The 115,343-nt window shown below is 47.5% G+C and carries 99 protein-coding genes and 4 pseudogenes (1 of these 103 running past the window's edge); 59 read left to right on the top strand and 44 right to left on the bottom strand.

The window, feature by feature from the left end; all coding sequences use genetic code 11:
* A protein-coding gene (locus tag OEZ43_11595) for a response regulator (protein MDH5546228.1) crosses the window boundary here: on the bottom strand, positions 1–184 show its 5' portion. The gene continues 2,450 nt to the left of window position 1, outside the view; only the first 184 of its 2,634 coding nucleotides appear in the window; its start codon is at positions 182–184; the stop codon falls past the left edge of the window.
* 514 nt (positions 185–698) lie between these two features.
* Between OEZ43_11595 and OEZ43_11590 the strand changes: the two genes are divergently transcribed.
* The 3 genes from OEZ43_11590 to OEZ43_11580 are packed head-to-tail and all read left to right on the top strand — an operon-like array spanning position 699 to position 4,658.
* On the top strand, positions 699–1,388 hold the full coding sequence (locus tag OEZ43_11590; GenBank protein MDH5546227.1) for a hypothetical protein: 690 nt from the start codon (positions 699–701) through the stop codon (positions 1,386–1,388).
* Complete coding sequence (locus OEZ43_11585) at positions 1,360–2,388, top strand: hypothetical protein (protein ID MDH5546226.1); 1,029 nt, start codon at positions 1,360–1,362, stop codon at positions 2,386–2,388. The genes OEZ43_11590 and OEZ43_11585 overlap by 29 nt, the downstream gene beginning before the upstream one ends.
* The gene (locus OEZ43_11580; protein ID MDH5546225.1) at positions 2,385–4,658 is read left to right on the top strand and encodes a hypothetical protein; all 2,274 of its coding nucleotides are present in this window, start codon (positions 2,385–2,387) and stop codon (positions 4,656–4,658) included. Before OEZ43_11585 ends, OEZ43_11580 begins: the two co-directional genes overlap by 4 nt.
* Positions 4,659–4,686: 28 nt before the next feature.
* Here the strand turns inward: OEZ43_11580 and OEZ43_11575 are convergent, their stop codons facing one another.
* Both OEZ43_11575 and OEZ43_11570 read right to left on the bottom strand, forming a co-directional pair.
* Positions 4,687–4,908, bottom strand: a complete 222-nt coding sequence (locus OEZ43_11575; protein MDH5546224.1) for a DUF1456 family protein — start codon at positions 4,906–4,908, stop codon at positions 4,687–4,689.
* 6 nt (positions 4,909–4,914) lie between these two features.
* Positions 4,915–5,313 carry an RNA-binding protein gene (locus OEZ43_11570; GenBank protein ID MDH5546223.1) on the bottom strand — a complete coding sequence of 133 codons (399 nt, stop codon included), beginning with the start codon at positions 5,311–5,313 and terminating at the stop codon, positions 4,915–4,917.
* 32 nt (positions 5,314–5,345) lie between these two features.
* On the opposite strand from OEZ43_11570, the gene OEZ43_11565 reads away from it, so the two are divergent.
* Positions 5,346–5,597: a type II toxin-antitoxin system CcdA family antitoxin gene (locus tag OEZ43_11565; GenBank protein ID MDH5546222.1), complete on the top strand. Its 252-nt coding sequence runs from the start codon at positions 5,346–5,348 to the stop codon at positions 5,595–5,597.
* Positions 5,597–5,911, top strand: coding sequence for a CcdB family protein (locus OEZ43_11560; protein ID MDH5546221.1), 315 nt, complete (start codon positions 5,597–5,599; stop codon positions 5,909–5,911). Before OEZ43_11565 ends, OEZ43_11560 begins: the two co-directional genes overlap by 1 nt.
* A 127-nt stretch (positions 5,912–6,038) precedes the next feature.
* On the opposite strand, the gene OEZ43_11555 is transcribed toward OEZ43_11560, so the two are convergent.
* The 3 genes and pseudogenes from OEZ43_11555 to OEZ43_11545 all read right to left on the bottom strand — a co-directional run bounded on the left by OEZ43_11555 (position 6,039) and on the right by OEZ43_11545 (position 7,985).
* Positions 6,039–7,088: a hypothetical protein gene (locus OEZ43_11555; GenBank protein ID MDH5546220.1), complete on the bottom strand. Its 1,050-nt coding sequence runs from the start codon at positions 7,086–7,088 to the stop codon at positions 6,039–6,041.
* 233 nt (positions 7,089–7,321) lie between these two features.
* Positions 7,322–7,585, bottom strand: a pseudogene (locus OEZ43_11550) (DbpA RNA binding domain-containing protein).
* A gap of 172 nt (positions 7,586–7,757) precedes the next feature.
* Positions 7,758–7,985: a hypothetical protein gene (locus OEZ43_11545; protein MDH5546219.1), complete on the bottom strand. Its 228-nt coding sequence runs from the start codon at positions 7,983–7,985 to the stop codon at positions 7,758–7,760.
* 266 nt (positions 7,986–8,251) lie between these two features.
* Between OEZ43_11545 and OEZ43_11540 the strand changes: the two genes are divergently transcribed.
* Positions 8,252–9,433, top strand: a complete 1,182-nt coding sequence (locus OEZ43_11540; GenBank protein MDH5546218.1) for a Fic family protein — start codon at positions 8,252–8,254, stop codon at positions 9,431–9,433.
* A gap of 63 nt (positions 9,434–9,496) precedes the next feature.
* On the opposite strand, the gene dbpA is transcribed toward OEZ43_11540, so the two are convergent.
* Together dbpA and OEZ43_11530 are read right to left on the bottom strand one after the other, a co-directional pair.
* Complete coding sequence (dbpA, locus tag OEZ43_11535) at positions 9,497–10,879, bottom strand: ATP-dependent RNA helicase DbpA (protein ID MDH5546217.1); 1,383 nt, start codon at positions 10,877–10,879, stop codon at positions 9,497–9,499.
* 274 nt (positions 10,880–11,153) lie between these two features.
* Positions 11,154–12,200: a GSU2403 family nucleotidyltransferase fold protein gene (locus OEZ43_11530; GenBank protein MDH5546216.1), complete on the bottom strand. Its 1,047-nt coding sequence runs from the start codon at positions 12,198–12,200 to the stop codon at positions 11,154–11,156.
* A gap of 181 nt (positions 12,201–12,381) precedes the next feature.
* On the opposite strand from OEZ43_11530, the pseudogene OEZ43_11525 reads away from it, so the two are divergent.
* Both OEZ43_11525 and OEZ43_11520 read left to right on the top strand, forming a co-directional pair.
* Positions 12,382–12,612 (top strand): annotated as a pseudogene (locus OEZ43_11525) (5'-nucleotidase).
* Positions 12,613–12,869: 257 nt separating this feature from the next.
* A pseudogene (locus OEZ43_11520) lies at positions 12,870–13,767 on the top strand (Abi family protein).
* Between the two features lie 86 nt (positions 13,768–13,853).
* On the opposite strand, the gene OEZ43_11515 reads toward OEZ43_11520, so the two are convergent.
* Both OEZ43_11515 and OEZ43_11510 read right to left on the bottom strand, forming a co-directional pair.
* The gene (locus OEZ43_11515; GenBank protein ID MDH5546215.1) at positions 13,854–13,997 is read right to left on the bottom strand and encodes a hypothetical protein; all 144 of its coding nucleotides are present in this window, start codon (positions 13,995–13,997) and stop codon (positions 13,854–13,856) included.
* A 12-nt stretch (positions 13,998–14,009) separates the two neighbouring features.
* A complete protein-coding gene (locus OEZ43_11510) occupies positions 14,010–14,501 on the bottom strand; it encodes a hypothetical protein (GenBank protein MDH5546214.1) in 492 nt (163 codons plus the stop codon).
* A 213-nt stretch (positions 14,502–14,714) separates the two neighbouring features.
* Between OEZ43_11510 and OEZ43_11505 the strand changes: the two genes are divergently transcribed.
* Complete coding sequence (locus tag OEZ43_11505; GenBank protein ID MDH5546213.1) at positions 14,715–15,221, top strand: hypothetical protein; 507 nt, start codon at positions 14,715–14,717, stop codon at positions 15,219–15,221.
* Complete coding sequence (locus OEZ43_11500; protein MDH5546212.1) at positions 15,218–15,535, top strand: hypothetical protein; 318 nt, start codon at positions 15,218–15,220, stop codon at positions 15,533–15,535. The genes OEZ43_11505 and OEZ43_11500 overlap by 4 nt, the downstream gene beginning before the upstream one ends.
* Here the strand turns inward: OEZ43_11500 and OEZ43_11495 are convergent.
* The 7 genes from OEZ43_11495 to OEZ43_11465 form a co-directional block, all read right to left on the bottom strand.
* Positions 15,513–15,857 (bottom strand): hypothetical protein, encoded by a 345-nt coding sequence (locus OEZ43_11495; protein ID MDH5546211.1) that lies wholly within the window; start codon positions 15,855–15,857, stop codon positions 15,513–15,515. The genes OEZ43_11500 and OEZ43_11495 overlap by 23 nt on opposite strands.
* 10 nt (positions 15,858–15,867) lie before the next feature.
* Entirely contained in the window at positions 15,868–16,533 is a 666-nt protein-coding gene (locus OEZ43_11490) for a hypothetical protein (protein MDH5546210.1), read from the bottom strand.
* Between the two features lie 712 nt (positions 16,534–17,245).
* On the bottom strand, positions 17,246–17,926 hold the full coding sequence (locus tag OEZ43_11485; GenBank protein MDH5546209.1) for a hypothetical protein: 681 nt from the start codon (positions 17,924–17,926) through the stop codon (positions 17,246–17,248).
* A 178-nt stretch (positions 17,927–18,104) separates the two neighbouring features.
* Positions 18,105–18,698, bottom strand: a complete 594-nt coding sequence (locus OEZ43_11480) for a hypothetical protein (protein ID MDH5546208.1) — start codon at positions 18,696–18,698, stop codon at positions 18,105–18,107.
* A complete protein-coding gene (locus OEZ43_11475) occupies positions 18,689–19,042 on the bottom strand; it encodes a hypothetical protein (protein MDH5546207.1) in 354 nt (117 codons plus the stop codon). Before OEZ43_11475 ends, OEZ43_11480 begins: the two co-directional genes overlap by 10 nt.
* Before the next feature lie 74 nt (positions 19,043–19,116).
* Positions 19,117–19,449, bottom strand: a complete 333-nt coding sequence (locus tag OEZ43_11470; GenBank protein MDH5546206.1) for a hypothetical protein — start codon at positions 19,447–19,449, stop codon at positions 19,117–19,119.
* A gap of 14 nt (positions 19,450–19,463) precedes the next feature.
* The gene (locus OEZ43_11465) at positions 19,464–20,114 is read right to left on the bottom strand and encodes a hypothetical protein (GenBank protein ID MDH5546205.1); all 651 of its coding nucleotides are present in this window, start codon (positions 20,112–20,114) and stop codon (positions 19,464–19,466) included.
* Positions 20,115–20,385: 271 nt separating this feature from the next.
* Here OEZ43_11465 and OEZ43_11460 point away from each other — a divergent pair, with 271 nt between their 5' ends.
* The 15 genes and pseudogenes from OEZ43_11460 (at position 20,386) to OEZ43_11390 (ending at position 40,443) form a co-directional block, all read left to right on the top strand.
* Positions 20,386–21,294 (top strand): 5'-nucleotidase, encoded by a 909-nt coding sequence (locus OEZ43_11460; protein MDH5546204.1) that lies wholly within the window; start codon positions 20,386–20,388, stop codon positions 21,292–21,294.
* A gap of 95 nt (positions 21,295–21,389) precedes the next feature.
* Positions 21,390–22,457, top strand: a complete 1,068-nt coding sequence (locus OEZ43_11455; GenBank protein MDH5546203.1) for an XRE family transcriptional regulator — start codon at positions 21,390–21,392, stop codon at positions 22,455–22,457.
* Between the two features lie 478 nt (positions 22,458–22,935).
* Positions 22,936–25,734, top strand: coding sequence for a DEAD/DEAH box helicase family protein (locus OEZ43_11450; protein MDH5546202.1), 2,799 nt, complete (start codon positions 22,936–22,938; stop codon positions 25,732–25,734).
* Positions 25,731–27,146, top strand: coding sequence for a restriction endonuclease subunit S (locus tag OEZ43_11445; GenBank protein ID MDH5546201.1), 1,416 nt, complete (start codon positions 25,731–25,733; stop codon positions 27,144–27,146). The genes OEZ43_11450 and OEZ43_11445 overlap by 4 nt, the downstream gene beginning before the upstream one ends.
* 44 nt (positions 27,147–27,190) lie before the next feature.
* A complete protein-coding gene (locus OEZ43_11440; protein MDH5546200.1) occupies positions 27,191–28,663 on the top strand; it encodes a metallophosphoesterase in 1,473 nt (490 codons plus the stop codon).
* Positions 28,660–31,011, top strand: a complete 2,352-nt coding sequence (locus OEZ43_11435) for an ATP-binding protein (protein MDH5546199.1) — start codon at positions 28,660–28,662, stop codon at positions 31,009–31,011. The genes OEZ43_11440 and OEZ43_11435 overlap by 4 nt, the downstream gene beginning before the upstream one ends.
* Positions 31,012–31,033: 22 nt before the next feature.
* A complete protein-coding gene (locus OEZ43_11430) occupies positions 31,034–31,231 on the top strand; it encodes a type I restriction-modification system subunit M N-terminal domain-containing protein (protein ID MDH5546198.1) in 198 nt (65 codons plus the stop codon).
* Positions 31,228–34,302: a DEAD/DEAH box helicase family protein gene (locus OEZ43_11425; protein ID MDH5546197.1), complete on the top strand. Its 3,075-nt coding sequence runs from the start codon at positions 31,228–31,230 to the stop codon at positions 34,300–34,302. Before OEZ43_11430 ends, OEZ43_11425 begins: the two co-directional genes overlap by 4 nt.
* A gap of 23 nt (positions 34,303–34,325) precedes the next feature.
* Positions 34,326–35,831 (top strand): type I restriction-modification system subunit M, encoded by a 1,506-nt coding sequence (locus OEZ43_11420; protein MDH5546196.1) that lies wholly within the window; start codon positions 34,326–34,328, stop codon positions 35,829–35,831.
* 9 nt (positions 35,832–35,840) lie between these two features.
* Complete coding sequence (locus tag OEZ43_11415; protein MDH5546195.1) at positions 35,841–37,034, top strand: hypothetical protein; 1,194 nt, start codon at positions 35,841–35,843, stop codon at positions 37,032–37,034.
* A gap of 503 nt (positions 37,035–37,537) precedes the next feature.
* Positions 37,538–38,546, top strand: a pseudogene (locus tag OEZ43_11410) (virulence RhuM family protein).
* Between the two features lie 257 nt (positions 38,547–38,803).
* Entirely contained in the window at positions 38,804–39,271 is a 468-nt protein-coding gene (locus OEZ43_11405; GenBank protein MDH5546194.1) for an ArsR family transcriptional regulator, read from the top strand.
* Positions 39,268–39,594, top strand: coding sequence for a hypothetical protein (locus OEZ43_11400; protein MDH5546193.1), 327 nt, complete (start codon positions 39,268–39,270; stop codon positions 39,592–39,594). Before OEZ43_11405 ends, OEZ43_11400 begins: the two co-directional genes overlap by 4 nt.
* Positions 39,595–39,775: 181 nt before the next feature.
* A complete protein-coding gene (locus OEZ43_11395; GenBank protein ID MDH5546192.1) occupies positions 39,776–40,012 on the top strand; it encodes an AbrB/MazE/SpoVT family DNA-binding domain-containing protein in 237 nt (78 codons plus the stop codon).
* Positions 40,009–40,443, top strand: coding sequence for a type II toxin-antitoxin system VapC family toxin (locus OEZ43_11390; GenBank protein MDH5546191.1), 435 nt, complete (start codon positions 40,009–40,011; stop codon positions 40,441–40,443). The genes OEZ43_11395 and OEZ43_11390 overlap by 4 nt, the downstream gene beginning before the upstream one ends.
* Before the next feature lie 58 nt (positions 40,444–40,501).
* Here the strand turns inward: OEZ43_11390 and OEZ43_11385 are convergent, their stop codons facing one another.
* From OEZ43_11385 to OEZ43_11365, 5 genes are all read right to left on the bottom strand, one after another.
* Positions 40,502–43,972, bottom strand: a complete 3,471-nt coding sequence (locus tag OEZ43_11385; GenBank protein ID MDH5546190.1) for a transporter substrate-binding domain-containing protein — start codon at positions 43,970–43,972, stop codon at positions 40,502–40,504.
* A gap of 131 nt (positions 43,973–44,103) precedes the next feature.
* On the bottom strand, positions 44,104–44,754 hold the full coding sequence (locus OEZ43_11380) for a DsbA family protein (GenBank protein ID MDH5546189.1): 651 nt from the start codon (positions 44,752–44,754) through the stop codon (positions 44,104–44,106).
* Positions 44,751–45,143: a disulfide bond formation protein B gene (locus OEZ43_11375; GenBank protein MDH5546188.1), complete on the bottom strand. Its 393-nt coding sequence runs from the start codon at positions 45,141–45,143 to the stop codon at positions 44,751–44,753. The genes OEZ43_11380 and OEZ43_11375 overlap by 4 nt, the downstream gene beginning before the upstream one ends.
* 367 nt (positions 45,144–45,510) lie before the next feature.
* On the bottom strand, positions 45,511–45,990 hold the full coding sequence (locus OEZ43_11370) for a peroxiredoxin (protein MDH5546187.1): 480 nt from the start codon (positions 45,988–45,990) through the stop codon (positions 45,511–45,513).
* A 171-nt stretch (positions 45,991–46,161) separates the two neighbouring features.
* Positions 46,162–47,130 carry an NAD(P)-dependent alcohol dehydrogenase gene (locus tag OEZ43_11365; protein ID MDH5546186.1) on the bottom strand — a complete coding sequence of 323 codons (969 nt, stop codon included), beginning with the start codon at positions 47,128–47,130 and terminating at the stop codon, positions 46,162–46,164.
* Between the two features lie 185 nt (positions 47,131–47,315).
* On the opposite strand from OEZ43_11365, the gene OEZ43_11360 reads away from it, so the two are divergent.
* The 6 genes from OEZ43_11360 to OEZ43_11335 all read left to right on the top strand — a co-directional run bounded on the left by OEZ43_11360 (position 47,316) and on the right by OEZ43_11335 (position 53,132).
* Positions 47,316–47,552, top strand: a complete 237-nt coding sequence (locus tag OEZ43_11360; protein MDH5546185.1) for an RNA-binding protein — start codon at positions 47,316–47,318, stop codon at positions 47,550–47,552.
* A gap of 207 nt (positions 47,553–47,759) precedes the next feature.
* Positions 47,760–50,120: a penicillin acylase family protein gene (locus tag OEZ43_11355; protein ID MDH5546184.1), complete on the top strand. Its 2,361-nt coding sequence runs from the start codon at positions 47,760–47,762 to the stop codon at positions 50,118–50,120.
* A 44-nt stretch (positions 50,121–50,164) separates the two neighbouring features.
* On the top strand, positions 50,165–50,380 hold the full coding sequence (locus tag OEZ43_11350; GenBank protein MDH5546183.1) for a hypothetical protein: 216 nt from the start codon (positions 50,165–50,167) through the stop codon (positions 50,378–50,380).
* Positions 50,381–50,401: 21 nt separating this feature from the next.
* Positions 50,402–51,658, top strand: a complete 1,257-nt coding sequence (locus OEZ43_11345; protein ID MDH5546182.1) for a multidrug effflux MFS transporter — start codon at positions 50,402–50,404, stop codon at positions 51,656–51,658.
* A 31-nt stretch (positions 51,659–51,689) separates the two neighbouring features.
* Positions 51,690–52,388, top strand: coding sequence for a UPF0149 family protein (locus OEZ43_11340; GenBank protein MDH5546181.1), 699 nt, complete (start codon positions 51,690–51,692; stop codon positions 52,386–52,388).
* A gap of 180 nt (positions 52,389–52,568) precedes the next feature.
* The gene (locus OEZ43_11335; GenBank protein ID MDH5546180.1) at positions 52,569–53,132 is read left to right on the top strand and encodes a hypothetical protein; all 564 of its coding nucleotides are present in this window, start codon (positions 52,569–52,571) and stop codon (positions 53,130–53,132) included.
* Between the two features lie 9 nt (positions 53,133–53,141).
* Here the strand turns inward: OEZ43_11335 and OEZ43_11330 are convergent, their stop codons facing one another.
* Positions 53,142–53,570 carry a hypothetical protein gene (locus tag OEZ43_11330; GenBank protein MDH5546179.1) on the bottom strand — a complete coding sequence of 143 codons (429 nt, stop codon included), beginning with the start codon at positions 53,568–53,570 and terminating at the stop codon, positions 53,142–53,144.
* A gap of 222 nt (positions 53,571–53,792) precedes the next feature.
* Between OEZ43_11330 and OEZ43_11325 the strand changes: the two genes are divergently transcribed.
* From OEZ43_11325 to OEZ43_11300, 6 genes are all read left to right on the top strand, one after another.
* On the top strand, positions 53,793–55,634 hold the full coding sequence (locus tag OEZ43_11325; protein ID MDH5546178.1) for a PLP-dependent transferase: 1,842 nt from the start codon (positions 53,793–53,795) through the stop codon (positions 55,632–55,634).
* An 87-nt stretch (positions 55,635–55,721) separates the two neighbouring features.
* Positions 55,722–56,414: an acireductone synthase gene (mtnC, locus tag OEZ43_11320; GenBank protein MDH5546177.1), complete on the top strand. Its 693-nt coding sequence runs from the start codon at positions 55,722–55,724 to the stop codon at positions 56,412–56,414.
* Between the two features lie 88 nt (positions 56,415–56,502).
* Positions 56,503–56,853, top strand: coding sequence for a hypothetical protein (locus OEZ43_11315; protein MDH5546176.1), 351 nt, complete (start codon positions 56,503–56,505; stop codon positions 56,851–56,853).
* Between the two features lie 3 nt (positions 56,854–56,856).
* Positions 56,857–57,270: a hypothetical protein gene (locus tag OEZ43_11310; GenBank protein ID MDH5546175.1), complete on the top strand. Its 414-nt coding sequence runs from the start codon at positions 56,857–56,859 to the stop codon at positions 57,268–57,270.
* Positions 57,271–57,313: 43 nt separating this feature from the next.
* Positions 57,314–58,372, top strand: coding sequence for a formylglycine-generating enzyme family protein (locus OEZ43_11305; protein MDH5546174.1), 1,059 nt, complete (start codon positions 57,314–57,316; stop codon positions 58,370–58,372).
* Positions 58,369–59,208 carry a formylglycine-generating enzyme family protein gene (locus OEZ43_11300; protein MDH5546173.1) on the top strand — a complete coding sequence of 280 codons (840 nt, stop codon included), beginning with the start codon at positions 58,369–58,371 and terminating at the stop codon, positions 59,206–59,208. Before OEZ43_11305 ends, OEZ43_11300 begins: the two co-directional genes overlap by 4 nt.
* On the opposite strand, the gene OEZ43_11295 is transcribed toward OEZ43_11300, so the two are convergent.
* The gene (locus OEZ43_11295; GenBank protein ID MDH5546172.1) at positions 59,201–62,041 is read right to left on the bottom strand and encodes a hypothetical protein; all 2,841 of its coding nucleotides are present in this window, start codon (positions 62,039–62,041) and stop codon (positions 59,201–59,203) included. The two genes, OEZ43_11300 and OEZ43_11295, sit on opposite strands and share 8 nt — an antisense overlap.
* 370 nt (positions 62,042–62,411) lie before the next feature.
* On the opposite strand from OEZ43_11295, the gene OEZ43_11290 reads away from it, so the two are divergent.
* The 3 genes from OEZ43_11290 to OEZ43_11280 all read left to right on the top strand — a co-directional run bounded on the left by OEZ43_11290 (position 62,412) and on the right by OEZ43_11280 (position 69,672).
* Complete coding sequence (locus OEZ43_11290) at positions 62,412–64,646, top strand: hypothetical protein (GenBank protein MDH5546171.1); 2,235 nt, start codon at positions 62,412–62,414, stop codon at positions 64,644–64,646.
* Positions 64,647–64,819: 173 nt separating this feature from the next.
* Complete coding sequence (locus OEZ43_11285; protein ID MDH5546170.1) at positions 64,820–67,111, top strand: hypothetical protein; 2,292 nt, start codon at positions 64,820–64,822, stop codon at positions 67,109–67,111.
* Between the two features lie 86 nt (positions 67,112–67,197).
* Positions 67,198–69,672 (top strand): hypothetical protein, encoded by a 2,475-nt coding sequence (locus OEZ43_11280; GenBank protein ID MDH5546169.1) that lies wholly within the window; start codon positions 67,198–67,200, stop codon positions 69,670–69,672.
* A gap of 1 nt (position 69,673) precedes the next feature.
* On the opposite strand, the gene OEZ43_11275 is transcribed toward OEZ43_11280, so the two are convergent.
* On the bottom strand, positions 69,674–70,264 hold the full coding sequence (locus OEZ43_11275) for a DUF1134 domain-containing protein (protein MDH5546168.1): 591 nt from the start codon (positions 70,262–70,264) through the stop codon (positions 69,674–69,676).
* 141 nt (positions 70,265–70,405) lie between these two features.
* Between OEZ43_11275 and OEZ43_11270 the strand changes: the two genes are divergently transcribed.
* Positions 70,406–71,395 carry a GGDEF domain-containing protein gene (locus OEZ43_11270; protein MDH5546167.1) on the top strand — a complete coding sequence of 330 codons (990 nt, stop codon included), beginning with the start codon at positions 70,406–70,408 and terminating at the stop codon, positions 71,393–71,395.
* Between the two features lie 145 nt (positions 71,396–71,540).
* Complete coding sequence (locus tag OEZ43_11265; GenBank protein ID MDH5546166.1) at positions 71,541–73,319, top strand: hypothetical protein; 1,779 nt, start codon at positions 71,541–71,543, stop codon at positions 73,317–73,319.
* A 7-nt stretch (positions 73,320–73,326) separates the two neighbouring features.
* On the opposite strand, the gene OEZ43_11260 is transcribed toward OEZ43_11265, so the two are convergent.
* Positions 73,327–74,100, bottom strand: coding sequence for an AMP nucleosidase (locus OEZ43_11260; protein ID MDH5546165.1), 774 nt, complete (start codon positions 74,098–74,100; stop codon positions 73,327–73,329).
* Positions 74,101–74,395: 295 nt separating this feature from the next.
* Between OEZ43_11260 and OEZ43_11255 the strand changes: the two genes are divergently transcribed.
* Positions 74,396–75,436, top strand: a complete 1,041-nt coding sequence (locus OEZ43_11255) for a methyltransferase domain-containing protein (protein MDH5546164.1) — start codon at positions 74,396–74,398, stop codon at positions 75,434–75,436.
* A 176-nt stretch (positions 75,437–75,612) separates the two neighbouring features.
* Here OEZ43_11255 and OEZ43_11250 read toward each other — a convergent pair whose 3' ends face one another.
* From OEZ43_11250 to OEZ43_11240, 3 genes are all read right to left on the bottom strand, one after another.
* Complete coding sequence (locus OEZ43_11250; GenBank protein ID MDH5546163.1) at positions 75,613–76,383, bottom strand: DNA-binding domain-containing protein; 771 nt, start codon at positions 76,381–76,383, stop codon at positions 75,613–75,615.
* Complete coding sequence (locus OEZ43_11245) at positions 76,380–77,240, bottom strand: DUF692 domain-containing protein (GenBank protein ID MDH5546162.1); 861 nt, start codon at positions 77,238–77,240, stop codon at positions 76,380–76,382. The genes OEZ43_11250 and OEZ43_11245 overlap by 4 nt, the downstream gene beginning before the upstream one ends.
* Before the next feature lie 64 nt (positions 77,241–77,304).
* Complete coding sequence (locus tag OEZ43_11240; GenBank protein ID MDH5546161.1) at positions 77,305–77,577, bottom strand: hypothetical protein; 273 nt, start codon at positions 77,575–77,577, stop codon at positions 77,305–77,307.
* Positions 77,578–77,822: 245 nt separating this feature from the next.
* Here OEZ43_11240 and OEZ43_11235 point away from each other — a divergent pair, with 245 nt between their 5' ends.
* Entirely contained in the window at positions 77,823–78,746 is a 924-nt protein-coding gene (locus OEZ43_11235; protein ID MDH5546160.1) for a 3'-5' exonuclease, read from the top strand.
* Positions 78,747–78,775: 29 nt separating this feature from the next.
* Here OEZ43_11235 and msrA read toward each other — a convergent pair whose 3' ends face one another.
* Positions 78,776–79,366 (bottom strand): peptide-methionine (S)-S-oxide reductase MsrA, encoded by a 591-nt coding sequence (msrA, locus tag OEZ43_11230; GenBank protein MDH5546159.1) that lies wholly within the window; start codon positions 79,364–79,366, stop codon positions 78,776–78,778.
* A gap of 146 nt (positions 79,367–79,512) precedes the next feature.
* Between msrA and OEZ43_11225 the strand changes: the two genes are divergently transcribed.
* The 4 genes from OEZ43_11225 to OEZ43_11210 all read left to right on the top strand — a co-directional run bounded on the left by OEZ43_11225 (position 79,513) and on the right by OEZ43_11210 (position 85,151).
* Positions 79,513–81,987: an MMPL family transporter gene (locus OEZ43_11225; protein MDH5546158.1), complete on the top strand. Its 2,475-nt coding sequence runs from the start codon at positions 79,513–79,515 to the stop codon at positions 81,985–81,987.
* Entirely contained in the window at positions 81,984–83,414 is a 1,431-nt protein-coding gene (locus OEZ43_11220) for a TldD/PmbA family protein (GenBank protein MDH5546157.1), read from the top strand. Before OEZ43_11225 ends, OEZ43_11220 begins: the two co-directional genes overlap by 4 nt.
* Positions 83,404–84,741: a metallopeptidase TldD-related protein gene (locus OEZ43_11215; GenBank protein MDH5546156.1), complete on the top strand. Its 1,338-nt coding sequence runs from the start codon at positions 83,404–83,406 to the stop codon at positions 84,739–84,741. Before OEZ43_11220 ends, OEZ43_11215 begins: the two co-directional genes overlap by 11 nt.
* Before the next feature lie 101 nt (positions 84,742–84,842).
* Positions 84,843–85,151, top strand: a complete 309-nt coding sequence (locus OEZ43_11210) for a hypothetical protein (protein MDH5546155.1) — start codon at positions 84,843–84,845, stop codon at positions 85,149–85,151.
* 95 nt (positions 85,152–85,246) lie between these two features.
* Here the strand turns inward: OEZ43_11210 and OEZ43_11205 are convergent, their stop codons facing one another.
* A complete protein-coding gene (locus OEZ43_11205) occupies positions 85,247–87,397 on the bottom strand; it encodes a PAS domain S-box protein (GenBank protein MDH5546154.1) in 2,151 nt (716 codons plus the stop codon).
* A 651-nt stretch (positions 87,398–88,048) separates the two neighbouring features.
* On the opposite strand from OEZ43_11205, the gene OEZ43_11200 reads away from it, so the two are divergent.
* Together OEZ43_11200 and OEZ43_11195 are read left to right on the top strand one after the other, a co-directional pair.
* Positions 88,049–88,852 carry a delta-class carbonic anhydrase gene (locus tag OEZ43_11200; protein ID MDH5546153.1) on the top strand — a complete coding sequence of 268 codons (804 nt, stop codon included), beginning with the start codon at positions 88,049–88,051 and terminating at the stop codon, positions 88,850–88,852.
* 139 nt (positions 88,853–88,991) lie between these two features.
* Positions 88,992–89,768, top strand: coding sequence for a delta-class carbonic anhydrase (locus OEZ43_11195; protein MDH5546152.1), 777 nt, complete (start codon positions 88,992–88,994; stop codon positions 89,766–89,768).
* 129 nt (positions 89,769–89,897) lie between these two features.
* Here the strand turns inward: OEZ43_11195 and OEZ43_11190 are convergent, their stop codons facing one another.
* Both OEZ43_11190 and OEZ43_11185 read right to left on the bottom strand, forming a co-directional pair.
* Positions 89,898–90,770 carry a tetratricopeptide repeat protein gene (locus OEZ43_11190; GenBank protein ID MDH5546151.1) on the bottom strand — a complete coding sequence of 291 codons (873 nt, stop codon included), beginning with the start codon at positions 90,768–90,770 and terminating at the stop codon, positions 89,898–89,900.
* 105 nt (positions 90,771–90,875) lie between these two features.
* A complete protein-coding gene (locus OEZ43_11185; protein ID MDH5546150.1) occupies positions 90,876–91,547 on the bottom strand; it encodes a glutathione S-transferase family protein in 672 nt (223 codons plus the stop codon).
* 170 nt (positions 91,548–91,717) lie between these two features.
* Here OEZ43_11185 and OEZ43_11180 point away from each other — a divergent pair, with 170 nt between their 5' ends.
* Together OEZ43_11180 and OEZ43_11175 are read left to right on the top strand one after the other, a co-directional pair.
* Entirely contained in the window at positions 91,718–92,629 is a 912-nt protein-coding gene (locus OEZ43_11180; protein MDH5546149.1) for a class I SAM-dependent methyltransferase, read from the top strand.
* Between the two features lie 86 nt (positions 92,630–92,715).
* Positions 92,716–93,102, top strand: a complete 387-nt coding sequence (locus OEZ43_11175) for a hypothetical protein (protein ID MDH5546148.1) — start codon at positions 92,716–92,718, stop codon at positions 93,100–93,102.
* A gap of 17 nt (positions 93,103–93,119) precedes the next feature.
* Here the strand turns inward: OEZ43_11175 and OEZ43_11170 are convergent, their stop codons facing one another.
* Positions 93,120–94,493: an MATE family efflux transporter gene (locus OEZ43_11170; GenBank protein MDH5546147.1), complete on the bottom strand. Its 1,374-nt coding sequence runs from the start codon at positions 94,491–94,493 to the stop codon at positions 93,120–93,122.
* 226 nt (positions 94,494–94,719) lie between these two features.
* Between OEZ43_11170 and OEZ43_11165 the strand changes: the two genes are divergently transcribed.
* Together OEZ43_11165 and dacB are read left to right on the top strand one after the other, a co-directional pair.
* The gene (locus OEZ43_11165; protein ID MDH5546146.1) at positions 94,720–95,307 is read left to right on the top strand and encodes a cytochrome c3 family protein; all 588 of its coding nucleotides are present in this window, start codon (positions 94,720–94,722) and stop codon (positions 95,305–95,307) included.
* 8 nt (positions 95,308–95,315) lie between these two features.
* A complete protein-coding gene (gene dacB, locus OEZ43_11160; protein MDH5546145.1) occupies positions 95,316–96,746 on the top strand; it encodes a D-alanyl-D-alanine carboxypeptidase/D-alanyl-D-alanine-endopeptidase in 1,431 nt (476 codons plus the stop codon).
* 10 nt (positions 96,747–96,756) lie between these two features.
* Here the strand turns inward: dacB and OEZ43_11155 are convergent, their stop codons facing one another.
* Positions 96,757–97,944, bottom strand: coding sequence for a PQQ-dependent sugar dehydrogenase (locus tag OEZ43_11155; protein ID MDH5546144.1), 1,188 nt, complete (start codon positions 97,942–97,944; stop codon positions 96,757–96,759).
* A gap of 987 nt (positions 97,945–98,931) precedes the next feature.
* On the opposite strand from OEZ43_11155, the gene OEZ43_11150 reads away from it, so the two are divergent.
* Both OEZ43_11150 and OEZ43_11145 read left to right on the top strand, forming a co-directional pair.
* Positions 98,932–102,582 carry a PKD domain-containing protein gene (locus OEZ43_11150; GenBank protein ID MDH5546143.1) on the top strand — a complete coding sequence of 1,217 codons (3,651 nt, stop codon included), beginning with the start codon at positions 98,932–98,934 and terminating at the stop codon, positions 102,580–102,582.
* A gap of 254 nt (positions 102,583–102,836) precedes the next feature.
* Positions 102,837–106,256 carry a hypothetical protein gene (locus OEZ43_11145; protein ID MDH5546142.1) on the top strand — a complete coding sequence of 1,140 codons (3,420 nt, stop codon included), beginning with the start codon at positions 102,837–102,839 and terminating at the stop codon, positions 106,254–106,256.
* Positions 106,257–106,267: 11 nt separating this feature from the next.
* Here OEZ43_11145 and mnmH read toward each other — a convergent pair whose 3' ends face one another.
* Positions 106,268–107,386 carry a tRNA 2-selenouridine(34) synthase MnmH gene (gene mnmH / locus OEZ43_11140; GenBank protein MDH5546141.1) on the bottom strand — a complete coding sequence of 373 codons (1,119 nt, stop codon included), beginning with the start codon at positions 107,384–107,386 and terminating at the stop codon, positions 106,268–106,270.
* Between the two features lies 1 nt (position 107,387).
* Positions 107,388–108,458, bottom strand: a complete 1,071-nt coding sequence (selD, locus tag OEZ43_11135; protein ID MDH5546140.1) for a selenide, water dikinase SelD — start codon at positions 108,456–108,458, stop codon at positions 107,388–107,390.
* A gap of 144 nt (positions 108,459–108,602) precedes the next feature.
* Here selD and OEZ43_11130 point away from each other — a divergent pair, with 144 nt between their 5' ends.
* Entirely contained in the window at positions 108,603–109,007 is a 405-nt protein-coding gene (locus tag OEZ43_11130) for a cytochrome c (protein MDH5546139.1), read from the top strand.
* Positions 109,008–109,032: 25 nt separating this feature from the next.
* Here the strand turns inward: OEZ43_11130 and OEZ43_11125 are convergent, their stop codons facing one another.
* The 6 genes from OEZ43_11125 to OEZ43_11100 form a co-directional block, all read right to left on the bottom strand.
* Entirely contained in the window at positions 109,033–109,353 is a 321-nt protein-coding gene (locus OEZ43_11125; GenBank protein ID MDH5546138.1) for a hypothetical protein, read from the bottom strand.
* Positions 109,354–109,357: 4 nt separating this feature from the next.
* On the bottom strand, positions 109,358–109,591 hold the full coding sequence (locus OEZ43_11120; protein MDH5546137.1) for a hypothetical protein: 234 nt from the start codon (positions 109,589–109,591) through the stop codon (positions 109,358–109,360).
* Between the two features lie 9 nt (positions 109,592–109,600).
* Complete coding sequence (locus tag OEZ43_11115) at positions 109,601–109,999, bottom strand: hypothetical protein (GenBank protein ID MDH5546136.1); 399 nt, start codon at positions 109,997–109,999, stop codon at positions 109,601–109,603.
* Between the two features lie 8 nt (positions 110,000–110,007).
* Positions 110,008–110,289, bottom strand: coding sequence for a peptidylprolyl isomerase (locus OEZ43_11110; protein MDH5546135.1), 282 nt, complete (start codon positions 110,287–110,289; stop codon positions 110,008–110,010).
* Positions 110,290–110,431: 142 nt separating this feature from the next.
* A complete protein-coding gene (locus OEZ43_11105) occupies positions 110,432–111,142 on the bottom strand; it encodes a spondin domain-containing protein (GenBank protein ID MDH5546134.1) in 711 nt (236 codons plus the stop codon).
* Positions 111,143–111,154: 12 nt separating this feature from the next.
* A complete protein-coding gene (locus OEZ43_11100; protein ID MDH5546133.1) occupies positions 111,155–111,862 on the bottom strand; it encodes a spondin domain-containing protein in 708 nt (235 codons plus the stop codon).
* 204 nt (positions 111,863–112,066) lie between these two features.
* On the opposite strand from OEZ43_11100, the gene OEZ43_11095 reads away from it, so the two are divergent.
* Positions 112,067–112,879, top strand: a complete 813-nt coding sequence (locus OEZ43_11095; protein ID MDH5546132.1) for a phosphate/phosphite/phosphonate ABC transporter substrate-binding protein — start codon at positions 112,067–112,069, stop codon at positions 112,877–112,879.
* Between the two features lie 14 nt (positions 112,880–112,893).
* The gene (locus tag OEZ43_11090; GenBank protein MDH5546131.1) at positions 112,894–114,642 is read left to right on the top strand and encodes a PAS domain S-box protein; all 1,749 of its coding nucleotides are present in this window, start codon (positions 112,894–112,896) and stop codon (positions 114,640–114,642) included.
* 385 nt (positions 114,643–115,027) lie between these two features.
* Here OEZ43_11090 and OEZ43_11085 read toward each other — a convergent pair.
* The coding region (locus OEZ43_11085; protein MDH5546130.1) for a hypothetical protein at positions 115,028–115,343 on the bottom strand (316 nt) is incomplete at its 5' end.

Here is a 115,343-nt window from a genome sequence, read left to right as displayed (position 1 = left end):
TCACTATGGCAAGAAGATGTGTAAGAAACGAGGAAATTCGTATACGTCTTTTGAAATCCAGATTCTGAAAGTAGCCAATACTTTTAGGGCGAGTTGCATAGCTGAATCGCGACTCACCCTCTTGCGAAGATTTGTCAGATCGACTGATAGGTTTGGTGACGTTGTACTTATCCTCAATTGCCAACGTAATTCACATCTCTAATGGCCATGAATGAGTGTTAATCACAAGAACGAGTACATACAAAAAAATAGTGTTTTCTATGCTATTTCAAGATGTATGAACTGCTTAGACACACTCTTGTTTACGGTTGAGTTTTCTACATATTAATGGTGGGAGATATTTGTTTACATGTAGTGACACATGAAGTCAGGTTTGCGAAAAAAAAGGCGTCATCAAGTAGCCGATAATTTCCATTTTTTAATAGATGGCAATGAATCGGAAAAATTTCACAGGAAGATTACTGCGGTTTCACATTACGATTGAGGATTAAGTGGGAAATATATGGAATACTCAGGCGTGTATTCCTTACCCAATTGCTGAGAGATTATCCACGAAAGCAATTACTACTTTAGTTCTATGTCAGCGAAGCGCAGAACATCATCAAGCGTCGTTAAATTCCAACACAATCTTTACATCCCGAGTATGTAGTTTTATGCTTGTTCCCGCTGTTCGCTAGCCGTCAAAGGGAAGGACCATAATGAAAAGGATACTGCTGTCGGTCATTTTGTGGCCACTTGTTGGTGTTTGTGTTGCGGCCGACGTCATCCATATCACAAAACTGGACGAGCAGTTCATCGAAGAGGTCAAGGTCTCGGGTAGAACCGAGTCTGGGATCATGTATAAGACAAGATATGACAAAGCAAATCTTGAAGCGTTGTATGTAGACGTGCCGTTAAAATCCAACGGCTCGGTATGTGTCGACATCGTTAGCATCGACGGAAAATACAAGGGATATTTTGAGCACACACTCACCGGCAACGACGAGCTGGCCGTCGGATTTGATGTTTCCTCCAAACACAAAGATCGTCTCGCCAATTATCATCCAGATCATCTAGTGGTGCTGGCGCAGATTCAAAATAATTGTGCGGACCGAAAAAAGACACCGAACTATGTCTTATCGTCGTGGGGCTTCCCCTTGCGTGAGGCAGTCAATGTCTATCTGAATAAGGGCGGTTCAAGTGTAAAGGCCATGCTCCAGGTAAAAAACAACAGTGGCAAGGCAAAAAAATTCAAGTGTCAGAAGATCAAGGACGCGCGTCCGGTGGTCTATGATGCGATTTGTACCGTAGACGATGTAAAGCAGTACAATCTGGCGACTCTGCGTTTTGTCACCAAGCGCATGGGTGAGATTTTGCGCAATGGGGATCTTAAAATTGGCGCCAGATAACGAGGCAAAGGAGTCGTGGGTAGTCTCTTGTATAAGGCGTATTTTGCCGGTCTTTCTAGTCAATGACGGGTTGGATTTATCTCCGGAAGAAATCGACATAAGATGGCGAGACAGGTGGAGCACGCTACGATTACATGCACTACTGATACTACTTCTTTTCTTATTATTAGTCGTACTTTTTGGTGCTGTTTTCTACTTGTCGTTTTTAAAGTCCTATAACACCACATTCAATATTAATGCGGAAACTGAGTTGTTGGTGTTGCAGACCTACCCGAATACTAATCACGCCCCTTGGGTGTTGGAAAACGCGAATATTGTTTATGGTTGTGATGCTGAAGACGAATTCACGAACTTTAATGGCGTATTAGAACTAACACCAGGTGTGGCGGCAGTCTTTAAACGGATTTCCTATGGCGATTTGAATATCTCGCTTGAATTTGAAGACGGCAAATCGGTTGGCAATCTCTACGATAACTCGGAGACACTGATCAAAACACTGCCAGCCTGCACCTATATCAAACTGAAAGACTTTCAAAAGCGAGCCAATAAAGGGCAAACTAGTCTTTTCAGATTGAGTGGGAAAGTCGTTTTGGGTGAAGAGTTGGGCGATTCTATCATTGCGCAACAGCCGTTGTTTAAGGGCGGAGAAGTCAGCTTTAGCGAGAAAAAACTCGGTTTTAACGAATACTATAGTATTGGTCCTTATCCCTTGCCGGTCGGCGCTTTTGTCAAAGTACAAAAGAATACCGAAATGAGTTTTAGTGACTTTGATTCCTTAGGTCAGGGCTTTGTGACGATTAATGCCGATGAGGCGATGCGTGTGGTCTATAGAGAAACCGGCGAAAGTGTCATTGTTCAACACTACAAGTCTGAACCGTTTGAAATCAGCAACGGGATTATGAAAAGACTGTTTAGCGAATCAGGTCAGGCCTATCTGTGGGCGATTGCACTAATTGTTTACGGGCTCATAAGAATTCTATTGAGGATATCACTAAAGTGAAAAAATATTTCCTATCGCCAGTATTCGTCGTGATGACTTTATCAATGTTTAATTTTGACGCGATGGCATCGGATGCCCGGGTTATTGCTGACGGCGAGTTTGGTCAGGGAACTTTTAGAACCAGGGGACACGAGTGTTTTTTTGTCACAGCACAACATGTGGTGGAGAAGGGCGGTCCGATTAAGCTTGTAACAGGCGGTCGAAAAACATTCGGTGCGAAGCTCATACAAGAGTTCGGTGATCAATTCGATACTGCAGTACTGATTGTAGAAAGCTATGACGCCTGTAAGAATAGCGTTTGGAATAAAGGCACGGGCATTGCCAAGATTCTGGATGAAAATCAGGAGGGAGTGCTAAAAGTACGTAATGACAGCGGAGGTTTGATATCAATACGTGTCTTTATACGCGAAAACTTGCAAGATCACCTCCTGATAGAAGCAATGAATCCATCCGATACTATTTCACAAGGTTACAGTGGAGGTACCTTATACATAGGGGAATATGTTGTTGGAATGCTTCTTAGTGAGGAGGAGGGTTTCGGTAATGTTATTAAACAATCATCTATCGACAAAATTGTCAGTCTGTTTTTCGAAGGTGATTCGTATGAGACAGACAACGTCATCAAATTTACAAAATACGTTCAAGGCGACACGTCGGCCATGTCGGGTGACGTGCTTGCGCATTTTAAAGGCGACATCAAATTGAACGAAACGGACGGGTATGCACTAAAACTTAAAAAGAATTCGCCGGTATTACTGGCTACTCCGAAAATGGAAAAAGGCACTCGTTTTGATCTACAGATATGGTCCTCAAAAAACAAGATGCTACGACAGGAAAAAAATCTTGGGGCAACTTATAAAGAAATGCTGTTTACGCCGGAAGACTCAGATCGCTACGAACTTAAGGTCATCGGTACGCGCAATCAAGGCGACTACGATCTGATTGTCACCCAATTGGCCAAAGATTCAGAACTGCGAAGCTCGAGCAACCGTATCCAGGACGGTGAGCGCATCGAACCGATGATCGCCGCCGGTGCAGAGAGCGAATACCGTTACCGCGGGAGTAAAAATACGCCGATTTTGTTGGTGTCTGAAAAAACCAGTAATGGCATGAGCTATGAGTTGCAGCTAGTCGATAGAAGTCGCAAGCTAATAAAGCAGTGGAAGGGACTGGGAACCAATCACAATGAATTGGTGTTTACACCACCCAGGAATAATCAATACGTGCTGCGCTTTATCGGTGAGAAAGGATATGGACGAGCAGGGCTGGCGATGCAGCAGATTATTTCAGATAAGGAGCTGCGCAAACAAACCCTGAAGTTCGGTGAGCAACAGAGCAGTATTATGGCCGAGGGCGGGGTTGCGGAGTACAAAGTCAGGCTGGATAAAGGCGCGTCTGTAGTGTTTTCTCTGGATAAAGACAAAGCCGCCGCGCAATACGACATCGAGTTTTTGGACACACGTTTCAAACCAATCAAATCCTGGACGAAAGTAGCCAATAATTTTCATGAGTTTTCACACGCCGTCGAGCATAGCGCTAATTTCTACATACGTATTACCGGCGCAAAAGACGTAAGTGACTACACACTTGAGGTCAGCAATTTTTCTGAGCAGGGCCAGGAAGAACACAATAACAAAGTGGTGTTTGACGAATTTCATGAGGGCGAACTCGTCGACAATCAGGTACGCAAGTACAAGGCGCGATTCAAGCGCAACTCGCCAGTCATCATCCGACTGGAAGCGCGGCAATCTGATCTGCGTTATCGGTTTGACCTACGTGATCCCAGAGGGAAGAAAGTAAAGACAATGAAAGACGCCGGTAAACAAACCCAGGAATTTGTGTTTACCCCAAACTACACGGGTGACTACCGCCTGGAACTTGAAGGCACCAAGTCCTACGGTGAATTTGCATTTTTTGTTTCGGAACTAGCCACAGACCAGAACTTAAAAAGCACCGAGAATATTGTCAAAGTTAATCAAGGCGTTTTCACCGGCATGATAGCGGAAGGAGCCGAGGCCGTGTATCGACTGAGTAGTCGATTCGACAAGCTGATCAAGCTTATTTTTGAACCCAATGAAGCTGGCGCCGTTTATGAAATCGAGTTGCTAACGCTTGCTGGAAAGTCGATCGGACACTGGAAGGATTTGGGACGTAATGCGGTGGAAAAAGAAGTCGATTTGCCAGAGCCCGGTGTTTACTTGTTAAAGGTAATTGGCAAAACTGGCTACGGAAAAACACACGTATCGGCGATTACGGATCGGTTTCGTTAGGCGAGAATACATCGCGCCCGATCCAAATTTATTCTTTTTCACCACGCTTATAAATAATGTAGCCATTCAAAAAATGATTCAGCACCAGGTCGCTACAGGCTTTGTAATTCTTGTGACCTTCCGAGCGAAAAATCCCCGATAACTCCGACTTGCTGATCTCATAACCCGATAGCTCGAAGATCTCGTACAAATCGATCTCTTTGAGGTCGAGGGCGATGCGCAGTTTTTTCATAATTTCGTTATTCGTCATGGGGGTCTACTTCCTGGGGTTTTTTTCAATGGCGATTTGGACCGTGATCGTTTGATCCATATAAGGCTTGCCGTCCTGCTCCAGCGCCCGTCGCGCCGAATCCTCGTAGGCAAAGGTGACAAAGGCGTAACCCTTGGCCTCCTTGGTCTTCTTCTCACGCGGCAAATGCACCTCGGTGACTGCGCCATAGGTGGAAAAATGCCGTTTCAAATCGGCTTCCGTCGCAAGCTTATTCAGATTGCTCAGATAAATCTTGTTGTCAGGCATACGGGCGTGCTCGCGGGCGTGGGCAAAAGGGCGGCTATTATGCGGCACAAACCCGGCTTTGGCGATAGGGTTAAATGGGAAATGGGAATCTGTCCGCAGATGGGTTTTTCGTGCTTGATGCGCATAAATAGTGCGCATATACTTCCCCTATACCAAATACGGAACCACCTATGACCGAACATGCCCTGGGTTATACGCCTGCCCCAAAAAAATCCGTCAATCTCAGTGTAAACAGCGAGTTAGTGCAAAAGGCAAAAGGTCTGGGCATTAACCTCTCTGCCCTGCTCGAAGTCGCCCTGGTCCAGGCCATACGTGAAAAGGAACGGCAAAACTGGATCGCAGAAAATGCCGACGCCATCGACGATTACAACAAACGAACAGCGGACCAAGGTGTGTTTAGTGACGGCAAGAGGAAGTTCTAGTGGCCCAGTTCGGCGTCTATCGCAACCCCAATCCCGCGACGCGACAAACCGTTCCTTACTTACTCGACGTGCAAAATGACTTATTCGAAACGCTGAACACACGCCTCGTTGTTCCGTTGATCAAAGAAAGTGCGAATAGCAAACCCATCGGCCGTCTCAACCCGCGTTTTGAAATCGAAGGCAAAAAGGTATTTATGTCGACGGCGGAAATGGCCGGTATTTCGACAACGGATTTGGGTGAGTATGTTGGCTCCTTACAGCAACAGCGGGGGGAGATTGTGGATGCGGTGGATTTTCTGGTTGTGGGGTTTTAGCAGATTCTATCGTTAGCTGGTAACTGAACCTACTTTCTCAATCTGACCCTGCATAGTATTCACATCGCGATCCTCGAAATACATCATGTCGCGCAGCGTTAGAACCGCCTTTTAGTGTTTGTACTCCCTAGTGCAGCCTACGATTCTGGAATTTTTGTATCCAGGATATGCGAAAATAGCTGGCCTTGTTTTCAAACGGGTCAATACTTCTGACTGCGCCGATGCGTATGACGGTTTGTGTTTCGCGTTGTTTGCGCAAGTTGAATTCAGCGTAAGCGCCAACTCGGCCTAGATATCCGTCGATGAAAACATCCGGGAGCGATGTTTCGTAGGTTATGCCAATGCCTAGTTCTTGTTTATTGTTATTGATGTTGTACGAGCCGCTGAGAAAAATCGCCTGGTTAGTTATGTCCAGCAGATAATATTTTTCTTTTGTAGTGGATTGTATACTGGCTGCGGCATCGAGATTGATGTTGTCGAATAGGTAGGGAGCTTGGAAAGATTTACCATACAGTATGGAGATATATGTTTTTCGATTATAAAGTTGATCGCCAAATCTCGAAAAATTACTCAGCGACAAGCCTCCGTAGCTAGCGCTGTTGGATCTTGAAACAATCGGTGACGAAAGATTTTCACTATCATTTATTTTGTAGAACCACTCCCATTTAGCTTCTTTTCTGTATCTTCCCGATATGGTGTGCGCTTCTATGAGATAGTCGCCTTTGGTCCAGTAAAGATCCTCTTCACGTGGCTGTACAAAATACTGTATGCCAAGACCTGCGAGAACACCCCCGGTGACAATTGGCTCAATCAGCAAGGGACTTAAAAACAAAAGGCCAAACATAGGAGGAGACGAAAGAAAGTCCACGATTGAGCGCTTATGAAGTTCAATCCTATCGGGTTCGCCTAGTGCATTGACTAGTGTTGACTTATCTGCCCGCTCATTTAAGTCGGGCGAGGAAGTTCCAGAAAGCGCGATTTGATATTTTAGATAGTTCTCAGGATGTAATCCCTCTACATCCGGATATTTCCCCAACAGTTCCTCAGGCGCTAAATGAAACTCACTTTCCTCAGTCGGCGTGTTCTTCAATACGATTTGTGTTTTTTTGTGAGCACACGCCGTAGACAACAAAAAAATGAGTACGGTAATTAGAAAAACAAAAGTATTTTTATACATAATCTACCTAGTACTTTGCCAGGAAGCGAACACGGTTGACGAACTCGACAAAAATTGAGACACAGCTAATACCCTTCATTTTCGTTATTTTAGGTGGCGGATCATGCCTGCAATGGATAGGGAAGTCTAATAGAAGTGGCTAACAGTGTGCTGCTTAATCGTATAAAAATTAAGATATATTATTGGTAATTTGGATGTTTTATTCGGGCCCGATGGAACCACTCCGCCACGTTCTATACCCGCCGCACCCGAAACGAACGGCCTTTCAATTTACCCTGGGTTAATTTCTGCAACGCGGCCTTCGCGACTTCCTGTCGCACGGCGACAAAAGACCAGTTGTCGTATAACTGAATCTTGCCCACCTGTTTACCATCGATCCCGTTTTCACCGGTAAGTGCACCGAGAATATCACCGGCGCGGACTTTTTGTTTTTTGCCGCCATCGATTTGTAGTGTCACCATCGCCGCGCGATAGACCGGTTTTTCCAACACGGAAAACTGGCATCTGTCCGCACACGGATTCTTCATGCTTGATGCGCAGGTGCTGCACCTATGCCACACTCGGAGCCTTCTATGACCGAACATGCCCTGTGCGATTCGCCTGCCCCAAAAAAGTCCGTCAATCTCTAAGTAACTAGCGAGTTAGTGCAAAAGGCCAAAGCCTTGTGTATTAACCTCCAATCAACAAAACCCCAAAGCTATACAAAACCACCGGCAACAAACAAAACACCCCGCACCACAACTGAACCCTGGCAGACAAACCCAGAGCGATAAACTTATCGAGCCGCTTCCCCTGCCGGGCACGATAAATCATGTAAACCCCAAAACAGGCAAACACAAACAAAGCGATCCAGCCATAGGTGTAACGGGATAGGGGGCCGATGAAAAATTCTTGCATGGCGGTGTTGCTCACTTTGAGGGGACCAGTTGCATCCTAACAAATCGCAGGCTGGCAGGGCCGCGAACATGTTTCCCACATCGACATATCCGGCAGATATGTCGAAAAAAGCCGTAAAAGTCGACATGACGGGCCGAGGTCTATGGACTATACTTCTCCCATTCATCTGGACATAAATATTGACATAAATCCAGTAATAAAAATGTAACTCATTGAAAATACATAGTTATAAATGAAAATGTGCTGGACATTTAGCTGGACAAAATATGCCTAAAGAAAAACGCATAGAAACCCACCGCTCAGGCTTCTTCCGTTTTATGGTCGGTGTCGATATGGCCAGTATCGAGGCCGATTTGTTGCGGATAGAGGACGCCCATCACCGGTTTTCGAGTATTCCTATTATCCCTGACGTCGCCGCGCGTCTGGAAAAAGAAGTGGTGGCGGCCAGCGTGTTCGGCACCAATACCATAGAAGGCGGTACCCTTAGCGAGGAAGAAACGGCCAGGGTTATAGAGCGACTTCCCGAGAGCCGCGATGAAACTGAGCAGCGCGTTATCAACATCAAGCATGCCTATGAAAAAGCCGAAACGTTCAGCCAGCAATGTATTAATTCTCTAAAGCGCGACAACTCTCCAGCACAAGGCATCGCGGTGTCTTTGCAGGAAGCCATGTTTACAGATTTACATGAGCTGATTACGCAACAACTAAGTCATCCGTTCAATGTTCCAGGTCAATATCGCGATAACCTAAAAGGCCAGTTGACCAAGGTTGGCGATGCAGAACATGGCGGTGTTTATACGCCACCAAAGTGCAAGGATGACATTATCTTGCTAATGAGAAGCTTTATCGAGTGGATCAATAGCGACGAAATTCGACGTCTCCCGCCACTCATACGCGCACCGCTCGCACATTATTATTTTGAGCGCATACACCCCTTCTGGGATGGTAATGGGAGGGTTGGTCGCGTCGTCGAGATGTTGATACTGAAATGCGCAGGTTATAAATACGCACATTTTGCCTTATCGCGTTTTTATCTGGACAACATTGATGAATATTTTACGGTGTTCAATCGGGCGAGAAAATCCGAGGAAAGCGGCGAAACCAATCCCAATACGGCATTTATCCGCTTCTTTCTCAAAGGGATGTTGACAGTCATCAATCAATTGCACGATAGAGCGAATCGTATAATTGCGCTAGTGTTGTATGAAAACATGCTCAACAATTTACTAAACGATAGAAAGATCAATCAGCGCCAATACATCATTGTGACCACCATCATGGAAACCGGTCTATCGCTTCCATTGAAAACATTGCAGGCCAAGCCCTGGTATCAAGCCTTGTACCAAAAACTAAGTTCAAAAACCTGTTCCAGGGATTTGAATGGATTGGTGGACCATCAGATATTGGAATTGACGAAAGACAAAGAGCTTCGTTTGCTTGTGCCGTAATTGACAGTGGATTACTCACCGAACCCGGAAAGTAGGCTCAGTCACAACTTTCTCAGTAACTCGCTATATTTTCCGCACTCGAAACGAGCGGCCTTTCAATTTACCCTGGGTTAATTTCTGCAACGCGGCCTTTGCGACTTCCTGTCGCACTGCGACAAAAGACCAGTTATCGTATAACTGAATCTTGCCCACCTGTTTTCCATCAATCCCGTTTTCGCCGGTCAGTGCACCCAGAATATCACCGGCGCGGACTTTCTGTTTTTTACCGCCATCGATTTGTAGTGTCACCATCGCTGCGCGATAGACCGGTTTTTCCAGCACATTAAAAGAGGGCAGAGATTCGGCTTTGATCGAACGGCCTAAATATTCCTCAAGCCGCGCCAATTTGTGCGCCTCTTTTTCATAATACAAAGTACAGGCAATGCCCTTGTTACCCGCGCGACCGGTGCGACCGACACGGTGCACGTGTACCTCCGCATCGTGCGCCAGTTGATAATTGATCACCGCATCCAGTGCATCGATATCCAGCCCGCGCGCCGCGACATCGGTCGCCACCAGAATCGAAATACTTTTGTTGGCAAACTGCACCAGCGTCTGATCACGCTCACGTTGTTCCAGATCACCATGCAAGGCCTTGGCAGTAAAGCCATAACGGCCCAGTTCATCTGCAATTTCCTGCGCGTCCTTTTTCATATTACAAAATACCACCGCGGATTCCGGCCGATGCTTGAGCAGCAGCAAACGCACGGCGGTCAAACGTTCTACATTGTCATCGAGTTTGAAGAAGTGCTGTTGAATACTGCTGCTGTCATGGGTTTCTTCCAACTGCACCGATACCGGCTCGCGCATCACGCGCTTAGCGATGGATTGAATCTGCTGCGGAAAGGTGGCACTAAACAATAGCGTCTGACGCTGCGTGGGTATGGCGTCGATAATTGCATCCAGCGCCGGTTGAAAACCCATATCGAGCATGCGATCCGCCTCATCCAGTACCAGGGTGTTGAGCCCATCGAGTTTCAGCGAGCCGCGATTAAGGTGATCCTCCACCCGGCCAGGTGTGCCGACGATGATATGCGCACCATGTTCCAGCGAGGCCTTCTGCGGCGCGACGGGCGTGCCGCCACACAGCGTCAGCACCTTGATGTTCGGAATACTGCGCCCCAGTTTGCGCACCTCGGTCGCCACCTGATCTGCCAGCTCCCGCGTCGGGCAAAGAATCAAACCCTGCACACGCAGGTTTCGCACATCCAGCTTTTCCAGCAAACCCAGACTAAATGCCGCGGTCTTACCAGAACCTGTCTTCGCCTGCGCAATCACATCCTTGCCCGCCAGCACATGCGGCAAACTCTGCGCCTGGATGGGTGTCATGGCGGTATAGCCGAGCGAGCTCAGGTTCTCGAGCAGGGCGGGGTTGAGTGCAAGTGTGGAAAAGGGCGTCTGGTTCAAGGGGTTTGTCCTGGTGGGTTATGGATAGAGAACGGGCGCATAGTAACAGAAAAAAGGGGTCTACCCCCGATATGGCTCTTATTTTAGTTTCCTCTGAGTTTTCGAATTATCACCGAACGGCTTGAGGCATTTATGACTCCCGACAGGGATATCAATCGTCTGCCCGGGGAATTTCAAGACGCAGGTTTGGAATTGAATCCGCCCCCACTAGCGGATCATCGTCCCTTTAAGGTGGCCGATATAATGTGGCTGTTTCAATCTGACCTCACTTTTTTCAAAACGACAACAATTCAGCAAGCTTGCTAAGCAGTTCCTTGTCAGAAATCTTGTCTATTCCTTCACGAGCATGGCTCTGCCAGTTCTTTCCGAAACTTTCCAGGTCTTTCCATGCAGAAAGAAGTGATACGCGATCGATGTCGAGGAGAACCTGGAACAGGATTTCTGCTTGAAAAATATCTTTCTTACTTTTCGCTCTTTGTGTAATTGGACGTCGTGATGAAATGATGCATTTATGCAGCGCATAACGAGCCGGATGAGGAATATTCACCAGGATACCGGCGTTGTCGATTAACACGGTTTGTATCGGTTCCTTTATTAGGAAGTCGAGAAATCGCAATGGTTGGGCATAGGTCTGGAGTGAATGTAGTTTTATTGGACCGGACTCAGGCTTGCCAATGAGCGGTGTGAGCATATCGAGTTTGATTTCTTTTCGTCGAATCTTGAACGACGTCGAAGGATGTTTTGGATTTAACGCAGGGATAGGTATAAACCCCATCTCGGTACGTTCGATTATGTCGCCAAAGTCGATTTGGATATTGGACTGAAGTACCACGTCAACGTCGAGGTCCTGAATGAGATCGATATCGTGTGTTTGTATCGCAGAACCGAATAACTTTACGCCGAGTAGATTTCCATAAGATCGAAACGCTTGTGTTCCGACCAGTACGACACCCGCGCGAAAGATACCGCTGTCTGCAAGCATCGACAGTACCTTACCAACGGCCGAGTCCAGCGCAAGTAAACCGCCCGCTTTTAACATGGCGCACATTTCTTGTCGACGTTGCTGGCTGAGTTTTGCCTCGGTTCGAATGTCATCCCAATTGTTTACAAGTTTCAGAACTCTGTCATTCTCGGGCCCAAGGTATACCTGTTTTTGTTTTCCCGCTTCATGGTATTGGAGATACCAATAAGGCTTTCCCTTCACCTCCTTGGATACAAAGCTGCCGGCCAGATCACCTAGATCCCGGCTCAATTCGTCGGAGGTGACCTGTTCGACAAATTGTTGGAACAGGGTAGTGGTCGAAAGCGGCAAGTTTTCCATAGGGTGTTATACGTTAAATAGATGTATGTAACGTATAACTCTTATGTTGCATCTGGTCAAGGGAAAGTCGGGTCAGATACAAGCTACTGCTTACATTAGCGAAAACTGGTATCTGCCCCTACTTTCCTCAAACCCGGCCCCGGTTTTCCGCTGGTAAAGGCCTTTCTCAAACTCAATATCTCCCGAAGGCCCGTTCGCAAAATTACTCAAATCCCTCGCCTATATACAAAACCAACACCCAAGCAAACCCAAACCGATACGCACCGCACTCGTCACCGCCCGCGCCAGGCGGGAAACCGATAGGCCACAAAAATTGCTGAGCTGCCCCGAAAGTACTAATAACTACATGAAATTATTAATTACTTTTTGTAAAATCACGATACTACGATTATTCTTATGCAATACAAAATAAACATTAATAAAGAGGGAAAGGGGCGGTGAATTGTCTCTAAAAACTATATTCCAACATGCGGAACCTCTAATTGAACGGTTATTTGCTAGGCCTGCTTTTCATAGGTATTTACTGAAAGCGCAGCCGCTTTTTTTCGCAAACAGTAAATTTCTCCTTGAAAAAGATAAAAAGTTGCCGATAATTAGCAGCAACAACACCCGCCACGCATTCCGTCAGATCTGCGCACCCCGGCGGGTTACTTTTACTGGGGCTAGTCAATGCGTTTTACCAAGCCCCCAACCACCCTCGAACAACAAATCCATCTACTTGAAACCCGAGGGATGTCGATCCCCGACCATAACCGGGCATGCCACTATCTTGCACACCTCAACTATTATCGCCTAGGTGCTTACTGGCTTCCGTTTGAAGCAGATCACTCCACCCATCAATTCAAGACTGGCACAACATTCGAAGACGTCTTACACCTTTACATTTTCGATCGTGAATTACGGCTATTGGTGATGGATGCGATCGAACGAATCGAAGTTTCTGTGCGAACACAATGGGCTTATCACTTGGGCCATATCTATGGTGCCCACGCGTTTCTTGATAAATCCATTTTCAATAATGGCAATCAATACCAACGTTGCATAAAAAACCTTAAAGAAGAAATTGATCGCAGCCAGGAAACCTTCATCAATCACTATCGAAACAAGTACGATGATCTAGAATTACCACCTATCTGGGCAGTGGTCGAGGTAATGTCACTCGGCCAACTTTCCAAGTGGGTTTCCAACATCAAAAAAGCGAGCTGATCGTCGAGCCATTGCGGATATTTATGATCTGGACGAAAGCGTACTGATTTCATTCTTACATCACCTCACCATCATCCGGAACATTTGCGCCCATCACAGTCGATTATGGAATCGGCAATTTGGTTTTCAAATGAAAATACCCAGTCGCCGCCCCGCGCAGTTCATTGCCTGTTTCAATCCGGCTCAATCCAAGAAACTGTACAATACGCTGGTTCTATTGGAGTACCTGATGGAACGTATAAGTCCCAACACCCATTGGAAGAATCGCTTGATGCAATTGATGGATAATCATCCTATTGCCAGGCCAGCGATCATGGGTTTTCCCGATGGATGGAGGCATCTTTCCATTTGGAAGATGTGATGATTTAAATAAAGAGATATAGAAGTTCGAGAGTAGTCATGATAGATACCTCATCTCAATTCTCCGCCGACATAAAAATTTCTGCTTTAATCAACGAGCCTGCGATTGCACGTTGACAAGCGGTGGCAGCGAAAGGATTGTCTTTCAGTATCTTCACTGCCGCGCGTAAACAACGGCGTAGGAATCCACGCCCGACGCCCCAGCGCCTGTTCTTCTGATGTTAATGCCATGGATTTGTCCTCCTATTTTTTTATTTTAATTCCCGCAATCACCGACTCCAGAAACCCAATATCTCGACCCCACAGTGTTAACGTGATAAGCCGGTCGGGCAACTCGTCCAAAGTAATGATCGCCTGTGCGGACCACCACTGAGGTCGTTCATTGGAATAGTAAACCGTTAGACCAGAGTGGCCGGTAATGAACAATCGTGACTTTTCTGAAAACAGCGCATGTCTGTTTTGCAGGTGGCGATTCCAAAAGGCCTGATCTTGTTCGTTCAAAGCGTTCTTCGCTGCTTTCAGTGCGCCGTATTGAATGCGTGCTTTGTCGGCGAGACGAAACTGGCTTTTGCTGAAATCCATATTCATCAGTTGGCTATAGTCAGCCTCGGTCTTGCCAGTAAAGGTGATGACTAACTTGCCATCGATTCCCGAGGTGCTTATAGAAGTCGGGTTTTCGGGCAGATCGATATTCAGGGGGCCATAGTGAATTGGTTTTGCTTTGCCCTTCGACATCGCGGGCTACTCAATATGTTTTGCGGCATAAATTGAGCACCAGCAAAAGAGATACCACCTTTGTACTATTCGATCCGGTACATATATAAAGAACTTTACACACCTACTTAATCGGGCGTAGTCTTGGTCACAGCTATAAAAACTGATAAATGGATAGGCCTATCTATGCATAGTTCCATGTTGTTGCTGAACCCGTATTGAGAATTCCACGCTATGCGTCACCGACATTTCATTCTATTGTTTTCGCTGATGGCATTTGTTTGTTCCACCAGTTGTTTTGCAAACAAAAACGATACAGTAGACGGCTGGTTGAAAGTTTCCATTGATGAGCGGGCCATACTCGCTGCCGACAATGAATTTCTCGCTGCCTTGATCGAACAGGGTCTGGATATCAACACATCTACATGGATCAAACCCACGTTCGGTAGCGATAATATGTTGTGGTTTGTTGATACAAGGGGGGTTGGGCGCAACTACTATCAACGACTAGCCGATATGGATAGTCAGCAATTCCCAAATACTCAAAAGCAGACTGGCGATGGCACACCCTGGCAGTACACCGGTTATCGATACAACGATACCACGTTCGTGCTACGCGTATATCTCTGCACACAACGCGATAACAATACTGTGCTGCTGTTCTGGAGTGGGGAAAGTGCGCCAAAATACCACGATCTCGAAAAACAACTAGAATTACTGAAAGGAAATTGTAAAAAATGACCACGCTTGTTTATAACACTAATCTGCAACAACTACAGGGCTTCGGAAAATCATGGAAGGTTCGCTCCGGCATGCCGGGCTTGTATGCACCAATTCCCAAAGGCACATATACGGCGCCTCCAGGTTCGCTGATGACAGGAAACACCAGTGGCATTGGCGTTCCCTACCATATTAGTAGTTACGATGCCGAAGTTCGCGGGACGCTGTGGGTGGTTGAACAGATGTTGATACACCAGATCTATCCCATAACTGCTCGACTCCGACAAGCCAAATGCGTATTCATCGCCCCCACTAGCGGATCATCGTCCCTTTAAGCGCATTTCGATGCGACTGTATTGCGATATCGCACATAAAATTAGAATAGAAAATCTCGCGATTGGCCTTGACCACTTTATGTACTGCAGGAAGACAGCTTAGTAACCAGCCATAGATGTTTTTAGACTTCGGAATGCACTGTATCCCCGCCAACAATCCAGCCGATGCCTTGTTACAGAAGCGGAACATCACAATAACGTCTTCCGCGTAACGCACAGTTTCGCGGTTGATTTTGTTTACGTGGTAGAGATATTCATTGTCGTTAAAGAGTGCAGCCAACAACTCCGCAACATCTTTCTGTTGTGTATAGGTCAGTGTCATAGATAAGGCCTTATGGTTTTATTTTTATTGTTGCAAGTGTTTTGAGCAAACGTTCTCTATCAACTCCCTGGGTACGTATCACTAAATAGTGGAACGGCTTGTCTCGATGAGTCACCATCGCGTAGGTGTCGTGATCAATGCCCGAAACATTGGCGAGATAAATCTCCAGGTTGTTCTTCTCGAACCAGACCAAATGTTGAGCATCCTTGAATATGGACGAACTCTTTTGAAAAAAAGCCAGCCTGAAAATTGTTTGTTGACATTTGTCGTCAGGTTCCTTTTCTTTCGCGGTCTGAAGAAAAAGAAAACGTGCCAGAGTTGGTGCTGGCGACTCGTTCGCTGAGCAAAGACCCGTGTTATCCAGGCGCACCAGACGCTCCTCGGATGCCATGAGCTTGCCACCCTTGAGTCTGATCACATAGTTTGGCGACTCTCCCCACCCCACGGCGACATCGGTTACGGCATCAGGCGGAAAGAATGAAAAGTGTCCACCACCAACAGCGACTTCCAGATTGTTTCCCGCTCCGGGAAACGGCTGCTTGACCGCTGTTTGCTCACAAACCGTCATATTGGCGCAGGACTGCATGGCTGTGGGCAATGAGTCCGTTTCGGCGAAACCCGGCGGGCTGAGGAATAAGGTGAAGGCTACGGCAATTGGAAGAGCTATTATTTTCATTTTAACTAGCAATTTAAGTGTTTTCGTGAGGAAACCGTAACATGGCAAACATGTTGATGTAAAGGCGAGAATTCAAACTATGCAGAACGAACTAGCTACTGAATTCTCAGTACATTTTTATATAATTTGCCCCCAAATCCCAGTTTCCATAAACCCAATATCCCGACCCCGCAATCTCAAGGTGATGAGACGGTCGGGCAAGGTCAGGATAATTGCTATAGGGCTTACTACCTTCGAACTAGCGAACCCCTGATAACTTCAAAAACTTTACACAACTAAGTGTTCGATCTATTCTTTTCAGCCCAATCGCCATCTTTATAGCGCGGCCTGTTGCTTTCCGCAGTTTAGTCGGGAGTCTAACCCGGGAGTAATCGGGGGGGAGACATTAGCTGGACGACATGATTGAGTGTGCGGAACAGAAGTTGAATTCTTGCGAATCGGCGTAGAGTTCGAACTTTTTGAAAATAATTCGAAGAATGGAAAGTTTAATGGCTGACATATTAGGTAACATTCAGCGAACTATCTCCAGGTGAAGGCTACGGCAATTTGCAATACCAGTCTGCAATGACTACACGTGTCCGGTAAATCATTTAAATCTCCCTGATTTTCGCATAGACGATATCTACTCTTGTATAACAGGAAACAGTTTGTTTTTAGTAATCGGCGTGTCTTACAATTTTCCCGTTCTAAACCTGATTCAGGCAGATTTATTCTAGTGTCCTGTTGTGGACAGGTATACTTCTGCTATCAACGCCGCTAGCATGATCAGCTTTATAAAGCTGATTTGGCCGCGTTCCTTCTGCGGCGCATTTCCGCCCAGAAAAAAAATGGTGAGAATAGTCACCGGGGCGGCGATGCAAAATGTCGTCGTCAAAGCGAAGACTCCATTCCACTCAGAATAGTCGAAGGTATATAGGAACACGAGATAGGGAAAATGAGAAATGAGAAGAACCCAGGCAAGCGTCAAAGATGAACTCCCATCCTGAGTCGCTGTTAATTCCGTTTCGCTATTATCAGGTACAAGGGCAGTCTCGTCATCGCCGAGTGTCAGCGGATTCTTCGCTTTATTGTAGACTTGTGCGCCAATGAGCGAAAAAAATACAGGAAGGTAAAATGGCATGAAGATAGGCAAAATAAATAGTATCGACCAATATGACAAAGCAAGCCAGCCTAGTTTTGCCTTTTTCATTCTAAAGTGCAGCGTGGTTATTAACGCACCACATAGAATCCAAGACAGGAAAAAGGCGCTATCCAGGATTGAATCGATGTAGTCTGGGTAATCAAAAAAGCTTATTGGTATGCAGATAAGTATGGCTACTGAGGTATTGAAGATTGCCCTTACCAACATTTGGTTAAAATTTTGCGCTTTGTCGTTTTGTTGTTCGCTATTCATTGAGAAATTTCCTCTTATTGTTTTTCTGATCCACGAAAAAAATATTTTATCTGGTCTGCGAATGTTCCGCGTTGTTGATTTCTGATATCACCGTCTCCATAAACCCAATTTCCGGGCCCGACAGTATCAAGGTGATGAGACGGTTGGTCACTGAAATTGGGAACAGATACAACTTTCTTCACCGAATCCGCAACGTCCCCAAAATCCTCCCAAACAACTCCTCCGTCACCGCACCACCTACAAACAACACATTTGCTTCCTTATCATTCACCACATACACACTCTGCGAACTTGGATTATTCGATTTCATCCAGAACGCACTCAGATTATCTTTATGGCTCCACACATATTCACTGGCCACATCCACCGCCATGGTCTTGCGCATGATGTCGCCGGGGGATTTTTCGTCATAGGTTTTGCCGAGGACGAGAAAAAACTCGCGAGTGTTTTTGATATGCAGCTTTGAAAAATAGCCGAGTTGTTCAAAATCCGCGGTTAACTTTTCCGGTGTCAATTCCATCAAGGCGATACCGCGTTGGCTGGCATCACGCGTTAATTGAATATCCACTACCGTGCTCGAAAGCGTTTGCGTCGAAACCGACTTTACATCACTGCTGGGTAACTGAAACTGATAACGATTGAGTTCCACCTGCAAGCAATCAATACACGTGGATTTGTTTGGCCACGGTATCTCACGCAATGCATCGGCGGCACAGCTAATTGATGAGAAGGTGAGGCAGAGGATAAATGAAATACTTTTAACTACGCCCATGCTGGAGTTCCCATTGAAATATTGAGCAACGAAGCACGTTGCAAATGATGCCCCCAAACATAAATCACGCCACGGGCACAAGTAAACGACATCTTATCATTCAGGCTCCTGATGAAAGACTTGCCGATATTGGTAACCAACCAGCCGATACTCGGCCTACCACCTGGGGGCGGAGGAATCCACTTGAAAGCATCCGAACACTTGCGGGTTTCCTGCAACATCGACCCAAACACACTGGCAACACTCTCATTGATTTCAAGATTGGCGGGTGGATTCACGCCCGCAAAACGATAAAACGCTTCTATCATCTGCCTAAGCTCTTCTTTTTGAATGGCATCGGCCATACAAATCTCCTTTATTGATTTTGTTTTATTGGTTCGGTTCGCAGAGAAAGTTGTATCTATCCCAAATTTCAAGACTAACACTGATACATAGTCTCAATCACCACGGATTTATAGTAGTAGCCCGCGGTAAAGGTAAGACACATACGAAACTTGAAACTCAGTTCCTTACCCAACTGTTTGAGTATACGCATCAGCCAACCACGGCCACGAATGGCGATTCCTAACAGTTGCGTAATGAGTCGGGAAAGATTCTTATTACACTTCTCTGCTTCTTCCAGCACTTTTTCCATTGCATCAATCGTTCGGCGGTTGGGAACGCCGCAACCATGATTTTTAGGATTGTCCTTGAATGTCGCTTCGAAGATGTATTCGAAGGCAGCAATCTCTTCTTGCTGTAATGCGCCCATGGCTTCCTCTTATTTTAATTTTGAAAAGCAAAACCCTTCATCTCCGCGTCACTGAAACCTGTGCCTTCTATCTGTACGTAAGCATGGGAAGTGTGTTTGTTGGCTATAAACACAAACCGTCTGCCATCCTCCCACTGACCGAAGGCCACTTCCGCGTCACCACGGTGAGAGAAATACACCGGCGTGTTCTCGGCAATGTGTAATGACTTGGCGTGTAACAGGCTGCGCCACATATTGCGTGCATGAAGATTGCTCGGCTCTTTGTCCTGGCGAGTCTTAGTGAACAATATGCGAACCGCATCGGCAAAGCGCAGATCACCTAAATCCGCTTCTGTCAGATCGACGTCTTGTATGGAGTTCAAGCGAACAGACAACCAACGACGCGGCTTATCACTATAGTGAAAAAAAGTCAGATCCCCCGATAGACGTACCTCAGCCCCCGTAGGGATGACGAAGGAAAATCTTCCGATGCGTACAGTTTGTCCGTCAGGGTTTGCGTGCGCATTTTCCCAGGGAATGGTTTGCGCGACGCGGTCGCAACTGGGGCTATCGCACGGCGGAATATCTTCGACATTGGCAGCAAACACTAACGAACAAGACAAAGCGCAAAGCACAAGACCGCTGAGAAATAGACGCACATGAATCGGCATTCTGGTGATTGGCATTTGATTATTGTTGTTCGGACCAAAGGAACGGCTATGTTAGCGATGTTGGCCGTGTATGGCCAGCGTAAATAGCGCCCCGAAGGTAATACTTATGTAATAGCAAGCCTCTGATTTCGCTAAAAACTTTACACATCCACCCGTTCGACCTATGCTTCTTTCGGCCGCCGAGAAATACATTGGCAAAATCAGGACAATTTGCCATGCAAGCGACACACCCTGTCGCTCTCCCAGGTTAGGTTGGTGTCTGAGTTAGCATTGAAAGGGAGTATGTTTGCCAGTCGATCTCAGTCAGTACCTCGTTATTGGAATATCCTCGCGGGCCTTGTTTGACCTGAGTGCGGAGAATCGCATTTATGACGAGCAGGGGCTCCGGGCCTATGAAGACCATCAACTCGCCCACGAAAACGACATCCTCAAACCCGGCCCCGGTTTTCCGCTGGTAAAGGCCTTTCTCAAACTCAATCAAACCCTGCCCGGCGAGCGCACCACCGAGGTGGTGATCATGTCGCGCAATTCGGCCGAGACCAGTCTGCGCATATTCAACTCCATCGAACACTACGGCCTCGATATTCAACGCGCCGCGCTCACCGGCGGTGAAACCCTCGCGCCATATCTGCACGCCTACAAAATCGATTTGTTTTTGTCGCTGTATGAAGATGATGTGCAAGCAGCAGTCAACGCCAACATCGCCGCCGCCTTGTTATACGAAACACCGGCGCATCCCGAGCAGACAGAAATTGATCAAATCCGCATTGCCTTCGATGGCGACGCGGTGTTGTTCTCCGACGAGTCCGAACGCATCTATAAAGAACAAGGCCTGGACGCCTTCGTCAAACACGAACGCGACAACAAACAAAAACCCCTACCCGAAGGCCCGTTCGCAAAATTACTCAAATCCCTCGCCTATATACAAAACCAACACCCAAGCAAACCCAAACCGATACGCACCGCACTCGTCACCGCCCGCGCCAGCCCCGCACACGAACGCGTCATCCGCACCCTGCGCGCCTGGGACGTCGACCTCGACGAAACGTTTTTCCTCGGCGGCATGCCCAAAGGCGAAGTCCTCAAGGCATTTCGCCCACACATATTTTTCGACGACCAACTCGTCCACTGCGAAAGCGCGAACGCGCACGGGGTGGCGGTGGGGAGGGTGCCGTATATAAAATCAACAGCTTAGCAATGCCGGTAATTGACCTCGATGGATTAGAATGCTAAAGTTTACAAAAATTCATTCGAAATAATAATTATGTAAACTGCTGCGAGGAAGCAAGAATGATCGGAGAACGGATACAACAAGCGCGGAAAGCTGCCGGTCTGTCATTGCGGGATTTGGCTGAGTTGGCCGAGATTACAGCAATGGCGATCTCCAAATATGAACGGAACGAGTCCACGCCTTCGTCGAAAGTTTTGCTCGCCTTGTCAAAAGCACTAAATGTTCGCACCGAATACTTCTTTCGCCAGGTCAGTGTCGAGCTAGAGAACGTTGAACATCGTGAACATGAAAAACTGCCTGCTAAAGAAGAGGCAAAGGTATATGCCGACGTAAAAGAGCAACTTGAACGTTGGATAGAACTGGAGGAATTTATTCCGAGTCCCTGGTCTGTTCCTTTTGTCCTTCCGGAAGACTTGCCACGTCAAATAGAATCATTTGATGAAATCGAAGACGTCGCGGATAAAATACGCACCGAATGGCAACTCGGCCTAAACCCGATTCCTGTGCTGATAGATACCCTCGAAGCAAAAGGTATTAAAGTCTTTATTACTCAATATGACGGACACAAACATTTCAATGGACTGTCTGCTACCGTCAACGGAAGTCCTGTTGTAGTAGTAGGAAAGCATTGGCCGGGAGACCGTCAGCGTTTTACCTTGGCGCATGAGCTAGGCCACTTGGTGCTCAATGGGCGCCTCAATAAAGACTTGGACGAAGAACTCGCTTGTCATCGTTTCGCAGGTGCATTCCTGGCACCACAAAGCAAAGTAAAAGCGAATCTCGGTAACAAACGAACCTGGATAGAGCCGCGCGAACTCATGATACTCAAACACGAGTATGGCTTAAGCATGGGCGGATGGCTTTATCGTGCACGCGATCTCGGTATATTGCCGAACCAGCATTTCGGAAAACTATGGGGATACTTCAATAAACATGGCTGGAAAGAACAAGAGCCCGACCCACAGTTTCCTCAAGAAACGGCTCGTATGTTTGAACAACTTGTTTACCATGCCTTAGCTGAAGACCTTGTTGGCGAATCAAAAGCTGCGGAATTACTAGGAATGTCAGTATCGGCACTCCATGCCTGTCGGAACATGGAGTGTTCGCAAGATGTTGTTAATCAGTGATGCGAACATCTTTATTGACATGATTGAAGGCGGGTTGATTGAGGAGATGTTCCGCCTTCCCGAAGAATTTAGAGCAGGAACTACACTGAATCACCTAGCACACAACAGTCTGCCGAAACCTGTTTGCGCATTTTAAATTTCATTCAACGCTAAGGCTTCGAAGCAAGTCTTCTCAATCGATAGTACAAATGTACTAGCAAGCCTCTGAAATCCCTTAATAACTTTACATTCCCAACCCATCGGGCGTACTCTTGGACCTCGCCCGAAAACATTAGAAAAAGGAATGCTAATGATGATGTTTGTAGTGGCTGTACCCAAGTGGGTGTGTTCACACCCGATAAGCGCCGACGTCTGGCGTGTGTTCAAGCGTTTTGTTGATCAAATCGTGAGCAGAACTGTCGTTTTTGACAGTAGCCACCCACGACTACGGTCTTTACAATCCCAAACCTCAAACACAAACACGCGGTGAAGCAAATACGTGAGTCCTGATTACACCAAACTCGAAGCCGAAACGCGTCAGGAAATCGATCAAAAATTGATCGCTGCGGGTTGGGTGGTGCAGGATAAAAATCGTCTCAATCTCTTCGAGAATATTGGTGTCGCTGTGCGCGAAATGGATACCGATACTGGTCCTGCTGATTACATGTTGTTTATCGATGGCAAGGCCTGCGGCATCATCGAAGCCAAACGCGAGGGCAGTGATTTAGGCGGTGTGGCCGAGCAATCCGGACGCTACGCAACGTCCAATACCAAACACATCGAGCGTTGGGCGCCAGAGAACAAACCACTTCCATTTCTCTATGAAGCCACCAACCACGAAGTTCGTTTTCGCGACGAGCGCGATCCGCTCCCACGCTCACGCAATGTGTTTCATTTTCATAAACCCGAAACCTGTAAAGAATGGTTAGAAGAGGGCACGACGCTCAGAAGTCGTTTACTAAAAGACCTCCCCGAACTCAACACCGACAACCTGCGCGCGTGCCAAATCGACGCCATCACCGGCATCGAACACAGCCTCAAAGCCGGCAAACCCCGCGCCCTGTTACAAATGGCCACCGGCTCCGGTAAAACCTACACCGCCGTCACCGAAGTCTATCGCCTGGCCAAGTTCGCCAAGGTCAAACGCGTCTTGTTCCTGGTCGACCGTGGCAACCTCGCCACCAATGCCAAGGATGAATTTGAACAATTCGTCATCCCCCACGATGGCCGCAAATTCACCCAACACTACAACGTCAACATCCTCGGCCGCGCCGGCATCCCCGACGCCACCAAGGTCACCATCTCCACCATCCAGCGCCTGTATTCCCAACTTACGCATCAAGAGCTGGATGACGAGGCCGACGAACACTCCGGCTTTGAAATAGAAGGCAGTACCATTAACAAAGAGCCCCGGCCCGTCAGCTACAACCCCGACATCCCCATCGAAGAGTTCGATGTCATCATCATCGACGAATGCCACCGCTCCATCTACAACCTCTGGCGCCAGGTGCTCGAATACTTCGATGCCTTCCTCATTGGCCTCACCGCCACACCCACCAAAAAGACCATCGGCTTTTTTGGGCAAAACCTCGTCTCCGAATACACCCACGAAGACGCCGTGGTCGACAAGGTCAATGTGGGCTACGACATCTACCGCATCAAAACCGAGCTCACCGAACAGGGCAACAAAATCGAAGCCGGCACCGCCGTCGAAATCCGCGACCGCCTCACCAAACAAAAACGCCTCGAAGTGCTCGACCAGGAAGAAGAATGGCTCGCCCAACAACTCGACCGCAGCGTTCTGGCCCCCAACCAGATTCGCACCGTCATCCAGGCCTATAAAGACCGCTGCCTCAAAGAATGCTTCCCCGAGCGCAAATGGCAACAAGACAAAATGGAATGGGTCCCCAAAACCCTCATCTTCGCCAAAGACGACGACCACTGCGACCGCATCGTCGATGCCGTGCGCGAAGTCTTCGATGAAGGCAACGCCTTCTGCAAAAAGATCACCTACAAAGTCGGCAAAAAAACCGCAGAAGAATCCATCAAGGCCTTCCGCACCGATCCGCAATACCGCATCGCCGTTACCGTCGACATGATCGCCACCGGCACCGACATCCGGCCCCTGGAATGCGTCATGTTCATGCGTGATGTCAAAAGCCAGGCCTACTACGAACAAATGAAAGGCCGTGGCACCCGCATCATCAGCCGAGACGAACTACACAAAGTCACCCCCGATGCCCCCGGTAAAAGCCGCTTTGTGCTGGTCGATTGCGTCGGCGTCACCGAAACCGACAAAACCGAAACCAAATCACTGGAAACCAAACCCAGCGTCTCCACCGCCAAACTCATGGAACAAGTCGCCAGAGGCGACCGCCATTCCGAAACCCTGCGTGCCCTCGGCAACCGCATGATCCGGCTCGATCTCAAACTCAACGACCAACAACGCAAACGCGTCAACAGCTTAATTAAAGAAACCCTTGGCACCGACAAACCCCTGGCCCTCATCGCCGGTGAACTCATTCATGCCACCAACGAAGAGCCCTTAATCGAAGCGGCAAAAATACACGCCAAGACCGATGAACCAAACGAGAAACAAATCCAGGAAGCGTTTAAACCCAAGGCCGATATTCTAATCAAACCCTTCCACAATCCAGACCTGCGCGAACTCATCGAAGAACTGCGCAAAGACACAGACCAACTCATCGACGACAGCGCCGATGAGCTGATCGCCGCCGGTTACGACGAAGAAAAAGCCGAAGTCCTCATCCAAAACTGGCAACAATTTATTCAAGACCACAAAGACGAACTCGACGCCATCCAGCTCATCTACCAGCAGCCCTATCAAAAGCGCCACCTGAGTTATGAGCAAATAGAAAAACTGGCAGAAGAAATCCAGCAACCGCCGTATAATCTCGCGCCCATCGAAGTGTGGAAGGCCTACGAGCAGTTGGAAAAAAACAAAGTCAAAGGCGTACCACCGAAAGAGCTGTTAACCAACATCGTCAGCCTCATTCGTTTTTCCACCGGCCTAAGCGACGTGCTCGAACCTTTCACAGAGCTGGTTAACAACCGCTTTAATAATTGGCTAAAACAACAAAACAAAGCATTCCAGCCAGACCAACTCGCCTGGCTCAATAAAATAAAAGACCAAATCGCCCAAAATGCCGAAATGACGGTAGACGACTTTAACTACATTCCCTTTAACCAGGAGGGTGGGTTGTTGAAGGCGAGGGAGTTGTTTGGGAAAGATCTAGATAAGTTAATACAAGAATTGAACGGATACCTCATTGCATGAGTGCAGTATTAGAGAAAATGAATGAATTGCCTGAAGGGTGGGCTATATCGCCACTTTCGGATTGTGCTGAGATTTTAGATTCGAAGCGTATTCCAATTAATAGTAAAGAAAGATCTGCTCGAATTGATGGTAAATCTCAAGACGAGCTGTATCCGTATTATGGTGCAACAGGTCAAGTAGGCGTCATTGATGGTTTCATATTCGAAGGCGAGTATCTATTAATTGGTGAAGACGGTGCGCCGTTCTTCGATAAATCAAAGAATGTTGCTTACATTGCGAAGGGGAAATTCTGGGTCAACAACCATGCGCATATATTAGATGCGATAGAAGGAGTTACTTCGAATAAATATCTTCTGCATTATCTCAATAAATTTAATTACAAAGACTATGTGGGTGGTACAACTAGGCTCAAATTGAATCAGGCGGACCTAAAACAGATCCCAGTGCCTCTAGCACCACCCGAACAACAAAAACGCATCGTCGCCAAAATCGAAGAACTCTTCTCCCATATCGACGCCGGCATCGAAGCCCTAAAAAAAGCCAAACAACTCCTCAAACAATACCGCCAATCCGTCCTCAAAGCCGCCGTCACCGGCGAACTCACCAAAGAATGGCGCGAAGCAAACAAGGCAAAGCTCGAACCCGCTTCCCAACTACTCGAACGTATCCTCAAAGAACGCCGCCAAAAATGGGAAGAACAACAACTCGAGCAATTCAAAGCTAAAGGCAAAATGCCCAAGGATGATAAGTGGAAGGGGAAGTATATAGAACCTGTCCTTCCAGAAGACCTTGAGTTACCAAGTGAATGGATAACGGCTTCATTAGACCAGTTGACTGAATATATAACATCGGGTTCAAGAGGATGGGCAAAGTATTACGCAGATTCTGGTGCAACGTTTATACGAGCTCAGAATTTGAAATATGATGTATTAGATTTAGATAGTATTGCGTATGTAAGTTTGCCCGATAAAGCGGAAGGCATGAGAACAAGAGTTAAGTATGGAGATCTTCTGATAACCATCACTGGTGCAAATGTGACAAAGACAGGCTGTGTAAATATTGAATTAGATGAAGCCTACGTGAGCCAGCATGTTGCGTTATGTAGGCCGACGATAACGAAATGTGTGAGATATCTCTATACATATCTAATAAGTAAAGATGGTGCAAGAAAAAAACTAGAAGAGGCGGCTTATGGTGCTGGAAAGCCAGGATTAAACTTAGACAACTTAAAGACTTTACGAATAGCTTTTCCAAGCATTGAGGAACAAGAAGAAATTGTCCGGTTGGTAGAGCAACGATTGGTAGCAATCCAGCGCTTGGACGATGATTTGGGTGTTCAGCTTAGAAAAGCAGAAAAAAACAAACAATCAGTTTTAGCTTCAGTATTCAAGGGATCATTAAATGGAATATAGTGAAGTGTCCAGTATGAATGTCAGCCGGCTTTGGACGAATTCTTATGTATAGGATTCTCCATATTTCTGATTTGCATCGCTCACCAGATGAGCCTATTGATAACGCTTCTTTAGTAGCTTCATTGGATCAAGATTTTTGTAACCATAGGAAAGAGGATCCTGAAATCGGACCAATCGATGCGATTATTGTGAGCGGCGATATCGTACAGGGTGTAAGAATAGGAGAAACGGACGCTGAAAAAAAGTTAATGCAGCAATACCAATCTGCGAATGATTTTTTAAGTGAATTAGTAGATAGATATTTGGGGGGCAATAAAAAGAATATTGTAATAGTGCCAGGTAATCATGATGTTGACTGGAATAAAGCATTCTCCGCAATGAGTGAGGTTTCAGATCCGCCGCCAAATGGACGCACAGATTTGAGGCAATATTTCAATAATCCTGAGAGTGATTATAGATTTTCATTTGCGGATAGAAAGCTCTATCACATTACTGATAAAAAATTATATGACAGTAGGTTTGAGAACTATGAAAAGTTCTATTGTGATTTTTATAGCGGAGTGGATCTGGCGTATGAGCTAACAAAAGACAGGTATTGGAATCTATTTGAATTAGATAATGGAAATATTGCTGTAGCTGGATTTAATTCGTGCTACAGAAATGACTGTTATCGTTATGTTGGCTCTATACCTGAAGGAGCGATAGGTCAAGCGTACTTAGGAATTAAAGACTCAGGAAAACCTTATTTGTTGAAAATTGCCGTTTGGCATCATAGTACTAGCGGTCCTCCTGAGCAGAGTGACTATATGGATAATAATAGAATTCATGAAATGATATATCGTGGCTTTCGATTAGGGGTTCATGGTCATCAGCATAGAACCGAAGTATCACCACAAACTATCAGCGTACCCTCAGAGGCGACAATGGCTTTAGTTAGCGCCGGCTCTCTGTGTGTGGGATCGCGAGAATTGCCGACCGGAGAAAGAAGGCAATATAACATTATTGAAATATCCGATGATTATGACTTCGCTAAAGTTCATGTTAGAGAAATGATGAGTGGGCACGTATTCGGGCCAAGATATCTATCAGAATATGGGGGGAAAACATACGCAGAGGTCCGATGGTCTTCTGAAACATCTCCAGCAGGCACTCCGATTGATAAGAAAGCACATATGGTAAGTTCGAAGATTATTGATGCAGAGCGATTGTTGAGCGAAGGCGATGAGGGAGAAGCTATAAAATTACTCAATACAATAGAAGAACTGCCAATATATGGAAGAAAATTGCTTTTGAAAGCCTTCGAAAATTCACGGGATTGGACAGGGTTAAACAGACAGTTTGTGAAACCACAGAGTATTCAAGAATTAGTATCATTAGTTAGCGCATATTGTGAATTAAAAAAATTTACAGATGCTTTAGATGCAATCAGTAATTACGGTGATGAGCTTGGGATAGATGAAACATTAAAGGGTGAAATGCTAAGGGATGTTCAAGCAAAACGGGATATACATTCATGACAGACAACATAGATAAAATACCATTAGCGGTCGACATCGATAGAATAATTGAGGTGTTGGCAGCACAAATCTATCAGTCACCTTTGGCGTTACTTAGAGAGAATACGCAAAATGCATTTGATGCAATATTGCTTAGAAAAGCTGATGATCCAACTTTTTCTCCACGCATCGATGTAGCGATAAAGCAGAACCAGGTTGTTATTACTGATAATGGAATTGGAATGACAATTGAAGATGTCAAACAGCATTTTTGGCGTGCTGGATCTAGCTCTAAAAATAATGAACACGCAAAGGCAGCCGGTGTAGTAGGTACCTTTGGTATTGGCGCAATGGCAAACTTTGGTGTAGCAAAAAAACTAATAGTGGAAACAGAGAAGTTATTGGGAAGCGAACGGATTATATCGAGTGCTGAACGCGAGTCATTGTCTGCGACAGAAAATTGTATTGATGTAAAGAAAGAGGCTGCGCAAGGCACATCAGGTACCACTGTTACTGCCATATTGTACGAAAACAAGCCAATCGATCTAAATAGTGCCACGAATTATATAAAAGAGTGTGTAACACATGTGCAGATACCTGTTTACGTAAATGGGGAACTTATCAGCCAGCAAGGATTTGAGCAAAGCGTACCACCTATAAATGTAGCATGGAAAATAGAACAATCAGATATGGAGATTAGCCAGAGAACTAGGTCGGATGTGTTGTTGGCTGGGGATAATACTGGCGAAGTTCGTATTGAACTAACTAACGTCAAATATAATTCACAGGCGCTACCGGGCAAGATGATTCTTCGTCAAGGCATTGGAGCTGTTAAAACATACCGCTCAGGGTTCAGTTTGGCGCCCACATCATTAAGTTCAGTATATCGGCTAGGTGGTATTGCTGATTTTTTGTTTTTGCGGCCAACAGCAGGTCGTGAGGCATTAGAAACAGAAAGTTTACAGATATTACAAAACATATTTACTGATGTAGAAAGCTTTGTGTCTCATCATCTATCAAAGCAGCCGCAAGCCGACATGAGCAATGCATTTATGCAATGGGTAGTAAATCACGGAAAGTATGATTTATGTGGGAAAATTACCATCAGAAATGAGCCGGGTTCGAGAAATATCAGCTTGGAAGAGATCAGAGATTCTATTAGTCCAACATTGTTTAATTATTATGAAGGCCAAGATGCCTCAATAATAGAACAGTATGCGAGCGAGGATAAAAAATTACTTGTGGCTGCAACAAGTAACCCAAGGAAAAGATGTCAAAGCAACTATATAAATGCATATTGTACAAATATTCAACGAATAGACGATTCACCAAAAGTAATTAGCCTAAAGAAACAGTCGGATTATTCATTGGCGGAATCCGGTCTTGTGTTTAGGCTTACCTCGATACTTGAGGCGGATTATTTTGTTAAAGCACGAATAGAATTAGCTTCCCTTTCTCACCAACTGCCAGTGTACATAGAGTTAGCAGGAAATGTGCCAACGATTTATATAAATCCTAATGGTTCATCGGCTTCTATTTTGCTCGAAGTATATCAGAATGAATTTGAAGTATTTGCCGGCATGGTTAAGGATTTTGTTAGATCGATAATATTTCCGAAAATAGCAAACTTTGTCCCTAGTGCCACACGCGAAGGGGCAGAAGCCTTTCTGAAAAGAATGAGAAGCAAACGCGAAGTGTATGAATATGAAAAGACTGACTTAGGTAGTTTAAGTGAAATATGGGATTTAGTACTTGCAGGCCAAATATCGGTTGATGAAGGCGCAAGAAGATCTCAGGTCGTCGCTAGACGAAATGTACAAGTGGTTGACAGTGGGTCAGCAAAGTCTGCTCAAGAAGTAGTGCCAGACATTGTTAGTGAGGCAGAGAAACAATTAATAGGAACCGGTGCAGAGCCGGGTGTCCCAATGCCCGCAATATCAAGGACAGATATTGAGACAGATGCGAAACTACTTACTATTGAAAATAGTGAACAAGCTTTAAATGGTTTCCAGTGTTTCTTAGCCATAACTGATCGTATTAGAGAACAAAACGGTGAATTTTTCCTTCAACCTCATACTACATCAGTTATATGGGGTGGGCAGAGGATTTTGTTGATATTTCAACATCATTCTGGTCGATTTGGCTTGTATTACGATATTCAGTTGCCTGAGATTATTACAGAGGCATCTGGTGGTGAAGTTTATCCTACGACGACCATTGCACTTAAAAATAGGATATTTATTCCCATACCGATGCCAATTCAAAAACATCTTATACCAACTGGCAGTGACAAAAAACGGCTAGAGGTTAGGTGTGAGATTATCCATATTGATAACACAGTAACAGCCACTGAAAGAGTGGCCGATTAAACAATATAAAGACTATTAAAAAATGAGCGCACCAGAAATAGACAATAAAGTCTGGAACTCCGCCCACGTCTTACGTAATTATGGTGTGGGTCACGGGGACTATGTTGAACAAATAACATATCTTATCTTCCTCAAAATGGCCGATGAGCGAGAAAAAGCCGGACAGTATATGCAGATACCAAATAAATTAGCCTGGGGTGATGGCGTACAAATTATATGAAGTCGTTTGCTCATATCTCGCGTAGTAATGCAGCAAAACTTTGGACGCACCAAAAGGATGCTGTTAAGTTTTCTGTTGATCATCTAAATTCAAACTCTGATACTTGCTTGGTCCGCATGCCGACGGGTACTGGAAAAACAGGTGTTATAGCCTCGTTGACAGCGTTGTCGTGTTCAGGTTCTTCTCTCGTCATAACCCCTTGGGCATATTTAAGAAATCAGTTGATTGCGGATATTAAAGAGAGATTTTGGGATAAGTGCGGAATACAGAATCCAACAAGAAGAGTGCGAGAATTAAAGCCTTCTGTAGCAGAAGCGACGTTACAATCAAACCCTAATGCAATCTTTGTTACCACATTCGCTACTTTAAGCACCCTAAGAAAAGAATATTCTGAGGCTTATGAACTTTTAGCGAAGACTATTTCTTTCGTAATTGTAGATGAGTGCCACTACGAGCCTGCTGTTGGCTGGGGTCGCTCAGTGAAAGAATTAAATACAAAAACAATACTTCTAACAGCTACTCCGTATCGAAATGACTTGAAGTTATTTCGAATAACAGATCCAAAATCACAATGCTTTCATTTTACTCACGAAGATGCTGTTTCTAATAATATTATTAGGGATGTTAAATTTGAGAAGTTGAGCTGTGTAAATACGGATAGGCTACAAACTCAAACAGAAATCTTCTTAGGGAGATGGATATCGCTATTAAAAAGCAAAAGTCTTCCTAGTTCAAATCCGAGAGCAATTATTTGTTGCAAAGATGTTTCAGATATTGAGGATGTGGTGACAACCCTGCGAAGTAATAAGAACTCGATAAATGCAATAGGCATCCATGATAGATTTCAAGGCAGGAAAGAAGAATATCTATATAGCAGCGTGCCAGATCCGCAAGAGGAAGACGCAGCCATTTGGGTTCATCAAAACAAATTAACAGAAGGTTTCGATGATAATCGTTTTTGTGTAACTGCATTATTCACTTCATTTTCTAATGATAGAAAATTAATCCAACAGATTGGCAGAATACTTCGAAAAAGTGGGGATGACTCGAAAGATGCTTGTTCGCTTATCCTTTCACCAAAAGAAATAAGCCCTCAAGTAGAGTGGGAATCTTATCGAAATTTTGAGAGAGATCAAGAATTAAGAAGTGCTCAGCATTACAAAGAAGCTGTAGAGAAGCTTCTCTCATTGCAGCCTGAAATAGAATATTTTAGTGGGAGATTCCTAAAGAAATTTGATCCTTCAACTTTAGATAGTGATGCACAAGTTATTGTTCCACCAACAGCAATAGTTCGTAAGAAAGTTAAATCATTCGATCTCTCTGATTACATTGAAAATTGCACCGACACTTTGAATCTTGAAGATGCGACTATTTTAGGGCCGAATCTCAATGAACCATGTCAGAAACGTAAAGATTCTGCTTTGTGGGTTTATGCCAGCATTGCTAATTCAAGCAGAGCATACCGTAGATCACTTTACGAAATTAGGCTTGAGACACATTGTGTGGTCGTTACAAAAAACTATGTGTTTATTGCAGATTCAGCCGGTAATCTACCGATGGAATATATTGATGAACACACATTGCCAGTAGGTGCTGGCACTTTGTCAAAGTATTTTGATGAGAGCTTTACACCCACAAACGCTAGCACTCAAAATACTATCCCTTTTGATTCCTCAGTGAGAGGAGTGGATATACGAGGGTCAAATCTATCCTTGATTTCTCCATCGATAACAGATCGAATCCATATCTGTAGAACTACTAGAGGCTATTCAAATAAAGAGCGTCGTTATTTGAATATCGGAAATGGACGAGTAAGAAAAGAAGCTGACACAGTAACCTTGCGTGATCATGACTATAAAAGTTTTATTTCTTGGGCAAAGTCAACTGCAAAGGCACTGGACTCTTCAACGGCTCCTTCCGCTTTCCTATCAAGGTATATGCCGGCCTGCGACCCCCCTGATAAGATTGACCCAGGATCAATATCATTTGATATGTTTAGATCAGATGTCGTTTTCTATATAGGCGGAGGAGATGAACAATATTTATGCCAAAAAGCTTCTGTTGAAGTTTCACCTAAAAATGGTGGCTCAGACACCTTTCTCTTCAAGCTTAGTTTTTTGCCAGTCGAATCAGTAGAAGATAAGAAAACAGATATTGATTTTCATTTAAAATATAAACCAGAGAAACGTAAATTCTGGATTACTAAAGAAGACTCTTCATCCAGCATAACAATTAGTGACTCGACAGGTATAAAGCCTACTGCATTTTCAGATTATTTTAATCGAAACCAGGATGTGATTACCGTCTGCATGAAAGATGGTTCTAGCATTTATTCGGGTAGAAATTTTTACCAGATTGATTACTCTTACTTTGAGAAATATTTGCTTCAATTAATAGAAATACCTAATGACGCACCAGCTTGTAAGAATGAGAAAGGTACTGAAGAAGAAATCAAGAAGCTAAAAGCTAATAATACTAAACAGTTTCCAAAAGGGAGTTTATTTTCAGTAATATCCCAAAATAAAATAGGCTTACCGTTTGCACCATCAACTATCATCTGCGATGACCTTGGAAGTGAAGCGGCAGACTTTGTGTGTGTCGATTTTAAAAGTAAGTCATTAGCCTTTGTTCATGCAAAAGCAAATAAAGGTAATTCAAAAATATCTGCATCAGCGTTGCATGACATAGTTTCACAAGCATCTAAAAACATTGTTTATATGTCGCCGAATATAGAGTCCCCAAAGGGAGTAGAAAGTTGGGCTAGAGGAAAAAAATGGAATTCAACTCAAATTCCTCGGCTTTTTAAGCATCCTGCTGGCCAGCCGACAGCCTCTGCGTTATGGAAAAAAATTAAGAGAGATATAATTGATCAACCTGAACGTAATCTATATGTAGTGCTAGCTACTGCTGGATGTGTCAATAAAGCGGAATTAACTAAAGCTATCAAAGACGATTCAAAAAGAACTGCTGAAACGTCGCAGTTGGTTCATTTGCTTGATGGGTTGAATAGCCAAGCCAGGCAAATTGGTGTCTCGCTATTAGTCAAGGAAATCCCTTTTGATAAAAAGTAAAAACTTAATTTTATGGTAAAAGAATGAGCGCATCAGAAATAGTAAACAAAGTCTGGAACTATGCCCACGTTTTACGTGACGATGGTGTGGGTTATGGGGATTATGTCGAACAGATTACCTATTTAATCTTCCTAAAAATGGCCGATGAGCGTGAAACCGCTGGTCAGCAAGTACAGGTGCCGACTAAATTCAACTGGGGCCATTTGGTGAAGCTCGATGGTGATGATTTAGAACTGCAATACCGCCATACCCTGGAAAACCTGGGTAAACAAGGCGGCATGTTAGGCACGATCTTCCGCAAGGCGCAAAACAAAATCCAGGACCCCGCCAAGCTGGAACGCCTGATAAAGATGATCGACAAGGAGCAGTGGTCCACCTTGCCGGCGGATGTGAAGGGCGACATCTATGAAGGCTTGTTGGAACGCAATGCGCAGGATGTGAAAGGCGGTGCCGGGCAATACTTTACCCCGCGCCCGTTAATCCAGGCGATGGTGGAGGTGATGCAACCCAAACCCACCGACACCGTGGCCGATCCCGCCTGTGGTACCGGCGGCTTTTTATTGGCCGCCCACGATTACATGGCGGCACAAGCCACCTCCAAAAAAGAACAACGTCATCTCAAAGAACACGCCTTACGCGGTAACGATATTGTCGATAGCGTGGTGCGTTTATGTGCCATGAACTTATACCTGCACGGTATCGGAGGCGATGAATGCCCGATTAGCGCCAATGATGCCCTGGCCAAAGAAGTGGGGGATGACCGAGTCGATATGGTCCTGGCCAATCCGCCCTTTGGTAAAAAGAGCTCCATTACCGTCATCAACGAAAAGACCGGTAAAAAAGAACAGGAAAAGCTGGTCTATGAGCGCGAAGACTTTTGGGCCACCACCTCCAACAAACAGCTCAACTTCGTGCAACACATCGCCAACATGCTCAAGATCGACGGCAAAGCCGCCGTGGTGGTGCCGGATAACGTCCTCTTCGAAGGCGGCGCCGGCGAAACCGTGCGCAAAAACCTGCTCGAACGCACCGATCTCCACACCTTACTGCGCCTGCCCACCGGCATCTTCTACGCCCAGGGCGTCAAGGCCAACGTCATCTTCTTCGACGCTAAACCCGCCTCCAAAACCGCCTGGACCAAAAAACTCTGGGTCTACGACTACCGCACCAATGTGCACATGACCCTGAAAACAAAACGCCTGGTGAAGAGTGATTTTGATGAGTTTATCGAGTGCTATAAAGCCGAAGACCGAAGCAAGCGCAAAGCGACATGGAGTGACAAACCGGATTCCGGCCAAAAGAATGCCGGAATGACAGGTAGGTGGCGTTCATTTACCTATGATGAGTTAGTTGCGCGGGATAAGACCAATCTGGATATCTTTTGGTTAAAAGACGAATCACTCGAAGACACCGAAAATCTTCCACCACCGCATGTGTTGGCGCAGGAGATAGTGGAGCAGTTAGAGGCGGCGTTGGAGGAGTTTAGAAGTGTGGAGGAGGTGTTGGCAGGGAATGGAGAATTGAACTAGGAACGTATTATGTCGCTACTGAGTCTGTGGAAAACAAATAAGGAAGATATCGAGTCAAAGCAGATACAGCAACTCGTTGGGCTCGCAGGGGATGGGAATCTAAAAGACAACTCCGTGTGTTCTAAGGAACTTAGAGAATACTTAGAGGCAATGGATAGGCAGTTTATTGGACAATATATTCAACAGTGTTTAGAAAAGTCGTTTAATAACAGTGGAGTCGTGCTACAAGATCTCGTCAATATTCTCGGTAAAAGACTTGATTTCGATGTCGAGTATGGGTTGTACCAAGGACGAAGTAACCAAGTCGGATTTGATGGTTTGTGGAAAGCTGAAGAAGGATTTAGTCTTGTCGTAGAGGTTAAGACGACGGACGCGTATAGAATAACCTTGGACACATTGGCCAGATATCGGCGCCAATTATGTGAGCAAGGTAAAATCGACGGCGAGTCTTCCATTCTCATTGTCGTAGGACGAAATGATACCGGCGAATTAGAGGCACAAGTTCGCGGATCTCGTCATGCTTGGGATATTAGAATAATTAGCGTGGAGTCACTTTTAGCTCTTTTGAAAGTAAAAATGTTGTCCGAAAACGATACGAGCAAAAAGGTAAGACAGCTTTTGCGGCCATTTGAATATACACGTTTGGATGCCCTAGTCGATGTTATATACACGACTGCGCAAGATGTAGAAGAATCAGCGGAAGTAGAGACAAACGAGCGTGCAACGCAAGAAAAGAGTGCAAATACTAGCAAGTCAACATGGGAATTTACTGATGCAAAAGAACTTGATGCAAAACGTGACAATATTATAAGGCGATTTGGGGAGATAAAGGGTAAGGCTCTCATAAAGAAAACGAGGGCGACATACTGGAGCGCGGACAGAGAACTACGCGTTGTTTGTACGATCTCAAAACCATACGAAAGAGAAAATCAACGGTATTGGTTTGTGTTTCATACCCGTTGGGAGGAATTCCTAGGACCAAGTTCGGACTCGTTTCTCGTGCTGGGCGGAATGGATTTAGACAAAGCTTTTGCTATACCGATGAAAGTATTTATGGAAAATATTGGGCACTTAAATACTACGGAAAGGCCAGAGGGGAAGATGTATTGGCATGTTACATTAGCAAAAGTGGAATCAGGCGAATACAAACTTACTCTGCCTAGAATCAGCAAGTACCTAGATATTAGTGAGTATGTGTTTTAGGCTTGGGCCAAAAAATTATGCGAATTAACACGAAAATATTCGCAATTAAAACGGAATACCTAAAAGAATTTACGGGATAATGGTTAAAAAAGACGGCCCCTACTACGCCAATATTCCAAGCACTCTTGCCAACCGATGGAAGGGAACGTGCGAGGCACGTATTAGGATTTACCCGTCTGAAGAGAATATCGTCTCTATGTGGAGAAAAATCAAGTAAAAGTTTTTATTGTATTTATTGGATTAGCATTATTCGCATAAACAAGTGGGACGAGGGGGCGAAAGAACCCATCCGCGTTTGACCATTTTCGTGCCGTCACGAAAATGGTTTTTTCACTGCTCGACATATGTAGCGCGTTATGAATGACGAGCAATTCTTGCGTATGTGGGTGATCAGTTCAAAAAAACATACTGCGGACCGTAGTGGGGTTCAAGGCCTTGTAAGCTGTGCATATATACAGTAATATTGCCCTTCACTTTCATTCACTCAAATCAAGGTCAATTCCGTGGATGTCGAGCCTCAATCACAAATCGTCTTTTATACCGGTCCCGACGGTGCGGTTCGTCTGGCCGTCTATTTCCTGGAAGAGAATCTTTGGTTAACGCAGAAGCAGATGGCCGAATTGTTTGGCGTTGAGGTCCAGACGATAAATTATCATTTAAAAGAAATATTTAAGATCAATGAGTTGAATGAGGATTCAGTTATTCGAATTTTTCGAATAACTGCTGCCGACGGCAAATCCTACAACACCAATGTCTATCATCTGGACGCGATTGTATCGGTCGGGTACCGGGTTAATTCCTACCAGGCCACGCAGTTTCGTATCTGGGCAACTCAAACATTGCGCGAGTTCATCATGAAAGGCTTTGTATTGGATGATGAGCGATTGAAGCAGGGGAAGAGCTGGGGCAAGGATTACTTCGATGAGTTGCTGGAGCGTATTCGGGAGATTCGCGCCTCAGAGAGACGGTTTTACCAGAAGATTACGGATATCTATGCGCAGTGTTCCGCCGACTATAATCGTGATGCAGAGCTTACCAAGCAGTTTTTTTGCTCAAGTGCAGAATAAACTCCATTGGGCGGTCACAGGGCATACGGCGGCGGGATTGATTCACGAACGCGTCGATGTCGGAAAACCAAATATGGGGCTGAGTTCATGGAAGCAGGCGCCAAGCGGGAAGATTTTAAAATCAGATGTCACAGTGGTTAAGAACTATCTTTCAGAAGATGAGCTCAAGGAACTAAATCGGATTGTATCCATGTATCTCGATTTTGCTGAAGGTCGGGCGCTACGGAAGCGTTTGATGAACATGCAAGATTGGGTGAGTAAACTCGACAGCTTTCTCGCCTTCAACGAATACGAGCTTCTCAATGACGCGGGTAAAGTGACATCCAGTATAGCTAAAGCCTTGGCCGAAACCGAGTTTGAAAAATTTCGTGTCATTCAGGATGAAGAATACATAAGCGATTTTGACCGTCTGGTGACGACGATGAAGGATGTAGAGAAAGAGTAGCTTGGTTTTGACAGTGCGCGTTATTCGCTGTGCATACATTCTGGTACGACATGTTTTGGACAATATGAGTGGTGCGACCTGAAAGACATCGTGCGGATCTTGGATAAGCGGGTGAGGCTTAGCGCAACTTAGACTAGCAATCCAGGTTGATTGGGTAACTGTTAAGTAACTGTTTATACAGCACATATTCGGCAGCTTGAAAAATGTAGCAAAAAAGGCTGCAAATGTAGTCGATATGGCTACGATAGGTGTCTGGAATGAAATCATCACTGTCGGAATTGCTGTTCAAGGATTACCGCCGACACGTACTTGGTTTGCTGCTATTAAATCCAGAAAATAGCTATCACGTGCGGGAAATCGCCCGTTTGACCGGGACCAGTGCTGGTACGCTGCACAAGGAACTAACTAAACTGGCAGAGACGGGTTTGTTGCTGAAAGAGTTGCTTGGTAATCAGGTGGTCTATCAGGCGAATACGTACTGTCCGATTTTTCTGGAGCTGGTGAGTATCATGAAGAAACTGTCGATCGGCGGCGATTCGCAGCGCGAGCTTGAGCAACCGCAAATGGATGCCTTGGTCAATCAATATCGGAGTCAGATTTTAGCGCTGTCTGGTTTTCTGGTGGATGTGAGCGACTTGGTGCATCTGAAGGTGGACGTGGTTACCGAAAATTCCCTGCATCCAAAAATTCGCAAGAAGGTTCTGCGTGAGGCCAGAAGTTTATGAGCGCAAAGGACAATGCCATTTATCTTGAGCATATGTTGGATTGCAATCAAAGCATTGAGCAATATGTTGAGAGAAAACAGCAGTTTTATGCATCGCAGTTGGTACAAGATGTCGTGATACGCAATTTGCAAGTGATGGCGGAATCCAGTCAGCGCTTGGCCGCGTTTGACCATTTTCGTGGCGTCACGAAAATGCTTGTCCCAGCGTATGGGCTCTTCCATGAAAGTGGACGTAGTTTCAAGACGAACATGGCGGATTTGGCCTGCATTACCTTCAACCAATTCTTCCATTCCGAGTGTTTCATTAAATCTGACTATTCTTGAAAGCTGTATAAAGTACCAGTATTATATTGGTCAACTTCAAGTCGCATGAACAACTGCTGTCCAATTGTCTGAATTTAACGATAAGAATTAAAAGGAAAAAGTTGATATGTTCTTTACTATTGCCAAATGGTAAAGACTGGCCTATTCTTTACTATGCTAAATAGGTAAAGAGGTGGCGAAGATGGCACGTGTGAGCGCCAAGCGGCAAATTACTATTCCGATCGACTTGTGTTTGCAAGCAGATATCCATCCTGGTGACGAAGTGGACGCGTATATTTTTAACGGACAGATAACCATAGTAAAGAAACAAAAAGGCGCAGCCAAAGGCATGCTGAGACATGTGAAAGCGGATCGTCGGATGAGCGATGAGCAATCATTGCAAAGTGCAATCGAAGAAAAAAGCAAGGACAAGAAGTGATTTGTATCGATACCAATGTGTTACTCCGTTATCTGTTACAGGATGACGACAAGCAGGCGAAAAAAGCCAATGCCTTGATCGAGGGGAAAAGGAAAGTACTGATAACGGACATTGTTCTTGTAGAAACACTGTGGACGCTGAAGGGGCGAAAGTATTGCCTGGATCGTAAATCCATTTTGCTCGTGGTCGAACAGCTATTCAAAGAGCCAAATATTGTATTTGAAGACAGTAATGCCGTCTGGCAAACCTTGCAAACGCTAACAAATACGGAACTAACAAGCGCAAATAAAAAGAACCGTGAGATGGATTTCTCCGACGTGTTGATCGTCGAAAAAGCGAAACGCGTTTGTGTAAGAAAGGGAGATGAATATTACGCCACATATTCATTTGACCAGGCTTTGCAGCAGCTTGATGGGGTGATGAGCCCGTAGTCAATTGCTGCTATTCACTATTCACAAATCACGAACATGGTTTCAGTATAATTCGAAACTAGTTCAGATTATCTCCCACCGGCAACTCAACCCAAAACCTACTCCCTTTCCCCTTGTCCGACTCAACACCGATCTTGCCACCCATCAGTTCCACCAAATTCTTGGTGATAACCAGCCCAATACCTGTGCCCTCGACGTGTGAATTTTCCGCGCCGACTCTTTCGAATGGTGAGAATAAGGCAGTTATTTGTTCTGGCGACAGGCCTATGCCGGTATCGACAACTTCGATACGCAGATGTTTGTCTTTGGTTGTTTGATAGCGTATCTCAACGCTACCATTCTTCTGATTGTACTTAATCGCATTCGAGAGGAGATTTAGCAAGACTTGTTTGATGCGACTGTAGTCTGCCTGTATGTGGTAATCCTGTTGCGTAGAATGATGTATGCTAACGCCTTGTTGTTTTGCCAGTGGCGTGACCAGGGAAAGCACCTCTCCGATAGCCGTAGTGATATTCACTGTTTCTATCGATAGCGATACCTTGCCGGATTCTATTTTGGCCAGATCGAGTATTTCATTGATCAAGGTCAACAAGTGGTCTCCGGCCTTGTAGATTTCGTTGTAGTTTTCCTTGTGTAGTTCACTCTCGTCATCCAGTAATAACAATTGGCTAAAACCCATAATCGCATTTAGCGGTGTGCGTAGTTCATGACTCATGCTGGAGAGAAATTCTGACTTGGCCTTGCTTGCCTGTTCGGCTTGTTTTTTCGCTTCAATGAGTGCGGCCTCCGATTGCTTCTTTTCGATGGCGATACCGGCGAGGTTGGCAGAACTGAGTATGAGTTCGATTTCATTTTCATCAGGTTCCCGTTTTTCCGGGTAATAGCCGGTGAGTGTTCCCAGGACCCTGTTACTGGAGGAGAGAACCGGGTACGACCAGCAAGCACCGAGATTGGCATCACGCGCGAATTCTCGATAGGCGGTACAGTCGGGGTGAGATTCGATATCTTTGGCAATGACAGGTTTACCGCTAAAAACGGCTACGCCGCAAACGCATGTCGTTTGTGTAACGTCAACACAACTCATTGCCTTATTCACGCGATCCGGTAGATTGGGGGCAGCACAATGCAGAAGTGTTTGCGATGGTTCGTCATATAAATGAATCGTGCACAACAGACCGTGCTTGTTTGAACGCTCTAAGCCCTCTATCAGAAATGACAATACCTCACACAATGGTTTTCCCGAAGCAAGTTGCTCTAATGCAATAGCACGATCTTTCTCTATCGCCTGCGCCTCACGAATTTCCTGTGTACGTTGGGCTACGGTTGCCTCTAGTTCGTCGTGAGATTGTTTCAACAATTGCGTCGAGCGTGTTCCCGTTCGTATCGTAAAAATTAGCGCACTAACGGAAAGAAGTAGCGATATCCCAAGCGAGCCATATATTATTTGTCGATTGTTGTAAAAACTGGCGAGTGCCTCGTCAACATCAATTTCGGTTGTTACACCAATACCCAGTTCGTCTAGCCAACGCCAGGAACCGTATACTGGCACGCCACGATAATCCAGATACCCTTGAACATTCGTTTTTTGTTCCTTTTTGAGAACTGAACTGGCCATATGCGTAAGAGGAAGTTGAGATCTTTCTACACCTGGACGAAAACCTTCCAGCATATTGCCCCGTGGATTACGAATTTCTATCGATAGAACGGCGTCTTGATTTTCGGTTAGCAAACCAATGGTACGCAATTGATCAACATATCGGCTTTGTGAGATCAATAGGCCTTTCGCATCGATGGCATAGGTTTCGCCAGTTTCGCCGATTCTTCCCAGTTGTAACATTTGTGAAAACTGCTCTCTTGGGTCCAGGCGTTGCGTGATCGCAGCGATAATATGGCCATTCTTATCTTTTACGGGGGCTCCGATAAACATCGTCGGTGGTCTGCGGTTAGAGGGTTCATTCTTATCCAAAGCGACGTCAGAATAAACCGCAGGTACGAATATCGCCTCTCCTTGAAAAATACGCTCAAGTAACTCGGGTCGTTGTATTGCGATTAGATTTTTCGTTCCTATATTAGTATCACGCGCAGACGCAATACTAATCGCGTTGCGATCGATAATGAAAAATCCCAGGTCGTGAAATATTCCCGCTTCATGTTGGAAGAATTTTCTCGCCTCTGCCAGGGCTGTCGATTTGAGTATGGTGTCTTTGTTCGCCTCCAATCTTAGCAATGCCTGGGTAAAATCAACCACGGAAGATTCAGTGCCGATGTGGCTCAGGAAGGTGCTGCGGTTTTGTATCCAAACGATCAGACCTTCGGATGTTGTATCACGTACGGTTTCGAGAGTCCCTGCAAGAGTGGCTAATGTGTTCTTCCTATTTTGATCAACAACCCACCAGGACACGGTGAACAGTACAATGATAAAACCACCAATAAAAAGTGATACGAGGACTTTAAAACGCGGCGTTCCAAATTGAAGAAACAATTTTTCCTGGCGCGAGAGGTGCAGTAGATACAGACAAAAAACGACAATAATGAAGAAAAATACAATTGCGCTAGTCGGAAGTTCTGTTTTGCTGAGGTTATCAACATTTGTTCTCTCAGACTGCGTAGCTTGCGAGCCGACCCACTTGCTCAATATCCGGCTTTTTTCGTCTTGAGAGATTGTCGCCAGTTGTTTGTTAAAAATGCTGACGAACTCAGGCCAGTCAGAACGGATGCTAAATCGCAATTCTTGTAGGCCGAGGCCTGCATCCCCACCGACTTGTAGATTGATCAGCCCGTGTGAGCGTATGAGATAGCTAGCCGTAGTAAGATTCTCGACAAAGGCTTCGATCTTGCCGGTTGCTACCATTTTGAGCCCTTCCAGACTGTTATCGACCTGTACAATTTCCAGGTTTGGAAAACTGAGCCTACTCAACTCGACAATAGCGTAGCCTTTTACCATGGCAATCTTGCGCTTACCGACAGCGCCGAGATCGTTGTATATGGTTTCACCTCGCCGATTAATGATTACCCATGGTGAGGAAATAACGGGATCAGTAAAATGAAGATAGGCTTCACGGCTCGGAGTTGTTTGTGCCAGTGACACAATATCGATTTCGCGCTTTTCTGCCTTGTCCAGGACGTCTTTCCAGCTTATATCGCGCGTGAGCCTGAATTCTATCTGGAGATTTCGGGCTAATAGCCTCAAGTAGTCGGCAGCAATACCATCGTGCTGCCCATTTTGATTGACGAAGTCAAACGGCGGCCAGCCTGGGTCAACACCGAGTCTTAGTTCAGCGTGTGTATGTAACCAGTCTTGTTCTTCAGGCGATAACGCGGTTTGCTCAGCAAAAATGTTATTGGATAAGGCGAGCAGTACGAACAGAAATGAAATGCTGAGTAGAACCTGCAGGTGGGGCTGCCGACGTACTTGGGTTTGGCTACAGGTGAAATAGGGCATGTTGTTGATTGCATGAGTCTTCCGTGACTTCTTATATCGGGAAGCGCCCCATTTTTCTTTATGAAACAGTCGATTTATTTTGTTCAAATTGGAAAAATCACGGGGATACATCCGCGTTATTTTTCTGGTTAAATAAAAGGCGTGGAAGATAGTCCACTAAACGGGATCATCAAGCTGTGTAAGCTATTGTTTAAGCCCACAGACACTCACCAAATAATCTAATAATTCGCTTCCAACTCACTCTTCACCAACGCCCAAAACTGATCAAAGCCAAAACTCGGTAATGGCTTGCCGTTTACAAAAAACGTCGGAGTCTTTTCAACTTTGAGTGTCTCTCCATCCGCAAGATCTCGTTGAATAACGTCGACGATCTTCGGGTCTTGCATGTCTTGCTGGAGGCGATCGGCGTCGATGCCATAGCCTTTTAGATAACCCCAGAACAGTTCGGGGTGGGCGACGTGATTGCTGACCCAGGAATCCTGTGTTTCAAACATGATGTCTAATACGTTCCAGAATTGTGATTGCTTGCGTGAGGCCTCCAATATGGCAACCATTTCATCCGAACCCTGATGGAAGGGAGAGTAACGCATGACGACATTAATCTGCGTCGGAAATTTGTTTAACAATTCTTTGATGACGGGATGAAATTGTTTACACGTGCCACATGCCGGATCAAAGAATTCGACGATGGTCACTTTGGCATCGGGGCTGCCTTTGCGCATGGCATGAGCCGGCGCGAGTGCGTCGGCGTTTGACGCAGCCAATTCTGTAGTGGCTGTCTGTTGCTGCGTGGTATAAAAATACGCGGCGAGGGAAAAGCCTACGCTCATAATGAAGATGGCGGCGTAAATCATGATGTTTTTGTTCATGCTTGCTTCCTGGTGTTAAACAACAAAACGAAAATCGACAAAAAGGCGATAAAAGCGAGTATCGGTATCGGCAAGAATCCAAACAATTCCATGCTGACATCGGCGCATGAGATACCTTTGCCGCACGGTTGCAGGCTTTCCGGTATCACGCCATAAAATAGCAAAATATGATAGAACGCAAATAACATTCCGATAAACGTAATCGGCAGTGTGTATCTCACCACACGCGTATCCAGTGGAAACAGCGCTACCAATAAAATGATCGCCAGCGGAAACATAAAAATACGCTGATACCAGCACAACACACACGGGATAAGATCCATTACCTCGCTGAAAAACAGACTACTCAGCGTCGAGAATGCCGCGATTAGCCAGGCGGCAAATATCATGGTCCAGGCGGGGTTGTGTTGTTGTGGGTGTTTGGTCATGGGTTTTGAATTCACTAGCTGCGCACCTTATAACGCTTTTTGGGGTTTTGATGCAAGTTTGGGGCGATAAATCCCCAGTTTTCTGCTGCAAAGGGATTTGGCTCCACCTCTCGAAAAGACCCAAAAAGGGACCGACAGTACCCAAATTGGGACCTATGATATGCGGTATAAACGTTGAGTTCGATATCTTGGCGGGTACTGGTCTAAAGTCACAAACAGAGAAATGTTGCAGAATTATGTAATTCGAGATCGACCCCGCATCCCCTTATAATGCGGAGCCGATCAACGCCTAAGTCGTTCGCGACATGCAATACGAAAAAAGTTTTACCTATGCACTCGCCGCTTCCCTTGCCTTCAACCACCCCAATATCTCCTGCGCATGACCATCGGCGGTAACGCCGTATTCTGCACGAATAATTTGCCCGCTTTGATCGATGACGAAGGTTGAACGTACGATACCCATTTTCTTTTCGCCGTTCTTTTCTTTTTCCTGCCACACGCCGTAGGCTGCGCATAACTCACCATCGGTGTCGGCGAGTAAATCCACTTCCAGTCCGTATTTGTCGATAAATGCTCTGTGGCTGGCGCAGTCGTCTTTACTGACGCCGAGTATCACGGTATCAATAGCGGCGAATTCGCTGGCGAGTGCGGTGAACTGGTTTGCTTCGATGGTGCAACCCGGTGTATCGTCTTTGGGATAGAAATAGAGTACAACGGTTTTTTTGCCCGCAAAATCACAGAGTTTAACAGTAGTGTCGTTCTGATTGGCGCAGCTAAAGTCTGGCGCGGCCTGGTTAGGGTTTAACATGGATTTCCTCTCATAGTATTGTCGTTTGATGCTGCCTAACATGTATCAAACGCCGCGACATATCAACGCTATATTCTATGTGGGTAAGATGGGAAAAAGCGCTTAATAGCGAATATCCTATTCTGAACGGTGAAAGTATTTCATCACCGGTTGAAAAATATTTACAACGACTCATTCCATCGAAATAACTACCTTACCTTTCGCCAGACCATCACCATAATAGCGTAACGCATCAATTGTTTTATCGAATGGAAACACTTGATCGATTACAGGCGTGATCTTGCCTCTGGCAAGCAACTCGCCAATCTCATCCAGGCCTTTGTTGGCCTTGTGAAAAAGTATGGCAACTTTTTTGTTGTCTATACGCGATAACAAAGGACCAAAAAGTATGAGCTTTGCGATAATTCCGCTAGCCCCACCATGTGCAACATAACTACCGCCGGGCGACAGCGCACGTTTGCATTTACGTAAGCCATGATGCGCCTGGGCATCGATGATGACATCGTATTGTTGCCCACTTCGGGTGTAGTCTTGCGTCTGGTAGTCGATGACATGGTCAACGCCTAGCGAGCGTACAAAATCCATTTTTGCGCCGCTACACACACCGGTAATCTCTACGTCAAACGTTTTAGCGATCTGTATCGCAAAGGTGCCGGAGCCACCCGATGCGCCGTTTATCAATACATGCTGTCCATCGCGAATACCTGCCTGTTGTAAACCCTGGAGCGACATCAACGCAGCTTGTGGAACTGAGGCGGCCTGTTCAAAGCTGATGTTCTCCGGCATGTGTGCAAGCGCAGATTCAGGCGCAGCGACATACTCAGCGTATCCTCCCATACCACAGGCAGAAAGATCACCGTATACCTTGTCGCCGACCTTAAACTTCTTCACCTCGCTACCGGTTTTTTCGACACACCCGGCAATATCTATTCCTAGCGTCTTTAAGCGAGTCGGCTTGAACAAGCCAAACATCACGCGATTGGCGAAGGGTCTGGCATGCAATAATTCCCAGTCCCAGGAGTTAATCGAGGAGGCGCAGATTTTAACCAGCACTTCGTCGGGCTTCGGCGAGGGTATCGCCTTCTCAACAAAGCGCAAATAGTCGGGAGAGCCGTATCGGTCGAATTGAATACTCTTCATTTGTTTGCCAGCTCCGCAGCGTATTGACACGACTAGTTTATGCAATTTCCCCAATGGGCGCATTATGACTATCTTTTTTTGTGCGCTCGGATATCTTTTCTCGATAAATCCTGCTAACTTCCCTGTGCTTGGGACACCAACACACCTACAGCTTCCCTTAGACTAAACCCATACATGGTGGAACTATGAAACTCCTCGTACGCAACCTATCCCGTTCTACCACAGAGTCGGAAATTAAGACGATGTTTGAAGCCTTTGGCACCGTCCAGTACTGCAATCTGGTTATGGACAAAGAAACAGGCGCCTCAAAAGGCTTCGCCTTTGTCGAAATGCCCAGCCCCGGCGAGGCCAAGGCCGCAACTAAGAATTTGAATGGGAAAGATGTGGCGGGTTCAAAAATTCGCGTCAAGCGGGCGCAGTAATAAGTCGTCCAGCAAGCCATTCATCCCGCATCACACTCTGCACTATTTGTTGATTTTCACTATAGGCATAACAGCCTATTCATTGTTGGTACAGAATACAGCTATCATTTGAAAAATTTCGTATGCCCCGAAATTAATAGATCAGCTATACTCTTAGATGTCTTTACAAATCCAATAAACCAAACCCGAAAATCAAGGAGAAGATAGATGCAGATTCGTGGAAGAGGTCACGGCTTGTTTAAAGTCACAGCTTTATTGTGCGGCTTTCTTATCCAACCTGTCGCCGTCTTTGCGGACGATGATACCGATGTCAAGATTGTTCGTGACGAATATGGTGTGCCACATGTTTTTGCCGATTCAGCATATGCTCTTTGGTATGGCGCGGGCTATGCGCAAGCAGAGGATCGTTTGTGGCAGGCGGATTTAATGCGTCGTACTGCCGGCGGTCGAATGGCGGAATTGATGGGGCCAGGAAGTATTGAAGGTGATACGTTTGCGCGCATTTACTTCGGTCCGGATTCAAAACGCAGCGAGATGTTAGCCAATGTTAACGAAGCCACGCGTGTGCAATATAACGCTTTTAGCGATGGTGTTAATGCCTGGATACAGAAGGCTCAGAATGAGGGTATGTTGCCGATCGAGTATGTCGCCCAAGGTTTGACTCCCGCGCCCTGGCGTCCTGAAGATAGCGTCGCCGTAGTACAGTTGATTTTTGGGCAGTTCGGGCAATCTGATGGATTAGAGGAATTTGAAAATGCAGAAGTCTACGGTGAGCTTCTGGCCAAGCATGGCCCGATAGCAGGTAACGCGATATTCGCCGATACACATTGGTTGAACGACGGCGACTCTGTTACCACTATCTCCTCAACGCAAGACGAATCAAGTCCACCGGCGACTATGCCGTCCGATGATGAAGGGCACCATAGTAAGAAGGCCGGTAAAAAATGGAAGAATCTACACAAAGGCTGGCATGACAATATGGAGAAGCTCGGCGTAAAGGGCCGGGGTGCTTCCAATGCCATTGTTGTCGGACCAGAGTATAGTGCCGATGGAAAGCCTTTGTTGTTAGGCGGTCCGCAAATGGGTTACTCCGTACCGCAAATCTCAGTCGAGTCCAGTCTGCATTATGGCGACTTGAACGTGAATGGAATTTCTTTTCCCGGGTTGCCCGGTGTGGCAATTGGGGTTACTAGAGATTTTGCCTGGTCGTTTACTTCCGGTATGTCGGATACCACCGATATCTATGTTGATCCCGCCACTTCGCTCCAGTGCCAGGCGGAAGTTATCAATGTTCGCGGTAGCGATCCGGTGGTCGTGCCGCTATGCAGCAATCATCACGGAAACGCGGTCGCGCAAGCGGATGGCGTGGCCTATGTGCTAAAGCGTTCCGGCTATGGCCTGGAATTGCAGAGTGCTGAAGCCTTGCAGGAAATGCAAACCGCTGAAGGTATCGAAGGCGTCGACGCGGCAATGTCCCGTTGGGTGCCGAACTTCAATATGTTGTATGCGGATAGAAAAGGCAATATTGCTTACTGGCATTTAGGTTTGATTCCGATTAAATCACCGAATGATAAGTACTGGTTTCCACGTCCTGGTGATGGTCAACATGAATGGCAAGGATTTGTTGCATGGGAAGACATGCCGCATGTGAAAAATCCTGCCCAGGGCTGGATAGTCAATTGGAATAATCGACCAAGCGCTGACTGGACGAATTCGGTTAACGGCCTGGGCAGCTGGGGCCCGGTACATAGAGTCAGCGTGCTTTCGGAGCTGATGAAAAAACAACAGCCACACAGTATGACAGTGGAAACCTTAGCGGATATCAATCGTCTTGCTGGTTTGACGACACAGACGCCGTCAAATGCATCCCGGGTTGTTCCTGTTGCGACTTTGTTGGCACCGATGTTAACGCGTATTGCAACGTCGGACGACCCAGTGATTCTTGGGGTTCTTGGTTTGTTGGCAAACTGGAATGGTTTGCAATTCGATTTAAATTTTGATGGACGCTACGATGATCCGTCGATTGCTATTTTCAATCAGTGGATAACGCGTTTTACCGAGAACGTGTTCAAAGACGAGTTAGGCGACACCTTGTTTGAAATGAGTTTGGTTTCCAATCTTAGCTGGCGCTTGCTAAATGAAAGTCCTGCCAACCCATTGCTATATGATTACACTGGTGGCATCCCGGTAGGCGACTTATTGTTGAGCAGTCTTTATGAGACTATTGGCGCGCTGACAAGTCAACACGCCTCTAGCTCTCCTGCCGATTGGTTACAAGCGGCCGCGTATATTGAGTGGACGCAACTTGGCGCAGTCGTGGTTCCGCAAATTCCTTGGGTGAACCGCGGTACCTACAATCAGATTGTCCACCTGGGACGTCGCGATGAGTTATACGGTATGAATGTCGTTGCCCCTGGACAAAGTGGTAACCCGTATAGCCCACATTTTGCGGATCAGTTGGAGCTATACGCGACCTGGCAGTATAAGCCCATGCATTTTAGTAGAAGAGCGATACGTGAGAATGCGACCTCGGTGGTGCGCCTGCAAACAGGTAACGCTGACGACTAATGTGTTATCGGGGGGCTGAGTTCGGCCCCCCGATTTTTTTATTTATGGATTACAAAACACTCCTCGAAAACCTCCCCGATGTCCGCGACGGTCTCAACCGCAAAGAGCGGGTAATACTCTATTGTTTGCATAACACCCAAAAAGAACTCGGCGACCGCAACGTACCAACGGCGATGCTTTATGGCCGTGTGGTCGAATACGTGGACATGAGTGTCGATGAGTTCCAGCGGATTTTGCAAAGACTGGTAACCAAGCCCTAAGTTGACTACGGACGTAGTATAATGTGGCAGTCTGTCGCGCCTATGGATACGTCTGTGCAAAACAACCAAACGGTGAACCCACCCAAACACCTGACCCTCATTGTCGCGCTGCTGACCATGATCGGTCCGTTTACCATCGACACCTATCTGCCGTCCTTTCCTGCGATTGAGGCGGAATACGGGATTAGTCGTGGGATACTCTCGCAGAGTCTCGCCTTTTACCTGGCGGCGTTTGCGATATCGACGCTATTCTGGGGGCCGTTGTCGGATCGTTTGGGAAGACGTACGGTGGTGTTGGCGACGTTGTTTCTGTATTTGCTGGCATCGATAGGTTGCGCCCTGGCCACCGACTACACCAGTTTTTTATTCTTTCGATTATTGCAGGGTGTTGCCGCCGGGGGTGGTTTGGCTGCCGGGCGCACCATGATACGCGACGTCTATAATCCCCAGGACGCACAGCGCGCGATGTCTCGCGTGATGATGATGTTTGCGATTGCCCCGGCAGTCGCGCCGATCGTCGGCGGTGCGCTACACGAGGCCTTTGGATGGCGCAGTGTGTTTTATTTTCTGGCGATATACAGCGCCTTGGTTTTTTTGGTGGTGTCGCTACGCGTGCCGGAAACTTTACCGCTATCTATGCGCCAGTCATTTCATCCGCTCAACGTGTTACGTGTTTACGGCAATACCCTGGTGCACCGACGTTTTCAATCGCTGGTGTTTATCGTCGCCTGTAATTTTGGCGGCATGTTTATGTATATCGCCGGTGCGCCTACGGTCATTTTCGATTTCCTGAAAACCGATGTGCACGACTTCGGCATTATGTTCTCGTCTATGGTTGGTGGAATGATTGTGGGGGCATGGTTGAGCGGAAATCTTGCCCATCGCTGGCATGCGCAGCGTACCGTGGGTTTGGCTTTGATATTGATAACGCTGGGAACGGTTTTAAACGTTGCACAGGCCTTGCTGTTGTCGCCGCAATTATTGACGACTATTCTGCCGCTAATGCTTTATACCTTCGGCATGGGCATCGCCACGCCGGCAATGACGGTGTTGTCACTAGACTGTTTCCCGAAAAATCGCGGCGCGGCATCGGCGGCGCAAGGCTTTGTACAAATGATGGGTAACGCGGCGATTGCCAGCCTCGCGATACCCTTGTTACAAATACATGTGGAGTGGATGGCGCTGGGGCAATTGGCGCTGGTGGTAACGGCATTGATATTGTGGTGGTTTTTGCCGCCGTTGATAGATCAAAACAACAATGGAAAAATAGACCAGTGATAGCGTCAATTACAACAACAAGAGGTGTAAAGTGAAAAACCTGAACGAATTCCTCAACGATGAAGAAATGGACTTTCTGGAAGCCTTTCTCCTGGACCGCTTTGATGAAGATGATGAGCCAGAGGACAAAGACGTAGGCATCATGGTTTTTCCGCAACTGGATGGTTATTTAACCGCAATCGTTAGCGGACCAATTTCTATACCACCCTCTAAGTGGATGGAAGACATGTGGGGCGATTATCCTCCCGCGTGGAAAGACGAGAAGGAAGTGAACAACATGATGTCCTTGCTCTTCCGTCACATGAACAGCATCTCGCATGTGCTTATGAACTACCCGGAAGAATACGAACCGATTTTTTACGAAAGAGAATCGAAGGGCAAAACCTATTTAATTGTCGACGAATGGTGCGAAGGTTATCTACGGGGCATGAAGTTAGCGACTGAAGAATGGCGTAAAGGTGGTGAACAAATCGATTTAATGCTAATTCCGATTCTGGCTTTTTGTGAAGAAGGTGGTTGGAGTGGTCATGAATTAGAGGAAGAAAAGTCCGAGAACCTAAAAAAACAAATTAGTCCATGCGCGCAAGAGATACATCGTTACTGGCTCAATCGACGAGATGAGTTCATGCCTACACGCCAACCGGTAAAACGCGCCGCTGGACACGTCGGCCGCAACGATCCCTGTCCCTGTGGTAGCGGCAAGAAATATAAGAAGTGTTGTTTGCATTAATGGAATCGCAAAAGCGCCCAAACTGATATTTCATGGGGCGGATGAGCTGAATAACAAACTTTTTTAGGCAGGAGAAAGTGCTGGTGTTACACCTGGTCGATTGTTAAAAACAACACATCCTTGCATATAACTATCCGCTATATTGCTTCCCATCAACAACATTGCGAGAGGGGCATAACCATGATGGGATACAACGAATTTCAACGCTTAAGCAAAGATCCAAACGCTAAGCTACATATTGCACGATTCTATGATACCGCGACCACAAATCGCAGTGGCAAGCTCACGTCACATGAAATCGGTTGGACCATACGTGCGATCGAGCCAGGAAAGAGACCGGCATATGGCTATTTTCATGTGCACTGGAAACCAAAGGTCAGTCAATACGCAACATTCGAAGAAATCTCAGCGCACTTCAAGGAAAGTCACCGTGGCAATCGGTCAGAGAACAGAAATACTAATGCGGCTGATTTGAAACCGATCGAAGCGGCGATGATGTACAACACATTTCGGATGTGGAATGCATTATGGGATGACCGTTCACATACCGCACCTAACAATGCGAAAAAGGGATGGACGCAACTAAAATGTCGCATCACCAAACCTATGGTAGATCATTTTAAAAAACACAATAACAGCGGTGCACTCAAAGTGTTGGCACAAAATCCACTCTATGAACTCGACCAATGGGATCAGGATGCCTGGGTAAGTTTTCTGGGGTGGTTGACTGGAGTTGAGGTATGAGATTACCCGCTAGCGAAACCGATCCGCAATGGACTGCGCTTCGGTTTCATCTTGGGCCGGCACCGCTATATGCATCATCGCCATCTCGTTTATCAACGGTATATTCTGGTACAACTTTTTATCACCATACGCGATGCTGACTTTTTTGCCGATGAGTTTTTCGGTGAATTCGCTGACTTGTTGTTGCGCTATAGGTGTTAAATGCAGTCTGACGTAGTGGTTGCCGATGAGGTCTTTTTTGATCTCGGCTTCCTGGATGTCTTCGGTTGTTAGTGTCAGTGATAATTGTTCAGAGGTGAAGAAAAGGACAGGCTCGTTGCCGCTGCATGCACTGAGTATCAGCAGCGCGAGTATTATTCGCCAAACACCCGTGAAGTGTTTACCTGTAGGCTTTCCAGTAGTCGTGTTAGTGTCGAATAACATTTTCGTGGCGTACATTCGCCGCATCCCTTTATGGTCATTGATGCCGTCTATCCTGTGGCATGGTTTTTGGCAGGGTTTTGTCTACTGACTCTATATCGTTATGCTCGATGATATCTTTATTTGTTACTGCCGTCCGTGCATTATAGCGTCTGGGCACGGTGCCGTCTGTCCCCAGTCCCAAATTTCTTGTACGATGATGCGCAGACTTGGTATTTTTTGGCGTCGAAGGAATGATTTATGGCGAAAAACTCTACGGTCAATGGGAAAGATTCGGCATCTCTGGCGATTGCGCGCAGTCTGAGTCCGCGTCGTAAGACGACGACGGCGACTGATATCGATGGTCTGGCGCGGGAACAGCTGGCGCATTTTTCGATCGATCCGGCCTCGCAAACCGGTCAGGCTTTATATCAATTGGCGGTGAATATCTATCACGCTAATGTCAATCTGCATCAGTTGTGGGAGTCGTCGATCAAGGAAATGAGCACTCTCGATCGACGTGATCGCATTGCCTGGTTTAATGCCAAAAAGTTTTTATGTTTTCAATTAGCAAAGTTGCTCGACAGTCTACAAAACCCGTTTCGTCGTACTTATCAATCCGTTGTTCCTGAACAATCCTCGCGTATAGCCAAAGGGCCGTATCCGATATTCGATAATGTCTCGGCGATCTTTTCGGCAACGCCAGTTATTACCCGCACCGCCACCTATTTATACGCCTGTACCGAGTGGATAGACGATGCCTTTCAGGGCAAAGAACCGTTGCTCGAAGTGTATTCCCGTTTGCTCAATCCGACTTCTATTAGTCTCGCCAACCATATTGTCGATCTGGAGTGCGGTCCTTATGCCACCGAATACATGGCCTGGAATTTTAACTCCGGCATGGCGGCGATCGATGCGGTATTGAGTCATGTACTCGGCTATCAAGACATTATCGTATGTTCGCGCAATGTGTATGGCGGCACGTATCAATTACTCGCCGACTGGTTTGGCAAACCGAGTAATCTCGATATTGCAATCCACTGGTTCGATGGTTACGAAGTCGATGCGTTTAAACAGTCGCTTGCAGAGGCACGCAAACTTTACGCACAACGCCTCAAGGAAGGACGCAACATCTATGTCTACCTGGAGTCGCCGTGTAATCCCCACGGCTATCTACTCGATGTCGCAGGTATATGCGCGCACGCCCATCAGGAAGATTTGACTGTATTACTCGATACCACGGTGGCGACGCCATTTTTGTATCAACCCTTGTTACGCGACAATCGCCTCGAACGCCCGGATTTTCTGATTCATAGTTATACCAAAGACATCGCCGGTACCGGTGTAACCACTGCCGGTGTGGTCATCGGTCCGAATGAAAAAATGTTTATTCCCAAGAATGAAAGCGTGAAGTGTAAAGACGCCAAAGGCGTGGAGCGCGTATATCAATGGAACGATACCTTGTTCTGGAATGTGTATTACGTCAAAGGAGCGTTTCTCGATTCGGAAAAGGCCTTCGAGGTAATTAACGGTTCGCGCACCCTGGAATTACGCATGATGCGCAAGACGATAAACACGATTGCCCTGGCGCGTTTCTTTGATTCGCATCCCAGTATCAAGGTCAATTGCAATGCCTTGCCCAGTAATGAAAACGCCAAGCTGCGCGAACAGAATATGCGCCTGGGACTGCCTGCGCCTTTGTTCACGATAGATATCAATGACGCGAGTATTGATCGCGCCGCCTTTACCCGTTTCTTCGATTGTCTTGAGCCGAGTTTCTCGCACATGGTCTCACTCGGTCAGCCGAATACCATGGCCTTGTGTCCGGCGCTTACCAGTCACTCAGAGATGAGTGCAGAGAAGCTGAAACAGGCGGGTATTAGTCTGACCACGATACGCATCTCGGTCGGCGATGAAGACGCGCGTAGCCTGATGGCGCAGTTTATCAAGACCGCTGAGCTGGTATTTGATCCGGTGTGTCAGGGATTCTCCAATAAGTTTATGTCGGCGCAAGATGTCGATAGCTTGTATCACGATGTCTATCTTGATGTGCATACGCGCTGGATACAGGGGCAGCCGGGTTTGTCTGCCTTGTTGCAATAGAGAACAACAAAGGATGGCTTTCTTTTTCCGGTGAGGGTCTTATAATTTCGCCAGATCGATAATCGACATCTATTCCAGGGGAGCATGATGACAATAAAAGCCATAGTCACCGACATCGAGGGCACGACTTCATCGATTTCGTTTGTACATGAAGTGCTCTTCCCTTATGCCCGCGAGCATATTCAGACCTATGTCGAAGCCAATGCGCAAAAACCAGAAGTTCAGGCCTTGCTCGATGAGGTGCGCACCATTACCGGGCAGGCGGAGTTGAGTGTGGCCGAGGTGATAGCTCAGTTCAAACAGTGGATTGCGGAAGACAAAAAAATCACGCCATTAAAAGCCATACAGGGCATGATCTGGGAAGATGGTTATCGTACTGGGAGTTTTACTGGACATATCTACGACGATAGCGTGCGCGCCTTGCGCCAGTGGCACCAGCAGGGTTTAGCCCTGTATGTGTTTTCTTCTGGTTCGGTATTTGCGCAGAAACTATTATTTGGTTTTAGTGATGCGGGCGACTTGACGCCCTTATTTAGCGGCTATTTCGACACCAATATTGGCAGCAAGCGTGAAGTCCCGGCCTATCAAACCATCGTCAGTCAACTCGGGTTACCCGCGGATGAAATCGTATTCTTGTCTGATATCCGTGAAGAACTGGATGCGGCACGGGAGGCGGGTATGCATACCATCTGGTTTGTGCGCGATGCGAGTGTGGACGCCAATGCTGCCCATCAACAAGTCACCAGTTTCGATGCGATTGATCTAAAAGCCATAAAATAGCGTAATTTTTACGGCGGGCAGGGGCGCTGCCTTGCCTCGAATACTCCCCTATGTTATACATTTCCGCTACTTCTGAGGGGGGAGAAGCATGGGCCGAATTGGTTTCCCATTGAGTTTGTTGGTGTCTGCCATTATTTTGGCGACCACTATGTCGTCGGCGTTAGCCGATCCGAATTTGAAAATTCTCACCCCATCCGATGGTGCCGTGCTTTCCACGGGTGCGTCTATTCCGGTTAAATACGAAATCAAACCCGATCCCGGTGGCGATCACTCGCATATCTATGTGAATCACAAAGAGGCGGGTATTCTGCGCCGCAAAAAGGCAACGTTTACGCTCGACCCTTTGCCGCCGGGTGAGCATTCGATCTGTCTAAAAGTGGTCAACAAGGCGCATGCGCCCATCGGCCAGTCCACCTGTATTATGGTGACGCAGCAATAGCCGATGCAGTGGGAAAACCTGTTTTACGCACTGACGCAACTTGTCCATAACTTCGGTGCGATGGCCGTCGTCGGCGGTGCTTTGGCCACCCTATATCTGGCCGCAGAAAAACAAGGTGCGCAAAGAAAGCTGGCGTGGCTGGTTTTAATCGGCTGGGGCGCACAGGCGGCAAGTGGTATTAGTTTTGGCGCTATTAGTTTTTATTTTTATGGTGAAACACCAGACCTGCACGCGACTGCACAAGTCGCGTTCATTATTAAATTGTTTTGCGCGACGTCTGGTGGAATTCTCGCGTTGTTTTATGTAATTTCGGCGCATGCCTGGGCCGATGGTTCGCGGCGTCGTGCCTGGAAAACGCTCACGTTATTCGGCGTGGTGGCACTGAGTGCCGCGGCCTTTTTGCGCTGGTTCTCCTGATCGGTAATTGATACAAACGCGCACAAGAATGAATGGGGTTAATATGCGTGTCCTGAATAAAAGTCGTTTGTCGTTGTTGTTACTGTTATTCGCAGTTACTCCAATCTTGTCGGCCGCTGAGTTTACCAATTTCATGGGCATGAAACTGGTGGATATTCCGGCGGGAAATTTCCAAATGGGTTCATGCAAAATGACCGAAGGCATGCGCAAGGAAAATCGCAAGCGCGTTTTTCTCGGCTTGCCGACTGTCGATCCCGGGTGCGGCGCCTTTGATAAAACCGCCAACGAAAACGAAACCCCTCGTCACAAAGTCTCCGTAAGTACTTTCAAAATGGCGACAACGCCGGTCACTGCTGGACAATATGTGCGTTACCTAAAGGCCATCGGTGAGGTGGACAGTAAAGACGATTGGGGACTGTATACCGAAGAATTTCAACGACTCAATTCGTTTGGTGACAATGCGCCCGTCGTGCAAGTGTCATGGCACGAGGCGCAGGATTTTATCCGTTGGATGAATAAAAACAAACCGGCCAATGATCCGCTGGTCTATCGCATGCCTTCCGAAGCGGAATGGGAATATGCCTGTCGCGCCGGAAAGAAACAGACTTATTGCGGTAGTGATAATGTGTTCGATGTCGGTTGGGTAAACCGTAAGGAATCTGAACATCAACACGATGTGGCAACCAAGGCTGCCAATGCCTGGGGCTTGTATGATATGTCAGGCAGTATCTGGCAATGGGTGGAAGATGTGTATCACGATAACTATGTTGGCGCGCCCCTTGATGGTAGTGCGTGGAATAGTCTCAGCCCGGACGAGGACGTGGTGTTACAGCAAGATATCGCGCAGGTGGAAACACTGGCAAAAAAAGGAAAACTAAGCAAGACCGAGGCCGCGTTGACGGTTGAACGTTTGCGTTATGACGCCGGTGCGAAATATCGTCGCGGCGTGCCGATCAAGAGCGAGACCGTCGCTGCGCGTGTACTGCGTGGTGGTTCGTGGCGTTTTGCCGCAGACTTTTCGCGCAGCACATATCGTCTAGCCGGTGAACCGGGCAATTGGTATTACGGTAATGGTTTTCGCATTGCGGCGAGCAAGCCATGAGGGCAAAGCGTATGTTGATCTCAGCAAAAAAATTCAAAATCGCCGCCGTGTCGTCTGTTGCCTTTATCATGAGCAGTTTGTCGACAACGGTGTGGAGTGCGGATCATTACGTTAACTTTTTAGGCATGGACTTTGTTAGCATACCCGCAGGTGAGTACAAGATGGGAGCATCGTCTCAAAGAGTCGATGCGCAGTTTGATGAAATGCCGCAGCATACGGTCAAGGTCGATAGTTTTCAAATGATGTCGACGGAAGTTACGCTGGCCCAGTTCAAGCGCTATATCCTTGAGTCCAGCAATATCAAAATCGTCGACGACGATTTTATCAATGCCAATAAGCACGGCGATCAGGGGCCGGTGGTGTATGTGTCATGGAATGATGCGCGTACGTTTTTGCATTGGTTGAATAAACACAAACCTGCCGAGGACAAGGGCGTATACCGTCTACCTACCGAGGCGGAATGGGAATATGCCTGTCGTGCCGCTCAGAATAATGATTTTTGTGGTGACAATATCGCTGGTTCAGTTGCCTGGTATTCCACTGGTCAATTGACTTCACCACAAGCAGTCGCCAAGAAAAAACCAAATGCCTTTGGTCTATACGACATGAGTGGTAATGCGCGCGAATGGGTGGGGGATTGTTATCACCCCAGTTACGAAGGCGCCCCTGAGGACGCTCGTGAGTGGACACGCAACTGTCAGTCGAGCAATCGTGTGTTACGCGGAGGGTCGTGGCACGAAGGCCCCGCAGCGGCGCGCGTTACCGATCGCATGGCGGCGACGATTGCCAGTCACAGTCCTTCTATCGGTTTTCGCGCGGTGCGTGAAATCAAATAGCGCTGTTCATCAGCGTGTCGTATTCCTGCCGGGGGTAACAACTGACTGAGCTCATGTCGGCAGGTGGTTCTTGCAACTCTTTTCCTTCGCGGTTGTTTATGTCAAGCACACACTGCAAATCCCAACCGATCAATTGATACAAGTCCTGTAACTCTTTCTGCGACTCGATCAAGCTGAGTTTGTTATCGGCGATACGATAGCCGGTAAGCAATAGCTGTCTGTCAGCGACTTCGGTTTCACAATCCTGATAGGATAAATACACGCCCGGTTTTTCCTGTACAACCAGGATGCGGTTCTTATCGAAATACACTTGCTCGTTAACGCAGAACTGACTTGAGGCACGCTGTATCGACAGACTATCCAGTATGTTACCTGTCGCGCCATCTGCCGCGTCGACCAGCTTAAAGACAAATTGATCAGCGCGGACAAACTTTTGTATTTGCTGCTCCACCGTGCGCGAATAATAGATCGAAGCGGGAACTTCGCCATCAAAGACCGCGTTTTTTTGCCAATTCTCACCCTTGGTCAGGCTATGAATAAAGGCATCGCTGAATGAGAAAGCGAGATCGCTGGCGATGCTCAGCGTGCGATTGGGTTGCGCAGGAAGTTCGAAGGTGACTTCTTCCTTTGGGCCTGTCATGTCAAAGTCGATCATACTCAGACGATTCAAGGCCGGCGCCGCAGTGAGGTTGGCGATAGGATGTTGTACGTGATAGGGAAGTATTAATCGATTGAGTGCGCTGTCGAGTTCCAGCACCTGGTCGTCGCCTGTTACGCTGTGATTGTAAAACTGATAATCGCTACCTAGTAACACGCTGCCGATTTCATTCCCGTCGCTGGCCAGACTGGTAACACTGCCCAGCGTCATGTCGAAGTTGGCATCCTCATCATTTAACGTCACTCGCCCTACGCCTATGAGCGTGTCCTGGCCAAAAAACAGTTGATCGAATTGCGTGGGCACGCGGGTGGTGCCGGTTTTACTTGGTTTAATCGGATTGCTAATGGAAACCAGTTGCATATTGCTCCATTGCAAGGTACTGCTGTATTGATAACTGCTTTCGCTGACATAAATTTTATCCGGCGTAAAATACGTCGCGATACTGGCATAACCAGGCGTCGTCATTAGCAATTGTTTGTCGACGTGTATGGCTGAGTTGCCAACCACGGAAAACGTATTCAGAAAGTGTGATTTGCCGCCGTTAGCGTGGCTCACCGCGTATAACTGATCACCAATAAATTTCAGGTGATCGTGTTTTTGCACATGCCCTTCGATTTGCAATGGCGCGTTGCTGCTGAGTAATTCATTGTCTTTCAGGACGCCCAGTTGATCATCGAGTTTTATAAACTCGCCGTTCACGAAACGGTAGATATTGAAATGGGTATACTCCGCATTGGCGAAGATCGGTACTTGATAGGTTTCGTAGTTATAGCGGCTGCACGAACTTGTGGTATAGGTTCCGTCGCGACACTCCTGGCCATCGGCAACATTGATATAGCGACTCAATTGTGGGCCACGTTGTTTAATACAGTCGAGTAGTGAACCGGTACAGACCACCGTGCCTGAGGCGCCTGGTGGTACATAGTCGGGGTTTTCCACCTGTTTCCAAATCGTTCTGCAGTAGCGGTAAGACACTTCGCGTGATGTCCATTCCTGACAACGACTGTGCTTGCGTGTTTCATAGTGCGAGATATAGCGGTGCGTCTTGCGTTCGCTGACGATGAGATATTGGCCGCTGGCGCTGAGAAAGGTATTGTAGTTTGAATACCAGCTGTCTTCCGGTCCGGCAAAATCCGGTGGAGTCTCTTCTAGCGCAAATACTTCGGTGTGTTTTAATTCCAGTCCAGAGCTGGTGTCGATAACCTTGAGCTGGTGATTGAGTGTCTTCACCGGTGGAATATATATCGGCATGAAATCGGCTTGTGGGCTGATCACCGGCCGATCGTAGGGTTCTTCTTCCGCGACATAAAGTGCTAGTGTTTCATTAAACAGCCTGGCGTCGAGCAAGCGTGTGTTCTCAAAAAACAAGGCATCGTGGAAGGTCAGACCCAGTTGGCCATCGGTCTTGAATTGCAATAGCCCAGTGTGTCGGCTATTACTGCTGCGTACTAAGACGATTAAAGAATCCTGGTTGACCAGAAAATTGACCGCATTACCCGGTAGTGGTACAGCACAGGACACCTTGATCTGCGATTTGTCATCGAACAACACCGCGATCAAACCATAGATATCGGATAAATAAAATCCGGTATTTTGAAAACGGGCCACGCGATTGGGTCGTTGTATCGAGACTTGTGCAGCTTCGCTACCATCGGCCATTGGGCTTGCAGTGGCCAAGCCTCCTCCCAGGCCGATGCCATAATACGGTTTTTCAATACCATCGAGAAAACGCGGCGTGCTGGCGTCCGGTTCGATTCCGATATGTATGGTTTTGTGAAAACCGCCTAATTGCTCGACGGCTGTCGCATAGTCCGTATTGTCGATCGGCGCGCAAAAAAGTTCGGGCTGGGGTAGTAGCGTTTGATAGGTTTGTTGCTCAGGCATGCTCAACCAGGCGCCAGAACCCATTAATAACTTCTTGGCAGCGGTGGGTTCCCTATATTTAGGTAGCGAAACGTGTTGGGTATTCTCAGGCATTTCTTCCTGATTGGTATGCAACACCATCTCGTTTTGTTCGTTGACCATTAAGGAATACGAATCTGGAAACGGTGTTTCTTCTGCAGGCGTGTCTTCTTCGGTCGCCAGGGGGCCTTGTTTTCCCAGGCCGCAGGCGGAAAGACTAATGCAGAGGCACAAGAGGATAAGCATATTCTTATTTGAATTAACCACAGCCATGGTTGTTCTCCGTTTAATGAGCGGGAAATAATCCCACGTCAATGCTCGCAATCCTGAAATGATAAGTCAAGCGCTTTGAATTCCGAGCGAAGTAATCACTATTTTCATTTTGGGTTCAGTCCCTCCAATCAGTATGTTGTACTCATAATTAATCTAAATTTAAAAATTAGAAATCTTTTGCATGAGTTAGCTAGCAAACGCGAGCAAGACAAAACCAAATGGAAAATCGCGGTTTACACGGGTAAACACATATTCCGAATTAGATTTTGCGTCGTAACTGTTCGCTGACTAAGTATGACGAAGAATACATAAAAATACACACCGCAGCAGATTAGCACCTTCATCACACCTATGGTTTGGGGGAGAACCTGTGATTAGGACGATCACATTTGGCATCATCGTGCTGATGGGTTTTGCGGGCATTATGGTTGCGTGCACGGGGGAGACTATTCCCTCGCAAAAATCCCGTTTGTCAAACGATACACAACTCGTATCACGCGGCCTGAGTGAATGGAGCGCGCCACACCAGGTAGGTGGTGACACGCTATCCGCGGGCAATGCTGGGTATCTGCAAGGCCCAGTGGTGAGCAGTGCTGCGGACGGCTATGACTTGCTGGCCTGGAACCTCTATCAAGGCAGCGATGATCCACTCGCAGCGTTCAGCCAACGTATCACCACAGTACAATTTGATCGAATTACCGCGCAAACACGAACCTACGAATTTCTTCCCGCGCAACATTCTACGCAGACCACGCTACCACAACTTCGTTTCGATCCTGTTACTAACTTGACCTCTGCTTTGTGGATTTTTAATGGCGTGTTGTTCATGATGCGCGATATTTCCGTTGCGGGAAATCCTACGCCATTGGGGCTCGCACAAGAAGCTTGGGATGTCGATGGACAATATGTTTGGTGGACGAAGACAAGCACCGGCATTGAAATCTATACCAATAAAGAAGCCGGTATTCGTGATCGTTTGGTGCGTGCCGGTGCCGCGCAGGCAATGTTTGCAACACCGAAACGATTTTCAGCAACGACGGTGTTGTTGAATTGGATGGAGGTCGATGATTTTGGTGTTAGGCGTTTCTTTGGCGTAGCGATTGACGGTAGTAGCGCTCAGCCTTTTGGCAGCGTGCAGGAGATTCGAAATCCCAAGATTGCAAACAGCGATATAGCTTCGATGCAAACCTTTGTTTCGACACCTATGATTAGAGCGGATTTTTTTGTGCAATACAGCGATGCGGTGCTAGGTGATGCTGTTGCCTCTGTTCGATACACGGGAACGCAGTGGGAGTTTTTTTCTTATGTAACCGGTTTAGAACCAACACCGGACAGAGGAATAAGAGGGCCGATTAAGTTAGCAGGCGGATCGATTGGATTTGTGCTCGCCTATATTGAAGAACTAACCAATGCAGATACGATCACCAGCAATATTAAAACGATTTCTAATTTCGGAAAATGGGGAGTTCCTACGGCCCATGGCGTGCCGATGGTGCGTAGTATCGATCCGAAAGCAGTGAATGCAGAGTACGCTACCTATCTCGATCTGGCATATAACCTTTCATATGTATTAGTGTGGGTTGAGAATCGTGGGAATACCAGCGAACTTAAGAGTGAGCACACCGATAAGTCAATTGGATGGTCTAGTCCTGAAACAATCGTCGCTTATAGCAATAATGGCTTTGTCGAGAGCCCAACACTTGCTTTTAGCCGCAATCAAGTTGCCGATATTTACTGGAAACATGCACAACCGTCAAATAGTGCGATTGTATTTGATATCAAGTACAGTACTACCACGGTTACATTGGCAGCGCCTTTCGTCGCAACTCCTAGCACCCCCATAGTAGTCACGCCCGGCTCAACGAAACCGGCTAATCATTTGCCCACATCTGATAACTGTGCCGCTTGTCACTTTCCAGACAGATCAATTCTCGTTTCGCATGCCGACGTGGTGGGTATGTGTGGGGATTGTCACGATGATGTTTTGGCTTCGGGAAAACTGATTTCGCATGTACCTAGCACTAATGTATGTGATGCTTGTCACATCACTAATTATTGGAATCCAATTATTACTTTTGATCACTCGCAATTATTGTCCTTCTGTGTTGATTGTCACAATGGAATTGACGCACCAGGTAAAGGATCTTTGCATCTAAACACAACAATGATCTGCGAGGCGTGTCACTTTATCACTTCTTGGATGCCGGCAGCGACGGTTGATCATGCCGATGTCTTCGGTGTATGTTCCAGTTGTCACAACAACAATATCGCAAAAGGTTTGTCACCAACACATATTCCCATCATCGAGGAGTGCGATGGATGCCACTACACCGATGTTTGGATTCCAGTCAAACAAACCGAACCCACACCCGGCTTGCCACCAGCGCATATAGCCACGACTGGCAATTGCGCCGCATGTCATGCAGTCACATCTTGGATTCCTGTGATACGTGTAGATCATCGAGAAGTCATAGGAACCTGTAACAGTTGCCATAATGGCGTGGTCGCGACAGGAAAGCCGGTGAATCACGTGCCAGCATCAAATTCCTGTGAAAGATGTCACGGTACAGGTGCCTGGTTACCCGCAACAGGTGGAGGTCTATAAAGTGTTTTAAATTTTTGTTTTTGGGCTGTAGAAAAATAAATACAAACGAAAAACGTTACAAAATAGCAAAACAATCTCAGGGAAAATGAATGATACAAAAACTGAGAAACATAGTGTCTGTAATCTCGTGGTCTAAACGAGCGATTATATTCACATCAATATGTGGGAATGGATTGGCAACTAGGACGAATACGTTCGGCTTGGTTGTGCTGCTTATTTTGGTCTACGCGTGTGCGAATGAAACCATCCCGACGTACGACACTCAATCACCTGGCGATGCGAAGATAAGTTCACGTGGTCTGAGTGAATGGAGCGCGCCACAAAGAATCGGTGGGGAAACTCTGCCAGCGGGTAGCACAGGCTATTTGCATGGCCCGGTAGTCGGTGGCGCGTCGAGTGAACAAAATTGGCTGGCCTGGAATCTCTACCAAGGAAATAGTGAACCTCAGTTGGCGAATAGCCAACAGTTTCGTGTTGCCCGACATGATCTTACGTCCGAGCAAACCCAAACCTTCGATTTTCTGTCGATACAACAGCCAGCGCCGGTGACATTACCAAGATTTCAGTTGAATTCAATTACGTCTTTGACATCGGCGCTGTGGGTTTCCAATGGGGAGTTACTAAAGTCATATGATGTCTCCGCCGGTGGAAATCCTGTCTCGCTAGGCTTGGCGAAGGAAGGTTGGGAGGTAGATGGGCAATATGTGTGGTGGAATACCACAGCAACCGGAATTGGAATCTATACGAGCAATATAGTCGGTACTCGTTCTACTTTGCTACGTGACGGTGTGTCGAAAGCGATTTTTGCTGAGCCTAAGAAATTTTCACCAACAAGTGTTTTGCTGAATTGGGTCGAAGTTGACAGCTTAGGCGTTGCCCGCAACTTTAGTGCATTTATCAACGTTGACGGTCAACCCGTTTTCGGTGCCGTGATCGAAATTGGCAGGAAAGATAACCCAACTGGGGAAATAGTTTTTGCACAAACCGTCGTATCTACGCCAAGCGTTGAAGCACATTTCTTTGTTCAGTATAGCGACTTCGTTTTGGGTGATTCTGTGACGCAAGCGAATTTCTATGGAAACCAGTGGAGTGACTCTAAATATGTTTTTGGTCTAGGGCCTATGCCTGATAGAGGCATTCGTGGGCCGATCAAAGCAGCCGGCAATTTCGAAAGCTTAGTGCTGGCGTATATAGAAGAACTAATCAGTGTAGATACGATAACAACCAGCGTTAAAACAGTCTCAATAAAGGGTGGTAGTTGGGAGCCGCAGTCCCATGGTATTCCTCTTGTGCGTAGTACAAATTCGTCCGCCCAAAATGCAGAGTATTCGACGTATTTCGATCTGGCCTTTGGGACAGAGGGTGACTGGGTATCGCTGGGGCCGATTCATGTATTGGTTTGGGTGGAAAACCGAGGAAATACCAGCGAGTTGAAAAGTGTTCATAACGACTCTGTCGGTCTATGGTCGCAGCCGGAGACAATTGCTACTTACGATCGAGCCGGTATCGTGGAAAATCCCGCTGTATTACTTCGTCAGAATAAACCTATCGCGGGTCCGATTGGAGTACGTAACCAAGTTTATCAAGCAGACATCTATTGGAAGACATCACGACCAGAAAATAATGCGATTGTATTTGACATATATCATAGTACAACCACCTTGGCAGTTTCGGTACCGGATTTTAGTAATAGAACAACGTCGATGGTTGTGACGCCAGGGATGTCAAAACCGTCGAATCATCTGCCAACCTCCGAAAACTGCCTTGGTTGCCATCTTCCGGATAAATCCGTTTCTGTGTCACATGATGAAGTTCTAGGTATCTGTGAAGATTGTCACAACAATATTCTAGCAGCAGGAAAGGAAATTTGGCATTTTCCTTCCTCGAATTCGTGTGGAAGTTGTCACAGTAGTAATAGATGGGTGCCAGTTATTTTTATTGATCACGATGAAAAGTTGTCACCTTGTTATGCGTGTCATAGCGGGCTTGTAGCGCCTGGAAAATCGTCTTCGCATATTCCCTCTACCTTAGTTTGTGAAACTTGCCACAGCAGTGACATATGGTCGCCTGTTACTTTTGTGGATCACTCTTATGTTATTGGTGTTTGCAGTGACTGTCATAACAATAGTATAGCTTTCGGTTTGCCAGCTAGTCACATATCTATAAGCGAAGAGTGCGATGCCTGCCATACAACCAAAGCATGGCTACCGCTCAAGTTGCCTGAACCTACACCCGGATTACCGCCAACACATATCGCAACGACCGATAACTGCGTTGCTTGTCATTCAATAACTTCCTGGATACCCGTCATTCGTGTTGATCACAAAGAAGTGTTAGGAGCGTGTAGCAGTTGCCACAACGGCGTGACAGCTATCGGAAAACCAGCGAATCATGTTCCTGCATCAAATGTTTGTGAAAACTGTCATGGCACAGGTGCTTGGTTGCCTGCAATTGGCGGTATATGAAAATTGAAGTTGGTTTCGTCGTGTAAAAAGAAATACGACAACCAAGTAGTTCAGCAATAAACAAAAAGAGACTCGGGAAAATAGTAATGAATGCAATACTGAGACACATTACCTTGTGGGTTGCAATAGTTATAGGTGTTTTGTCCGCCTGTGGCGAACGCTTTCCTGAATACGTTACGACAGGGAACACAGGCTTACTTAGTGCTCGAGCATCAGTAAATTGGAGTGTGCCTACCCAAATAGACTCACAAAGTTTTGCCACAGGCGTAGACGTACAAGCGCAAGGACCGATAGTTGCGTCAACAATAGATCGCGACATAGTCGCATGGAATTTGCGCACATCAACAAGTCGTACACAAGCATTTCAAGTAGACCCTATTTCCAGCGCAATTAGCACAACGAGTTTTCTTCCACCAGAACATGTTGGTGTCGTTACCGAGCTAGAATTCTTTTCTGATAGTTTGACCAACACAACATACGCGGCTTGGCAAGTTCAAGGGCAGTGGTATTTTAAGTCCGATATACAATCTTCCAATGTCCCTTGGGAGCTCGGAGAGGCAACCAATCTTTGGTATGTCAGCGATACCCTGTTCTGGACACGTCCTAGCCCAACGGGAATTGATATTGTCATTGAGCAACGTGGACGCAAGAGAACAGTGATCAATCGACCCGATGTGATTCAGTCGGTTTTTTCAGAACCCGCCGCGATTTCAAATACAAGTGCTATGCTGGTTTGGTTTGAAAGAAGCAGCGCTGGCACGGAACGTGTGTTGAGTTTGACAGTTAACGAACAATCGCAACCGGTGCCTACGGATATTCAAACGATAAAAGGCATGTTAGCGTCAAGCGATCAAGTCGTTGCAGTGAAGGCCCAAATATCTGTGCCGTTGGCCTTGGCAGATGTCTTCATACAAATGCGTCACCCGCAAAACGGAGATTCCGTGTTGCATGTAAGCCAGTTTCTAGGCCAGTGGATGGTCTTGAAATATGTCGATGGTTTAGCCCCAGTAGCCGGTCGTTTCATACGTGACGAAATCGAGATCGGCGGTATGTACTATTCACCCGTGATTGCCTATGTAGAAGAAAAGGTTCAAGGTGATACCAGTCGTATTTCAGTTAATTCGATCAGCCGTGAAAAAGGGGCTTGGCTTGGCCCGGTAACCCATGGGTCTCCGGTTCTGCGAAGATTGAATGATCCCCTCGATAAAACGGCAATAACTCGTCTCTATGCGGCGAAAAGCACTCACTACGCCATTACCTGGGTGGAAAGCACAAACACGGCGAATAGTCTCAATATGGTTTTGAACAGCACGTTAGGTGGCTGGTTACCAGCAGAAGCCGTTGTTAGTTTGGGTAGCGGCCAGGAAATAGAGGATTATGCCTTTATTTTTCGTCAAGATCGGTCGCCATGGATTTATTGGACGCAGACGAGTACTCAAAATAACGTGCGTGAATATAGTTTGTGGCGCAGTAGTTCGCTACAAGCAATCCAATATGTCTTTAATCCGGTTACATCGATTGTAGTAACGCCCGATATTACTCAACCCGCTAGTCACATTCCCACTAGCGACAACTGTCTTGCCTGCCATCAGGCCGATCGCAGTATCTTGGTCGATCACAATGAAGTGCGTGGAAATTGTTTTACTTGTCACGACGGTGTGTCAGCAAGTGCAAAACCGGAAACCCATATTCCTACAACCAATAGCTGCGAATCGTGCCACTCAACAATAATGTGGATTGCAGGGGTAGCTATTGATCACTGGGAAATCCTTGGACCTTGTGTCATCTGTCACAATGGAATTTATGCAGCGGGTCAACCCAGTTTTCATTTTCCCACGAGTTACGCCTGTGAAGCCTGCCACGACCATCGTTCATGGACACCGGTATCTAATGTCGATCATACGCAGGTGTTTGGTGATTGTTTTAGTTGCCACAACAATATCGTCGCTCCAGGACAGACAGATACGCATTTGCCAACAACCAATAGCTGCGATGCCTGCCACAATACAATTCAATGGAGTCCAGCTGTCACAAACGATCACAACGAGTATCTCTGGGCCTGCCCGGTTTGCCACAATGGTGTAATCGCACCAGGAAAAAATATGTCGCATATACTTGCAAGCGATAACTGTACTGCATGCCATTCAAGTGTTGCTTGGGTCCCATATTTAGTAGTTGACCACACTCAAGTGATCGGTACATGTTCCGGTTGTCACAAGAGTTCGACTCTAGCGATAACTGTTTTACCTGAAAGCCATTTTGGTTACACGGAAGAATGCGACGCCTGCCACACCACACAAGCTTGGCTACCACTCATCGACACGACACCGCCTTTAGTTGCACCAACACACATCGCAAATACCGGACGATGCGAAGCATGCCACACAATCAACGCCTGGGTGCCAGCGATACGTGTCGATCATCAAGAAGTCGTTGGCACGTGTTTCAGCTGTCACAACGGTGTGACGGCGACCGGAAAATCACCGACGCACATTTTTTCCTCAACGGTTTGCGAAAACTGCCATGCACCGGGTGCGTGGGCAATCATTGCGGGCAACTAATTTATATCGACGATTTTTTTTGCTTGTCTTTGAAATCGATGAATCCGACATTGGCGCCGTGTCTCCAGCCAACACCGACACGCACCGGTGCAATAATTGTGGAACCGGATTTCATATAATTAATGCCAATTCCTGCCACCAGATACACACTGCCTTCAACACCAGGAAAACGTTTAAAGATGTCATCCGGTGAATCGAGATGGTAAATCAACATTAATACCTTTGATGTGTTCAAGCCGAGATCAAACCCGATAGAAGGACCATCCCATTCCAGTTGTCGTGTCTGTCCATCGACCGTGTGTAACTCGCCTGTGCCGAATCTGACACCGACGCCTAAGGCGCCAGCGGTTTCTTCGCCTTTGATATAGGCATTGGGTTTGCCATGTTCCTCAAATGTTTTGGCCAGTACCTTGGCGATTTCCTCGCTGGTTACACCGAGAAATTCTGCGGCTTCTTTGACGATGGCCTTGTGGTCAAAGCCTTTGTTCTTGCCTTTTTCAGCGGCGATGCCGGATGTCATGAACATGGCGCTCATCAACAGGCACGTAAATAATGACGTTATTAGTTTTTTGTATGCGAATAGTGCGCTCATGTTTAACTCCTCCATGAGTGAGAGTGATAGGTGAAAAATCGCCAGGAAAACGCGGTTGTTTGCCCCGACAGTATTGATTATGCCTGCTAACTCGTCAACAATACCCTACCAACGCCAATATCAATACATAGGGATTTGATCATGACGCTGGATGAATCCATTCCATTCGCCGATCTGGTACTACCTGCTGTAGAAGATCTACAGGCAACCCAGCTGTTTGCAGGAGAGGATGAGCATACTCTTGCGCGTGTGTTAGATGCCTCTCGCGTTCAGTTGTTAAAGGCCGGGCAAGTGCTGTTTGAGCCAGGTCAAGTCAATAGCCAGCTCTTTCTGGTGCTCGAAGGTCGTCTTGCCGTAAAACTCTCACGTGATAGCGAGGAGAGGCTTAACTATGTTCATCCCGGCGCTTGTGTGGGTGAGATGTCGGTGTTGGAGTCTGAGCCGGTTTCCGCTTTTGTCTACGCCGACATGGATACCCGTTTACTGGTAATCAGTGACACGGTTATCTGGTCGCTGATACATCACTCACAGGCCTTGGCGCGCAATCTTTTGTTATTACTTAGCGCGCGCGTGCGCAATAGCAATCAGAATATTTCTCTCAGCATCGAAGAAAAACGCGCCTACAAACACGAAGCCAAGATCGATGCGCTGACCGGTTTATATAATCGTCGATGGTTGGATGAATCCTTGCCGCGTTGGACAACACAACAAGACAAACTCAGCCTGATGATGTTGGATATCGATCACTTCAAACGCTATAACGATAGCTACGGTCATCTTGCTGGAGACGTGGCAATCAAAAGTGTTGCCAAGGTGTTGTTGGAGACCTTGCGTTCCATAGATCTTGCCGCGCGTTATGGTGGTGAGGAGTTTATTGCCTTGTTGCCGGGCGCCGGCATTATCGAGGCGCGGGAAATTGCCGAGCGTGTGCGTCTTGCGATTAGTCAGTATGTGATTGAGGATGCCGATGGACATACACTTCCCGATGTAACCGTTTCCATCGGCATTGCAGAGTTGAAAGATGGTCTTGATCCCATCGCCTTAATCGGCCGCGCCGATGCCGCCTTATATCAGGCCAAGAAGAACGGGCGCAATCAGGTTTCGTCTCGTTTTTACAGTCACCATCTCTAGTTGCCAGGACGCCTGATTATTTGAATATCTGGAAGCATTCCATATCTCCTCGTCCCGCTATTTTTGCCTTGTCAGCTAGCCTATAATAGCCGGGCAAATACAACAAAAGACAACGGCAGACCGTTGATATGGGGAGTATATGGTAGTGTTTCATTCACGCCTGAGCGCTAAGCGTTTGTGCATGCTGGCCTTTTTATTCATCATCCTTTCCGCCTGTAATTTACCTGTTACCGTTACGCCTGCTCAGGAAACCGATGATGGAATGAGTTTAAGCGTTTTGAGTCATAGCACGAGCATAAATGCAGGTGGCTATGCCGATGTCAGTTTTTCCTATCAGAATGTCGATCCCTCCCTGTTCACCCTGTATGTGGAAATCAAAAACGCCAGTAGCGTCATTGGCCAGGAGAGTACAACGCATACCGCCGCAACGGGTAATAGTTCGGTGAGAATTCCCTTAGACTGGGAGGCGACTGCTGGCAGCGATTACTATGTATCAGTGGCGGCGGTGTCCAATAGTGGTGGTTGGGATGACCCCGGCACCATGATTATCGACGATACTCAGTTGATTACTCTCAGTGTTCCAGTGCCGTTTCCGTCGGTGACGATTGTGCAGGCGGATAGCCAGGTGACGGCAGGCAGTCCTGCCACTATCGAAATTGGCTATAGCAATATTCCGCCTAGCACCAGTCATCAGTTTTTGGTTTACATCATGGATGCTTCCGGCGCCAGTTTTGATCTGGAACTGGACGTGAGCGGTAGCGGTACGCAGCAGTTACAGATTCCGCTGGCGATGGATACCACGGCAGGTAGTTATCGCTGGGCCTGGGCAGTGGTATCGCGGACCGATGGCTGGGACAGTCCAATGACGATTTTTCATGAATCTGAGCAATATGTTTTGCAGATTCAGGCCAACCCGGATTTACCACAAATTACTTTGACGCCGGCCGCAACAAGCGTCGCCGCCGGTGACTATTTTGTCGTTGATGTCGCGCACCAGAATGTCGCTTTCGACCGTTTTGAATTACAGGTTTATCTGCGCAGCAGCAGTGGTGTCTATGAGTTTGTTGCCCTGCCTACGGCGGCCGATGGTGCGCAACAACTGCGTATTCCCATGCCTTGGGCGAGTGCGGCAGCGCAGGATTATGTGTTGGGGTGGGCGATGGTTTCTCTGGACGCCGCCAGCAGTGGTCAGGCGATTTATTCCCAGGAATTAGTGTCGAGTCCGGTCACAGTGACTGCGTCGAGTGTCGCCTTACCGCAATTGAGTATCGACACGTATACGCAACAAATTGTCAGCGGAAACTATTTGTCCGTCGACATTAGTTATAGTCAGGTGGATTTCAATACCCATAGTCTGCAGATAGTGCTACGTAACGCGCAGGAAACAAAAAGCGCTATGGAAATTGTTCAAGGTGATGCACAGTCGACCTTAACACTCAATATTCCGGTCGCCTGGCAGACGCAGCCTTGTAGCGACTGTTATATCGAATTGGTGGCGCTGGATAAATTGCGTGACGGCTGGAGTGACCCGCGTACCCTGGTGGTAAAATCCGCAGGCAACCCGGTACAGATAAGCGCGAATAGTGTTGCGCCTCCGGTGTTAGGCATTAGCAACTTCGCGACGACGGTAAACGCCGGTGGGGAAATCACGGCAACGCTGACGTATTCGGGCGTGGATTTTTCCACGCACGATTTGCTACTGGAATTGAGTGATGGACAAGACGTATACGCCCGGGTGCAGTATGCAGCAGTCGATGCTCTGGAGACTTCGGGCGAAATAAGCGTTGTCTTGACTGTCGATGCAAACACGCCTGTGGCGAATAACTATTATCTGGAAGCGACAGCGTTGGATATAAAACGCGATGCATGGCTAGATCCGATGACAATCTCGGTACAGGCGGGGGCGATAAGCGTAAGCCAGTAAGCGTGGTTCAAAACGTAAAGTGTTTGATCTTCTCGCCCTTGCTGCCGATTCCCGTCATCGCGTCTATGCCGATATTGAGATGGATGTCGGCCCACTTTTGGGTGACCTTGCGATCCGATTCCTCGGTCTTGACGCCTTCCGGTATTACCGGCACATCGGAGACCAGTAGCAAGGCGCCGCGCGAAATCTCATTGGCATGACCCACGATAAATACGGTCGCTGTTTCCATATCAATGGCGACGGTACGCAGGCCGCGCAGGCGTTCTTTAAAATCCGTATCGTGTTCCCATACTCGACGATTAGTCGTGTAAACCACGCCGCTGCGATATTCGTGACCATATTCACTTATGGTTTGCGAAACAAATTTGTGTAATTTAAACGACGGTAGCGCCGGCACCTCGGGCGGAAAATAGTCGTTACTGGTACCTTCGCCGCGTATTGCTGCGATGGGTAACACAAAGTGTCCGATTTCTGTGGTCCGCTTTAGTCCGCCGCACTTGCCGAGAAACAACACCCCTTTTGGCATGCGGGCGCTGAGCAAATCCATGATCGTCGCGGCATTGGGTGAGCCGATGCCGAAGTTGATGATGCTCAGTCCTTTATTGTTCGTAACCGCTTGCATCGGTCGACCTTCGCCGTAGATGTCGGCGTTGAAGCGCTCGGCGAATTTTTCAACATAGCTGGAAAAGTTGGTTAGTAAAATATAGTCACCGAATTGGTCGATCTCCATTCCGGTGTAACGGGGTAACCAGTTGCTTACAATTTCATCATAGGTCAGCATGGGGGAAACTCCTTGTGGGAAGGAGGTAGCAATTCCCGGACCGGAGGGCATTCAGGTATCGCTGCAACACCGGTGTTTCGTTGTTCGCCCGCGGGTGTAGAGCCCTGTCTAAGACCGGTAAACACGGCGTTTTGACCGGTGCGTTTCTTATTCGAGGGATAGGCTGAGCTATTTAAAGTCTCCCATTCGGCATGTAACATTGCCGCTTAGTTTACGTCTTTAAACCACATGAATTTCAAACCATGAGCGCCAGTTTTTGTCGCTAATCGTGTATCCATTGTGTGAAGGGTTATTTATGAATCATCTCGAAAAAGTCCAGGACTACTATGGCAAGGTTCTGAAAACCAAGAACGATTTACAGACATCCGCGTGCTGCGCCGTGGATACCATGCCCAGGCATCTCACGACCTTGATACGCAACATCGATAAGGAAATTCTCGAACGCTTCTATGGCTGCGGCGCGCCTATCCCGGAATGTTTGCAAGGGCTCACCGTGCTCGATCTGGGTTGTGGCACCGGGCGTGATGTCTTTTTGTTATCACAATTGGTCGGCCAAGACGGCCAGGTGATGGGTATCGATATGACCGACGAGCAGTTGGAAGTCGCACGCCGCCACACCGATACGCAGATGCAACGTTTTGGCTACGACCGAAGCAATGTCTCTTTCGTAAAAGGTTATATCGAGGATCTGGAAGCCGCCGACATCGCCAGTGAATCTGTCGATCTGGTGGTATCGAATTGTGTGGTCAATCTCTCGCCTGAAAAAGAGCAGGTGTTTAAAGAAATATTCCGCGTGTTAAAGCCGGGTGGGGAATTGTATTTTTCCGATGTGTTCTGCGATCGCCGTTTGCCCCAGGCTTGTCGCGAAGACCAGGTATTGCTCGGTGAGTGTTTGGGCGGTGCAATGTATATCGAAGACTTTCGTCGTTTGGTAGCGAATTTAGGTTGTAGCGATTTTCGTCAGATCAAACAATCGGAAATCCAGATCACCAATCCCGAGATCGCGGAAAAAGTTGCCGGCGCGCGTTTTTATTCAATTACCGTACGTGCATTCAAATTACCTCTGGAAGACCGTTGCGAAGACTATGGTCAAGTGGCCTGGTATAAAGGCACTATGGAAAACCATCCAATATTTTTTGAACTCGATGATCATCACCGTTTTGAAAAGGGTAGACCAATGTTGGTTTGTTCCAATACCGCGATGATGTTGCAGGACACGCGTTTCCGCGATCACTTTCGTGTGGAGGGTGATACATCGGTGCATTATGGTTTGTTTGACTGCAGTACTGGAACAGCGGATGCGGGGGATGATTGCGCGAGTGGGGCGTGCTGTTAGTGTTTATTAGATCACCTGTGCTTGCATACAAGCGCAGGTGGAAAAACGCTCGGCTTGAGTGGTGTGGCGGTGAAAGTAGGGAAAAGTAATCACGAAGGAGTTGCAAGCAGGAGTGTACAAAGTTTTCCGGTCAGGCGTTTCCTGAAGTAACGAAATTGTTGTTCCGCAATCGGTGACTACACAGGCGCGGCCAAAAGACCACTGTTTATCCATTGCTGCAGATACATCGCTGCGGTTTGCGCAGCAGTAGATTCCTCACCACCAATCGCCTCACATATACCTGCAAAATTCTGGCCTTCGCGCAGAGCCGATAGCGCGCGCGCTTCCGTAACGGAAAGCGAGCGAAAAAGGGTTTCCAATTCGGGACGCCAGATCAACCAATTGAGCGCCTTGTCTTCCCTGTGCGGTATTTGTGGTTCAGCTTCTTGCTCAGCGGCCTTCCACAAAATCGGTACATTCCAGTGCAGGCTAAGCATACGCACGGCCGCGCGTGTTTGAAAACATAGCTCAGGCCAGTCCTCCGCTGCAACGTTACCCAAGTGCGCCAGCGTAAGCGCCTCGTCGTTTTGCGCATCGAAGACATCGCGAAGCTGCCATTCAAAATAGGCCATTTCACTCAAGAGTTCGCGGTGCGACAAGTTGAAATTGTGCGCCAGAAATTGGCTGAAATGATTGCCAAAATAGCGTATCGAAAAATGCGTTGAAGGATGGGCGTCGATATAGCTGCTGCACACCTGTTCAAAGTCTTCATCGCCCATCAAGGTATGCACAGCGGGATAAGTGTCGTCCAAGGCCTCGATCAGACGTAGCCGATAGGCCTCGGCGTAGATAAACATGCGTTGCCTGGCATCGAGTGCACCGCCGTCGACAATAATGGATTCCGCTTTAGCATCGAGATTGACGACACCTTGGTAAAACTGTCTTTGCAGTTCGGTGAGCGTACTCATGCGCTAAGCTCTTTTGCCGTAGATTCGGCTAATGTTTCTTCAGCCAATCTGCGCGCCTCATCTAGCTCATCAAGCAGTGTTTCTAACGGCGGGATGTTATCGTCTCTTTCAATCATGGTCGACACTTCGCCGAAGCGTTTGATGGCATAGGCATAGAGCTGCCATACATCGTCACACACCGGTTCATCATGGGTATCGATAATATGCGTCCCGCAATCGGTATGTCCGGCGAGGTGAATCTGTTGTACACGATGTGTTGGAATCGCATCGATATATTCGCGCGCGTCGAACTGGTGATTGCGCGCGCTGACATAGATATTGTTTACGTCAACGAGTAGTAAACAGTCGCTACGTTCAGCGACTTGCACCACGAAATCCCATTCACTCATTTGCGAATCGTTAAACTCGACATAGCTGGAGACATTTTCTATCAGTATGCGTCGGCCCAGTATGTCCTGTACCTGTTGGATGCGTTGAGAGACGTAATTCAACGCCTCTTCTGAATAGGGCAGTGGTAGCAAGTCATGGGCGTTGTGGCGACCAAAACCCGTCCAGCACAAATGATCTGAAATCCATCCGGCGTCAATCCGCTGGGCGAGTTGCTTGAGTTGTTTGAGATAGTCGAGATTGAGTGGCTCGCTGCCACCGATCGACATCGAAACGCCGTGCATTACCATCGGGTAATCGGCGCGTATACGATCGAGAAAGTGCAGAGGCTTGCCCCCAGGCACCAGATAATTCTCGCTAATGATCTCGAACCAGTCGACCGACGGAAGGGTATCCAGTACCTGCTGGTAATGGTCCGTGCGTAGACCCAGTCCGAAACCGAGAGTGGGATAGCGTTGTGATGTTGTCATGTGCAAAATGCGAGGAGGATGCCGGTTGATTTACGCCCGGCAAGTCCTCCTCAGCCCACCGCGTTTAAATCACTTCGCCGCCCTTGGCGTCGCAGTCGCTCTTGCTCATGCTCAACCAACCCTGGCCTTTACAGCTGTTTTTGCCTTTACAGTCGTTTTTGGCGCTCTTGCAAGAGGTCTTGCCTTTGCAGCCATTAACACCCGCGCAATGTACATCGCCACTCATGGCCATATTGCCCATGGATCCGCCGGAACTGGCGCAACCAGCCATGATTAAACCCGCCGCTGCTGCAGCAATAGCGACACCTGTAGTTTTAACTGTTTTAGCCACAATCATTCTCCTGTTACTGAGTCGTCATTCATGCAAGGTGGTCTCCCTTGCTTCCAGGCATAGACGTAAGTGCCTGGGCTTCGTTACAGCGATTTGAGCTGTCGTCAAATCGTTGAAACACATCCTACGAGGTAGTTGCGGCATAGGTATCACGCAAATCTCACGCAAAAGTCACAAATAGGGGTTTCCCGGTACTCGTTGTATAATGCCGGGCAAATACTAGAAGCGCGGTTTACCGGAAGGGCAGTTTAATGGAACAGCTGGAAATCGGTTTTAGTGCCGAAGACACGAAAGCACCGACGCCGCAGGCGATGATTGATGCGCTTGAGGCAGGTGGGGAATACCGGGTATTGCGTCGCCTGAATCCGGTGGAAAGTTACCATAGCGGCGAGGGCGAGAAAAAAATCGCCATCTATCTCGATACCGAAACCACGGGCTTTGACGCGAAAAAAGAGAAGATTATTGAAATCGCGATGGTGCCTTTTGAGTATGATGCCGAGGGGCGAATCTACCGCGTATTGCCTGCGCTGAACGCCTTGCAGGATCCGGGTTTTCCGATTCCGCCGCATATTACCCAGATCACCCATATCACCGATGAAATGGTCAAAGGCCAGGCGATAGACTGGCAGGCGGTTGAAGACATGTTGGCCACCGCCAATCTGGTGATCGCCCACAATGCGGGATTCGATCGTCCTTTTGTCGAAGGGCAATCTGAGGGTTTTAAAAAAATTGCCTGGGCCTGTTCGATCAATGACATCAACTGGAACGAAGAGGGTATGGAAGGCGTTAAGCTGGAGTACCTCGGTTTTAAATACGGATTTTTCTACGAGGGACATCGCGCTACCGTGGACTGTTATGCGGGAATCGAAATACTGGCGCAACGTCTCCCGGCCTCCGGTGAACCGGTGCTCAAACGACTGCTCGATAATTCGGCCACAGTGATGGCGCGTCTATGGGCGGAGCGCGCGCCTTTCGAGAAAAAAGACAAACTCAAATCACGCGGCTATCGTTGGTCTACCGGTGAAAACGATATGCGCAAGGCCTGGTATTGCGAGATTCCGGAAAGTGAATTAGACGCTGAAATGGCATTTTTGCAGGAGCAGATTTATGGCGGAAAATTACCGCGCCTGCCGGTGGATAGAGTGACGGCGCTGGAGCGTTACGCTAGGCGATAAGGCGCATCCATGCGCGCGCATATACCGTTTTAATGAGATTTTTTTGCGCCCCAGATCTGTTCCAGACGCTGATCACGTCCACAAGCCCAACGATAATAGTTGTAGCGTACAGAGTTGTTTTTGTAGTAATCCTGGTGATAACTTTCTTCGCCCTTGATAGGGTAAAACGTCGAGGCGTCCAGTATGGGCGTGACGACGCGTTGATCGGGAAAGCGGGCAGCGACTTTTTGTTTTGACGCCTCGGCCAGTTTTCTTTCCTCGGCATTGGCGACGAATACGGCGCTGAGATAACTGTGTCCTTTGTCGCAGAATTGGCCGCGATCATCGAAGGGATCGATGTGGACCCAGTAGTAGTCCAGTAATTGTTGATACGAGACTTTGTTCGGGTCGTAAGTCACTTTTACCGCTTCATAGTGGCCCTGGTGGTTGCCGTTATAAGTAGGATTAGGGATTGTGCCGCCGGTAAAGCCGGAGATAACGTCGCTAACGCCATCGACTTTTTCAAAATCCGATTCCATACACCAAAAGCAACCACCGGCGAAGACCGCTGTCGCCGCCTGCGCGTTGGCGGCAAAAATTGACAAGCCTATGATAAGCATAAAAGTTAGTGGGTTTTTCATATCGACGATGTCCTCTCGTTACAGCCTATATAGACACAGTATCGGCGCAAATATTCACATGCGTATCACGCAAGTTTCCAATTTCAAATCGCACCCCTCGCAGGATTCACGTAGAATCGGGCCTACACGCATTGAGATAGTGTCTGGTGTTGAAATCCCTATATAAGAAGCTGGTAATCGATCAACCCCTGTTGGGATTGAGTCTGCCGCTGATTCTGCTTGTTAGCCTCGCATTTTTCATTCCACGTTTTCATCTGGATGCGAGTGCTGAATCGTTAGTGCTGGAAGGCGATCAGGATTTACTTTTTTATCGCGCATTACAGGCACGCTATGGTGCCGGCGACTACCTGATTATTACCTATACGCCCAAGCGTGATTTGTTTGCGGATGAAACGCTGGCACAGATACGTCGTTTAACAGACGAACTGCAAGCGCATGAGCGCGTCGAATCAGTTACCAATCTGCTTAACGTACCCTTGATCAATAGTCCGGCGGTATCTTCTGCCGATCTGCAGGGAGAAGTTCCCACGCTGGAAAGCGCACGTACCGATCGCGATCTGGCGCGACAGGAATTTACACATAGCCCTTTGTATCGCGACCTCATCGTCAGTCGCGATGGCAAGGCCACGGCGATGCAGGTGTTTTTCAAACGCGATGAAGAATATCTCGATCTGCGTCAGCAACGGGATGGCATGCGTGAAAAATCTTTGCATACACCACTCAACGCGGAGGAAAAACACGAACTCGCACGCCTCAATCGTGAGTTTCGTCGCGTCAATGATCGAGTGCAGTTGCAGGAGCAGTTGGACCTCGCGCAGATACGCGCCATACTCGAACCCTATCGCAGCAATGCGCAGATTCATTTAGGTGGCGTCACCCTCGTCACATCAGACATGATCGACTACATCGCCCACGACATTAAGACTTTCGGTGCGGCGGTGCTGGGATTTCTGATTTTGCTATTGCTGGTATTTTTTGGAAAGCCCCGTTGGGTGCTGATACCGATGTTGATTTGCGTCGCCAGCGGTATAGGCATCGTCGGTTTTCTCGGCCTGATGGAATGGCGGGTGACCGTGGTGTCATCAAATTTTATTTCATTGATGTTGATAATCACGTTGTCGCTGACCGTGCATCTGGTGGTGCGTTATCGCGAACTGCACAGTCTTGATCCGCAGGGTGATCACAGGCAAAGAGTATGGGAGACCATGCGCAGCAAGGCATCTCCTGCGTTTTATACCGCGATCACGACGATGGTTGCCTTTGGTTCGCTAGTCGTCAGCGGGATACGTCCGGTCATGGATTTTGGCTGGATGATGGTGTTTGGTGTTGGGCTGGCCTTTGTGTTGACGTTTTTGATTTTTCCCAGTGCCTTGCAATTCGTGCGTGCCGGTCAGCCTTCGGCTCGACTCAATATCACCGCGCGCGTGACGGCTTATGCCGCACGTCTAATTGAAAAACGCGCGCTGCTGGTGACGACGATTGCGGTAGTCGTCGCCGTTGCCGGTATCGTGGGCATCAGCAAACTGCGCGTCGATAATCGCTTTATCGATTACTTCAAATCATCGACCGAAATATATCAGGGCATACTCACCATCGATCAGCATCTGGGAGGTTCCGCGCCACTCGACGTAGTGTTGAATCCGACGAAGGAATTTTTCGAGGAACTGGAATATCTGCGTTCAGAAAATATGCTCGATGACAATATCGGCATTACCGGCGCGAGTTTCTGGTTCAATATGTTTCGGCTGGGGCTGGTGGAACAGATTCATGATTATCTCGAGGGCCTGCCTGAAACCGGCAAGGTCTTGTCGATCGCCACGACAGCAAAATTGTTGCGTCAGCTGAATAATGACAAGGAACTGGATAATGTCAGTCTCGCTGTTTTATACAAGCGATTGCCAGACAATGTCAGGCAGGCCTTGATTACGCCGTATATGACCGAGGACGGCAACCAGATACGCTTCGATATTCGTTTATTTGATTCGGATAAAACCTTGCAGCGCCACGAGCTGTTGCAAAAGATTCACAGTGATCTGAAGAGTAAATTCGGCTTGAGCGACGACCAGATTAAGCTTAGTGGCATGACGGTGTTGTACAACAATCTATTACAGAGTTTGTTTCGGTCACAGATTTTGACTTTGGGCGTAGTCTTTCTCGCCATTATGCTGATGTTCATGGTCTTGTTCCGTTCGATCAGGATTTCGGTATTGGCTATTATTCCGAATATCTTTGCTGCGGTCTTTGTGCTCGGCTTGATGGGCTGGTTAGGAATACCGCTGGATATTATGACGATTACGATTGCGGCGATTACCATCGGTATCGGTGTGGACGATACCATTCATTATGTTCATCGTTTTATGGAAGAGTTTCCCAAAGACCGAAACTATTGGGCAAGCATACGGCGTTGCCACAGCAGTATTGGTAGAGCGATGTACTATACTTCGGTGACCATCACGCTGGGCTTTTCCATTCTGGTCTTGTCCAGTTTTGTACCGACCATTTATTTTGGCATGTTGACAGGGGTGGCCATGATCGTGGCATTGCTGGCCAATTTTCTGCTATTACCTTTGTTATTGGTTTTTTTCCGGCCCCTGGGACAACCGTCTGCGGAGACATCATGAAGTCGATACTGGATATGTTTAAATCACTGGCGCCAAAATGTGACTTCTGGTCGTTGCGTATTGTCGATGATGTTACAGAAACCCTGAACGTGCGCGAGAATATCGTACAGCCGCCACGACTGCATCGTAGCACCGGCCTGCACCTGACGATGATAGACCATGGTGGCGTGGGCTACGCGGCCAGTAGTGAGTTGACGCGGGAAGGTCTGTTACATGCGATCAGACAGGCGCAATACTGGTGTCAGCACACGGCTGGCAAGATGTTATTCGATACCACGGTAATTCCTCGTCCGAGTCGATCCGGAAAATATGAAACGCCGGTGACGCAGGCGTGGGATTCCGTTGGCTTAAAAGATAAAATCGGCTGGCTGAGTGATATCAACGCCGAATTGAATATTCATGAAAGCATCGTCGACTGGCAGGCGCATCTGTCGCATCGTCAAACCCATATGCATCTCATCACCAGTGATGAAGTAAACATCGAGCAGGTGTTTCATTACGTCATGCCGGGCTATGATGCCGTCGCAAATAAAGGTGCTCAGACTCAGATACGCAGCGGCGGTGGTTGGGGTTCGGCGCGACAGGGAGGTCTTGAGCAACTCAGCGCGTTTGATTTTCCCACGGGCGCGCGACGCACCGCGGAGGAGGCGATAGCCCTGGTCGATGCGCCGGAGTGTCCAGCGGGAAAACTTTCACTGCTGTTAATGCCGAATCAAATGATGCTGCAAATACACGAAAGCATCGGCCACCCGTTGGAGCTCGATCGCATACTCGGTGATGAACGCAACTATGCGGGCACGAGTTTTGTGACGCGCGAGATGTTTGGCCAATATCAATACGGTTCAGAACTACTCAATGTGAGTTCCAATGCGGGAATTGCCGAGGAGCTGGCGACGATAGGTTTTGATGACGATGGCACACCTTCTGAAAAGCACTTTCTCATCCAGAAGGGAAAATTACTTCGTCCACTTGGCAGCGCCTTGTCGCAGGCACGCGCTTCACTCACCGGGGTTGCCAATGCGCGCGCCTGTGACTGGAATCGTCCGGCCATTGATCGCATGGCCAATCTCAATGTGGAGGCGGGTGACAAAACGTTCGCTGAATTGATTGCCGGTATAGAAAACGGCGTGTTAATGGATACCAATAAATCCTGGTCTATTGATGACAGTCGTAACAAGTTTCAATTCGGTTGCGAACTGGGCCGAGTGATTAAAGATGGCGTCGTCGGCGAAATCGTGCGTAATCCCAACTACCGTGGAATCTCTGCAAATTTCTGGCGTAATCTTGCCGCCGTGGGTGATCAAAGTACATTCGAAGTCTGGGGAACGCCAAACTGCGGTAAAGGTGAGCCGAATCAAATGATACACGTGGGTCATGCATCCCCCGCTTGTGTCTTTAGCGATGTGGAGGTCTTTGGTGGCGCCTGATAAGACTAAGCAGGAAAACTATTTTTCGGAACTCAGTCAGCAGATTTTTGCGCGGCTCAGGGGGAGTGAGGTTCTGTTGTTGAATTATGAATCCGAGCAATCGGATTTTGTGCGATTTAACAAAGCGCGGATACGTCAGGCGGGTCAGGTTCTACAGCAGCAAATACACATGGATCTCGTCGACAGCGGGCGCGAGACACGCGTGGCTTTTAATCTGTGTGGCGAGTTTGCGCAAGATCTTGCGCAAGCGGGTGTAATGCTCGATTCGATGCGAGAGCAACTGCCCTTGTTGCCGCAAGACCCCTATATACATTATGCGCAAGACATCCATAACAGTAGCTATAGCAGCGACCAGGAATTACCGGCTAGCGGTGAAATGACATCGTCGATTGTTGAGCTGGCGACAGGGCTGGACCTCGTTGGCATACTGGCCAGTGGAACATTGTTCTTTGGTTTTGCCAACTCCCTTGGACAACGCAACTGGTATAGCGATCGCAATGTCAATCTGGACTGGAGTGTGTATTCACAAGGCGACAAGGCCGTCAAACAAAACTACGCCGGTGCGCAATGGGACAGGGATACGCTGAAACACAAACTGGAATTCGCGCGCCAGACGTTGCCTTTGTTAGAACGCCCAGCAAAGACGATATCACCAGGTCAATACCGCGCCTTTCTGGCGCCTGCGGCCTTACACGAAATTATGGGTTTGTTGAACTGGGGTGGTTTTGGTTTAAAAAGCCACCGCACGCAACAAACGCCACTGATAAGAATGACGCGCGACAATGTTCGTCTGGATTCCAGGGTGAGTCTGACTGAACGACACGATCAGGGATTTGCGCCGCTGTTTACCCGTCAGGGATTCAAGAAACCCGCGCAGGTGAGTTTGATACGCGAGGGCGTCTATCAGGACTGTCTGGCCAATCCGCGTAGCGCGAGGGAATATGCTGTCGAAGTCAATTGCGATATTGAACACCCTTGTTCACTGGTTATGGAAACGGGTACGCTCAGCTCAAAAGATGTTTTATCGCAACTGGGAACCGGCGTTTATATCAGTAATCTTTGGTACGGAAACTATTCCGACCGCAATCATTGTCGGATAACCGGTATGACACGTTTCGCCTGCATGTGGGTGGAAAACGGCGAGCCAGTTTCTCCATTAAATGTGATGCGTTTTGATGAAAGTGTGCTTGACTTGCTCGGGGATAAGCTAATCGCCATCACCAGCGACAGCGAACACATGCTTGATCCGGCGACTTACGAACATCGTTCCAATAGTAGCATGCGCCTTCCAGGGATATTGGTAGACGGTCTGACGTTTACTTTGTGAGAAAAAAGTGATCGTAACCAGCAAATTATTTCGCTGTTCAATTAGTCCAGATATCCCGTAAATTCTTTTCTATATTCACTCGCCTGGGGAAAAGGATAGACATGAAAAAATTGACTATGGTATTAATCGGGGCCGCAAGTACAGTTCTTTTTGCGTGTGCAACTACCGGTGGTGGTTCCTCAACTGAGTATGAGGCAGCAATTGCCGAAGCCGAGTCTGCATACAAGTCTGTCAATTCAGCCGGTGGCGCGTGGCGTGATACTGGCGATATGATAGATGCCGCGAAAAAAGAAGCGGGTGATGGCAATTACGGCAAGGCTACTTCTCTGGCTAAAGAGGCATTAGAGGAGTCCAAACTGGCCGCGCAACAGCTAGAGTCGCAAAAAAACGCCGGACCCTGGTTGTTCTAAACGAAAGATTTCCTGACTAGCAACATTTGTGGGCTTGTATCGGCCGGGTTTTATGCCTGGTTGGACAAGCCCCTTCTTTTTTTCACTGCTATATTTCAATTCGTGTTTGCATCGGCTAATCGAATTTTGACCCAAAAGGTACTGCCTTTGCCGGGTTCGCTGTCAACGCCAATCGTGCCGCCCATCAATTCCAGTAGTTGTCGGGTGATTGATAACCCGATACCTGCGCCTTCGATGTGATGATGAGATTTGAGTCGGTCGAATGGATTGAATAAAACCTCTTGCTGTATCAAGGTGAGTCCTTCTCCGGTATCGGTGACGTTGATTCTAAGTAAACCATCCTCCTCATAACAGGAGAGATCTATATTGCCGCCTTCCCGATTGTATTTCACGGCATTAGACAGCAAGTTGATCAACACCTGTTTGAAGCGCACGCGGTCAACGTGAATACGATAGTCATGTTCATTGGTGATCTCGTTTGTAATCGTAATTTTCCGTTCTTGCGCCGGACGTGATATGAGATTGATCGATTCAACGACGATGGGATACAGTGATTCCTGTTCCAGTTTGATGCCGATTTTTCCGGCGTCTATACGCGCCAGATCCAAGACCTCGTTAATCAGCGTTAACAAATGTTCACCAGCTTTTAGGATTTCAGTTAGATTTTCTCTTTTTTGCTCGTCTTGCTCGTCCATAGTCAATAGTTGACCAAAACCCAGAATGGCATTCAACGGCGTGCGTAATTCGTGACTCATGCGTGACAGAAATTCGGATTTGGCCCGGTTTGCCGTTACGGCTTCTTCTTTCGCTTCGTAAAGCGCCACTTCTGCTTGCACCTGTTCCGTAATATCTTGGGCTAATGATGCTACACCGATGACGCGACCGGTTTCGTCGATGAGAGGGGTGTTATACCATTTACACAGTATCAGTTTTCCACTCTTGGTGAGATTTTCGTTGGTACTGCTGTCGCTTTCTTTTTGTTCGAGTATTTGCTTCCAACTGAGTTTGATATGGGGTTTCCACTCTTCTGTTACGATAAGTTCAGTCGCATTCTTTCCGATGGCCTCATCAGCGCTATAGCCAAATATAGTCTCCGCTGCCGGGTTCCATTTTGTGACTTGAAAGTTTCTATCCCATTCGATGACGGCGAGAGGTGTACGCATAACGTGCAAGGACATTCTTTGCGCGTTTTGACGCAAGGCTTCTTCATTTGCCTTCTGCTGCGTGATGTCACGAATAAAAGCAAGTAACAAGTTTTGCCCATTCATGGTGATGCGGCTCAGACTTACATCAACAGGAAAAACGCTGCCGTCTTTTCTCTTGTGCATACCTTCGAAACGAATGCGTCCGTCAGATGCCAGTTTTGACCAATGATCGCCTAGAAAGTCCTTGCCTACGCCGACTTCGATATCGGCAACTTTGAGTTGTAGTAATTCTTCCCGTGTGTAGCCAAGCGTGTCACACGCTTCCTGGTTGACGTCCAGTAGGCGACCATCTTCATCGTGTAATATATAAACGTCGGTTGCGCTTTGTAATAGTGTCTGATAGCGCCGTTCACTTTGATCAATAATGTCTTTGTTTTCGATACGAAGAAATTCTGTCTGATCGAGCTGATGATTCATGCGCCGTGCGGAAACAAACATGATAAATGTAAACAGAAGTAACAGCGTTCCCATCGATAGCTGGATTTCATCACCATGTATGAAGTGGTGAACAACCAGTGGAAACATGGTGATACTTAGATAGGCATTGATGGCTACCAGTCTATGAGACAACGTGGTGATGGCGCCTGCTGCCAGGCCACCAAGTACAAATGCCAGAAAGACCTGATGTACCTGACTGTATTCGGCAAATAAAATGAATGATGCCAATCCCCAATGGGCTGCCGAAACAACGAGCCAGAAATAAAAACGATGTAACTGTGTTTTTGCCGCGGTAATTGACGTGGGACGATTTCGCTTATATGTGTTACCTGAGTTCAAACGAATCAAATTCACCATGGTGATTGAACAAAGCCAGGGAAATAATATTGAAATCGAAATTTGGTCGCGCAAGATAAATGTCAGCAACAGGGCATTCAATACATTAGCGGCAATGGCACTCGGAAGACCCGCATAGAGTGCATTGGTCTGTTTGATTAACAGGGAAGTCATGCTCGCGCGATCCAGCGCGGACATTTTTTCAGCGCCAGAATTTTCAGTCGGTCCACGGGTGTTTTTCGTGCTTTTGATTGCCGTTATATTCACTTTGTAAGTTGTCTCAATAACCGTGTTGTCTATAGACGCAGAATATGGAATGTCTTTTTTGTATCGGTATGCTTGTCGGCAAGATTAAACGGGCTAATCGCGGGGTTTAGCTTCGGTAGTATTCAAAATAAGCGACTATTTCACAGCAAATTGATCAAGAAAAAAGCGGGTATATTTAGTGGGTGACGAATAATTGACTTATTCGGTCCGCCACAGCAAGAGATATATTCAGTGGCTATTCGGGTCAGGCGATACTGGCGATAGCGATTCACTCAACGCTCGTGCGGCTACCAGGAAGTTGTCTGCATTTATCCATCAATGAAAACAATGCGATGTTGGAAGACGATAGTGAAATACGGATTTTTGTGGAGTCCGTAAATAGCCTGGCTGTAGAATGCTAATTAATAATATTCTTATATATTCTGTATTTATACCTAGTATATTTTTATTGATCTTACCCAAAAAACGAGGCAATATTTTGCGCTTTGATTAGCGAAGAATCAAAAGGCTGATTAGCCTATTGCGTGCCTCAAGAGGCGCAAATAAACAACTTCGAACTTATGGGAGATAGAAAAAATGAAATTTGGGAGTACTAAACAAGCCCTGGCAGTAGCCGCACTGGGTCTGTTCGCCACGAATGGCTTTGCAGCGATGAGTCACGATTCTCACGGTTCTCACGGTGCCGTTGCTGATAGCATGATCAATGATCAACGTAGCTCGCTGGCAAAAAATACGGATGGAAAAGGTTTTGGTCCACAGTCTCCTCGTGACATTGATGCCAGGAAAGGCGCGAATGATCGCATGTTTAACGCGGCACCTGCTTCCACAGCGATGAATCTGTGTAACATTCACTTTCACAGAAATGCCGAGCACAAAGGTGGCGAGTTTACTACCTATGCAGGAAATGGCGACGGTCACGGATTTGGCAGTGGCTACAAGTACTCCGGTAAATTGAGCGCAGCCGAGCTGCAGCCTACTGGCAGCGATATCTGCCCAAGTGAACACGGTGGTCTGGCTCCAGGAGATACCATAGAGGTTCACTATGTACATTCTTCTGCGCAAATTCAGCCTGGCCCAACCCTGGGTGCTTGCTTGAGCGAAGCGATCAAGAATCCTCAACTGCGTGTAGAAACTCAAGTCTACGTATTGGTTAACGACAAGAATGCGGCGGATTTTGGCGAGTTGGCCAAGCATGGCGTGAAGAACGGCCTTCACCAGCCCCTGAACATTCCTACAAATACAGGTAAGCCAGTACAGTATGCTGGATCAACCACGGGTCCTGGTTACAACGAAACGGGCTCACCTTTCCAGGTTACCTGGAGCGTACGTCCTAAAGTTGCCAAAGTTAACGCGGAGTCTGTTGGTAAATGGTGTAAGGGTAATACCTTTAACGAAGATCATGCGCATGGCGTAAGAAACCTCGTTGTGAATCCTAGCCTGCTTTCTGAAATGTAATTCAGCATTGCATCGCGTAACAAAGCCGGTACGGGGCTCGTCCTCTACCGGCTTTGTTCTTCCCTCGCCGAAAGGAGAATGTCAATTGTTTTTGAAGTTAGAGAAAGTATGTCTGCTTCTGATAGTGCTCGCTTTTGGTTTGAGCACGACAAATGTATTTGCAGCAGGTGGCCATAATCAGGTAGCTGAAGGTCCGGCCTGTGAAGGTTTTGGTCCTCAAACACCTCGCGATATCGATAGCAAAAATGGAACAAATACGCAGTTGTTTCCTATTGCATCTAAGTATCAGGATATGAATCTGTGTAATATCCACTTCCACAATAATGCCGAGCATAAATCAAGAGATTTCGCTATTTATGCGGGTGAAGGCGATCACGGTCACGGCGGTGGTTACATGTGCGGCATGAGCGAGAATTTGTCTGCTGCGGAAATGAAAGCGCCTTCAAAAGAAATCTGTAAAGGTCTGAAGCCAGGCGACACTATTGAAGTTCACTGGGTTCACACCTCTTGCCAAATCATTCCGGGCAAAGGTCTGGGTTCATGCTTGAGCGACAAGTGCGCCAATCCTGATCTGCGTGTAGAGACTCAGGTGTTTACACTGGTTAATGACTCGGGTGCATTGAACTTCAACGATCTTGCCTACGACGGCAACATGGCAAACGGCCGACATCAGGCGAAGAGTTTGCCTACTGGTACTGGTACACCTGTAGAGTTCCTCGGTTCAACGACTGGACCTAAGTACACTGAAGCCGCCTGTTCTCCGCTTCAGGTTACCTGGAGCGTTCGTCCACAATGCGCCAAACTCGACATCAACAGCTTGGGTCGGTGGTGTGAAAACAATGAATTCGAAGAAGACCACGCGCACGGCGTGCGTAAACTGGTCACTAATCCAAAGTTGTTATCAGTTATCAAGTAAGACGTTTTCAGCCCTGGCGCTGAACGTTTGAAAGCATAGAAAAAGGGGTAGAAGTATCATCTACCCCTTTTTTGTATCTGCACATTTTTCAATGAATCTTTTCACGGCCAAACAACGTGGCGCAAGGTATCAATTCGCCAATAGATTACTCAGCCGCCGCTGGTATTCCTGCGCGAGTCGCGGATCTGACGGCGTCAACATGCGTATCAATGTAATGATCATTTCACGGGCTGCGCCATTGCGGAACGCAGGATCGCTTTGCTGTATCTCGAAGAGATTGTCCATTGCGGATTTGTATTGATGCGCGGCGACCTGACAGACCGACAGATCAAATCGGGCCTCATGATTTTTGGGTTCAGAGATGATGCGCTGTTGTAAAACGTCAAGACCCTCGGTTTTAGATGCAAGCTCAAGAAAACTAAGCTGACCATTGAGCGCCTTGCCCATGTCGCTTTCTTTGTCGCGCTGTGGCAGTTTGCCGTAAAGTCCCTGTGCGCTGTTTATGTCACCGATATCGATAAAGATCTGCACCATGTCCATGGCAACGCGTGTGTTCGATGGGTGTTTCTGTATGGCTTGAGTTAACAACACAATTGCGCCCGCTGTATCGCCGCTAAGATGTTTTTTACGCGCCTCTTCGCGCAAGTCGTCGGATTCGTGTTTAATCCCATAGGTACCGAGCACCGCGCGAGCCTCGGCCTCTTGCATCTGCCCTTCTTCGCGTCGGGATTCTTCACCGTCTTGAAAAATAATTAAGGTCGGAACGTTTTCGATGCGGTACTGTTTGCGCAGCTCGGCTTGTTCGTCGATATCGACCTTGGCAAACACAAATCTGCCCGCGAATTCATTGGCCAGCTGACTTAAGAGTTCGGCCTCAACAAAACAGGGCTCTGACCACACGCCCTGAAACAACACGAATACGGGAAGTTGCTCGGAGTTTTGCAGAACGGCAGAAGGGAATGTTTTTTCTGTGACTTCAAATATATAGGCTTCCTGGTTCATGGGTGGCTCTCAGCTCTGTAAACACTGAGCAAATTGTAGCATGCGTCTCCCGTGAGGGAAGCGTTGTCGATGACTTGCGTGTAGCCTATCGCGCATGGACGGGTTCTATATCATCACCGATTTCGCCATCTGGGATGAGGCGTAGCCACCGACATTTTGAAGATAAGCGATGTACTTTTGCCGAAAATCGGCATTAACCGAATTCATCACGGACTCACGCTTCACCAGTTTGTCAGCCCAGAGGGATAGCTTCGGTGTCTCATCCATAAACGTATTGTCGAATATGTCGACTAATAGTTTTGCGCGGGTAAAGAATGGGGCGTACGCCGCTTCAATCAAACAAAAGGCGTCGCCGTTAAAGAACGGCCCGTCGCCGAAGTGTTTCTCCAGGCGAGATAAGAGGCTTATCTGTTGGTGTAAGTGAGTGTCAAATTCGTCTTCCGTATTGGCGACGCTATAGAGATATTGTTGCGCCAGTAGTTCAGAGGCAAACTCTATCCACGATTTATTGATGGCACGTTGCAATGGGTCGACGGGATGCATAGATGGCGGCGTGGTGTCGTCGAGATATTCGTTTATCACTGCCGATTCGAACACGGTTTTATCCCCTACCCGTAACGCTGGCACTTTGCCAAAGGGTGAGATATCGAGAAACCATTGTGGTGGCTTGGCGAGATCGATGTAAGTAATATCAAACTCCACATGCTTTTCCAGTAAGGTGATCACCGAACGTTGCACGAACGGACAGAGATCGAAGCTAATCAGTTGTGGTTTCATGATGGCTTCCTTGTAACGAATAGTCGCTGTATCAAACCTACGTTAGTCCTTTAGACGATTGAGTACAAGGTTTGTTACTTTTTGGACGCGTGGACAATAGTGATAAGATTCATACCATACTATTTTTAGTGACATGTAACGCAAGGCTGGCAAGAGGGTAGTTTCCAAAAGTGATAAATGACATCGCTTTCGTTCCACCAAAAAATGTTCCGCAAGCGGAATGTCGGCGCCTGTTTCATGGTCGCGGTAAGGCATATCCCGGCTACCAACATGTCAATATAGATTGGTTGCCGCCTGTCGCATTGATCATGTTGTACGAACCAGTAGACACTAAATGGCTTGCGGAACTGGCGGATACGTTGATGTCGCGCATTGACGGTTGTCGTTCGGTACAAGTTCAGCATCGATACCAGGAAAAATCGCCAACCGAAGTTTTGCTGGGAGAGGCGCTGACAGAGATTGTGGTTACCGAAGATGGACTGAAGTTCTATATCCAACTTGGCCGTCTGCAAAATTACGGTTTGTTTCTGGATATGCGCAATGGGCGACGTTGGGTGAGAGAACAGGCCGCCGATAAACGCGTATTGAATCTGTTCGCTTATACCTGTGCGTTTTCAGTTGCGGCACTGGCAGGTGGCGCGCGCAAGGTTGTGAATTTTGATAACAACAAGAGCGTACTGCAACGTGGCAGGGAGAACCATCGCTTGAATAATCAGGACACAGCGCATGTCGTGTTTGAAGGCGTGGATATATTTCGTTCATGGTCACGGTTGCGCAAGCATGGGCCGTATGATTTGTTAATCTGCGACCCGCCTGCATTTCAAGTCGGTAGTGTCAATATCGGAAAAGACTATCAGAAAATCATTCGGCGCCTGCCCGAGTTTATGGCGCCAGGCGGTTTGTTGGTGCTCTGTCTGAATGCCCCCAATCTCGATCAAAATTTTCTTCATGAGATAGTGTCTGCCGAATGTGATGTTTGTCGCTACACGGAAATAATACCCTTGCCTGAAGCGTATAAAGAAACTGTGTCGGGACAGGGCACCAAGGTGTCGGTTTTCGAATACAGGCCTGATCAAGCATAATGTTTGACAAATTCATGTATTTGACAAATGATTTGCGTGCATCAGGGTGAAGTACTTTTTAACGGAAATAATTGAAAGGTGACAATATGAATAAGGGAATTACAGCGTTATTATTGATGCTGGCGATGCTTGCTGTTTCACAACTCAGTGTCGCAAGTGGTCAACCCAGCGCATCAATAAAGACTATGGCGACAATTTTGAACTATCTGAATCATTATCCTGGTGATGCGGACCGGCCGAAGTTGCAAGACATCGTCAATAACGCCAACGCTCCTCAATACGAACGCGATATCGCCACTGCCATTCTAAATCTGCAACACAAGGCAAGTGGTGAAGATAAAGCCAAACTGGCGAAGATCAAGGGCGATAGCGCTGTACCGGAAGCAGCGCGTGAACTGGCCGGCATCGTTCATGATTTAAACCATATGCCAAGCGCGGATGATAAGGCGACGCTGAAAAAATATATGTGGTAAACGCGAAACAGCACCCGTTAAGCAAAGACGGGTGCTGTTTTTACTGCCTTCTTGCTGATCATATGCACGCGCGCGGCAAGAAAAACCGAAGCGAAACCCAGTCCGGCGATTAGTCCCACCCAAAACCCTTGCGCGCCAAGCGCACTGCCAAATATCTCAGTAACGCCCAGCATATAACCTAAAGGTAAACCTATTCCCCAGTAGGCCAAAAGCATAGTGACAAAAGTGAAACGCGTGTCCTTGTAACCGCGTAATACTCCGGCAGCGCTCACTTGTATGGCATCTGAGAATTGAAAAATCGCGCCAAAGAACAACAGCTTTACGGCGAGTGCCTGCACGGCGACATCATTACTATAGAGCGAGGCAATGTATTGCGGAAACAGCAACATCGACGACGAAAAAATACAGGCGCAGCAAAGTGTCAGTCCCATACCCAGAAATGCCGCATAGCGCGCTTTGTCTGGTTCACCTCGACCGACAAAATAGCCACAGCGTATTGTCAGTCCCATGGCAAGACTCAGCGGCACCATGAACATCAATGAAACGAAAGACATCGCCACCTGATGCCCGGCGACTGCTGTGCTTCCCAGCTTGGCGAGAAACAAGGCGATGAGTGAAAACATACTGGATTCGATGAGTAAGCCGATGCCAATGGGAATGCCGAGACGCAGTAGCTCCATAATCCGCGATAGCTCGGGTTTTTGCCAGTTGGTGAACCAGCCCAGGGTATTCAATTCTTTCTGGCGTCGGGTGACAAACAACAGGGCGAAAAATTCCAGGTATAACACCAGTGCCGTCGCCCAACCGCAGCCCACGCCACCCATTTCGGGTAGTCCTAATTTTCCGTAGACGAAAATATAGTTCAGCGGAATGTTCAACAGCACGGCCCCTATGCTGACGTACATGTAGGGGCGGGTGAAGTGTGTGCCTTCGTTCAAGCTGCGCAATACCACGAACAAGGCCATTGCGGGCAGTCCGAAAGAAACCGCATAACTATAACCCCGCGCCTGTTCGTACGCGACGGGTTCCATTTCCATGTAGTCGAAGATAATTCCCAGGCTCTGCATCACCAGCATCATCGCGATACCGAGTGCGAGTGCTAACCACATGCCTTGCTGGACAGTCACTCTGATGTCCTTGTGTTGCTGTGCTCCCCAGGCCTGTGCGACGAACGGCGTTACCGCCATGAGTACACCGGTAAGAAACAGAAAACAGGGAATCCATACACTGGAGCCTATCGCCACGCCGGCCAGACTGCTTTCTGCATGTCGCCCAGACATTACGGTATCGGTGAAGCTCATACCCATTTGCGCCAGTTGACTGATAACGATAGGCGTAGCAAGTACTAACAAGGCGCGGGATTCACGAAGAAAACTATTTGAAAGAGACATTAATGCTTATTCGTCCGAGGCAGATTTTCCAAGATTACTATTGCGGCAGTCATTCGTCCAAGTTTAAGTGTATGTTCGTCATTCAGTTTTTATACAGCCCCTCGATTGAAGATATTCAGGTCCGAATAGTGCTTGCTATCCTCAGAGCTTGGGTCAAATTTTCTCTTCCACGCGGTATAATAGGATGCCTTGGCGTTAGACTACACTATAGAAAAAGTTGGAAAATATGTATTACACGTTTATTCAATTGGTTTTTTGGGTTTTACTGGCAGGATTTATTGGCTCGGCAGTTCAGGCCGAAGAGCCAGGTAAATTTGAAGGTGAGTTCTGGAACAAGGGAACGCATTTTCAATTAACGGGTAAAGCCATTCCCATCGCCGAAGACGGTATCCACGACCCGACAAATATTACTGCTATGTATGGTTTGCAGCCACCGGACGAGGCATTGGCTGAGTTTCCGCGTGATGACGCCGGTTTGACTAACTGGGTGCAGGCCTTGCGTAGTGGCATGATTGCACCACGTTCAGACTTGATGGGAACCGGGCCAGAACTAAAACCTTTTGATCTCGATCTGTTGTTTACCAATACACAGGCAATGCCTAATGTCTTGTTCTCTCATAAAGTCCACACTGAATGGCTGGCGTGTAAGAACTGTCATCCCGCGGTGTTCGAACAGAAAAAAGGCGCAGCCAAAATTCAGATGGCAGATATCCTAAACGGTAAGTATTGCGGTCTTTGTCACGGCAAGATCGCGTTTTCACCGACATTGAATTGCATGCGTTGTCATTCCGTAGAACCCAAGGCAAAGAAATAGGGGCGTTAATGCTGACGACACGACATATTCGTTTCAATGTGCGTGTCGTTTTGTGTTTGTTGTTTTCCCTATGCGCCCATGCCGCTGCAGATTTACCTCCAATTCTTGCACAGACGATTGCGGACAAAGGATTTGAACTCGACGGCATAGGACTTTTCGTTCAGGAAGTCGGCGCAAATAAACCGTTAGTGTCGTTTCAGGCACACAAACCGTTTAATCCCGCATCCGTAATCAAGCTGGTGACTACCGCCGCCTCATTGGGAACCCTCGGCGTTGGTTATCGCTGGTCTACCGACGTCTTGTATACCGGCGACCTGAATAGAGGGACATTAAACGGTGACGTGTATTTCGTCGGCAATGGCGATCCTTATCTGACGCCAGAGCGCTTCTGGTTACTCCTCAACAGACTTTCCATGTTTGGCATACATGACATCAAAGGCAATGTGTATTTCGATGACAGCTATTTTCGTCCGGACAAGGTGGATTATGGCGCGTTCGATGATCAGCCTTTTCGCACCTACCACGTGGGGCCGAATGCTGTACTGGTAGGATTTCAGGCAACGGAATTTCATTTTGGGGTTGAGCAGGATCAGGTGAACATCGTTACTTTCCCGGCCTCGCCGCGGTTGCGTCTGGTGAACAAGGTCAAACTGGTCAATGGAAGTTGCGGGAACTGGCAAAAGCGTTTAACGCTATCCGTAGATAACAAAGGCGATGATGTCGTTGTAACTTTCGATGGACGCTATGCAAGAGAATGCGAGAGACGTACCCTGTATCGTCGTGTGGTGGAAACGGCGGATCACTTCAGTCATTACTTCTTGCCGATCTGGCAACAGCTAGGCGGCAGTGTTGGAGGACGTATTCAGCCCGCTCGCGTTCCCAGTTCCGCCACTTCCGCGATACAGGAATCATCGATATCACTCGCGGAAGCGATCCGCCTGATAAACAAATTCAGTAATAATGTAATGACTCGACAAGTGTTGTTGACGATGGGAGCTGCGCGATATCAGGCGCCGGGTACAACAGATAAAGGTCTAAAAGCCGTTCGATCCTGGGTGCAGGAAACCGGCGTGGATGACAGCGTATTGCAACTGGATAACGGTGCCGGTTTGTCGCGTGATACGCGTACCAGTGCTGTCATGCTCGGGCAAATGCTCGTATACATTTATCATCAAGCCTATATGCCGGAGTTTATGGCGTCGCTACCGGTCAGCGGTTATGACGGTACTATGGCCCATCGTTTTCATGGTGAACCTTTAATTGGACGCGCGCATATCAAAACGGGGCTGCTCGACTTTGTTCAAACCATGGCCGGCTATGTCTATGCTAGAAGCGGAAAGCGATACGTCGTCGTCATGTTGCACAACGATAAACAGGCGCACACAAAAAAAGCAGAAGCCTTGCAGGATGAATTGATACGCTGGGTTTATCAGCAGTAATACCGCTGTATTATTTGGCCACTATGCGATAAATACGTCCGCTTTGATAAGCGGCCACATAGACCTCGCCGTCTTCGTCTTCACCGAAGGTGCTGATGAGCAAACCGTTGTCATCGAAATAGTCCAGGGGCAAACGCCAAAGTGAACGCGCCTCAAACAGAGTTTTGTGCGCAACCACTTTACCCTGGTGGTAACGCAACCCCCACAATGCCTGGTTAACGAAGTCGCCATAGAGATAGGTACCGCATAAGGAAGGACTGCGAACACCGCGATACACATAGCCGCCCGTTATGGACCTGCCGATATTGTGTCGATAGTGATAGAAAGGTAGTTTCAATCCTGTTTTATCACAGTTGGTCGCGACTCCCGGCGTACAAATATCACCTTCCATAATGCGCCAGCCATAGTTACCGCCTTTCTCGATAATATTGATTTCCTCCACCTCATCCTGACCCACATCGGCGGCATATAACTGCCCTGTTTCGCGGTCAAAGGAAAATCGCCAGGGATTGCGCAAGCCGTACGCCCATATCTCGGGACGCGCCTTGGGCGTATTCACAAACGGGTTGTCTTTGGGAATGCCGTAGGGGGTGTGGTTAACATCAATGCGTAAAATTGCGCCTAATAAGGTTTCTTTTTGTTGTCCATTATTGTCAGGATCGTTGGCGGATCCGCCGTCACCCACGCCGATGTAAAGCATACCGTCCGGCCCAAAGGCTAACTGTCCACCGTTATGATTTCCCCACGGTTGAGAAAACTGTAGAAGTATGCGTTCGCTTTTGGGATTAACGATGTTGTTTTTATCGGCGCGAAATTCCGAAACAACCGTCTCCAGGTGATCTACTTCTCTCGTGTAGTTAACATAGAATTTTCCATTGCTACGAAACTGGGGATGAAAGGCGATACCTAGCAGGCCTTTTTCACCACCGGATTTTACTTTGTCGGTGATGTCGAGAAATGGTTTGTCGACGAGTTTGTTGTCTTTCACTACGCGCACCCGACCGTCTTGTTCGACAACAAACAAACGTTTGCTTTGATCACCGGCATGGGCTATTGCGACCGGGTCTTCCGTGCCATTTACCGCGAGTTCTAGACGTATGTCCGGTATCGAGGTGATGTCGTCTACAGTGCAAGTTGCAGCGTAGCTTTGCTTAAAAACAATAAACAAAAGTAAAAATGTTTTGAGCGACAGTTTCATTATAAAAAATCAATGTGATAGATGAATGTAAATTCTACGCAACTATCATCTAACAGAAAAGCCAAATCATTTCCAGTATACGGGTAGACAGGACACAGATGTTTACACATTTGGGATACCCTTTGGAGGGTAACTGGGGTAAGGTAGATCCATGTCACAGGACACCGGCAAGGATTTCATGGTTCGAACGCGCGGTGTATTTCCACCCGAAGGGACGGGTACGAAGAAAAGGTGAAGCATTATGTCTCCATTTCATGCGCGTATACAACATCCTGTTTTCGGTCTGCTCTTTTTGTGTGTACTTTTAATCGCGTTTGATTTCATTCCCTGATTCTCGAATGTTTTGACGATCACTTTTTTCAGCCAACAATTTCTCTTTTCTCATGTATAACACCGGGGCAGTACTATAGCCCCGGTTTTTTTTCTACGCTCAGTCACTGATTCTGCTCAAGCGTTCGGTCAGCTGGACAGCAAAAGATGTCTGCTAAAATCTCCTGCAAAAAAAACTGTCCAAGCATGCGGCGACAGTATTTACTTTCGACCCTGCTATCCATTGCTACGGTTCGTGTCCAAGGTTTGACACTGTGTGAAATGCCACAGCAAAAAATCGTTAGTAATCAAACGCTCAAACATTGATTTTTAATCCGAGAAATTCAGTCCCATTTCAAACTTGAAGGGCAGTATGGCAACATGGCGCATGTGGGAAGGGGTGCTGCCATTGTATACAGGAGATGAATAGCGCATTGGGTTGCGTAGAAAAAATAAAAAATAACAGAATCCTGCTTTATCGTTATTTGCTTTATTTCCTAAAAAAACTAGGTGTGTGACATCACGCATCGGTACTCCATGTTGTTACCACAAATGTGTATTCGCCTGGAACGCTGGCACGCCTACGGTGCTGCGTCGTCCTTTCAATTATGTGTAAAAAAATTAGACCAAGCAGCCACGCAGTCAGTGCAATGAGCAAACACGGGGAGCCAGATTACAATGAATACATGGAGAACGAATGCTCGCTCTATAGTTAGTGAGACCACCATAGCAATATCCTATTTAATACTAGCGATATTTTTTTTCAGCGCTTGTGAGCAATTACCAACAGGCGTGGATGTGAACGCCAACGCTGTTTGGGAAGAGGACACGCAAACCCTGCTTGTTTCCGGAATAGCATCTTCCAAGGTGGATACGGTACAGATACACGATGCTGCGAACGGCGCGGTAATCGGTCACGCTAGCGTTGACGACGAAGGATACTGGTCAGCCAGTTCGACCGTCGCTGCCTGTGATGTGCACGTGGATCTGCCGGAAGGGATGACAACCATCCCGGTACAGAATGCGCCAGCTAATTGCTCTGCCAACTCACAGGGGGTGAGAGGCAGAGCTATAGCGGCCACTGATATACCGAATGGCGTCAAAGTGGTTGCCAACCCGGTAGACCTGGCAAACATTCCTAACGGCGTCATACTCAGTCCGCCGCAGGATGTCACGATCGCGGTTGGACAAAGCGTCGATCTGCAGGCGACAGTTATCGGAAGTGCAGTGGTGCCGCCGTTTAGTTTTCGTTGGGATCTGGCTGGGGTCGCGCCAAATTCTGCGGTACAGAATCCTGGACCGTTGTGGTTTAACACCGCTGGCACGTATTTAATCAGACTCTATGTAACCGACGGCGCAGGCAATGTTGATCCCACGCCTGCCTTGCGTTCAGTAACGGTGACAGATCCAAACACCACCCTGGCGACTACGCCAACACCGACGATTTTGTCTCCTGTCGCCGTGAATGGCACGGTAAATATCAATGTCGGTGAGACATTGTTTTTCAGTGGTACGGCAACCGATGATTTGAACTCACAAAGCTTCACCTTTGAATGGGATTTCTCTGGAATTTTTCCACCACAGTTTGGCGCGACTCCTGGCGCGGTTCCGTTTTCACGTGCGGGCACTTATATCGTTAGCCTTTATGCAACCAGTACTTTTGGTCTACGTAGTCCGGTGCCTGCGACTGTTACGGTGGTCGTGGGCGCAGGAGTGGCTGCCGCAAATCAGGCGCCCGTAGGCATGATTACTTCGCCAATGAATGACGTGACGATTAACGTTGGTGAAAGTTTATTTTTCGATGCCACTGGCTATGATCCCGATAATAGTGGCGCGCTATATTACTCGTGGGAGTTTGAACGGCTAGCACCGAATATTTATATGAGCCCGGTTGGTGCTGCAGGCGCGGTGACGTTTACGACACCAGGTATCTTCGAAATTGAAATGACGGTCACCGATGCGCTTGGTACAAAAGACCCGAATCCACCCAAGCGCAGAATTACCGTTATCGATCCCTTCGCAGGAACTCCGCCAGTCAATGGCGTACTGGCAACCACGATAATTTCGCCACAGTCAGACGTTACAATACGTCCGGGTGAATCGGTATTCTTTAGCGGTCAGGCCAGTGCCAATAATAATCCAGGGCTTTTTCAATATTTCTGGACCTTTGGTGGCGCGGCCGCGAATTCCAATCTGCCAACACCGGGTAACATCACCTTTCCAATTCCGGGGCAGTTCTTCGTGACATTTTATGTCACCGATCAGACCGGTAACGTCGTGGGTAATCCGGCGACGCGCACGATTACGGTTCGAGCGCCGAGTAATGTAGATGCAAGTATTACCTCTCCAACAGACAATACTTCAGTGACCCTGGGTACACCGATATTTCTGATGGGTGAGGCGCGTAATGCTCAGACGGTCAGTAACATTACTTATGAATGGCGTATCCATCGACAGGACAATGATCGGGATGTGTTTACTTCCAATCAGCAATCACCTGGGCAATACATCTTCACGGATCCGGGAAATTATCATGTGCACCTGCGCGTTACCGGAACAGATGTGCTGAGCGGACAACAGGTTTCCGATCGCGAGTCAGTGCGTGTCAGCGTGACCGGAACGCCACTACCAAATCTGCCACCGCCGGGTGGAGGTGTTAATCCTATTGCGGCGAACAGCGGTATTGTTTCGCCAGCCACGGACATGGTGATTTATGTCGGCAACGAGGTTAATTTCCAGGCCATCAATATTCCCGGTGCGAATCTCAACTATAACTGGAACTTTGGTAGCGTACGCGGCAATAGCAATCGACAGTCGCCAGGTACGGTGAGTTTTAATACGCCAGGAACTTTCTTCGTGACCTTACAGGTGACGGGTACGAGCGCGGGAATTCCGATAAACATATTCGATCAACGCGTGATTACGGTTATGCAACAGAATCCCGCATTTCCACCATCACCGGCGCCGAATCCATTTCCACCTTTTCCTGGCAATCCGATAAACGGTGCAACGGCAGGCATAGTCTCACCAGCAGCGGATACCGTCGTGAATCTCGGCAGTCAGATTCGTTTCGAGGCGATCGATCCTCCAGGTGCGAATCTCAACTACAACTGGGAATTCGCTGGATTGCGTAACAATAGTACGCGTCGAAGCGCAACAGTGACTTTTGATCGAATTGGTACCTTTACAATTGCAGTAAGAATATCAGGTACTGATGCTGCGGGCGTTCCCGTAAATATTTTTGATCAACGCAATATCACGGTCATGCAAACAAACGGGGCTCTACCGCCAGGTGCATCACCATTTCCACCGACGTTGCCGCCTGGTTTCCCTGCAGGGCAAGTGCCTTTGGGTACCGGTATTGTTTCGCCAGCAACAGATTTGGTGATTAATGTGGGTGACACGGTTAACTTCGAAGCCAACCGTTTAACTGGTGCCATCGCAACATATCTGTGGGATTTTGGTGCAGCAGCCCGATCTAGCAATGATCGTCGTCCGGACCCGGTACGTTTTACGACACCCGGAACGTACTTTGTGTCATTGACGGTAACCGGAACGCTTAATGGTGTGCCACTCAATGTCTTTGATCGTCGCGTGATCACGGTGTTGCAACCATCGCTTCCTGCGCCGCCTGTCGGACAGCCTAATCTTCCGCAACCACCAGCCGGATTACCATTTACCGGAGGCGGGATACTTACGCCAAGCGGGGATGTGGTAATCAATGTGGGTGATAGCGTGAACTTCGAGGCGAACCAGATCAATGGTAACAATATTAATTACCAATGGAATTTTGGTGGTGCCGCCGCGCCGAGTAATTTCCGTAATCCTCAGCCGGTACAGTTCACAACGCCGGGAACGTTTTTCGTGACATTGCAGATCACAGGTAGCATCAATGGCGCGCCAGTGAATGTCTTCGATCAACGGGTGGTAACGGTGCAACAGGGTTTTCAGTCACCGATCGCTAATCCATTCCCAACACCGCCGATAGGTGCGCCAATTGGCGGAGCGCCGATAGGGGGAAGCCCATTCCCACCGGTGGCTGGTGTTAGTGGTCCGGAAGGATATATCGTATCGCCCAGTTCGTCTTTTGTGCAGATTCGAGTAGGTCAGTCTCTGCAGTTCTCAGGTATGGGCTTTGATCCTTCTGGTGCTGGCCAACTGATCTTCCAGTGGAGTTTTGGTGGCGCGGCACGCAATATCGAAACACAAAACCCCGGCACGATTTCCTTCAATCAGGTCGGTACTTTTGTCGTGACCTTATTGGTTCGAAACGCATTTGGCCAATACGACACCACACCACCATCGGTAGTTGTGCAGGTCAGTCCTTAGTCGAGGATCAATAAAAGGCGTGGAGTGTGACAGCTCCACGCCTTTTTTGTTTGTGCCTGCCAAATTGATTCCGCCCGGGGCTTCAGGAATAATGTGCCTGGGTATCTCCTGAACAAGACGGCTAACAAGCAAATACCTGCTTAGAAGATTTCATCGGGTTTGCCTGTCTGGCTTTGTCTTGTTCTCACTCGTTTGCAGACTCCTTCAGCAGATACCTCGTCTTTTGCGTTAGTATTGGGGTGTGGCTATTGATAATGAAAATGATAAAAGGCCTGTTTGGCGTTGTTTTACTCACATCGGTATTTTCCTCGGTCGCTGACGCCGGACCGTCTGCAGACATTTTTAGTCAGATCACCCAGCAGGCAGAGCAACCCGAGGCGGCGCAATGGCTTAGTCAGGAGAGTAAAAGCGCCCTCGAATTGCTAAATCATCGCAACACCAAAATATTGCTCCTTCCCGTACAAGTGCAGAAACATGCGATCGACAGACCTGGTCGATTGGCAATGGCGCAACTGTTGGCAGAACATCTGCGTCGTCATCATGGGCAGGCTATTATCGATCCTGCACTGGTCGAGCAAGCCTTGGGCCGTGGTTTGCGTCGCCACAGTGGCAAACATGTCTATCAACTGGCAAACCTGCTCAAGGCCGAAAAAATTGTGTGGGTGTTTGTGGGGCATGAACTGGATTTGAAACTGGACATCACCGCCATCGTACAGACGCGTAACACACAGGGTGGCTTTGACAACAAAGATAATTTTGCGCAGCGGGAATGGACGGATCTGAGCTTCAGTGATGAAAGCCTACCGCTTGATGTTTTTCAAAAACACCTGCCTGAATTGTCATTATGGATAGATGCCAATACCGTTGAACCCAAAACCGTAAAACAACTAGCGGCGGCCGAGAAATTGTTTGCGATAAGCGACATTCTTGAAAACCATCATGTCGATGATTATCAACAGGCCATTAATCTACAAATTATGGGCGCGCTATTACCTCTGCAACACACGCGACATCGTGACGCGTTTTTTGTGCGATCCCTGGCGGTGTTGGAGCGTATCAAAACCAAAGACATGCGCTACCAGGTGATTAAGGCGCGTGCGCTTGCGCATTTGTATCGCCGACCTGCAGCTTTAGCGCTGCTGGAAAAAAATGGGGACCAAACGGCGCTTGCCTTGCGATTCTATCTTGATGGTGATTATGCAGGATTAAAGGCCGCAGCAGGCAAGATCGACAATCCCTATATGCGTCTACTGTCACAGATAGAGCTGTACGATTTGCACTGGAAATATGAGAAGAGTGTCAATATCAAAGATGAATTGGCGCAGATTGCCAAGACCTATGGCGAGTGGGAACCGCTGGTTTTGCGTCGTTTGTCCTACGGTTATGTCTGGTTTTATCAATCGAACCTCGAGATCAAAACGCTGTTAGACAGCAAGCTGCCACTGAGTGGCGCCAGCGCAAAAGACATGTTTGCCTCGCAAATGGTTTTTGGTGGCACAGGTCAGGTGCTGGAGAGCGAACTATCACCCTATACACATATCAGCGATTACAGAAATAAGTTCGCCAGCCATTTGTGTTGTGACCAGGATATCGGCGTGGTGTCGAAACTGGATTTTCTTAACTACCTGGAAGACCTTTCGATTATTTTTAATCTGCGTGCGATTGAAATTCAGTTGATAAATAAGGGCAAGCCTAGAGAGGCGAAATCGCTGATAGATCAATACCGCGTAACCTACGCCGGTCTTCCGTCCCTAATGTGGTTAGAGGCCAAGGCCCTGGACAAACTGGCACAGGAATCCTCGGGAACGATTAAGGACAATTTTGAAAAACGTGGGTTTTCACTTGCGTATAGTGTCTATTACTGGGAGCAAGGACAAACCGCCAATGCAATTTCCAGCGTCAATCATTTGATGACCAGGCGACAGGTCCTGCCATTTTTCAATACCGATTTTCCGCGCCGTTCCTATTGGACAACAAATACGACTATTACCGATAGAGATCTGGGAGAGGAACGGAGTGAAGCATTTCTTAGCAACGCTCTGCTGGCGCTAAAGTATGCCATTAGTGACTTCTCGACATTTAAAGATGTCGTCGATGCCTTGAACGAACAAGAAAGAGTGGCAGATATTGAGGCCTTGATCGCGCGAGAGAAACATCGCTTTCACGGCGCGCTCGTTAGAGAAAATTATTTCGCCTCGAGAGCCATCAGGACATCCTCTTTTGAGCAGGCCAAAGAAATATTTTCAGGGCTGATGAAATCTGATCCAAGAGTTTGGGACGGTTATTTCGGATTGGGTCAGTTATTAATCGATGAAGGGAAGTTTTCAGAAGCTGAAAATGTTTTTTGGCAGTATCCCGTATTTAGCGATTACGAAGGTGAAAATAAAGTTGCCGTTTCCAATGAGGCGGGAAATGGTGGTATGTTGCTCGCCAGTTTTGGCGCCTATGAGCAGGCCAGGCCATTATTGGAATTGTCAAAAAAGCTACACACCTTTTCCGCGATCAGCCTGATGTCGGAGTGGATGCTTGCGATGTATGAGGATGATTTGGTGACTGCGGCGAAACTCAGCGGCTATATCGGCAAACGATATAATGCGCATGAAATGTATGCGGCTTATCTCAATTTATTGTATGCCTTTGGTCATAATGAAATTGCCTCCGCCTTGTTCAACTCGCTGTTAAGCAAAGACCCGGGAAGCCCGGTGTGGGCCGCGGCTGCGGTCAATAGTCGAATCCAGAATATGCAGCCAGGCGAGGTGGAAAAGTGGTTGAAAGATTATTCTGGCGATAAGAATCAATCTGTGTGTCGCAATCGTTTTGTGTTCAAGTATTTTGTGGAGGACAAAGAGAAACCCGTTTCAGTTTCTCATTTGTTGCGCCAGTACGACGACGAAAAAGTGTTTTCCGTAAAGCCCGATGGTCAGGTGTATGTACGGGAACGCAAATCCCACCTCAATACGAAAATTGGTCCGGATGTAGTCGCAAACAAAGACAGCGATTTAAAGCAAGGTGAATTAGACATAAATGAACACCAACTTTTTCTCGATGCCTATGTGGCGTTACTCAATGATGAACTGGAGACTGCTGTAGCGGCGTTCGCGAAACGCTCACGCTATATCAGTCATGATCTGGCCTTCGGTGCGTATGGCTTGCCGTATTATGTACGCGCCTACCTGCGCCAGGATAAAACAGAATATGTGGAGAAATACCTGTCCGAATTGACATCACAGAGTGCGTACTACTATTTGGCGCAAGCCTTGTTGGCAGGTAAACGCGGTGATCATCAGCGTGCGGTGGCACAGATAGAGCGCGCAATAGTACGCAAGAAACAACAGGAAGGTGATTTGATCGATATCTGGTATACCTTTAACCAGGTGTTTCTCTGGCTCTACGAAGATACACAGCAAATTGTCTATGCTGAGCTTGCCAAAAAATGGGCGAGGCATGAACGTCTGTTCAATCCAACTGCTGCCTGGGCCTATATGGTTGAGGCGCGTTTTACGGATAATCGCGAGGAGCGTCTCTCCCTGCTAGCGCATGGTTTGTATTTAGATCCACAATCCGCATCGAAAAAATATTTCAGGCGTAGTGAGTTGGAAAAGGCCAAAAAGATGAGCAGCAAGGTATTGAAGTTTACCTTGAGACGACCAGACCCCAGGGACATAAGAATTTAGCGAGTCGAAATTCAAACCACCTGGTGATGTTCGCGCAAATAGCTAAGTACCGCTGCCGTATCGCCTTTGAATATGACGCGCTCGGTTTTTTTGGCTAACTGGAAGTCGTACATCGGGTCGTAGTAATCGACCAGTAGCTGACGTATCAGTGATCGGAAATAATCGGTTTCGTTGCTTTCACGGTGCTGTAAGAGCGCCTCTTCAAGCAGTGCGTTCAAATCCTGAAATCGTTTTCCGCCAAGACGTCGTTCAATCTTTCTCAGCGAGGCCCTCAGGTTTTCCGCCCATGCGATGTTGCCGATTTCCTCGCCATGCACATTGCGATGTTCCTGCAAGGCATCGACTATGTAATCGTTGAATACATTGTTCGCTCGGGTATCGATATCTTCTTCGAGTAAAATCAGCGGCGAAGTCTTCAATTTTTCGATAAAGGTATCTGGTATGCGACGGGAACCGATGTTGGCCGCTTCATCTTCCATAATGACAGTACTCACCCCGGCATGTTGTAGCTTAAGCCACGCGATAGCGAGCGCGTTTTCAATATCGATCTGCGAGGGTTGCGGTTTTGCATGATTGCCAAAGGCCGAACCGCGATGATGATAAATACCTTCCAGATCAATTTTGTGTTGCGTCTGATTGAGTAACAGGGTTTTACCTGTACCGGTGCGTCCACCAATGACGATGGCCTGCATATGGTGTTCGACGGCCTGCAAGGTCTCCAGCAAAAAGTGTCGCATAGCCTTGTATCCGCCCTTTACTCGCGGATAAATGATGCCGGTCTTTTCGTAAATCCAGAATTGACTGATCTTGGAACGCAGACCACCGCGAAAACAATAGAGCACGCCCTGGGGATGGTTTCTCACAAAGTTGGCCCAGGCATCGACCCGTTCAGTTTTGACATTGCCACTGACGCGAGTCTTGCCGAGTAGTATGGCTTGCTCCTGCCCCGACTCTTTATAACGAATACCAATTTCGCGACGATCATCGTCGTCCATGAGAGGTAAATTATCGACGTGCGGAAAAGCACCCTGATGAAACTCGACGGGCGCACGCACATCGATCATAGGTGTATCCTGGATAAACAACTGTCGGTAATCGTCGACCTGGGGCAGTTCTTTTAATTCGTCCACACTAAACCACTTTGATCAAAACATGCCCGTCATCGTCAGGAAGGTCTGCGCACAACTCACCGATCGCGCTAAGGGATAAACCTTCTTGATCGGCAACGCGTAAAAATTCGGCTTCGCCTTCAGTGCTGACGGCGACCAGCAATCCACCCGATGTCTGCGGATCACATAGAATTTTTTGTTGTTGTTCAGTCATCGGCGCAAGCTTGTGACCGTAACTATCAAAATTGCGTTGCGCGCCACCGGGCGAACAACCGAGGGCGAGGTAATGTTCCACCTCTGCGAGTTTTGGTACATCTTCGTAGCGGATAATGGCGCGCAGACCGCTACCCTCACACATCTCACTCAAATGCCCCATCAAACCAAATCCGGTGACATCGGTCATGGCCTTTACGCAGTCGAGTTTTCCAAAAGTACTGCCCGCCTTGTTTAGTTGGCACATGGTTTCCGGCGCCAGTCGTGCGTGGCGGGCATCAAGCAATTTCTTTTTTTGTGCTGTGGTCAATATGCCAATGCCCAGCGGCTTGGTTAGATAGAGTTTGCATCCCGCTGTTGCCTTGTCATTGCGCTTGATGTGCTGGTTTTCCACTTGACCGGTAACGGCAAGGCCGAATATCGGTTCAGGACAGTCTATAGAATGACCACCGGCGAGGGGAATTCCGGCCAGTCGACAAGCGTGTCGTCCGCCTTCAATCACCTGACTGGCAACCTCGGGACCGAGTTTGTCTATCGGCCAGCCAAATATGGAGATTGCCATCAGCGGTTTGCCGCCCATGGCGTAGACATCGCTAATCGCGTTGGTGGCGGCAATTTGTCCAAATTCAAAGGGATCGTCCACGATAGGCATGAAAAAGTCGGTGGTGCTGATGACGGAAAAACCGTTGCCGGTATCATAGACGGCAGCGTCGTCGCGGGTGTCATATCCCACCAGTAATTCAGGGTATATTGGCCCGGGAGTTTCGGTGCGGAGTATATCTTCCAACAGTCGTGGCGCGATTTTGCAACCACAGCCTGAGCCATGACTGTATTCCGTCATGCGAATTTTGTTGTTTGCGTTGGTATTTTGCCCTGTCATCTGGTGTCATCCGTTTCGCGAGATGGGCGATTATAGCCTGAAAAATGCCGTGAAGGATGAATGAATGCTAACCTGGGTAACTGGTTTGAAAATTGCTGACTGTCAGTTCTTGAAACGCTTACTAAACCAACAGGGACCAGGGAGATGACACAAAGACTTTTTTATCTGGCAATTTCTATAACGGTATTGCTGGGGTTTTCCGGCTTAAATGCCTATGCAGGAGAGTTGAACCAGGCCAGTATCGCTGAAGGGAAGAAGCTGTATACCAACTATTGCGATAGATGTCACGGGCCCAAGCTCGATGGACAGGGCAGAATGGCGAGTATTTATATCAAACAGGGGAGTAGGCCACCATCAAATCTGACCGTCGGTTTTTACATCGATCGTCCACATGATTATCTGGTCGGTGTTATCCTCGATGGCGGCGGGCCCCATGGCCTGAGCGAGTTCATGCCCCCGTTTCGTAGTGAATTGAATGAAAAGCAGGTGCATGACATTGTCAGCTACATCAAAGACAATGCGATCAAGGTAAAGGCGAGTCACCAATAAGATTTAGCACCGGCCGAAAGGCTGGTCAGGTAATAATTTCTGTCTTCGCAGCTTCGCCGTTGGTATCGATATTGATTTGTCGAGCCGACGGCATGCGACTCAGAATATAACCGCACATCATTATAACGAGTTGTTCGTTTTCCTTTTCGAAGCCATCCAGTATTTTATCAGCGACGATTTGGCAGCGTTGCAGCGCATCAGGACGTGATATCCAGTCACGGCCTAATTGCCAGCCCTCATCCATGTCCTCGTCTATCTTGCGATAAAATTCTTCGGCGTCTTTAATCAGCTCTTTCGGAACATCAACATCGTAAGTCTGCTCATCAATTTGTACCGCAAGTATCATAATTTTATTCCTCGCCTGTCGGTCGCGGATCGCGTTTTTCGCGCAATTGTTCTTCTGCAGAAACCTGGTTTTCCCCAAACATGACTTTGATAATCATATTCGAGGTGGATTCGAGTTCAGCACGTTTGGTTTTGGCGTAGTTCGATGCCTCTTTAAAGGCATCAAACTGTTCGAGTAATTCCATGGGCTGGAGTCGCGCCATTTCAGAATTTTCATATTTGAATACGTAGTAGGGCATATTACACCTTCAGGACAATTGTATATCGATGGAATAATGTTGCTTGACCAGGCCGCTGACAAATCCGATCAGAAAATCACGGCGCTTTAAGGCCTTTGTCGGATTAGCGATGACATGCCATTTTGGATTCTCTGGCAGTTTCGATGGAATGCTGAGCTGGCGCATGGCCTGCGCATACCATCCGTATCGTTCGACATCGTGGGCATAGCCCTCGATGTTGAGTCCGCGTTGCTTGACCAGTTGCTGCGCCACTTCCTTGATCTGTGCCTGTTGATTTCGATTGAGTCGGTCGAAGGTATAGCGCGCCATGATGACATTCATGGCGGCGTTATAACGTCGACGCAGCGATAGAAAAAAGACCAGGGCTAGCGCAAGGATTGCGGTGCTGATGATAAGAACGATCTGCATACAAACAACTATTCGGTGCGGCTGGTGACTTCCAGTAAGTGATAGCCGAACTGCGTGCGTACAGGGCCTTGTACGGTTCCCACTTCTGCGCTGAATACGACTTTGTCAAATTCAGGTACCATCATACCTGGACCGAATTCACCCAGGTCTCCACCTTGCGCGCCTGATGGGCAGGAAGAATATTGGCGGGCGATATCACCGAAATCTGCGCCGTCTTCAATTTGTGCTTTTAAATCACTACATTCTTGTTCTGTCGATACCAGAATATGGCGTGCGGTTGCGCTAGTCATACAAATCCCCTATTGACGTGTTTTATTTAAGCGGGGGGATTATAACAGAAGACAGCGATTTTGCCCGATTCAGGCGCTTATCCGGGTATAAATCCAGGGTAGGGGAAAAGAAAGTGAGGGGATAACCCCCTCACTACGAGTGTTATATCCGCGTGATTACGATCCTGGCAACGGGTCCATTCCAACGATGGGATTCATCCAGTACCGATGTGCTGAGTCCATCGTCTTTGCTGACAACGCCGGCATGCACCACAATGGCATCAATCAGATCATCGCGCATAGCATCAAATCCGGTGCCGCCGTCGGCCGGTCCAGGAATAGTACCCATGGCTTCGGTGTTGGCTTCTGTGCCTGCGTCATACACGTGTGCAAGCATCTCTATTGACTCACCTTGAGCGAGCGTTGCGATATCCGCACTGTTGATACCAGTAAAGGCATCATTGGTATTGGCCAACATGCTCGCCAGACTGAGAGAGAGTGATGCACCATGTTCTGTACTCAGTGTTGCCTTAGATGACGCCCCCGGTGCGATAGGTGCCGCACTAATCACCTTTGTTGTGTACACGCCATTGTGCATCATCGCTTCCGCGACGAAGTCGGTGGTATCACCGCCTTCTGCCAGTTTTTCCAATGCGACAGACGAGGCGTGACCGAGTTGCCACGGCTTATAGGTGTTATCGTGTATGATCACCGCCGGCGGCGTGAGTACCTGGTGGTTGCTGAGATTCACAATGCTGACTTCATACATGGCTTCGTGGCTATGCCCATTTTCCATATTGTCATCACTGTGAAAACACGCGCCCATTGTCAGGCTTGTCAGTCCCAACAGACTTGTACTTAAAAGTCGTTTCATAAGACCTCCGGTTTATTGCACTGTGATGACAAGTTTTGCAATCGGGTTCTGCCAACGATGGATGCTGCTATCCAGGTCGCTCTTGCCAGCGCTTGCGTCGCTATCGCCTAAAACACCGCGATGAATGTGTACTGTTGTATTGCTGTCGGCCATAGCTACGCCGGAGCCATTCATTCCACCGTCGCCGTTTGGCGCTGCAGGAATACCAGCGACACCAGGAGCGCAATCGGTACCAGGCAGTGTTTCATCGTTTGCTTCCGTACCGGCATCGTAGCCATTCAGATAATAGGTATAAGTACCCGCTGTTTGCGGTATGTCCAGGCTGTCTACGCCGACAAAACCATCGTTAGTCGGCAGTATCATCGCAACTACTGATAGTTTTGTGTTTGTGCTATTGGTCATCAACATAGCCGTGGCATTTGCTCCGGGTGCGAGTAGACCCATGGCCGGGTTTTCTACGGTATCCATATCGGCACCGCCAGCATCGCTTAGCAGTCCGGAGATGTCTCCGCACTCAGCCATCGCACGCAGGTTTGCCGATGCCGCCATTCCCTCTTGAAACAGATGCGTCATGGTGTCGTGCGCTGTAACCAACAAAGGCGTGAAATGGTTACCGTGACTCAGATTGGTGATATTGACCGATACATCGGCAGCGGACGCGGATTGAGCCGTCAGCGCAAGCCCGAGAGCACTCAGTAGAATCTGTGATTTGTATTTCATATTACCTCCGTAAAAGATACGCAATTGAATAGATTGACGAAGCCATACTAGGAGGAGGCATTCACGTGATCATCACCGAGTTATCACAAAATTATCACGACTATCGAGGGGAAGATAAATAAGACCAGTAATTACGACTTATTTGTGTTTGCAGTTATACCGATAAGTAAAGATCGGAAAAGTGTAATAAATTAAGGAAATATTTTGAAACAATTTAGCGACTTCTTTACGTGCGTGGGACTACTTTTGTTGTCCTCGATCACAGTCGCAAGCGCGCAGGAAAAGTTTACTGTCGGCGTTGTCCCTCAATATGATGCGCGGCAATTGCATAGCGTGTGGCAACCGATTTTGCACGCGCTCGGCGAAATGACCGGCTATGAACTTGAACTAATGCAGTCGGCAAATATTCCGGAATTTGAATCGAGTTTTCAATCTGGAAACTTCGATATTGTTTATCTCAACCCATATCACATTACTGTTGCCAATAAAGTGCAAGGTTACCTCCCCATTGTGAAAGACGTATCACGTTCATTACGCGGAATCATCGTGGTGAAGAAAAATGGCGGTATCACGACCTTGGATCAACTGCGTGGTAAACAGCTCGCTTTGCCTGCGCCGAATGCTTTTGGGGCATCGCAGCTAACACGCTTCGAGCTACAGAATCGACATAATATAGAAATGAAGTCCATCTTTGTTGGTAATCACGACTCTGTCTATTTGAATGTGGTTTTGGGAATGACGGATGCCGGTGGAGGCGTCTTGCGTACATTGCGTCAACAGAGTCCAAAGTTGCAGGATGCCTTGCATATACTCTACGAGACCGATGCCTATCCTCCACATCCAATTGCGGTTCATCCACGCATGTCTGATAAGGCAGTAGAACGACTGAAGGCAGCTATTTTGGAACTGGGAGACAGGCAGAATGGAAAAGAATTATATGCCAAAGTACCGATAAGCCAGGTCGGCCTCGCCAAGATGAAAGAATACGCCAAAATTAGTTCTATGCGTATCGATTAGTTGAATGAAAAATTATGAAATTGCGAGCGCTAATCATTCTGATGTTCGCGGCTCAGATTAGCGTTCTGAGTGGCTACATATTCCTGTACTGGAAGCCACAATATAGCCAACATATCGAAGAAAGAATTGTCACTTCAGAATCTCGTGTCTCCTCTGCCGTCGCATCAGCGCTAGTTTCTCCGTTATTGAAAAGACAGCTTTCACAGGTCTATGAAATGCTCGATGAACAGTTGAGTGTCCACAGGTTGTGGAAAGAAGTCATGCTGAAGAATATCGACGGAAGGACTTTATATCCTTTGTCTGCGGCGATGGACGAGAGCTATGTGCCACCTGAAAATCTTTTATATATAGAGCAGGATATTGTGCTTGGGGAGCAATTACTCGGGAAGTTAAAAATCGGCGTGGATATGTCGGAAGTAATCGCCGTGGAAAATAGCGCGCTGAGCCAACTCTCCTGGATGATTATGGGATTGTTGCTACTGAGCTCTGCTGTGTTGATATTTCTTATGGATAGAACTATTCGTAAACCGGTATCAGCTTTGGTTGAAGCAACCCGTAAGCTGCAAAAAGGGCGGTTTGGGTTTGCCTTACCCACCAGTCGCAACAACGAGATTGCCAGTCTGGTATCGGCGTTTTCCGAAATGAGTATGAGTCTCAATAATACGCAAAAGGAATTGATCGATAACGCGACGCGGGTACAAACGGTATTGAATACGGTAAGTGACGGCGTTATAACAATTGATGCCAAAGGTGTGATCGTTTCGGTCAATCAAAGTATGCAGGACATATTCGGATATAGCGAAGATGAAATGGTCGGAAATCGTGTCAACATGTTAATGGATGATGCTGCGAGTTCTACACACGACGGCTATTTGATGAATTATCGTGATACTAAAGAGCAGATAAGTATTGGTATAGGTCGACAGTTGGATGCGATTCGTAAAAACGGCGAAGTATTTCCTATCGAAATTAGTGTCAGTGACGTAACTATTGAAGGTAACACTTATTTTGTCGGAACGATACGGGATATTTCTGAGCGCATAAAAGTCGATCGTATAAAGAAAGAATTTATCTCAACGGTGAGTCATGAATTGAGAACGCCGATTACCTCTATCAAAGGCTCGCTGGATTTACTTCTGGCCGGCGTGGTCGGAAATGTCGGTGAAGAAGAAGGTAAGATGTTGCGTATTGCGCTATCAAACTCCAAGCGATTACTGGTGCTCATTAATGAAATACTGGATATGGAAAAAATGGAATCCGGTAAAATTGTGTATGATTTTGGCGAGCATGGCGTAAATTCATTACTCGTAGCCGCTGTCGAAAGCAATGCCGCATATGCAACTCAACATAAAATTCAATTGGAAGTAAACTATTTGGAAGATGATATCACTGTATATGTAGATATCGATCGTATGATGCAGGTGCTTTCCAATTTGATATCCAATGCGTGCAAATTTTCTGATGCGGGATGCGTTGTTCACATTGGCGCGGAGAGGCAGCACGACACCGTAAGAATCTATGTGAAAGATCATGGTTGCGGTGTACCAGAAAGTTTCAGAGATAGGATTTTTATGCGATTTGCGCGGGCCGATGGATCGGATTCCAGGAAAGCGTATGGGACCGGCTTGGGTCTGAGTATTACGCAGTCATTGGTGAAAGGAATGCATGGCGAGGTAAACTTTGAGTCTACGCCAGGAAAGGGTAGTACCTTTTACTGTGTTTTGCCTTTGAACTATGCGGTGGCCCAGGAAAAGAGGGCCTGATGGCGAAAAAGCGTCTAGTTCGTGACATTTACAAAACCCCACATTGAATATAGTCAGTCGGAAACCTATAATTAGCGACACTCTATCGAGTCAATAAGCAAAAACAAGAATATACCTGGGGAATAAAAGGACGAGGGAACGCCATGAAGCGCTGTTTTCTATCATTCCGATGCGTCAGTCGGAAGTTTCTAGACCAAATTAAGTTACTCATTGCAGGAATGCTATCCATTGGCGTTGCCACTGGTTGCGCGGAATCTGTTCCTGGCGGCAACACCAAAGAGCAACCCGTATCCGGTAAATCGAAAAGATCAGTAGTACCAACGGGGAATTCGACAAGTGTCGCAATAACGGCGACGCAAAGCGGTACTGGGCTAGTTGAAGTATTTCACCATGCGCCTGCACCTGCTCCTGCCCCAACAACTCCTGCCCCGGCTCCGGCTCCGGCTCCAGCAGCACCGGCTCCGATGCCTGCGCCAGCTAACCCCATGCCCGCACCTGCACCTGCACCTGCACCGGCTCCAGTTCCAGCGCCAACCCCGGCACCAACGCCAGCACCAGCACCAGCGCCGGCTCCAGCGCCAACCCCGGCACCAGCACCAGCACCAGCAGCAGGCGGACACCATGGCGGAGGTGGGGGCGCACCAGCTCCTGCGCCAGCACCGGCACCGGCACCAGCACCACCACCAGCACCACCACCAGCA

The sequence above is a fragment of the Gammaproteobacteria bacterium genome (assembly GCA_029881255.1).
GTDB lineage: Bacteria > Pseudomonadota > Gammaproteobacteria > S012-40 > S012-40 > JAOUMY01.
The sequence above is the reverse complement of the archived record's forward strand: the minus strand, read 5'-3'. Positions and strand labels throughout refer to the sequence as shown.

Excerpts from the sequence above, each read along its gene's own strand:
- OEZ43_11590 (MDH5546227.1), top strand. The coding sequence starts at position 699 with ATGAAAAGGATACTGCTGTCGGTCATTTTGTGGCCACTTGTTGGTGTT.
- OEZ43_11585 (MDH5546226.1), top strand. The coding sequence starts at position 1,360 with ATGGGGATCTTAAAATTGGCGCCAGATAACGAGGCAAAGGAGTCGTGG.
- OEZ43_11575 (MDH5546224.1), bottom strand. The coding sequence starts at position 4,908 with ATGACGAATAACGAAATTATGAAAAAACTGCGCATCGCCCTCGACCTC.
- OEZ43_11570 (MDH5546223.1), bottom strand. The coding sequence starts at position 5,313 with ATGCGCACTATTTATGCGCATCAAGCACGAAAAACCCATCTGCGGACA.
- OEZ43_11565 (MDH5546222.1), top strand. The coding sequence starts at position 5,346 with ATGACCGAACATGCCCTGGGTTATACGCCTGCCCCAAAAAAATCCGTC.
- OEZ43_11555 (MDH5546220.1), bottom strand. The coding sequence starts at position 7,088 with ATGTATAAAAATACTTTTGTTTTTCTAATTACCGTACTCATTTTTTTG.
- OEZ43_11545 (MDH5546219.1), bottom strand. The coding sequence starts at position 7,985 with ATGCAAGAATTTTTCATCGGCCCCCTATCCCGTTACACCTATGGCTGG.
- OEZ43_11540 (MDH5546218.1), top strand. The coding sequence starts at position 8,252 with ATGCCTAAAGAAAAACGCATAGAAACCCACCGCTCAGGCTTCTTCCGT.
- OEZ43_11530 (MDH5546216.1), bottom strand. The coding sequence starts at position 12,200 with ATGGAAAACTTGCCGCTTTCGACCACTACCCTGTTCCAACAATTTGTC.
- OEZ43_11515 (MDH5546215.1), bottom strand. The coding sequence starts at position 13,997 with ATGGCATTAACATCAGAAGAACAGGCGCTGGGGCGTCGGGCGTGGATT.
- OEZ43_11510 (MDH5546214.1), bottom strand. The coding sequence starts at position 14,501 with ATGTCGAAGGGCAAAGCAAAACCAATTCACTATGGCCCCCTGAATATC.
- OEZ43_11505 (MDH5546213.1), top strand. The coding sequence starts at position 14,715 with ATGCGTCACCGACATTTCATTCTATTGTTTTCGCTGATGGCATTTGTT.
- OEZ43_11500 (MDH5546212.1), top strand. The coding sequence starts at position 15,218 with ATGACCACGCTTGTTTATAACACTAATCTGCAACAACTACAGGGCTTC.
- OEZ43_11495 (MDH5546211.1), bottom strand. The coding sequence starts at position 15,857 with ATGACACTGACCTATACACAACAGAAAGATGTTGCGGAGTTGTTGGCT.
- OEZ43_11490 (MDH5546210.1), bottom strand. The coding sequence starts at position 16,533 with ATGAAAATAATAGCTCTTCCAATTGCCGTAGCCTTCACCTTATTCCTC.
- OEZ43_11485 (MDH5546209.1), bottom strand. The coding sequence starts at position 17,926 with ATGAATAGCGAACAACAAAACGACAAAGCGCAAAATTTTAACCAAATG.
- OEZ43_11480 (MDH5546208.1), bottom strand. The coding sequence starts at position 18,698 with ATGGGCGTAGTTAAAAGTATTTCATTTATCCTCTGCCTCACCTTCTCA.
- OEZ43_11475 (MDH5546207.1), bottom strand. The coding sequence starts at position 19,042 with ATGGCCGATGCCATTCAAAAAGAAGAGCTTAGGCAGATGATAGAAGCG.
- OEZ43_11470 (MDH5546206.1), bottom strand. The coding sequence starts at position 19,449 with ATGGGCGCATTACAGCAAGAAGAGATTGCTGCCTTCGAATACATCTTC.
- OEZ43_11465 (MDH5546205.1), bottom strand. The coding sequence starts at position 20,114 with ATGCCAATCACCAGAATGCCGATTCATGTGCGTCTATTTCTCAGCGGT.
- OEZ43_11455 (MDH5546203.1), top strand. The coding sequence starts at position 21,390 with ATGATCGGAGAACGGATACAACAAGCGCGGAAAGCTGCCGGTCTGTCA.
- OEZ43_11445 (MDH5546201.1), top strand. The coding sequence starts at position 25,731 with ATGAGTGCAGTATTAGAGAAAATGAATGAATTGCCTGAAGGGTGGGCT.
- OEZ43_11440 (MDH5546200.1), top strand. The coding sequence starts at position 27,191 with ATGTATAGGATTCTCCATATTTCTGATTTGCATCGCTCACCAGATGAG.
- OEZ43_11435 (MDH5546199.1), top strand. The coding sequence starts at position 28,660 with ATGACAGACAACATAGATAAAATACCATTAGCGGTCGACATCGATAGA.
- OEZ43_11430 (MDH5546198.1), top strand. The coding sequence starts at position 31,034 with ATGAGCGCACCAGAAATAGACAATAAAGTCTGGAACTCCGCCCACGTC.
- OEZ43_11425 (MDH5546197.1), top strand. The coding sequence starts at position 31,228 with ATGAAGTCGTTTGCTCATATCTCGCGTAGTAATGCAGCAAAACTTTGG.
- OEZ43_11420 (MDH5546196.1), top strand. The coding sequence starts at position 34,326 with ATGAGCGCATCAGAAATAGTAAACAAAGTCTGGAACTATGCCCACGTT.
- OEZ43_11415 (MDH5546195.1), top strand. The coding sequence starts at position 35,841 with ATGTCGCTACTGAGTCTGTGGAAAACAAATAAGGAAGATATCGAGTCA.
- OEZ43_11405 (MDH5546194.1), top strand. The coding sequence starts at position 38,804 with ATGAAATCATCACTGTCGGAATTGCTGTTCAAGGATTACCGCCGACAC.
- OEZ43_11400 (MDH5546193.1), top strand. The coding sequence starts at position 39,268 with ATGAGCGCAAAGGACAATGCCATTTATCTTGAGCATATGTTGGATTGC.
- OEZ43_11395 (MDH5546192.1), top strand. The coding sequence starts at position 39,776 with ATGGCACGTGTGAGCGCCAAGCGGCAAATTACTATTCCGATCGACTTG.
- OEZ43_11380 (MDH5546189.1), bottom strand. The coding sequence starts at position 44,754 with ATGAACAAAAACATCATGATTTACGCCGCCATCTTCATTATGAGCGTA.
- OEZ43_11375 (MDH5546188.1), bottom strand. The coding sequence starts at position 45,143 with ATGATATTTGCCGCCTGGCTAATCGCGGCATTCTCGACGCTGAGTAGT.
- OEZ43_11370 (MDH5546187.1), bottom strand. The coding sequence starts at position 45,990 with ATGTTAAACCCTAACCAGGCCGCGCCAGACTTTAGCTGCGCCAATCAG.
- OEZ43_11365 (MDH5546186.1), bottom strand. The coding sequence starts at position 47,130 with ATGAAGAGTATTCAATTCGACCGATACGGCTCTCCCGACTATTTGCGC.
- OEZ43_11360 (MDH5546185.1), top strand. The coding sequence starts at position 47,316 with ATGAAACTCCTCGTACGCAACCTATCCCGTTCTACCACAGAGTCGGAA.
- OEZ43_11355 (MDH5546184.1), top strand. The coding sequence starts at position 47,760 with ATGCAGATTCGTGGAAGAGGTCACGGCTTGTTTAAAGTCACAGCTTTA.
- OEZ43_11350 (MDH5546183.1), top strand. The coding sequence starts at position 50,165 with ATGGATTACAAAACACTCCTCGAAAACCTCCCCGATGTCCGCGACGGT.
- OEZ43_11345 (MDH5546182.1), top strand. The coding sequence starts at position 50,402 with ATGTGGCAGTCTGTCGCGCCTATGGATACGTCTGTGCAAAACAACCAA.
- OEZ43_11335 (MDH5546180.1), top strand. The coding sequence starts at position 52,569 with ATGATGGGATACAACGAATTTCAACGCTTAAGCAAAGATCCAAACGCT.
- OEZ43_11330 (MDH5546179.1), bottom strand. The coding sequence starts at position 53,570 with ATGTACGCCACGAAAATGTTATTCGACACTAACACGACTACTGGAAAG.
- OEZ43_11325 (MDH5546178.1), top strand. The coding sequence starts at position 53,793 with ATGGCGAAAAACTCTACGGTCAATGGGAAAGATTCGGCATCTCTGGCG.
- mtnC (MDH5546177.1), top strand. The coding sequence starts at position 55,722 with ATGACAATAAAAGCCATAGTCACCGACATCGAGGGCACGACTTCATCG.
- OEZ43_11315 (MDH5546176.1), top strand. The coding sequence starts at position 56,503 with ATGGGCCGAATTGGTTTCCCATTGAGTTTGTTGGTGTCTGCCATTATT.
- OEZ43_11310 (MDH5546175.1), top strand. The coding sequence starts at position 56,857 with ATGCAGTGGGAAAACCTGTTTTACGCACTGACGCAACTTGTCCATAAC.
- OEZ43_11305 (MDH5546174.1), top strand. The coding sequence starts at position 57,314 with ATGCGTGTCCTGAATAAAAGTCGTTTGTCGTTGTTGTTACTGTTATTC.
- OEZ43_11300 (MDH5546173.1), top strand. The coding sequence starts at position 58,369 with ATGAGGGCAAAGCGTATGTTGATCTCAGCAAAAAAATTCAAAATCGCC.
- OEZ43_11295 (MDH5546172.1), bottom strand. The coding sequence starts at position 62,041 with ATGGCTGTGGTTAATTCAAATAAGAATATGCTTATCCTCTTGTGCCTC.
- OEZ43_11280 (MDH5546169.1), top strand. The coding sequence starts at position 67,198 with ATGAATGCAATACTGAGACACATTACCTTGTGGGTTGCAATAGTTATA.
- OEZ43_11275 (MDH5546168.1), bottom strand. The coding sequence starts at position 70,264 with ATGAGCGCACTATTCGCATACAAAAAACTAATAACGTCATTATTTACG.
- OEZ43_11270 (MDH5546167.1), top strand. The coding sequence starts at position 70,406 with ATGACGCTGGATGAATCCATTCCATTCGCCGATCTGGTACTACCTGCT.
- OEZ43_11260 (MDH5546165.1), bottom strand. The coding sequence starts at position 74,100 with ATGCTGACCTATGATGAAATTGTAAGCAACTGGTTACCCCGTTACACC.
- OEZ43_11255 (MDH5546164.1), top strand. The coding sequence starts at position 74,396 with ATGAATCATCTCGAAAAAGTCCAGGACTACTATGGCAAGGTTCTGAAA.
- OEZ43_11250 (MDH5546163.1), bottom strand. The coding sequence starts at position 76,383 with ATGAGTACGCTCACCGAACTGCAAAGACAGTTTTACCAAGGTGTCGTC.
- OEZ43_11245 (MDH5546162.1), bottom strand. The coding sequence starts at position 77,240 with ATGACAACATCACAACGCTATCCCACTCTCGGTTTCGGACTGGGTCTA.
- OEZ43_11240 (MDH5546161.1), bottom strand. The coding sequence starts at position 77,577 with ATGATTGTGGCTAAAACAGTTAAAACTACAGGTGTCGCTATTGCTGCA.
- OEZ43_11235 (MDH5546160.1), top strand. The coding sequence starts at position 77,823 with ATGGAACAGCTGGAAATCGGTTTTAGTGCCGAAGACACGAAAGCACCG.
- msrA (MDH5546159.1), bottom strand. The coding sequence starts at position 79,366 with ATGAAAAACCCACTAACTTTTATGCTTATCATAGGCTTGTCAATTTTT.
- OEZ43_11220 (MDH5546157.1), top strand. The coding sequence starts at position 81,984 with ATGAAGTCGATACTGGATATGTTTAAATCACTGGCGCCAAAATGTGAC.
- OEZ43_11210 (MDH5546155.1), top strand. The coding sequence starts at position 84,843 with ATGAAAAAATTGACTATGGTATTAATCGGGGCCGCAAGTACAGTTCTT.
- OEZ43_11200 (MDH5546153.1), top strand. The coding sequence starts at position 88,049 with ATGAGTCACGATTCTCACGGTTCTCACGGTGCCGTTGCTGATAGCATG.
- OEZ43_11190 (MDH5546151.1), bottom strand. The coding sequence starts at position 90,770 with ATGAACCAGGAAGCCTATATATTTGAAGTCACAGAAAAAACATTCCCT.
- OEZ43_11185 (MDH5546150.1), bottom strand. The coding sequence starts at position 91,547 with ATGAAACCACAACTGATTAGCTTCGATCTCTGTCCGTTCGTGCAACGT.
- OEZ43_11175 (MDH5546148.1), top strand. The coding sequence starts at position 92,716 with ATGAATAAGGGAATTACAGCGTTATTATTGATGCTGGCGATGCTTGCT.
- OEZ43_11170 (MDH5546147.1), bottom strand. The coding sequence starts at position 94,493 with ATGTCTCTTTCAAATAGTTTTCTTCGTGAATCCCGCGCCTTGTTAGTA.
- OEZ43_11165 (MDH5546146.1), top strand. The coding sequence starts at position 94,720 with ATGTATTACACGTTTATTCAATTGGTTTTTTGGGTTTTACTGGCAGGA.
- dacB (MDH5546145.1), top strand. The coding sequence starts at position 95,316 with ATGCTGACGACACGACATATTCGTTTCAATGTGCGTGTCGTTTTGTGT.
- OEZ43_11155 (MDH5546144.1), bottom strand. The coding sequence starts at position 97,944 with ATGAAACTGTCGCTCAAAACATTTTTACTTTTGTTTATTGTTTTTAAG.
- OEZ43_11150 (MDH5546143.1), top strand. The coding sequence starts at position 98,932 with ATGAATACATGGAGAACGAATGCTCGCTCTATAGTTAGTGAGACCACC.
- OEZ43_11145 (MDH5546142.1), top strand. The coding sequence starts at position 102,837 with ATGAAAATGATAAAAGGCCTGTTTGGCGTTGTTTTACTCACATCGGTA.
- selD (MDH5546140.1), bottom strand. The coding sequence starts at position 108,458 with ATGACAGGGCAAAATACCAACGCAAACAACAAAATTCGCATGACGGAA.
- OEZ43_11130 (MDH5546139.1), top strand. The coding sequence starts at position 108,603 with ATGACACAAAGACTTTTTTATCTGGCAATTTCTATAACGGTATTGCTG.
- OEZ43_11125 (MDH5546138.1), bottom strand. The coding sequence starts at position 109,353 with ATGATACTTGCGGTACAAATTGATGAGCAGACTTACGATGTTGATGTT.
- OEZ43_11120 (MDH5546137.1), bottom strand. The coding sequence starts at position 109,591 with ATGCCCTACTACGTATTCAAATATGAAAATTCTGAAATGGCGCGACTC.
- OEZ43_11115 (MDH5546136.1), bottom strand. The coding sequence starts at position 109,999 with ATGCAGATCGTTCTTATCATCAGCACCGCAATCCTTGCGCTAGCCCTG.
- OEZ43_11110 (MDH5546135.1), bottom strand. The coding sequence starts at position 110,289 with ATGACTAGCGCAACCGCACGCCATATTCTGGTATCGACAGAACAAGAA.
- OEZ43_11105 (MDH5546134.1), bottom strand. The coding sequence starts at position 111,142 with ATGAAACGACTTTTAAGTACAAGTCTGTTGGGACTGACAAGCCTGACA.
- OEZ43_11100 (MDH5546133.1), bottom strand. The coding sequence starts at position 111,862 with ATGAAATACAAATCACAGATTCTACTGAGTGCTCTCGGGCTTGCGCTG.
- OEZ43_11090 (MDH5546131.1), top strand. The coding sequence starts at position 112,894 with ATGAAATTGCGAGCGCTAATCATTCTGATGTTCGCGGCTCAGATTAGC.